Origin of the sequence: Streptoalloteichus hindustanus, assembly GCF_900129375.1 — a bacterium.
Taxonomy (GTDB): domain Bacteria; phylum Actinomycetota; class Actinomycetes; order Mycobacteriales; family Pseudonocardiaceae; genus Streptoalloteichus; species Streptoalloteichus hindustanus.
In genome coordinates, this window is the sequence record NZ_FQVN01000001.1 from 568514 (window position 1) to 683856 (window position 115343).

Below are 115343 nucleotides of genomic sequence, written 5' to 3' on the forward strand. Positions count from 1 at the left end.
CTGCCGGGAGGGCACGACCTCCTGCTGCTGTCGATGATCCTGCACGACTGGGACGAGGAGCGGAACCGGGCGATCCTGCGGCGCTGCCACGACGCGCTGGAGCCGGGCGGGCAGGTGATGGTCTGCGAGCTGCTGGTGGACGAGGACGGCACCGGCCCGGCCAACGCGGCGATGATGAGCCTCAACATGCTCGTCGAGACGCACGGCCGGAACTACACCGCCAGCGAGTACGGGGCGTGGCTGCGGGAGGCGGGCTTCGAGGACGTCCGCACCGTGCGGTTCGAGTCGGTCGGCGCCAACGGGGTCGTGCTCGGCCGCAAGCCGGGTCGACCGTGAGGTCATGATCTTCGGCTGTCGCCGGGAGCAGTGACCGCCACGGGCGGAGGACCCACCGGAGAACGCTCAGGTCGGGTGCGTCAACGCGCGGCTCGCGGGGAAATCGGGCTGGGTGAGGGCGTCGATCCGCCCAAAACGCTGTTACGGCGGAGGGAGCGCCCCTACCAGCGAGTGTCGCGGAGGGGGCCGACACTTCCGTCCATGCCGGACCCGTCGACGGGCGGCACCGGTGCGGGCACCGGGGTGGGGCCGGTTCGCTGGCCCGAAGGGGTCAGGGACCGCACCCCTCGGCTGGTCCGGAGATCTGGCTGGCCGGGTCGGCGGGAGACGCTCGGCCAGCCAGATCGACAAGGAGCCATGTCGGTTTCGTGGTCCGAAACCGGGTGACCGGGCCGGGGTGGGCGCCGCGCCGGCGCCCACCCCGGCCGCGCGCTCAGTTGCCGATGGTGCCGCGGTTCTTCTTCCACACCGCGACGACCGCCGGCCGCGGCTGGCTCGTGCCGCCGTCCGGCCAGTGCGAGATCGGGTTGTCGGCGCTCGCGCCGTCGACCTCGCCGGGGTGCTGGACGGACACCAGCACGAACTGGTCGGTGATCACCGGGCCGCAGGTCTCCGCGCCCCTGGGCACGGTGAGGAACTGCTTGACGTGGCCGCGCTCCCCGCCCTCCAACGGCACGGCGAACAGGCCGTCGTTGCTGCCCAGCGCGTTGCCGTCGGTGGAGATCCAGAGGTTGCCGTAGTCGTCGAAGGCCACGTTGTCCGGGCAGGAGATCGGGCTGACCTGGCTCTTGTCGTAACCGCCGAAGTAGGTGTCCGGCGACTGCGGGTCGCCGCAGACCAGCAGCAGCTTCCAGCAGAACCGGGTGCCGGTGTTGTCGCCCCGGTCCTCCTCGATCTCCAGGACGTGGCCGTGCTTGTTGTTGTTGCGCGGGTTGGGCTCGTCCGGGCCGGCCTGGCCGGCGGCGCCCCGGCGGGTGTTGTTGGTCAGCGCGGCGTAGATCCGGCGGGTCCGCAGGTTCGGCTCGACGTCCTCCGGCCGGTCCATCTTGGTGGCGCCGACCTTGTCCGCCGCGAACCGGGTGAAGACGTAGACCTCCTCGGCGGTCATCCCCGGCACGAAGCTCTTGTCGTTGTGCGCCAACGGGATCCACTCGCCGCGGCCGTCGAACTCGCCGTCCGACGGCAGCTTGCCCGAGCCGTCGATCTCGCCGGCCGGGCTGTCGCCGGTGAACCGGGCGACGTAGAGCGTGCCCGAGTCGAGCAGGCGCTTGTTGTGCTCACGGGCGTGCTTGCTCTGCCCCGGCTTGTACTTCTCGTCGGAGACGAACTTGTACATGTACTCGAAGCGCTCGTCGTCGCCCATGTACGCCACCACGCGGTTGTCCCGCGCGATGATGACGTTGGCGCCCTCGTGCTTGAACCGGCCGAGCGCGGTGTGCTTCACCGGCGTGGACTGCGGGTCGAGCGGGTCGATCTCGACGACCCAGCCGAACCGGTTGGCCTCGTTGGGCTCCTGCGCGAGGTCCCACCGCTTGTCGAAGCGCTCCCACTTGCGGGTCGAGGCGCCCTTGGGGAAGCCGTAGCGGTCGAGCCGGGCGCGGGCGGTGGGGTCGGTGACCTTGTCGACGTTGGCGAAGTACTGGTTGACGTTCTCCTCGCCGGACAGGATCGTCCCCCACGGCGTCACGCCGCCCGCGCAGTTGTTCTGGGTGCCGAGGATCCGCTTCCCGGTGGGGTCGGCCGAGGTCTTCAGGTACTGGGAGCCGGCGGCCGGGCCGCGCACCTCGAACGGAGTGAGCAGGGTGATGCGGCGGTTGTACCGCCCGTCGACCTTGGCCTCCAGCCGCCCGGTGCGCCAGTCGCGCTCGACCAGCACCACCGACTGGCCGTGCGCGGCCCAGGCGATCCGCGTCTGCTCCTCGGTGGGGTTGTTCTTGTCCCAGCCCCGGAACATGAACTCCTCGCTGGTGTACTCGTGGTTGCTCACCATGAGCCAGCGGTTCCAGGAGCCGGGCACCGGGACCAGGCCGCAGAAGTCGTTGTTGAACCCGAACTGCTGGGCCTGCGCCTCGGCGGTCTGGTTGTCGAAGTCGAACCGGGGCGCGCCGGGCACCACCGGGTCGCCCCAGCGGATGACGACGCCCTGCGTGTAGCCGGTCGGCACGACCAGATCGTCCCGGTGGTTGGGCGCGACCGGCTCGAAGTTCACGCCGGGCACCCGGCCCCACCACCGCGCGCGGTCGGCGCCCGGCGCGGCGGCCCCGCCCTGGCCGGGGTCGGCCGCGGCGAGCCCGGTGCCGACGGTGGCCGCGGCCGCGCCCACGGCCGCCACGACCGCGCCCGCCCGCAGCATGCCCCTGCGGGACAGCACGCCGTCGAGGACGTCGCCGAAGTACTGGTTGTCGGAGGTGTTCGGGGCGTCGTGGGCACAGGCGTTGCCGCAGCGGTACTCACAGGTGACCGCGGCACGGCCGAGCGGGTGGTTGGGCAGCAACGGCAGCAGGCGCCGCCCCTCGCGACGTGCGGACACGCAGACCTCCAAGGCGTCAGTCCGGGAACGCAGCGACCGTAGGGCCGGGAAACGAGCCGTGGTAGATCTCCGAGTGAACGGGCGGTGAACACGACACCCAGAGTGATCACGGTCCGGTGAACACTCGCCTGATCGTGCACGAAAGGACAGATATCAACTACTGCCCGTCACCGGCTCCGCTGGTCCTCGGTCCGACGAGCCGGCGCACCTCGGCCGCCCAGTCGACGCTGTCCGCCGCCGTGTGCGGCGTCGACACCCGCGCGACCTCGGGCCGGCCGGTGATCTCCACCCGGACGTCCACGCCCCGCTCGTCGGTCACGAAGGTGACCCGCAGCCCGCGGGCGTCGCGGTAGTGCGCGGAGGGGCCGAACTCGACCTCCTGCCGGAAGGGCAGTCGCTGCCGGGCGTCGGGGACCTGGCCGTCGACGCAGATCGCTGCCCGCAGCGGGAACCCGAGGCGTTCGACCGCGCACAACAGCCGCTGCTGGACGGGCAACGCGCGCAGTGCGACGGGGACCGCGCCCGTGGCGCCCCCGCCGCCGGCGGTCTCGAAGCGGGCGCGGAGCCCGAGCCGGGTGCCGGGCAGGTGCCGGCCGCCGAGCACGGAGATCGGGGCCTCGAACGGCACGCCCGCGGTGAACGGGAGATCCACCACCTGCCCGGGCGCCAGCGACAGGTGGTCCCTGACCAGTGTGCGGTGGAACGGGAGGAACTCCGCTCCGTCCGCGCCCGCGCCCGGCCGGCCGCCGCGGACCCCGGCGACGAACTCGACCAGGACCCCGGTGAGGTCCCGCCGCTCCCGGCCGCCCTGCAGCCGCAGGAAGCCGCCGACCGACCCGCCAGGGTGCGTGCTGTCCTGGTGGGTCACCAACTCCACGCTCACGCCGCCGATCCCCACGGCGGCGGGTAACTTCTCGAAGACCACGACAAGCCCCTCTGGTGCGTCAGGTCGACATCCCGCCCGATTCGTGATCAAGGGCAGGATGCCGACACAACGCCCGCGGGCGGGGTCAGAGTTCCTTCACAGCTCCTCGCCCACCAGCGCCGCCTCCGCGGGCAGCGCCCGGGGGTCGGGCCGGCGGGCGGTGCCCGCGGCCAGGACCGCGGCCGCCGCCACGCACAGCACCGCGCCCACCAGGAACGGGGCGTGCGCCCAGCCGAGCCACTCGGCGACGTGGCCGACCAGGGTGGCCGCCACCGCGCCGCCCAACCAGCGGCAGAAGTTGTAGCCGGCGCTGGCCACCGGGCGCGGCGCCGGGCTGATGCTCATCGCGGTCCCGGTGAACAGGGTGTTGAGCAGGCCGGACGCCAGGCCGGACACGATCACCGCGACCACCAGCACCGGCCGGCTGTCGACCGCCATCACGGCCAGCAGCGCGGCGTAGCCGAGCACCGCCAGCACGGTGGCGTGCCGCTCGCCGAACCGGGCGGCCATCCGCGGGGCGAACAGGACGCCGGCCACGGCGACGCACAGGCCCCAGCCGAAGAAGACCAGGCCGACCTCGACCGCGCCCATCCGCAGCACGAACGGCGACCACGCGAGCACGACGAAGAACGCCGCCGTGTACAGGGCGGAGCCGACCGCCGTCCAGCGCAGGCCGCGGTGTCCCAGCGCCCGCAACGGGTCGAGCACGCTCACACCACGCCGCTGCCCGGCCCCGCCGGACCGCTGCGCGGCCCCGCCTCCCTGGCGGTCCCTGGGCAGGAAGCCCGCGGCGAGGACCAGGGCGATCCCCATCAACACGGCGGTGCCGGCGAACGGGCCCCGCCACGAGATCGAGCCCAGCAGGGCGCCGAGCAGCGGCCCGATGGACATGCCGAGCCCGAGCGCCGCCTCGTAGAGCAGGATCGCGCCCTGCTGTCCGCCGGTGGCGGCGCCGACGATGACCGACAGCGCGGTGGCGATGAAGAACGCGTTGCCCAGACCCCACACCGCGCGCAGGCCGACCAGCGCGCCGATGGAGTTCGCCATCGCGCAGGCCGCGGTGGCCAGCACGATCAGCACGAGGCCGCCGACCAGCGTGCGCTTGGCGCCGAAGCGGGCGGTGCTGGCCCCGGTGAGCAGCATCGCCACCACCTGCACGCCCAGGTACGACGAGAAGAGCAGCGTGACCTGCGAGGGGCCAGCGTGCAGCGCCTCCGCGATCGACAGGAGGATCGGGTCGACCAGGCCGATCCCGGCGAACGCGATCACCGCGGCGAACGCGGTGATCCACACCGTTCTGGGCTGGCCCTTCACGGTGTCCAGGAGCCTGACGTGGTGTCCAGCGCTCATCGGTGGTCCGTTCCCTCCTCGTCGGTTCCGGTGGTGTCACCGGGGTTCAGCAGGCGTTCGAAGGCCGGCAGCGCGGCGGCGATCGCGGTCCGGTCGGCCGCGTCGAGCCGGGCCAGCCGCTCGCGGAGGAACTCCTCGCGGGCACGCACCAGCTCGTCGATCAGCCGCCGCCCCTCGTCGGTGGCGGCGGCGATCACCGCCCGCCCGTCGGAGGGGTCGGGGGCGCGCCGGACCAGGCCGAGGCGCTCCAGGCGCGCGACCACGTCGGTCATCGAGGGCGTCCGCACGCCCTCCCGCTCGGCGAGGGCGCTCATCCGCCGCGGGCCGTCCAGCGCCAACGCGGCCAGCACCGACCCCTGGGTCAGGGTGAGCTGGTACTGCGGGGTCTCCCTGCGCACCACGTAGTAGAGGTGGAAGACCAGCGGACGCAGTCGGTGCGCGAGCTCGGCGATCCCGTCGTCTCCAGTCACTTAGCCAGTCTAACAAAATTTACTTAGACTACCTAAGTAACAGCCGCCACGCCCCCTCCCGACCACCCGCCGGAACGCGAAAGAGGCGTGCCCGGGACCTGGTGGTCCCGGGCACGCCTCGGGGTCGAACGGGTGGGGCGGAGGTCAGCGGTCGAGCTCACCGCTGATGAACCGCTCCACCTTCTCGCGGGCCTCCGCGTCGCTGTACTGCTCCGGCGGCGACTTCATGAAGTAGGAGGACGCCGACAGGATCGGGCCGCCGATCCCGCGGTCCTTGGCGATCTTCGCCGCGCGGATGGCGTCGATGATGATGCCGGCCGAGTTCGGCGAGTCCCAGACCTCCAGCTTGTACTCCAGGTTCAGCGGCACGTCGCCGAACGCCCGGCCCTCCAGCCGCACGTACGCCCACTTCCGGTCGTCCAGCCACTCGACGTAGTCGGACGGGCCGATGTGCACGTTGCGCCGACCGAGGTCGCGGTCCACCTGGGAGGTGACGGCCTGGGTCTTGGAGATCTTCTTGGACTCCAGCCGGTCGCGCTCCAGCATGTTCTTGAAGTCCATGTTGCCGCCGACGTTGAGCTGCATGGTGCGCTCCAGCTCGACGCCCCGGTCCTCGAACAGCTTGGCCATCACCCGGTGCGTGATGGTCGCGCCCACCTGCGACTTGATGTCGTCGCCCACGATCGGCACCCCGGCGGCGCGGAACTTCTCCGCCCACTCCGGGTCCGAGGCGATGAACACCGGCAGCGCGTTGACGAAGGCCACACCCGCGTCGATCGCGCACTGCGCGTAGAAGCGGTCCGCGTCCTCCGAGCCCACCGGCAGGTAGGACACCAGGACGTCGACCTGGGCCTCCCGCAGCGCGGCGACCACGTCGACCGGAGCCTCGTCGGACTCCTCGATGGTCTCCCGGTAGTACCGGCCGAGGCCGTCCAGGGTGTGGCCCCGCTGCACGGGCACCCCGAGCGGCGGCACGTCGCAGATCCTGATCGTGTTGTTCTCGCTGGCCACGATCGCCTCGGACAGGTCGCGCCCGACCTTCTTCGCGTCCACGTCGAACGCGGCGACGAACTCCACGTCCCGCACGTGGTAGTCACCGAACCGCACGTGCATCAGGCCCGGCACGCGCGTCTCGGGGTCGGCGTCGCGGTAGTAATGGACGCCCTGCACCAGCGACGCCGCGCAGTTGCCCACGCCGACGATGGCCACCCGAACACTGCGGCGGTCTCCGCCCATGGCCGGGTCCTCCTCACTCAGTTCCAACGTGTCGGTCCATGCGTTCCCGGTCCGCGCTCACCCGTCGCGGTCCCGTTGCTCGGCCTGCTCGCGCGCGATGAGCTCGTTCAACCAGCGCACCTCGCGCTCAGTGCTCTCCAGGCCCATCCGGTGCAGCTCCCGCGTGTAGCGGTCGATCTGCTCCCCGGCCCTGGCCAACGCCGCCCGCAGCCCCTCGCGGCGTTCCTCGACCCGTCGTCGCCGACCCTCCAGGATGCGCATCCGCACGTCGGCCGGGGTCCTGGAGAAGAACGCCATGTGGACGCCGAACCGGTCGTCCTCCCACGTCTGCGGGCCCGCGTTGGCCAGCAGCTCGGCGAACCGCTCCTTGCCCTCGGCCGTGAGCCGGTACACGCGCCGCGCGCGCCGTCCCCACGTCCGGTCGGCCAGCTCCGCGACGTCGGCCTCCTCGGCGATCAACCCGGCCCGCTGCATCCGACGCAGGGTCGGGTACAGCGAGCCGTAGGAGAACGCCCGGAACGCGCCGAGCAGGATGTGCAACCGCTTGCGCAGCTCGTAGCCGTGCATCGGGGCCTCGTGCAGCAGACCGAGGATCGCGAGCTCGAGCACGGGCACCTCCTCACAGCGAGCGGCAACGGGTCAGATGATTATATCGCCGCGATACATCCGAATGTCGCAGCGAACCGCGAACCGGCCGGTCGGTTCGCGCCGACCCCATCGTGGCGCGGGTTACGCTGCCCCGAACAGCCCAATGGCCAGCGGCGGCACTGCACGTACGCTGGGGGTCGTGCGGACCCAGCGGCAGGTGGTGGACTACGCGTTGCAGCGCCGTGCGCTGCTCGCGGACGTCTACGCCGGCCGCGTCGGGGTGATGGAGGTCTGCGACGCGAGCCCGTACCTGCTGCGGGCGGCCAAGTTCCACGGCGAACCGAGCGCGGTGACCTGTCCGGTGTGCCGCAAGGAGCCGCTGACCCTGGTCTCCTGGGTCTACGGCGACGAGCTCAAGCACGCTTCGGGCTCGGCCCGCGGCACCGAGGAACTGGCGAAGATGGCGACCCTGTTCCAGGAGTTCTCCGTCTACGTGGTCGAGGTCTGCCGCACCTGCAGCTGGAACCATCTGGTCCAGTCATACGTCCTGGGGAAGCGCGGCCTGCGCGGCGGCCGGTCGAGCCGGAGGACCGCGGCCGAGTGATCCAGCCCCGGCTGACGACGTCGGTGCCGGAGCACCGCACGGAGAACCACCACCGAACGGCGACCCCTGTTGGGCGCCGGTCTGGGAGGCCCAACTCGTGAACGACGAGCGAGACCACCGACCGCAGGGGGGTGGCCGCGACAGTGGCGGCCACCCCGATTCGGAGCGCACCGGGTACTGGAGCCCCGACTGGGATGGCGACGCGGCCCACGGCCCGTCGGCGGGCTCCGGCCAGGGCGGCCCCGCGTCGTCGGCCCCGCCGCCGCCTCCGCCCCCCGCGCCGCAGTGGCCCCCGGCCGGCCCGGCCGCGCAGCCCCAGCGCCCCCTGCCCCCCCAGCAGTCGCCGGAGCCGCAGTGGCCGGGCCAGCCCGCGCCGCCGCCGGCCGGTCCGCCCCATGGCATGCCGCCGCAGGGTCCGATGACCCCGCCGCGCGGCGTCCCGGGGCAGGGGCCGGGCACGCCGCCGCGGGGGATGCCGGCCCAGGGCCCCAACACCCCGCCACCCGGCTTCCCTCCCCCGGGTCCGCACACCCCGCCACCCGGCATGCCGCAGATGGGCGGCCCCCGGCCCGGGGGTCCCGGCATGCCCGGCGGCCCTGGCGGTCCCCGGCCGCCCATGAACGGCCCGGGCGGTCCCGGTGGACCCGGCATGCCCGGGGGTCCTGGCGGCACCTTCCCGCCGCCGGGCGGTCCGCGTCCCGGCATGCCCGGCCCCGGTGGCCCGCTGCCGCCGCGCCAGCCGGCCGAGGAGCCGACCAACCTGCTGCCCCCGCTGCACGAGGACCAGCCGCGGGAACCCGAGCTGCTCACGCACTACGAGCCGTTGCCGGGGGAGCCGGGCGGCCCGCCGTTGGCCGAGCACGCGCACGCGCACGCGGACGAGCCCGACGGCGAGGGTGACGAGGCTCCCCCGACCGAAGGGGAGCAACGCCGGATGCGGCGGAAGAAGATCTGGCGCCGCGTGCGGCGCACCTGCTACGTGCTGGTCGCGCTCGGGTTCATCGCCCCCATCGTGGCGTTCTTCGTCGGCTACCAGATGTGGGACATCCCACAGCCGGAGCAGGTCGCGCTGGACCAGCAGCAGACCGTGACCTTCTACTACTCGGACGGCCAGACCGAGCTGGGCAAGATCCAGCCCGAGGGCGGCGCCCGGACCCAGGTCAAGCTCGACGACATCCCGAAGCACGTGCAGAACGCCGTGCTGGCCGCGGAGAACCCGACCTTCTGGTCGGACGACGGCTTCAGCTACCGCGGCATCGCCGGCGCGGTCTGGCGCCAGGTCCGCGGCAAGGAGGGTGGCGGCTCGACCATCACCCAGCAGTACATCAAGGTGGCCACCGGCAAGGACGAGAAGACCTACACCCGGAAGTTCCGGGAGGTCGTCCTGGCCAAGAAGATGTCCGACCAGGTCGACAAGCGGACGATCCTGGAGGGCTACCTCAACACGATCTACTTCGGCCGGGGCGCCTCGGGCATCCAGGCCGCGGCCAAGGCGTACTTCGGCAAGGACGTCAAGAACCTCACCCTGGAAGAGGGCGCGGTGCTGGCCGGCGCCATCCAGATGCCCTCGCAGTGGGACCCCGAGGTCGACCTGGCCGGCGCCAAGGAGCGCTGGGACTACGTCATCAAGCGCATGGACGAGCAGGGCTGGCTCGACGGCCGCAAGCGCGGCGAGATCCAGTACCCCGGCACCTGGCAGACCGCGGACAAGTGGCAGACCCAGGGCATGGCCGACGGGCCCCGGATGCAGATCCAGCGGCGGGCCAAGGCCGAGGCCGAGAAGTTCGGCTGGCCGCAGATCCAGCAGCAGGGCCTGAAGGTGATCACGACGATCGACGCCAAGGCTCAGCAGCAGCTGGAGGAGGCCGTCACCAAGAACATGGCCGGCCAGCCCGAGGAGCTCCGGACCGCCGTCGTCTCCCTGGACCCGAAGACCGGCGCCGTCATCGCCTACTACGGCAGCAAGGACGGCAAGGGCATGGACTACAACTGGGCGGGTCTGCGCTCGCCCGGCTCCACGTTCAAGCCCTTCGTCGCCATCGCCGGCCTCAAGCAGGGCAAGGGCATCGGCAGCACGTACGACGGAACGTCGCCGCAGACGATCAGCAACACGCAGTTCCGCAACTCGGGCAACGACAACCGTTGCGGCAAGGACTGCCCGGTCAAGGAGGCGATGAAGCTCTCCATCAACACCGCCTTCGTGAACATGGCGGTCGACGTCGGCCTCAAGAACGTCGCCAAGGCGGCCTACGAGGCGGGCATCCCCCAGAAGTACGAGAAGACGGAGGTCCTCGCCGCGCAGGACGGCGTCGTGGGGGCCGGTATCGCCCTCGGCCAGTACCCCGTCCACCCGATCGACCTGGCCACCGCGTTCAACACGCTCGCGGCGGAGGGAACGAAGCACAAGACCCACTTCCTGCAGAAGCTGGTCAAGCAGGACGGCACGGTGGTGCACCAGTTCATCGACCAGATCGAGCCGGCGTTCGACCCGTCCGCCGACAAGAACCAGCAGATCGCCAGGAACGCCACCGAGTCGATGCTCCAGGTGGCCCAGAGCTCGGGCCTGCCGCTGAAGGGCAACCGGCCGGTCGCCGCGAAGTCCGGCACGCACGGCATCGAGAACAGCGACCGCAACTCGGACGCCTGGATGGCGGGCTACACCCCGCAGGTCTCCACCACGGTGTGGGTGGGCACCGACAAGACCCTGCCGATCAAGTGGCGGAACCCGCAGACCGGGCGGCTGGAGGACATCTACGGCAAGCACCTGCCCGGCGTGATCTGGCGGGACTACATGAACGCCTACCTCGCCGACAAGCAGGTGGAGAAGTTCTCCAGCTTCAAGGCGATCGGCAGGGCGGACCCGCCCCCGCCGCCCTCGCCGCCGAAGAAGGACGACAAGGACGAGACGACGCCCAGCAACCCCACGTCCTCCACTCCGCCGCCCTCCTCCCAGACGCCCGCCAACCCCACGTCCAGCGCCAACCCGACGAGCAGCCCGGGCCGCAAGCCTCCGCGCAGCAGCGACGGGGAGGAGCCGGTCCCGCCCAACCCGAACCACGGCGGCGGCCGGCTACCCGACCGGGACCGGACGCCGAAACCGCCGGAAGAGGGCTGGTGACGAGCTGGCGAGGGCCGGCCACCGACACGGTGGCCGGCCCTCGGCCTCTCCCCGCTCAGCCCCGCACCATCCGCACCCGGACGATCACCCCGTCCCGCACCAGGTAGCTGGCGATGGCGTGCACCGGCTCGACCTCCAGCCCGGTCACCCGCTCCTGGTCCACCACCCACGGCCCGACCGCGAGCCGCCCGACGAGCTCGGCGTGCAGGTCGGGGCGGGCGAAGCGGTCCGCGTAGGACCGCCGCAGCTCCGCCATGCCGGTCAGCACGACCTGCCCGAAGCCGTCCTCGATCACCACCGCCGGGTGGTACGTGGCGCAGAACGCGTCCAGGTCGTGGGCGTTGTAGGCGTCGAGCTGCCGTTGCACGACCGCGACGGCCTTCGGATCCCCAGCATCGATCTCCATGCCGCCAGTCTGGTCCCTCGCGGCGCGGCGCGCGGGAGAGCGGGACGCCGGTGCGACTTGGGCGCGGGGCCGGCACGGCCGAGGCACACACCGCGCCGACGCCGGACGCCGTAGCATCCGGCCGTGCCCAGCCCGCAGTCGTCGATCACTCCCCCGGGCGTCGATCCGGTCTCGGACACCGGCTCGCTGACCCCGGCCGAGCGGGTCGTGCCCACCTGGACCGAACCCCTGGCGCGGCGGGCCAGCCGGCCGTTCGGTGGCCCGCTCGGCCGGCACGCGGTGGTCGGCCGGCACTGGTTCTGGACCCCGCTGCGCGTGGTGTTGCTGCTGGCCACCCTGACCCTGGCGCTGGGCTGGCTGGCCAAGTCGCCGTGCGTCCAGGAGCACCGCTCCAGCTCCGGCCAGCTCGAACTCGACTGGGGCGGCAGCCGCCAGTACGTGGCGATGTGCTACTCGGACACCGTTCCGCTGTACACGGCCGAGCGGCTGGACCAGGGCGCGTTCCCGTACCGCGACTCGTGGGTGGAGAAGCAGGGCGACCGCGACCAGGTGCGGTACATGGAGTACCCGGTGCTCACCGGGCTGTTCCAGTGGGTCAACGCCCAGCTCGCGCACGGCTGGCTGGCGGTGGCGCGCACCGGCTGGCTCCCGGGGGCGCTGCCCGTGGTCGTCTACTTCGACTTCACCGCGTTGTGGCTGGGCCTGGCCTGGGTCGTCACGGTGTGGGGCGTGGCGCGGCTGGCCCGCCGACGGACCTGGGACGCGGCGCTCGTGGCGGTCTCCCCGCTGGTGGTCGTGCACGCCTTCACCAACTTCGACGCGTTGGCCACCGCGTGCGCCGCCGCCGGGCTCCTGGCGTGGGCCCGTCGCAAGCCGGTGGTGGCCGGTCTGCTGCTGGGCATCGGTGGCGCGGCCAAGCTCTACCCGCTGTTCCTGCTCGGCCCGCTGCTCGTGCTCTGCGTCCGCGCGGGGCGGACTCGGGAGGGACTGCGGACCACAGTGACCGCGGTCGCGACGTGGGCGGCCGTGAACGCGCCGCTGGCGCTGCTCTACCCCGACGGCTGGCGCGAGTTCTTCCGGCTGAACTCCGAGCGGGGCGCCGACCCGGACTCGCTCTACAACGTCATCTCCTACTTCACCGGCTGGCCGGGGTTGGACGGCCCGCTCCAGCCGGGGCAGACGCCGACCGTGCTCAACGCGGTCAGCGCCCTGCTCTTCGTCGCCTGCTGCGCGGGCATCGCCTGGGTGGGCCTGTCCGCCCCGCGCCGGCCCCGGCTGGCGCAGCTCGGCTTCCTCGTGGTCGCGGCGTTCCTGCTGACCAACAAGGTGTGGAGCCCGCAGTACTCGTTGTGGCTCGTCCCGCTCGCCGTGCTCGCGTTGCCCCGCTGGCGGCTGCTGCTGGCCTGGATGGCCGTCGACGCCCTCGTCTGGGCGCCCCGCATGTTCTTCTACCTCGGGCCGGACAACAAGGGCCTGCCGCCGGACTGGTTCCTCGGCGCGGTGGTGCTGCGGGACGCCTTCGTGGTGCTGCTGTGCGTGCTCGTCCTGCGGGAGATCCACCGCCCCGAGACGGACCTGGTGCGCCAGGCCGGCGACGACGACCCGTGCGGCGGCGTGCTGGAGGGCGCCGAGGACCGCGTCGTGCTCCGCCGGCCGACCGCGCCCGGCGAACCGCCGGCGGTCGGGACGTCCGCGTCCGCACCAGCGCCCTAGCCCGGCCGTCCCGTCGGGGGCTCCGCCGAGCCCAGGTTCTGGTTCACGCAGGGCCTGGTTCCACTCAGACCTCGCTCAACGCCGAGCGCTTGGTTCAACGGCGAGCGCCTGGTTCACCGCCGAGCCTGGTTCACCGCAGGGCCTCGTTCAGCGCAGGGCCGCCGCCGATCGGCTCCACGCGCCGCCGCACCGCCGCCACCAGCCGCTCGCCGGGCCACCACACCGCGAACAGCAGGAGGCTGCCCAGCAGTCCGAGCACGACGGGCAGCACCGTGTCGGACAACACGAACACCAGGACGAAGCCCACCAGCGTGGGCGCCTCCGCGAACGCCATCCGCGCCAGCGCCGTGGTGCGCAGCAGGTGGGCGGCGCCCTCGGGCTCCGCGGCGTTCGCCGGGGGCGCCTGCCGCTCCAGCAACGTCACCAGCAGGAGGTCGGCGGCCGCGACGACGAGGGGCAGCAGCGCGGCCGGGTCGAAGCGCAGCCCCACCCCCGGGTAGACCCCGCCGACCGCGATCACGGCGACCAGGACGCACGCCCCGGCGAACGCGAACGCCATGGACTGCAGACCCCGCAGCACCGGTGCAGCGGGCATGTCGCACCTCCGGGCTCCCTGGCCCGACCGGGCGGCTAGCCCGCGGGCAGCGGAACGCGTCGTCCCGACGGTAGCGCTCCGACGCCGATCCGGCCGTCGACGGTGGAGTCCGCGGCCAGGAAGGCCACGAACAGGCCGGCCAGCAGGGCCGCCCTGCCCCAGACGCCGATCATCACGGCCTGCGCGGCGAAGCCGTCGTAGACGCCGGACGGCGCGCCGACCACGATCGCGTAGTACCAGCGGAAGATGCCCACGCCCATGGCCAGGTCGGCCGCGAAGTAGGCCAGGACCCATCCCCAGCGCACCCTGACCAGCACGAGGAACGGCACCAGCCAGAGCGTGTACTGCGGGGAGTGCACCTTGTGCAGCAGCAGGAAGCCGCACAGCATCGCGGCGCTGACCTGCACCCACGGGTAGACGCCCTCGACGCGGAACCGCCGCCAGCCCACGAGGCAGGCGACCAGGAACGACGCGAGCACCAGGGTCGGCGACAGCCAGTCGACCATCGCCTGGAAGTCCGGGTTCGCCGGGTCGGAGAACGGTCGGAAGCCCCAGAACCAGATCGAGTTCGTGGTGACGTCGACCTGCCGCAACTGCTGGAAGGTGAACGACGCGCGCCAGCCCTCGTAACCGAACAGGGCGAACGGCAGGTTGACCACCACCACGGTGACCACCGCCGCCAGCACCACCCGGACGGCCGCCTGCGCCCTGCTCCCCTGCGGGATCTCCCGCTCACCGCTCGCCGTCCGCCCGCCACCCGCGAGCACGTAGAGGGCCAGCGGCGCCACGAACGCGCCGGGGTAGAGCTTGAAGGCGAACCCGAGCGCCAGCAGCACCGACGCGGCCGTCGCCCGGGAGACGAGCGGGAGCCCCGCGCCAGCGCGGCCCCACCCCCGGTGCAGCACGTACACGGCGGCCACCGCGCAGGCCACGACCGGCAGGTCCCAGTTGTGGAAGGCGTACAGCACCAGCGGTGGCGACACCGCCCACAGCAACGCGCGCCACCGCGACAACCGGCCCAGCAACCAGGCCGTCAGCAGCCCGAACGGCGCCATCACCAGGGCCGACCCGAGCAGGAACCCGGCGTCGTCCCGCGCGCCGAGGGCGCCCAGCCAGACCAGCACGCCGGTCAGCACCGGGTACTCGATCGACCCGCCGAACAGTTCACCCTTCTCGGTGATGCCGCCGTGCAGGTACGGGAAGACGTGCCGGTCGATGTCCCGGCCGATCCACAGGTGCTGGATGTCGGAGTAGCAGAAGTCGCCGTAGATCCGCTTCTGGTAGTCCGGCTCGCTGCGGCCCCACTCGTTGAACTCGGGTCCGGTGCAGCGGTCCTTGTTGGCGTAGCCCGCGAGGAGCGTCAGCCCGCACAGCAGGACGAGCGCGGCCAGCGCGGCCCGGCCGAACCGGAGCGCCCGGCCGGTCCGGGCCGGGCGCCCGTTCTCCTCCGGCACCAGCACCTCCGGGTCCGGTCGGGGCGGGGCCTCAGCGGTTCCGGTGGCGCCGTCGGTCGCCGGCCGGGCGGGCACGAGGTCAGCCGCCGAGCTTCTCGCGCAGGAACGTGATGTCCTCGGTCTGCCCCTCGCCCGGTGTCTCCACCACGACCGGCGCGCCCGCCGCGGCGACCACGGCGACCAGCAGGTCCGGCTCGATGGTGCCGGCGCCGATGTTGGCGTGCCGGTCCCTGGACGAGCCGAAGTCGTCCCGCGAGTCGTTGAGGTGGACCAGGTCGATCCGGCCGGTGATCGCCTTGACCCGGTCCACGATGCCGAGCAGCTCCTCGCCGGCGGCGTGCGCGTGGCAGGTGTCCAGGCAGAACCCGGCGTCGAACTCGCCGACCGCGTCCCACAGCCTGGCCAGCATGTCGAACCGCCTGGCCATGGCGTTGTCGCCGCCGGCGGTGTTCTCGATCAGGATCGGCACCGGGAACCCCCCGGCGTCGGCCTGGCGCTCGAACAGCTTCCGCCAGTTGGCGACGCCCTCGGTGGGGTCGTCGCCCTTGGTGACGTGGCCGCCGTGCACGATCAGCCCGGACGCGCCGACCTGCGCCGCCACCCCCGCCTGCTGCACGACCGCCTTGCGGGACGGGATGCGGACGCGGTTGTTGAGCGAAGCCACGTTCACCACGTAGGGCGCGTGGACGAAGATCTCGATGTCGGCGGCCCGCAGTGCCTCGGACTGGGGGTGCGGCTGGGCCGCCGTCCAGCTCTGCGGGTTGGAGAGGAAGAACTGGACCACTTCGGCGCCGCGCTGCTCCGCGGCGCCGAGCGGGTCGTCGACGCCGACGTGGGCCCCGATGCGCATGACGTCGAGGGTAGTAGTAACGAGATTCGGCGGTGCAGCGTCACCACGCGTGTCTGTGACACGCCCGAAAGTATGGCGCGTGTCACCTGGGGCGCGTACGGTCTCGACCACGACCGGGGTTACCGCCCAGTAGGGGGGGAGGACGCGATGGCGCGACGGTGGACGCGGGTCGCCGCGGCGGCCGCCATGGCCGCCGGAGCGGCGGTCGCCGGCGCGGCCTCCGCCCAGGCCGCGGAGCCGATCGTGCTGGGCAGTTGCGCGACGACCGTGACCGGCGCGCCCGGCCAGCCGGTGTCGCTGAGCCCGGGTGCGGTCGCGGCGCCCGTCGTGGACCTCGTCCGGGCGCTTCCCGGCGGCTTCCTGCTCGCCGAGCCGGCCGACTCGGCGATCCGCGCGCTCCCCCCGATCCCGCTCGGGGCGGTCCCGGCCGGTGGCGGCCAGGTCATCAGCGGCGGCCAGGTCGCCCAGGCCGTGGTGGCGCGGTTGCACGGCATCCCCCTGCTCGGACCGGTGATCGCCCAGCTCTCGACGAGGACCTCCGACCTGTTGACCGGGATGTGCGGGATCACGCTCCACGCGGTGAACGCGGCGGTGGCTCCGGTCCAGGACGGCGCCAAGGCGGTCGCCGACGCGGCGAAGCAGGTGGTCGGCCCTGGTCCCGGAGGCGACCAACAGCCCGCGCCGAAGCAACCACCGCCCCAACAGCCCCAGCAACCCAAGCCGGGCACCCCCGGAGGGCGGTCAGTCCCGGACGGGCCCGTCGCGCAACAGCCTCCGCCGCAGGCGGCGCCCGGCGGAGCCGGTGACGAGCGCAAGGCCGCACCGCCCGACCCGACCCATTCCGATCTGGTGCGTTCCGGCCTGGCGCGGTGGGACTTCGGCCGCCCGTCGCTCCGGGACCACTCGGGCCTCCCGTCCGACCTGTGGTCGTCTTCGCGGGACGCACGCGGATCGGGCCCCGGGTTGTCCCCGCGGCGGGACGGCGACGGAGCAGGCCACTCAACGGACGACAGCGCGACGAGGGCGGGACGGGCCGACGCGCTGCCCGCGAGCCCGCTGGGCCGCGTCGGCACACCGGTCGTGCTCGCGGTGCTGTCCCTGGCGGTGGTGACGGCGGGCCTGGTGCGCCGCCTCGCCCAACGCCGCGCCCTCGACTGACCTGCCCGTGAGGACCGGGCCGCGGCAGCGCTTCCGCCCGACCCTCTCCCAGGACAGCCCCCACCCGCCCTGGGGGGCGAGCCCACGTCCAGCCTAGTAGCCGACTACGGAGCGTCCAAGGCGTTCACGCTGCGCTGTGGATAATTTCGGGTGACTGTGGACAACTCCGCCCACCTGTCCACAGGCGCGAGCCGCGCCCCGAACCGCCACTCCTCGTTCGGACGCAGCCCGCACACGAAGCGTCACGACGCGTCGGTGTCCGCTCCTCGGACGTGGGGTGCACCAGGTCACCCGATTCGGCTGGTAGCCGACCTGTTGCTACTCTGGCGCGGTTGCTGACGCGACGACCCTCCTGCCACGGAAAGACCGTGGCCGTGAGCCCACAGGAGGTGGTGGTCTTCATGCGTCACTACGAGGTGATGGTCATTCTCGACCCGTCCCTGGACGAGCGCACTGTCGCTCCGTCGCTGGACACCTTCCTCAACGTCATCCGCGAGTCCGGCGGGAACGTGGAGAAGGTCGACGTCTGGGGTCGACGGCGGCTGTCCTACGAGATCGCCAAGCGCGGCGAGGGCATCTACGCGGTGATCGACGTCAACTGCGCCCCGGACGCGGTCAAGGAGCTCGACCGCCAGCTGGGCCTGCAGGAGACGGTGCTGCGGACCAAGGTCCTGCGCCGCGAGGACACCCGCGCCAAGGCCTGACCGGCCGGTGAGGAGCCACCACGATGGCTGGTGAGACGACGATCACGGTGGTCGGGAACCTGACCGCCGACCCGGAACTCCGCTTCACCCAGTCCGGGGCAGCGGTGGCCAGCTTCACGGTGGCCTCCACACCCCGCACCTTCGACCGCCAGAGCGGCGAGTGGAAGGACGGCGAGGCGCTGTTCCTGCGCTGCAACATCTGGCGCCAGGCAGCCGAGAACGTCGCCGAGTCCCTCACCAGGGGCATGCGGGTGATCGTGACCGGCCGGCTGCGCCAGCGCTCCTTCGAGACCCGCGAAGGGGAGAAGCGCACGGTCATCGAGCTGGAGGTCGACGAGATCGGCCCCTCGCTGCGGTACGCGACGGCCAAGGTCAACAAGGTCAGTCGCGGCGGCGGCGGTGGGGGCGGCGGCTTCGGCGGCCCCTCCAGCTCCGGGCCCGTCGACGATCCGTGGAACTCCGCCCCGCCCGCCGGTCCCGCCGGGTACAGCGACGAGCCGCCGTTCTGATCGGTTCTCCCGATCCGGCGGCCTGGTCCGTGCCCTCGGCCGGCCTACCCAGACCAGGTACAACCGCGTCGTAGTCCAGGAGGACGACCCAACATGGCTAAGCCGCCCGCGCGCAAGCCGAAGAAGAAGGTCTGCGTGTTCTGCAAGGACAGCGCGCAGCTGATCGACTACAAGGACACCACCCTGCTGCGGAAGTTCATCTCCGACCGCGGCAAGATCCGTGCCCGCCGGGTGACCGGCAACTGCAGCCAGCACCAGCGCGACGTGGCCACCGCGGTGAAGAACGCCCGCGAGATGGCGCTGCTGCCCTACACGTCCACCGCCCGCTGACCCACTGACGAGGGGAGACGAGAGTCATGAAGCTCATCCTCACCGCTGACGTGAGCGGCCTCGGCGGTCCGGGCGACGTCGTCGAGGTCAAGGACGGCTACGGCCGTAACTACCTGCTGCCGCGCGGGCTGGCCATCGTGGCCTCCCGGGGCGCGCAGAAGCAGGTGGACACCATCCGGCGGGCCCAGGAGTCGCGGCGCATCCGCGACCTGGACCACGCCAAGGAGGTCAAGGGCCGCCTGGAGGGCCTGGGCGCGGTCGCGCTGAGGGCCAAGGCGGCCGAGGGCTCCGGCAAGCTGTTCGGCTCGGTGACCAACAGCGACATCGTGTCGGCCATCAAGGCCGCCGGTGGCCCGCTGCTGGACAAGCGCACCGTGGAGCTGTCCGGCCACATCAAGACGCTGGGCAAGCACCAGGCCAGCATCCGGTTGCACCCGGAGGTCACGGTGACCGTCCAGCTGGACATCACCTCGGCCTGAGCCGCACGGCTCGGCCCGCCGTCGAGGCACGCGGCGGACGCGCCGTCCATTCGATCGACCCGATCAACCGGATGGGCGGCGCGTCCGTCTGTTCGCGCCCACCGGGACGCGAACGCGACCTTGTGACGGCAGGTTCCCGACACGCCGCGCGGGCTGTCACACCAGACACGCCGGACCCGTTCGGTGTCATTTCTTCCACAGCTTGCCCACAGGCTCTGACCTGCGCTGACGTCCAGCGAGGCGCAAGTTGCCCACAGGTTGTCCACAGGCCTACGCCGGCCTGTGGTCAGCCGCCCCGGTCCATCAACAGGGCTGTCCCCAAGTTGATCCACAGGCGCGGTTGCCCGCTGCGGCGCGGCGACCTAGCGTCCTCGCTCGTTGTGTCCGTCCGCCGCCCGCCCAGCGGGCCGCCGTGGACCGTCGGTGGGGGCGCGCCGGGACTGCCACGACGAGCTGGGAGGTGTTGACGCGGTGGCGCTGCCGGACGACCGCGGAGCGCGCGGCCCCTCCGGAGGGCCGGGCGACGCCGGGTTCGCGGCCGGGGCCGAGCGGATGCCCCCGCAGGACCTGGCCGCGGAGCAGTCGGTGCTCGGCGGCATGATGCTGAGCAAGGACGCCATCGCCGACGTCGTCGAGGTGCTGCGTCCCGGCGACTTCTACCGCCCGGCGCACCAGGCGATCTACGACTGCGTCCTCGACCTCTACGGCCGGGGCGAGCCCGCCGACGCGATCACCGTCTCGGCCGAGCTGGAGCGCCGCGGCGAGCTGCTGCGGGTCGGCGGCGCGCCGTACATGCACACCCTCATCGCCACCGTGCCGACCGCGGCGAACGCCGGCTACTACGCCGAGATCGTGGCCGAGAAGGCCGTGCTGCGCCGGCTGGTCGAGGCGGGCACGCGGATCGTGCAGCTCGGCTACCACGGCCAGGACGGCGCGGACATCGACGAGGTCGTCGACCGCGCGCAGTCCGCGATCTACGAGGTGACCGAGCGGCGGACCAGCGAGGACTACGTCGCGCTCGAGGACCTGCTCCAGCCCACGATGGACGAGATCGACGCGATCGCCTCGCGCGGCGGCGTCTCGCTGGGCATCCCGACCGGCTTCACCGACCTCGACGCGGTCACCAACGGCCTGCACCCGGGACAGATGATCATCGTCGCGGCCCGGCCCGGTGTCGGCAAGTCGACCCTGGGGCTGGACTTCGCGCGGTCGTGCTCCATCCGGCACGGCATGGCCAGCGTGATCTTCTCGCTGGAGATGAGCCGCATCGAGATCGTGATGCGCATGCTCTCCGCCGAGGCCAGGATCCGGCTCGCCGACATGCGCTCCGGCCGGATGAGCGACGACGACTGGACCCGGCTGGCGCGGCGGATGAGCGAGATCAGCGAGGCGCCGCTGTTCGTCGACGACTCGCCGAACCTGACGATGATGGAGATCAGGGCGAAGGCGCGCCGGCTCAAGCAGCGGCACGACCTCAAGCTCGTGGTCGTCGACTACATGCAGCTGCTCACCTCCGGCAAGCGCGTCGAGTCGCGGCAGCAGGAGGTCTCGGAGTTCTCCAGGAACCTGAAGCTGCTCGCGAAGGAGCTGGAGGTCCCGGTCATCGCGATCTCGCAGCTCAACCGTGGCCCCGAGCAGCGGACGGACAAGCGCCCGATGCTGGCCGACCTGCGGGAGTCCGGCTCGCTGGAGCAGGACGCCGACATGGTCATCCTGATCCACCGGCCGGACGCGTGGGAGCGCGACGACCCGCGGATGGGTGAGGCGGACCTGATCCTGGCCAAGCACCGTGCGGGTCCGACGGCCACGATCACCGTGGCCCACCAGCTCCACTACAGCCGCTTCACCGACCTCGCCCAGGGCTGACACCCGTTCCGCCAGCCAGCCATCGGTGCCGCCTGCGAAGCCGCTGGCCGCACCGCCTGAACGAGGCCCCGTAGTAACCCCGTAGTACTCGGGGAAAGAGTCGGGCGGGTTAGTCCGGCGTGCGGTCAGGACTGGTCCAGGGCCCGTTCGATCGCGCGGCGGGCCCGGCCCGCGGCCGCCCGGTCGTGCTGGAGCTGCATGGCCGCGTTCAGCGCCAGCCCGGCGGCGACGATCTCGAACAACGCCTGGTCGACGTCGAACCCGGCGGGCAACTCGCCGTTCTCCACCGCCGCGGCCAGGTCCGCCCGAAGCTGTTCCCGCCAGCGCGACCACACCTCGGCCACCGCGTCGCGGACCCGGCCGGGGCGGCCGTCGTACTCGCTGAGCGCCGCGGTCATCAGGCAGCCGCCGGGCAACAGCGGCGTTTCCAGGTAGTCCACGGAGTTGGCGCACACCGCGCGCAGCCGCCGCAGACCCGGCGGCTCGGCCAGCGCGGGCTCGACCACCCGGTGCCAGAAGTCCACGAACGCCTTGTCCAGCGTGGAGATCTGCAGCGTCTCCTTGGTGCCGAAGTGCTTGTGCACCCCGGACTTGCTCATCGCCAACTCCTCGGCGAGCCGGCCGATGGTGATGCCGTCCAGTCCTTCCTCGGAGGCGATCTCGGCGGCCCGGCCGAGGATCCGGCCCCTGGTGGCCTGCGCCTCGGCCGCTGAGCGTCGCGGTGACATGCGACGAGGATAGCGTACGCACGTTCGCTATTGATTCAGTGAACGTTCGTACGCTAAACCTGTCGCCACCCCCGGAGGCGAAGGAGTGCGAGATGCGGGTGCGACGACTGGGCTGGGCCGGACTGGAGCTCGAAGCCGGCGGCACGCGGCTGGTGATCGACTACGTGCGGGACCTCTCACCGGTGTTCACGGGCTGGAAGCCCGGCGAAGGGCTGGCGACCCCGAGCGGGACGGTCGCCGCCGCGCTGGTCACCCACCTGCACCGGGACCACACCGACGTGGCCGCGCTCGCGGACGTGCTGGCACCGGGAGCACCGGTGCTCCGACCAGCGCCCGGACACGGCGACGACGTGGACAACGTGATGACACTGCTGGTCGAGCGCGAACTGGCCCTGCGCCGACTGGCCACCGAGGTCGTGGACGCCTGGTCCACCCGCGACCTCGGGCCGTTCCGCGTCACCGCGGTCCCCGCCGTCGACGGGCTGGGCGACCCTCAGCTGAACTGGGTGGTGCAGGCCGACGGACAGCGGGTCCTCCACGGCGGCGACACGCTGTTCCACGGCTACTGGTGGCTCATCGCGCGCCGGTTCAGCCCGTTCGACGCGGTGTTCCTGCCCGCCAACGGCGCGGTGGTCGACGTGCCGCACCTGCGGCCGCCGAGCCCACTGCCCGCCGCGATGGACCCGAGGCAGGCCGGCGCGGCCGCGGAGCTCCTCGGCGCCCGGTACGCGGTGCCGATGCACTACGAGGCGGAGCAGCCGGACAAGACCGCGGGCTACGTCGAGGTGTCCGACCCGGAGAAGGAGTTCCGGACGCACGCCGGACGGCGCGCGCACGTGCTGGCCGTCGGGGAATGGCTGGACCTGGCCACGTGACCCGATGCCCCGCTCTGCAAACGGACTCGGGCAGCAATAGGACAGGGCCGATCGATGGCGCCATCACGAAGAATTGCCATCGAACGCGTGGGTGGCGAGGTGTCTGTGCGGGCTGAAGGCACCGCGGTGCGTTCTATCGAATCTTCTGCACGTGGGTGGTGTCGACGCCGAGGAGAGCGCCGTCGGCACTGGTCGGCGCGATCTCCGGCACCGGAACGCCGTTCTGGTCGACCAGGGTGGAGTGGCTCTCTCCGGGGGCGAAGGCGTGGCGTTCTCCCCACTGTCGCAGGGTGAGGATGACGGGGAAGAGATCGCGGCCAGCGTCGGTGAGCACGTATTCCTGGCGGCGGCCCGACGGCGCGGCGCGCTGGCCGAGGAGGCCGTGGGCGACGAGCTTGCGGAGGCGGTCGGTGAGGATGTTGCGCGCGATGCCGGTGCGTCGCTGGAACTCGGTGAACGTCCGCGCCCCGTCCATCGCGTCGCGGATGACGAGGAGGCTCCACCGGTCGCCGACGAGGTCGAGCGTGCGGGCGACCGGGCAGTCGGGGTCGGTCCAGTCGGGGTTCGAGGCGCCCGTGGCGGGGGACATGACAGCTCCAATGAGTTGCTGATTGAAACCATCATGCCGTACGGTCCAATCGGTTGCGATTTGCTACTGATTGGGAGTGAGGCACGATGGACGGGTGGCGGCGGCTGCTGCTCGCGGTGGTGTGCGGCGTCGCTGTGGCGAGCATCTACGCAGCGCAGCCGGTTCTGGAGCCGATGGGCCGTGATCTCGGGCTGCCGCCGGTGCTCACCGGGTGGATCGTCGCGACCGGCCAGGTCGGCTACCTGGCGGGGCTGGTGCTGCTGGTGCCGCTCGGCGATGTGGTCGACAGGCGCCGACTCATCGCCGCGCACCTGGCGCTCACCGCAGTGGGCGCGACCCTCACGGCCTCGGCGTCAGCCGCGTGGGTGGCGTTCGCGGGGCTCGCGGCGGCGGGGGTGTTCGCGGTCGTGGTGCAGACCGCGGTGGCCTACGCCGCGTCGGTCTCGCCGCCTGCCGAACGCGGACGGAACATCGGCGTCGTGACCTCGGGCGTCGTGGTCGGCATCCTGGGCGCGCGGGTCGTCACCGGCGCGCTCGCCGAGGTGTGGGGCTGGCGGAGCGTCTACGTCGCGCTCGCGGTGCTGTCACTCGGGCTCGCGGCCCTCGTCCTCGTCGCGCTGCCGGCAGAGGAACGCCCCACCCCACCCGCGGGGTACCGACGGGCCGTCGTCGCGCTCGGCGGCCTGTTCGGGCAGCGCGTCTTCCTGGCGCGCGGGCTCGTCGCGTTCTTCCTGTTCGCCTCGTTCGGAACCCTGTGGAGCGGGCTGTCCCTGCCGCTGGCGAACCCGCCGTGGCAGCTGGGCGAGAGCCAGGTCGGGCTGTTCGGCGTCGCCGGACTCGCCGGCGCGCTCGGCGCGGCCCGCGCCGGCCGGTGGGCGGACGCGGGCCGGGCGGCCCCGGTCACCGGCCTCGCGCTCACCCTGCTGATCCTCTCGTGGGCAGCGATCGCGCAGCTTCCGCGCTCGCTCTGGCTCCTCGCCGTCGGAATCGTGGTTCTCGACTTCGCGGTCCAGGCCGTGCACGTGAGCAACCAGCACGTGCTCACCGCCGCGCACCCGGAGCGCACCAGCGGCGTCGTCGGCGGCTACATGGTCTTCTACTCGCTCGGCTCCGCCCTCGGCGCGGCCGCGACCACCGCGATCTTCACCGCCCACGGCTGGGCGGGCTCCAGTCTCCTCGGGGCTGGGTTCGCGGCCTGCGCGCTGGCCGTCTGGGCGGCGGACAGCCGACTGCTGAGGAAGTGGCGGTCGGCTGCGACCAGCCGTGTGTGACTACAAGGCATCGCACGAACTCCAACCCGCTGGAGCCGGCCGGGAAGTGACAGCTGGGGCGCGGACGACACCGACGCCACGTCCTCTCCACCGCCCAGTGCAGAATTGCCGGGGTGCGGATCGGGATGCTGGGGCCGTTCGAGGTCCAGACGGACGACGGCGTCACGGCGGGCGTGCCGGGCTCCCGGCTGCGCGCGCTGCTGATCGCCCTCGCGCTCGAACCCGGTCGTGTGGTCCCGAAGGCGACGCTGGTCGACTGGATCTGGGGTGAGAACCCGCCGTCCGACGCGACGAACGCCTTGCAGCGCCTGGTTTCCCGGCTGCGGAAGGTGCTGCCGGAAGGAGCGGTCGACGGCCAGCCGAACGGCTACCGGTTGGCGGTGGACCCGGACGCCGTCGACGCCGTGCGGTTCGAGCGCCTCGTCGCCCAGGCCGGCAACGACGCGGAGCCGGGGCGGGTGCGGCTGCTGCGCGAGGCCCTTGCCCTGTGGCGCGGTGCGGCCATGCAGGACGTCGACCTGCCGGACAGCGCGGCGTTCGACGCGGCGGTCACCCGGCTCGAAGGGCTCCGTCTGACCGCCGTGGAGGACCGGTTCGACGCGGAGATCAGCCTCGGCTACGGCGCCGAGCTGGTCACGGAGCTGACCGACCTGGTGGCCGCGCACCCGGTGCGGGAACGGCTGGTCGCCGCGCTGATGCGCGCCCTCGTCGCGGCCGGTCGCAACACCGACGCGCTGCTCGTCTACCAGCGCGCGCGAGAAGCCCTGGCCGACGCGCTGGGCGTGGACCCCTCACCGGAGCTGTCCGCGCTGCACGTCGCGCTGCTGCGGGGCGAGTTGGGACCGCGGGAGGAGGACCGGAAGACCAACCTGCGCGCCGAGCTGACCAGCTTCGTCGGCAAGGACGCCGACGTCGCCGCGGTCCGCGACCTCGTCGTCGGGCACCGGCTCACCACCCTGATCGGGCCGGGCGGCTCGGGGAAGACCCGGCTGGCCGCGGAGACCGCGCGCACGCTGCTCGGCGAGCTGCCCGACGGGGCCCGGCTGGTCGAGCTCGCGGCCATCGGCGCCGACGGCGACGTGGCGCAGGCGACGCTCGCCTCGCTCGGCCTGCGGGACGCGCTGCTCGGCACGGGTTCGGACGCGAACCCGACGGACCGGGTCATCGCCGCGGTCCGCGAGCGAGAGACGCTGCTGATCCTGGACAACTGCGAGCACGTGATCGAGTCGGCGGCGGCGTTCGCCCACCAGGTGCTCGGGGAGTGCCAGCGGCTGCGGATCCTCGCGACGAGCAGGGAGCCGCTCGGCATCACCGGGGAGGCGCTGTGGCTGGTGGAGCCGTTGGCCCTGCCCGCGGAGGACGCCGACCCCGGCGAGATCGAGGCCTCTCCGGCCGTCCAGCTCCTGCGGGACCGAGCCGGCGCGGTGCGCAGGGACCTCGCGGTCGACGCCCCCGTGTTGTCGACCATGGCGCGCGTCTGCCGGGCGCTGGACGGGATGCCGCTGGCCATCGAACTCGCCGCGGCCAGGCTGCGCACCATGTCCCTGGAGCAGCTCGCCAACCGGCTCGACGACCGATTCCGCCTGCTGACCGGCGGTAGCCGCACCGCGCTGCCGCGGCACCGGACGCTGCGCGCGGTGATCGACTGGAGCTGGGAGCTGCTCACCGACGCCGAACGGGTGGTCCTGCGCAGGCTCTCGGTGTTCTCCGGCGGGGCGAGCCTGGAGGCGGCCGAGCGGGTCTGCGCGGGCGGGGCGGTCGAGGCGGATCAGGTGCTTGAGCTGCTGACCGCGCTGACGGAGAAGTCGTTGGTGGTCACCGAGGGCGACGGCGCGCCGCGCTACCGGATGCTGGGCACGATCAAGGAGTACGCCGGGCACCGGCTCGCGGAGGCGGGGGAGGCGGAGCTGGCGCGCCGCGCGCATCTCGCGCACTTCACCGAGCTCGCCGAAACCGCGGAGCCGCACCTCCGGCGCGCCGAGCAACTGGAATGGCTCGCCACGCTGGACGCCGAGAGCGACAACATCGCCGCCGCGATGCGGGGCGCGCTCGCGGCCGGCGAGGCGCACGGGGCGATGCGGCTCGCCGCGGCCGCCGGCTGGTACTGGTGGCTCGGCGGGCACAAGGCGGAGGGCCACGAGCTGATCATGGCGGCCGCCGCCCTGCCGGGCGAGGTGCCCGACGAGATCCAGGGCGTGGTCTACGCGTTCGTCACGGGGTTCATGACCTCCGGGCGGGGCAACGACCAGTACCAGGCGGAGGAGTGGATCCGCAGGGCGTACGACATCAGCCAGCGCGTTCGGGTCCGCCACCCGGCGCTGAAGCTCGCCGCCGCGATGGAACTCCTGCTGCGCCGGCCGGACGAGGCCCTGTCCGCCTTCGAACCGCTGACCGCCGACGAGGATCCCTGGGTCCGCGCCCTGGCCCGGCTGCAGCTCGGCAAGATGCGGATCAACTTCGGCCACGGCGGCCGGGACGCGGACGCGTACCTCGAGGCGGCGCTCGCCGAGTTCCGCGAGCTCGGCGAGCGGTGGGGGATGTCGTTCGCCCTGACCGAGCTGGCGGAGCGCGTCACCGTGCGCGGCGACTTCGCCCGCGCTTGCGAGTACTACGAGCAGGCGATCACGGTCGTCACCGAGGTCGGCGCCACCGAGGATCTCGTGCGCATGCGGTCGCGGCAGGCACAGCTGTACTGGTTGTCGGGCGACCAGGAGTCGAGCGCGGTCGCCCTGGTCGAGGCGCAGCGGCACGCGGAACGGGTCGCCTGGGCGGAGGCGCTGGTCGAGCTGGCCCTGGCGAAGGCGGAGCTCGCGCGGTGGAACGGCGACGCCGAGCGGGCGCGCCGGCAGCTCGACGTCGCGACAGCGCTGCTGGGCGACGAGGCCGAGCGGGCGCCCCTCCGCGCCCTGACACGGGACCTGCTCGGCTACCTCGCGGCGGATCTCGACGAGGCCCGCGAGCACCGAGCCGCGGCCGTCGCGGCAGCGGCCGAGTCGGGGCACGCGCTCACGATCGCCCAGGTGCTCGTCGGGATCGCGGACCTGGCGCTGCGTCGCGAACAGGACGAGCAGGCCGCGCGGCTGCTCGCGGCGAGCACGAGCGCGCGCGGCCTGACGGACTGTTCCCAACCCGACGTGGCCCGGATCGAGCAGGCCGCGCGGCGTCGTCTCGGCGACGAGCGGTTCAGCGAGGCGACGCGGGAGGGCACGCGGGCGAACTGGCGCGAGTTGGTCGCGGCCACGCTCGCTTCCTGACCGCGGCGGAGGCCCACAGGTACTCGACGAGCGCGATCCCCAGACACCGGGTGAGGACGGCGATCACACCGTCGCTGGCCGGCGCGCCGATGAGCAGCCCGCGCAGGGTTTCGGTGACCGCGAGCAGCCGCTCACGACGCGCCCTCTCGGGCAGCGCGGCCCCTCTTCCCCCAGGTCAGCCCCCACCCGCCCTGGGGGGCGAGCCCTGCTCCAGCCTATCGGCCCAGCACGAAGCGCCCAAGGCCATCACGCTGCCCTGTGGATAACTGGGTGCCCTGTGGACAACTCAGGTCATGTTCCCGGGCCGGGCACGCCTCTCGCGGACGTGCCCGGCCGGAGGTGGTGGCGCTGGACGCGTGCGTGGCGCACCCGGCGAACGCCACCACCCGCACCTGAGGGAACGCCGACGCGGCGTTCGGCCGACGGTTCTACCGGGCCGTGTCCGTCCAGGTGACCGGCAGTTCGTGGACGCCGTAGATGTTCATGTCGGTCCGGAGCCTCACCTCGCTGGCGGGGATGGCGAGTTCGAGGGTCGGGAAGCGACGCAGCAGGCCGGTGAAGCCGGCGCGCATCTCGATGCGGGCCAGTTGCTGCCCGAGGCACTGGTGGACGCCGTGGCCGAAGGACAGGTGGCCGCGGGCCTTGCGGTGGATGTCCAGGTCGTCGGGGTTGTCGAAGCGCTTCGGGTCGCGGTTGGCGGCCAGCAGCGAGACGATCACGGTCGACCCCTCGGGGATGGTCTCCCCGCCGAGCTCGATGTCCTCCGCCGCGTAGCGGAAGAAGATGTCGGCGATGGACAGGTAGCGCATGAGCTCCTCGACCGCGCCGGGCATCAGGTCGGGGTTGGCGCGCAGTTCGGCCAGCTGCTCGGGGTGCTCCAGGAGCGCGAAGGCGCCCAGCGCCAGCATGTTGGCGGTGGTCTCGTGACCCGCGAGCAGGAGCAGGAAGGCGATGCCGGTCAGCTCCTCGGTGGTGAGCTCGTCCTGGCGGGCCAGGTCGGACAGGATGTCGTCGCCGGGGGCGGCGCGCTTGTCCGTGACCAGTTCGGTGAGGTACGTGTTCAGCGCGTTGTAGGCGGCCATCTTCTCGTCGAGCGACGCGTCCTTGACCAGGAACTTGGCGGAGTTGACCTGGAAGGTCTCCCGGTCCGCGTAGGGGACGCCGAGCAGTTCGCAGATCACCAGCGAGGGTACCGGCAGCGCGAACTCCCTGACCAGGTCGACCGGCGGGGCGAGGCGCGCCAGCTCGTCCAGTTGCCGCTCGGTGATCTCGATGATGCGCTCTTCGAGCATCTTCATCCGTTTGACGGTGAAGGCGCCGGTGAGCATCCTCCGCAGCCGGGTGTGGTCCGGCGGGTCCATGGCGATGAACATGCCCGGCACCTGCGGGGACGGCTCGGTGGGGGTGGGCATGTTCGGGGTCTCGTACGGCATGTGCAGGATGCCGAGGTCCTGGCGGGAGCTGAACCGGGTGTCGGCCAGGAGCTGGCGGGCCGCGTCGTAGCCGGTGACGAGCCAGCCCTCGTGACCGTCGGGGAAGACCATCGGGCTGACCGGGCGGGCCTCACGCAGCCGGGTGATCTCGCGGGGAGGGTCGAAGGGGCCCGCGTCGCGCTCCATCGGCAGGCCGTGCGGGACGGAAACGGTCTCGCTCATCGGATTTCCTCTCGTGGCGGTCATCACGACCACCCTCGCTGACGGCCCTGACACCCGACTGACACGGCTCAGTCACCGACCACGCCGGAAGGTCTGCCGTCGACGACGTCGCGATGTCCGCGCGGCACAACGCCGCGCGCCGTCGTGCGGCTTTGACCTTCAACCCACTTGAACGTCAACAATCGCGGCCATGGACGACACCGAGGCGTTGGTGGCCATCGGCGCCTTCGCGCGGCGGGTGGGGTTGGCCCCGAGTGCCCTGCGGTTCTACGACGACTGCGGGGTTCTCCGGCCCGCGTTCGTCGACGAGGCGACGGGGTACCGCTACTACGCGCCGCGGCAGGAGGCCCGCGCCGTCCTCGTCCGGCGACTCCGGGACGCCGGACTGCCCCTGGTCGACGCCTCGGTCGTGCTCGACGGCCGGCCCGAGGAGGCCCGCGCGGTCCTGGAGCGGCACGCCCGCAGGACCAGGGACACCGCGCTCGCGGCGCAGTCGGCGATCGAGGAGGTCCTGCGCGCCCTGCCGGTCGAGCCCAGCCGGACCGCGGCGCGGATCGGGGGAGCGGAACTGGCCAGCGCGGTGCGGCAGGTGGCCCCCGCGGTCGCGCCCGAGGCCGTCCGCGCGGAGTTCCCGGTGCTGGGTCGGGTCCTGCTCGAACTCGACGGGCAGGAGGTCCGGTTGGTGGCCACCGACCGGTTCCGCCTGGCGGTGCGGGTGTTGCGCCCGATCTCCCTCGACGGCGGCCCGGCCGCGGTGCTGGTCGACGTCTCCGCGATGAAGGACTTCGCGGCCTGGGCGCTGCGTCATCCGGAGATCACGGTCGAGATCCACGAGAACGACGCGCACGTGCGAGGCGACAACGAAAGCCGGTCACTGCCGACGGCCGAGGGAACGTTCCCGCAGTACCGGATGATTCTGGAAGACCTCCCCACCGCTCGGAGCCGAGTGGTCGTCGACCGGGCCGCGCTGCGCGCGGTCCTCGCCAACGCGGACGTCACGGGACCGGTCACCCTGCGCATCACCGAGAACGAGGTGCGGATCTCCGCCGGCGGATCGCACGTCGACGCGCTGCGCGCGATCAGCACCGGGCCGGAGGCGCGCGTCGCGTTCGACCCGGCCGTGCTCCTGCCCGCGCTCGACGCCAGCGTGGGGCCGGACGTGCTCCTGGAGATCTCGTCCGCGTCCTGCCCCGTCGTGGTGCGGTCCGCGGACCAGGGCAGCTTCACCACGCTCGTCATGCCGGTCCGGGCCACGGACGTCTGATCCGACGCGACACGCGACGCGCACCCGCGCCGGGGGCGCCGTCCACGGCGGCGCCGACACGAGAGAGGAAAACCCATGGACCCCAACAACCCGGTCATCCGGCTCTGCGTCGAGGGCATGCAGGCCGAGGCCGAGGGCAGGGACGCCGACGCGCTCGCGCTCTTCCAGCAGGCGTGGGACACCGCGACCGACGACTACGAGGCGTGCGTCGCCGCGCACTACGTCGCCCGCCACCAACCAACCCCCGAACTGACGCTCCACTGGAACCGGGAGTGTCTCCGCCTGGCGGACCTGGTGGCTGACGACCGGGTCAGCGGGTTCCACGCCTCACTGCACCTGAACATGGGCAAGGCCCACCAGAACCTCGACGAGCCCGAAAAGGCGCGCGAGCACTTCGTGGCCGCCGCCGAGCACGTTTCCGCGGCGCCGGCGGGGCAGTACGGCGACTGGATCCGTTTCGCGGTCGCGGAGGGACTGCGCGCGACCGGCACCGGAACGCGTCGTCCGGCGGACGGACCGCTCCCGGACCTCCTCGCCAAGCTCTGCGCCCGCGCCGACCTGCGGGCGCTGGGCCTGATCCTGCCCGCCTACCTCGGCGATCTCGGCACGGACGACGACCAGGTCCGGCTGTCCACGGCGCTCCGCATGGTGCACGCGTCCCGCTGGCTGCCGGACGACGAGCAGGCCGTGCTGAGCGAGGCGATCAGCACGCTGCCCGGCACCAAGCCCCCGGCCGGGGTCTGACGCCGGCCCGGAAACCACCTCCGCCGCACGCGAAGATCAAAGAATGGGCGGACCGGAGAACCGACCGTTCGCGGGAGAACGTTCACCCGCACAGCCAATCTTTTCCCCTCCCCCGTGCCGCATTTCCTGCCGCCCGCCACCGAGATCCCTGACATTGTTCCGCCGCCGGTGAACACCGGTTGTCGGCATGTCAGGCCGGGTCCACGGTTCTCCCCGTGGGCCGCACAGCACTGATCATCGGGGGAACCGGGCAGATCGGCCTGGGAACGGCGGAACGGCTGCTCGCGGGCGGCTGGGAGGTGACCCTCGCCGCCCGGGGCCGACGGGCGGTCCCGCCCCCACTCGCCGACCACGTGCGGGTGGTGGGCTGGGACCGCGATGCCCCTCCGGTCGACCTCGCGGTACTCGCCGCCGGAGCCGACCTGGTGCTGGACTGCGTCTGCTACACGGAGGCGCACGCCGAGCAACTGCTCGGGCTGGGGGATCGGGCGGGCCACCTCGCGGTGGTCTCCAGCGCGGCCGTCTACGTGGACGACCGGGGCCGCGGGATGGACCGGGCGGACGACTTCCCCCGGTTCCCGGTGCCGATCACCGAGGACCAGCGCACGGCGCCGCCCGGCCCCGGGGACTACAGCAGCCGGAAGGCGGCGGTCGAGCGCCTCCTGCTGGAGCGGGCGACCGTCCCGGTCACCGTGCTCCGCCCCGGGGCGATCCACGGCAGGGACTCGATCCACTCGCGGGAGTGGTGGTTCGTCAAACGGGTGCTGGACCGCCGCCCGCACGTGCTGTTCGCGTACGGGGGGACCAGCAGGTTCCAGACCACGGCGGTCGCCAACATCGCCGAGCTGGTGCGGTTGGCCGCGGAGCGGCCGGCGACCCGGGTGCTCAACGTCGCGGACCCGGACGCGCCGACCGTGCTGGAGATCGGCCGGGCCGTGGCCGGGCTGCTCGGCCACGAGTGGCGGGAGGTCCCGCTCCCGCCGGCGGCGTCCGGCCCGCTGGGCCTCAGCCCCTGGTCGGTTCCCGAGGACGTCGTGCTGAGCACGGCCAGGGCGGCGGCCGAGCTCGGCTACCGGCCCGTGACGAGCTGGCTGGACGCGCTGCCCGGCGAGGTGGAGTGGGTTCTGGCCGCCGTCGCCGGCCGTGACTGGCGGGCGGTGTTCACCGACCTGGTCGACAAGTACGGGGGAATCGACTTCTTCGACTACGCGGCAGAGGACGCCTACCTGGCCGAACACGATCTTTGACCGGTCAAGCGCGTGACAACCACTCCGGCGGGTGGCCACGTTGCGTAGTCCCCCGGACTGGACCGAAAGCGGGGAGAAGATCACCGGTACGGGTGGCGTCAGGGGCTTGATCTGGGGCGTGCAACAAGAGCACTCTCAGCGAAAGGCTCCGATCGGCGGAAGGTGAGAGCCCAATGAGTGCCGTGCGAACGGCGGCACCCACCATCACCGGCGCGATCTGGGACGACTTCGTCGCCGACCTGCCGGTAGGTGTGCTGCTGCAGGACGAACAGGGCGAGGTCCTCGCCGCCAACGACCGGGCCGCCGCACTGCTGGGGATGAGCCGGCAGGACCTGGTCACCGGCGCCCGCCCCGCGGGCTGGTCGGCCTGCGACGACTCGGGGGCGCCCCTCCCGGAGCCCTCGGCGCTGGCCGCCCAGGTGCTCCGCACGAGCGCCACCCTCTCGTTGCCGCTCGTCGTGTCGAAGGACGGGGTGCAGCACACCCGGGTCTGGGCCGACTACCACCCGGTCCGGTCCCGCGGTCGGCATCGCCTGCTGGTGTTGCTGCACCCCGTCGACACCGACCTGCCGCACAGCCGGGGCCTGATCGACCCGCTGACCGGGCTGCCGAACCGCGCGCTGCTGCTCGACCGGCTGGACCAGGCGCTGACGAGGGCCCGCACCCGGGGCACGCTGGCCACGCTGGTGTTGATGGACGTCCACCGGCTCGCCGCGCTCAACGCCGAGCACGGGTTCCGGCGCGGGGACGAGCTGCTCGTCGCGTTGGCCGGCCGGCTGCGCCAGGGGTTGCGCCCCGACCACACCGTGGCCCGGTACGGCGGCGACGAGTTCGCCGTCGTCGCCGAGCACCCCACCGGCACCGGCGAGGCCATCGCCGACCGGGCCAGGGAGGTCGCGGCCCGCCCGCTGCGCATCGGCCGCAACCGCATCCGGCCCGCGTTGCGCATCGCGTGGTGCACCAGTGACGGCGCCGCCCCCGTGCTCTCCGTCCTCACCTGCGCCGAGGCCCAGCTCCGCCGGCCGCGCAAACCCTGAACGGGAGTGGGCCCGGGAGCCGGTCGGCTCCCGGGCCCACTCTTCCGGGGAAACACCCCTCTTCGGGGCGGTGACGGGCGGGGCGACGCTCTGGGCGCGCGGCTCAACCCCGGCTCGTCACGTTCCGCAACCAGGTCACCGAGTCGACGGTGCTCAGCGCGGGGGTCGCGGACATCCCCTCCGGCAGCACCTGCTGGTCGTTGATCTCGACCTCGCTCAGGTCCAGCGCGCCGACCTGCGTCCGCAGCGGCAACCCGCCGGAGGGCTGGGTGTACGCCTGCTGGGGCAGCTCCGGGGTCTCGGGCACCGACGGAGTGCTCGGCACGCCCGGCGTGGGCGGGATCGGCTGGACTGGGATCTTCTGCGCTGGGATCTTCTGCGCTGGGGTCGTCTGCGCTGGGGCCGCGCCCGGACGCCCCGCCGCCGGCGCCTCGGCCAGGTCGAACTTCGGGAAGACCAGCGGGGGCAGGCTGGGCTGCCAGGTCCCCCACTGGGTGGTGTCGCCCTGCGAGCGGTCGGTCGTGCGCGGCCGAGGCCGCGGGTGGTACGGCACCTCGGTCACCGGGAGCACGCGCTCGCCCCGGATCTCCAGGGGGTTGACCTCGCGCCGCTCCCCGGCCGCGGCCGGCGGGACCGGCCGCTCCCACGCCAGGGCCCGCCGCAGGACGTGCCGGGACACCGAGAACAGGTGCGCGCCGGCCGGGGTCCTCGTCGGCTCCGCCGAGGGCGTCGGCTCGGGCGTGGCCCGCGGCGGAGCGCTGCGGGGCGTGGCGTCCTCGACGGCGGGGCGGGTCGACCAGGCCACCTGGCTGGTGGAGCCCTCGCCGAACCACGCCTCGGCGTCCTGCGCGGCGGAGGTGTCGTCGGGCAGGGCGTGCGCCGCGGTCCGCTCCACGGCGGCTCCGGCGGGGGACGCGGAACGGGCGGCGAGGGTGGCCAGCTCGTCGGCCAGCGCGTCGATCGTCGCCGCGACCACCCGGTCGCGGCGTTGCGCGTCGGCCACCGCGAACCAGTCGGCCAGGTGTTCGAGGACGAGGGTGTCCTCGGTCTCCTCGGCGGCGAGGCGCGCCGGGCCGCGCCGCACGGCGTCGGCGGGCGTCCGGTCGGGCCAGTCGGGCTCGTCCCGGTCCGCCACCGGCAGCTCGGTGATGGTGCCGGACCAGGTGCCGGCGACACCGCTGATCACCACCGGCTCCGACTGCTCGGTGCGGATCTCCCACAGCACGTCCTCGGGGCGGACGGCGGGGTGGTCCGGCCAGCCCCGGGAGACGGCCGCGGCGAGGTCGGCGCCCCGGTCGACGGTGTCGTCGATGACGTCCAGCGGCATGGTCGCGTCGCCCAGGGGTGGGGTGGGCCGGTCGGGCGCTGGTTCCACGGCCTCGGACACGCCGCCGCCGACGGCCAACATCCCACCGGTGACGAGCGCGGCGTGGATGCCTCGCTTCGCCCAGGGGTGCATCGGGATCTCCTTCACGTCGTCGGGTTCGGGGTTGGTTTCACCGGAGGGGGACCGCGGCCGGGACGTTTCCGGGCGCCGTCGGGCTGGCGGGGAGGGGGGCCGCCCGCACGACGCGCTCGCGCTCTCCCACCGCCCCGGCCGCGGTCGGCTCACTTGCCGCCCGCCGCGACGCTCGGGACGCCGGTCTGGACGAGCCGCTCGACCGGGGTGCTCAGGCGGTCCAGCGCGGACAGCTCCTGGGCGCCGGCGGCGGCCTTCTCCACGAGCCCGCTCTCGGTCAGGGAGCGCAGGCTCTGGTTCCCGGTCAGCTCGGCCGGCCTGGTGAAGGTGCCGCCCCTGGTCTCGTCGGTGATCGCGCGCACCGCTTTGCCGATCCGGTCGACGTCGAGCGGCCGGGTGATCGCGTCGGCGTCGACCTTGCGGGTGATGTCGCCGGTGGGCAGCCGGCGCAGTTCGGCGGTGCCGGGCAGCTGCCGGGCGATCCGGTTCAGCTCGCCCTTGGTCAGCCCGCCCTTGGTCAGCTCACCCACCGGGACCTGCTTCGCCAGCTGCTCCACCTGCTGGGTGCCGCCCGCGAGCTGGTCGACCTGCTGCGGGTTGGTCAGCTTGCCCAGGTCCTGCTGGGACAGCTCCTTGCTCAGCGGAACCCCTTTGACGACCTCCGTCGCCACCTGCTCGGTGCTCGGCAGCTTCTGCTGGCCGAGCTGCGGCGCCTGGTCCGGCGAGGCGGGGAGCTTGGACGAGGAGGGGGACTTCGTGGCGGTGACCCTGCTGTCCGGCTGACCCTCCGGTCGGCCCTCGGGCCGGCTCGCCGGCCGCGAGGAGGACAGGTTCTGGTACGCGTCCGCCATCGCCATCGCCTGGTAGCTCTCGAACACGCTCTCGTAACCCGGGCCGCGGAAGTCACCGCCACCGACGTACCCGCTGAAGCCGTCGCCGTAATCCGACGTGTACCCCGCTTCGAGGTCGCGGCCGAACTCGGAGCCGAACCCGTCGTCGAGCGGCGCGGAGCGCTGCTGGAGAAGACCGTCGCCCGAGCGACTGGTGAGCTTCTTCGTCAGCTCGGTGAGGGCGTCCAACCGGACGGCGTCCTCGATCGCCTTGGTCGGGGAGTTGTTGTTGTTCTGCGCCGGCTTGGCCTCCACGGGCTTGGTGGCCGTGGTGTCCGCGGGCCGGGAGCTGGTCGCGGGGTCGGTTCCCGGCTTCGCCGCCGCTGTCCCCTCGACTGGCTTCGCGGCGCCGGCTGGCGCCCCGGTCACGGGGTCGGTCGCCGCGCCGGTGGTGGCGGCGCCGTCGTTCCCGGTGGTCGCCTGGGTGGTCGTGGCGCCCGGGTTGGCGACGACCTTGGTCGTCGCGGGATCGGTCACGGGCTTGGTCACCTGGTCACCGCCGGGCGCACCGGTGGGCTCGGTGGCGGCGGAGGCGAGGCCAGCGCCGACCGCCAGCAGTCCCGTGCTGACGAGGGCGATCTGGGCGACGCGCTGGGTCCAGGTCTTCATCTGGGGGGATCTCCTTCTTCCGTCGTGACCTGTCGGGAGCGGGCGGCCGGACGAGGTGTGGGGGCACCGCGTCGGGGCTGCGACCACCCGGGTCTGCTGCGGACGGGTGTCCGCGGGGGCGGTGCGCGCGGCCGGCGGGAGGCGGACCCGTGGGGGCCCGGCCCGATCACTGGACGGAAGGTGTGGTCGCCTCACCCGGCGGCACACGCGTCAGCGATCGCTGGCCGCGCGGGTGGGTTCAGTCGGGAGTGACGCCGGGCTGCGGGACGCGCTCGGCGGCGCCGCGCTGGGCGGCGGGGGTCATGAAGCCGCGACCGGCGGTGGTGGGGAACTGGTCGCCGGTGGCGGTGGTGGCCACGACCGGTCCGCCGGAGGTGGGGGAACCGTCGTGGCCGCAGTGGCACGGGCCGGGCAGGGTGGCCGGGTTGGCCGGCTGCCCCGGCAGGTGGTCGGGACGGGCCGGCTCGGGGTCGCCGAACGGGCCACCCGGGTGGTCGGCGGACTCGTCGCCCGACAGGGCGGAGGACGCCGCGCCGCGACCGACCGGCCGCGCGATCCCGCCGCGGGCCGCGGTCGGGTCGCCGGCCCCGTCCGGTTGCGGGGCCGCCGACACCGGACCCAGGGGGGTCGCGGCGTCGTGCTCCCACGCCGGAGCCGGCAGGAGAACGGTCGCGCCGGTCGAGGGGGCGGTCGGCCGCGTGGTCCCGGTCCGGATCAACCGGGCGAGCGCGGCGCCCGCGGCGCCACCGTCTCCGGCACCGCGAACCGCGTCCCTGGCGAACTCGTGGGGCGAGCCGCCGACGGCGTCCTGGATGGCGCCGGGGACGGTGCCGACCGCGTGGTCGAAGCCGTCGACGAGAGCGCCGAGGGCGCTGACGTCGGGCACGTCGCGGGTGAGCGGGCGGACCTGGTCGACCGGGGCGCCCCGCAGGGGCTCCGTCAGCGGCTCGGTCAGCCCGGCCACGCCGGCCCGCAGGGCGTTGTCGACCTGCGGCACCGTGGGCACGACCGACCGCGGGAGCCCGGTGGCGGACAGCGGATCGGGGGCGACCGCGCCCAACCCGGTCCGGCCCAACAGGTCCCCCGCGCCCGCCTCGGCGAGCTGGCGGACCGGCTGCGGGTCCAGCGAGCGGAGCGAGTCGACCGGCTCGGCCGACGCCGGGGGCTGGAGCTGGGCTGGTCCGAGGTGCTCCTGGATGCCGCCGAGCGCCCCGGCCACGCCGGCGAGCGGTCCGTCGGCGAGGGGGCCGTCGGCCGAGGCCGAGCCCGTGGCGAGCAACCAGCTCGCCAGCACCCCGACGACCGCGCCGGCCACCGCCAGCAGGACGCGGGCGAGCGACCGCGTCAGGCGGCCTCCCGTCGCTCCCCGCTGGCTCGTCACCGTCCGCGCTCCCGTCGCCCGTGTCGTCCGTGTCGATCTCGCCGTGTCGATCTCGGTGCTGTCGCCGGCGGTCCCGTCTCGCTTGATCGCCGGTGTGACGCGGGCTGAACACTGGCACGGAAACGAGGGCGGGCGCAGCCGCGGCGCGGGAAGTCCCCACCATCGAGTTACGCGCGATCAACTACTTCCCCGCGCGATCACGGAATGTGGTGTGACCCGCTCCACGTAAGGGAAATCTCCGACGCGGCGCGGAAACCACCGTCGGGACGGATGCCGCGGCGGGCCGCGGTTCGGCGGCGGGCCTCAGCTCCGCTTGAGCACGCGGGTCGCTCCGGCCGCCGCCGTCGACGCGAGGATCCAGCCGACCGCCGTGAGCACCCCGGTGATCCACTGCGACGCGCCGGTGATCTGCCACATGCCGTCCTGCCCGAGGTTCACGATCGGCAGCAACGTGTCGGCCGACAACAGCCACGGGTTCCAGACCGGGTGCTGGCCGTCGTCCAGCCGCTCCATCGGGTGGCCGGCGAACCAGAGCGCCCCGCCCAGCCAGAAGAGCGCCAACCAGAGCACGGCCAGCCAGGGGCGGTAGCCGTACCCGACGGTCCACTCCTGGAGGAAGCCCCAGACCCGGCCGGCCGGCCCCAGCTCGGCGTAGCGCCGTTGTTGCTTGGCGATCAGCACCTTCTCGGCGCGTTCCTCGTCGCCGTTGACGCGGTACACGCTCGCCAGCTGCTCGTACGGGCCGGGCGTGTAGTCCGGCAGCACCCGGCGCAGCCAGCTCAGCCGGGTCCGCACGTCGACCTCGGGCCGGGCCACGACGGCCTGGTAGGCGAAGTCCTCCATGGCGACCCCGCCGGTGGCCGCCCACAGCTCGGCGGCGTCGCCCAGCGAGATGACCTGGGCGCGGGTGAGGACCACCCGCCCCTGCGGCGGCTCGGAGAAGCGCAGCACGAGCTGCTGCGCGGTGAGCCCGTAGCCGTTGAGGGCCACGGTGTTCCCGGCGCTGCCGAGGTGCGCCCCGGTGAAGCTGGCCATCTTGCCGACCTCCGCGAACCGGACCCGGACACCGCCGGCGGCGAGGAAGCCGTAACTGCACAACAGGTCCTTGCCGATGCTCGCGACGCGGGCGTCGAGCGAGGGCTTGAAGGTGCCGTCCGGCCGCCGCCTCGGCTCGTCGAGCTGCGCCCCCGTGCAGTCCACAGTGGACCCGACGTGCGCGTTCTGCAGCCGCAGGGAGCCGCTCGCCCGGATGTTGCGCAGGAAGAGCGTCCCGCCGACGTGGAGCCGGTCGGCGAACAGCACGTCGATGCCGGGGCCCGTCAGGTGGGCGCCGGACAGGCTGGCGCTGCCCCGCACGTGCGCGTCGACCAGCCGGACCTGGCCGTACGCCCGCAGCGGGCCCCCCGACGACGCCTCGTCCCGCTCCTCCCCGGTCGTCGCGGCCACGGCGCTCCTGGCCTCCAGGTCGCCGCCGATCCGCACCCCGTCGGCGACCAGCGCCACGGGCACGCGTTGCACGACCGCGCTGGTCACCAGCTCGGCCACGGCCTCCTCCCTGCCCAGGCACGCGCCGGACAGCCGCAGGTAGCCGCCGATGTTGGCGTTCGGCAGCCGCACGGAGCCCGCCGAGCTGAACCCCGTGTCGAGCTCGACGTTGCCGTCGACCCGCATCCGGTCGGCGACCAGGGTGGCGGTGCCGTCGGCGGTTCCCCTGGGCAGCACGAGGACCTGGCGGTCGGCCCGCTCCGGGGCGCTGAGCTCCGCGCCGGAGAAGACGGCGTCCCCGCCGACCCGGGCGCCGGCGAGCACGACCCGCCCCTCCGCCGTGAAGCGCCCGCCGTCCCCGTCGCACAGCAGGCTGCCGTCGACGATGAGCCCCGTCGCCTCGAACGCGTCGCCGCCCGCGTTGCTCAGGCGCGCGCCGCCGAGGTGGACGCTGCCGCCGACGTGCGCGCCGCGCAGCCGGACCTCCCCGGTCGCGCGCAGCCCGACGGCCTGGATCGAGCCCGAGACCCGCAGCCGCGCGGCGAGCAGGGCGTGGTCCTGCGGGCTGCGCAGCGTCGCCGCTGACAACCGGACGGTGCCCTGGACCGTGGCGTCGGTGAGGTCGACCGTGCCGGTGCTCGCCATGCCGTCGAGTTCGAGGTCGCTGTCCACCCGGAGGTTGCGGGCGCGCATCCCGGGCAGCCGGCACCGGGTGAGCCGCAGCCCGGCGATCCGGGCGAGCTGGAGCTGCGGCGCGTGGTCGAAGGCGCAGCGGTCCAACTCGACCAGGTGCGCGACCTCGGCGGACTCCAGGTGCAGCACGCCGCTGATGTCGGCGTCGACCAGGCGGAGCGCGGGAACGGCGGCGGGTCTGATCCGGTAGAGCCCGGTGAGCAGCGCGACGAGCACGCCGGCGCGGACCTGGCGGTCGGTCTTCGGGCTCGTCTCCGCGCGCCGGTCGCGCAGGTCCAACCGGTCCCCGTTGGCGAACGCCTGGCACACGGCGCGTTCCAGCTCGGTGAGCTCGGACTGCCGCACCTGTCCCGCCACGACGCCTCCCCCGGTCGCTCCCCCTCGGGCGCCCCGGGCTCCGCCGGTCACCGCCCGCCCACCGCCGGTCCCCCTGACGGATGACTGCGATCATGCCGTGCGGAACCGACCCACGGGCCCGTTCCAGCGGCTAACGTGGCGACCGTGCGGAACGCGGCTGACAAGGCGGTCGACGCCCAACAGGCGATCCCGTTCTCCCTCCGGGTGGCGGCGGCGATCGGCTGGCGGTTCCTGGTCCTCGCGGGCGTGCTCTGGGTGCTGGGCAAGGTCTTCAACGAACTGCGCGTCGTGGTCGTCCCGGTCGGCGTGGCGCTGTTGCTGTCCGCGCTGCTCGCGCCCGCGGTGGACAAGCTGGTCACCTGGCGGGTGCCGCGCGGGCTGGCGACCGTGCTGGTGCTGGTCGGCGGGCTGGCCGTGGTGGGCGGCGTGCTCACCTTCGTCATCAACGCGTTCATCCGCGGCCTCCCCGACATGCGCGAGCGGGTCGCGGAGAGCATCAACGCCATCCAGGACTGGCTGAAGAACGGGCCGCCGCACCTCACGCAGGACCAGCTCAGCGGCTACGTGGAGAAGTTCCTGGAGTCGCTGAAGTCGAACCAGGAGGCGATCACCTCCGGGGCGCTGACCACCGCCGGCACCGTCGGCGAGCTGCTGACCGGCATGTTGCTGGCGCTGTTCACGCTGATCTTCTTCCTCTACGACGGCCGGGGCATCTGGTCGTTCCTGGTCCGGTTGCTGCCAGGGCACGTCCGGGCCCGCACCGCGGTGGCCGGCAGCCGGGGCTTCGCCTCGCTGGTCGGGTACGTGCGGGCCACCGCGATGGTCGCGGTGGTGGACGCGGTGGGCATCGGCATCGGGTTGTGGGCGATCGGCGTGCCGCTGGCGGTGCCGCTGGCCGCGCTGGTGTTCCTCGGCGGGTTCGTGCCGATCGTCGGCGCCCTGATCTCCGGCTCGGTCGCGGTGCTGGTCGCGCTGGTCACCTCGGGCGTCGTGCCGGCGCTGCTCGTCCTGGCCGTCGTCCTCGCGGTGCAGCAGCTGGAGGGGCACGTGCTCCAGCCGCTGCTGCTGGGCCGCGCGGTCCAGCTCCACCCCCTGTCGGTGGTGCTCGGCATCACCGTGGGCGCGTCGTTGGCCGGGATCGCGGGCGCGTTGCTGTCGGTCCCGCTGATCGCGGTGTCGAACGCGGTGGTGCGCTCGCTGGCCTCCGGCGAGGGGACCCGGCCGTCCGAGGTGGACGCGCTGGAGCCCGAGGAGGCCGAACCCGACGAGCCGAAGGAGGCGCGCGACGGGGTGGCCCCGCCCCGGAACGCCCCGTGACCCCCGCGTGAGCGCGGTCAGGCGAAGGTGACCAGGTTGCGGCCGGAGCCCTTCGCCGCGAGCAACGCGGAGTCGGCCGCGACGAGCAGGTCGGACAGCTCGTAGCCGAACCGCTCGGTGGTCGCCACGCCGATGCTCACGGTCAGGCCGCTCAGCTCGTGCGGCCGGCCGTCGGCGGCGGTCGTCGGCACCCGCAGCGCGGCCACGGACAGGCGCACGCGCTGGGCCACCGCCTCCGCCTCGGCCGGGGCGGTGTCCGGCAGCATCAGGACGAACTCCTCCCCGCCGAACCGGCCGACCAGGTCCCCCCGGCGCACGCTGCTGCGCAGCAGCACGCCGATCGCGGACAGCGCCGCGTCCCCCGCCAGGTGGCCGTAGCGGTCGTTGACCCGTTTGAAGTGGTCCAGGTCGGCGAGCAGGACGGCCGCGCAGAACCCGCGCCCCCGGGCGCGGGTCAGCTCGTCCCTGGCCAACCGGTCCCAGTGGGCGGCGTTGGCCAGCCCGGTCTTGGCGTCCCGCTGGGCCGACCGGCGCCACTGCGGCAACTGCGCGGCGCGCTCCAACAAGGCCATCGGCGCAGCGGCCATCACGGCGCGGACCGGGTCGTCCGCCGTGACCATCGCGGTCATCCCGCCGATGCACACCGCCACGACGCCGACGGCCACGTCGATCGGGTCGCCGAGGACGTCCGCGCCGCTGGCGCCCGGCGACCGCAGGCGCAGGCCGACCGCGACCACCACGGCGCGGACCAGGAGCATGGTGGCCCCGGACAGGATCAGGGTGGCCACGTCCCACCGCGGGTCGCTCCACCCGGCCGTGGCCCGCGCGGCGAACGTGGCGAGCACGGTCGCCGCCGTGGTGAACAGCCACCGGTGCGGCTCCGGCCGCGGTCCGAGGACGCCGTGCAGGGCCGGCCCCAACAACAGCAGCACCAGGAGGTTCGCCGGCAGCGCGAACACCCCGGCGACCAGGTAGCAGACGTGGATCGCCCACGGGTTGCGGGTGATCTCCCTGCGCACCTGGCTGGTCACCGCGGTGCCGACGATCACCAGCCCGGAGGAGACGGCGATGGCGGCGAACCGGGTGAGCTCCTCGGGAGTCGGCTGCGCGCCGGAGAGGGCGACCGCGGTCACGGCGGCGAGCGCGCCGACGTCGACGGTCAGCCAGTAGCCCAGCGCCGGTCGACTCAGCGTCCACAGTGGCCAGTGCCGCAAGGCAGCCCTCCCCCCGACCGGGAGTGACACGTCGAGGCCGCGGCCCGGGGTGTCCACCTCGCCCGCTCGGCGCCGCCCCACGCCGGTGCCGGTCGGCGGCGTCCTCGAACCCGGCCAGGGTGGCACACCGACGGCGGGCAGAAGAAGCCGGCGACCGGGGGTTAGCCGGCGGTGCGGAGCCGGGCAGGATGGACGACCGGGGAGGAGCGAACCGTGCAGGCAGGCTCATCCGGTGCGGGCAGCCGCATCATCAAGGACAACACCGCCCCGCTCTGGCGCGGCGCGGTGACGCTGCGGATCGTCACGTTCCTGTTCGCGGTGGGCGTGTTCTCCGTGCACAGGGACGGGTACGAGCGACCGTGGCTGGGCTGGGCCGTCATCGCGGCCGTCGCGGTGTGGACCGCGCTGACCGTCTACTGGTTCAGCCGGGACCGGGGCCGGCGCCGGCTCCTCGTCGGGATCGATGTGATGCTCACCACAGCACTGGTGGTCGCGTCCCACTTCGTCCTCAGCGCGGAGCAGCTGACCAGGCCGGTGCCCCTGGTGCCGACGATCTGGGCGTCCGGCTGCGTGGTGTTCGCGGCCGTCCACTGGGGACGCGGCGCGGGGGCGGCCACCGGCGCCGTGGTGACGGTGTGCAGCATCTGGGCGCGCGGCTACTTCAACACCGACATGGCCAGGGACGCGGTGCTGCTGGTCGGCATCGGGTTCGTCGTGGGCCTGGCCTCCACCACCGCCCGCCACTCCGGCGCGCAGCTGGAACGGGCGTTGCGGGCGGAGGCGGCGACCAAGGAGCGCGAGCGGTTGGCCCGCGCGGTGCACGACAGCGTGCTCCAGGTGCTGGCCAGGGTGCGCCGGCGCGGGGCGGAGCTGGGCGGCGAGGCCGCCGAGCTGGCGCGGATGGCCGGCGAGCAGGAGATCGCGCTGCGCTCGCTGGTCGCCGCCGCACCCCAGGAGTCCACAGTGGACGGAGAGGTGGACCTGCGGCCGGAGCTGCAACTGCTGACCACGCCCAGGTTCCAGGTCTCGGTCCCGGCGACGCAGGTGATGCTGCCGGCCACGACCGCGGCCGAGCTGTCCTCCGTCGCCAGGGAGGCGCTGTCCAACGTGGACAAGCACGCCGGACCCGAGGCCGGCGCGTGGGTGCTGTTGGAAGATCTCGGGGACGAGGTGGTGCTCAGCGTGCGGGACGACGGACCGGGGATTCCGGACGGACGGCTCGCCGCGGCGGAGAACGAGGGCCGAATGGGGGTGGCCCACTCCATCCGCGGCCGGGTCGAGGAACTCGGCGGAAGCCTGTCGCTGCACACCGCTCCGGGTGAGGGGACCGAATGGGAGGTTCGGGTGCCGCGAAGACGGACCCGGCGCAAGGGGGTCGGGCGATGACGAACGAGCACGTGTCCGTGATGGTGGTCGACGACCACCCGATGTGGCGGGACGGGGTGGCGCGGGACCTCACCGAACGCGGGTTCCGGGTGCTGGCCACGGCGGGGGACAGCGAGTCGGCGCAACGCATCGCGCGCGCCGTCCGGCCGGACGTGGTGTTGATGGACCTGAACCTCAACGGGTCCTCCGGCGTGGACGCGACCCGGTGGATCACCACCGAGCTGCCGGCCACCAGGGTGCTCGTGCTGTCGGCCAGCGGCGAGCACAGCGACGTGCTGGAGGCCGTCAAGGCCGGCGCGTCGGGCTACCTGGTGAAGTCGGCGTCGGTGGCGGAGCTGGTCGACGCCGTGCAGCGGACGGCAGCCGGGGACGCGGTGTTCACCGCGGGGCTGGCCGGGCTGGTTCTCGGCGAGTACCGGAGGATGGCGGCGGCGCCGGACTCCGTGGAGCCGGCGCCCCAGCTCACCGAGCGGGAGACCGAGGTGCTCCGCCTGGTCGCCAAGGGGCTGACCGCGCGGCAGATCGCGACCCGCCTGGTGATCTCGCACCGCACCGTGGAGAACCACGTGCAGTCCACGCTGCGCAAGCTCCAGCTGCACAACCGGGTCGAGCTCGCCCGCTACGCGATCGAGCACGGCCTGGACACCGACCCGGAGGAAGTGTGATGACCACGCCGGCACCGGTTCCGCCCCGCGACCTGCGGGTCAGCGACGCGGAACGGGCACACGTCGTCGACCTGCTCCAGCGGGCGACCGGCCGCGGCCTGCTGGACCTCACCGAGTTCACCCGCCGCACCGACCTGGCCGTGGCCGCGCGCACCCGCGGCGAGCTGAACGCGCTGCTGGTCGACCTGCCCGGCCTGGTCAACCGCGAGCTCGACGCCAGGGAGACGCTGGAGCTGACGCACACCGCGAGCGCCCTCACCCGCACCGGGGCCTGGGTGGTGCCCCGCCGGCTGGTGCTGCACGGCCGGATGGGGTCCAGCACGCTGGACTTCACCTCGGCCGTCATCCCGCACCCGGTGGTGACCGTCGAGCTGAGCTACGTCGCCGCGTCGGCGACCCTGGTCCTGCCGCCGGGCGCGACGGTGGACGCCACCGAGCTGTCGGTCGTGGCGGGCAGCGTGAAGGACGCGGGCGGGTCGGGGCAGCCGACGGGCACGCCCCACTTCGTCCTGCGCGGCCACGTCCGGGCCGGCTCGGTGGTCGTCACCCGGCCCCGCACGCTGCTGCGCCTCGGCCCGGTGACGATCCAGCACCCCTGGAAGGTCGTCTGGTCGCCCGGCTGAGGCCGGGCGCGACCGCGACCGGCCGCCGGCCCGGCCCGGCGAACTCGGGCCGGCGAACGGGGAAGGCCGCCTCTCCGCCAGGTCGGCGGGGAGGCGGCCTTCGGGTTTCCGTCGAGTGTGTGTGGGATCGACGGAGAACCTGGTGACGCCGGGTCGTCGGCGTCGGTTCCGCCGGCCGGGACCGGGGGTGTCCCCCCGGTCTCAGCCGAGCACGGCCCGGACGGCGGTGCGGGCCGTGCCCCGGTCTCCGGCGGCCGTGGCGGCCCTGGCGGCGTCCTGGCACTGGTCGAGGCTGGTCGCCGCGAGCCGGGCGCCCACCCTGGGCAGGGCGGCGGCGTTCATCGACAGGCTGGTCGCGCCCAAACCGACGAGCACGCAGGCCAACGCCGGGTCGGCCGCGGCCTCGCCGCAGACGCCCATCGGCCGGCCCAGCTCGGTCGCCGCCGCGCCGACCAGCGCGACCAGCCGCAACAACGCCGGCTGCCACGGGTCGTTGAGCTCGGCCACCCCGCCCACCTGGCGGTCGGCCGCGAACACGTACTGTGCGAGGTCGTTGGTGCCCAGGCTGACGAAGTCGACCGCGGCCAGCACCTCGCGGGCGCTCAGCGCCGCGGCCGGCACCTCGATCATCACGCCGACCCTGGCCACGCCGGCCGCGCGGGCGCGGTCGGCGAACCAGGCGGCCTCCTCGGCGGTGGACACCATCGGCGCCATCACCGAGACGTCCGCGCCGGAGTCCTCGGCCGCCGCCGCGACGGCCTCCAGCTGGCGGTCCAGCACGCCGACGGCGGCGCGGGACAGCCGCAGGCCGCGCACGCCCAGCGCGGGGTTCGGCTCGACCTCGGTGTTCAGGAACGCCAGCGGCTTGTCGGCGCCGGCGTCCAGGGTGCGCACCACGACCGGTCGGCCGGCGAACGGGGCCAGCACCTCGGCGTAGGCGACGCGCTGCGCCGCGACCGAGGGCTCGGCGGTGGCGGACAGGTAGCAGAACTCGGTGCGGAACAGGCCGACGCCCTCGGCGCCGGCGGCGGCGCCCGCCGCGGCGTCCTCGGCCGACCCCACGTTGGCCAGCAGCTTCACCCGGCGGCCGTCGGAGGTCCGGCCCTCGCCGGACCACGTGGGCTCGTCCCCGGCGGTCGCGGCGAGCACCGCCACCGGCCCGGCAACGACCTCCACGGTCCCGGCCTCCCCGTCGACGACCAGGCCGTCGACGGCGTCGAGGGCGAGCAGGCCGCGGCAGGCCACGACGGCGGGGATGCCCAGCGCCCTGGCGAGGATGGCGGTGTGGCTGGTCGGCCCGCCCTCCTCGGTGACCAGCGCGAGGACCTTGGCCGGGTCCAGGCCGGCGGTGTCGGCGGGGGCCAGGTCGCGGGCCACCAGCACGCTCGGGCCGGTCAGCTCGGGCACGCCGGGCGGGGTCAGGCCGAGCAGCTCGGCCACCAGCCGGTCCCGGACGTCGTGCACGTCGCGCACGCGCTCGGCGAGGTAGCCACCGGCGGCCTCCAACGCCGTGGCGAACCCGGCGGCGGCCTCGTGCACGGCGCGCGCCGCGGGCAGCGCGCGGGCGGCGACCAGCTGCTCGGACTGGGCGATCAGCGCCGGGTCGGCGGCCATGGCGGCGGTGGTCTCCAGCACGGCCCTGGCCTCGCCGTCGGCGGCGGCCGCGCGTTCGCGGAGCCGCTCGGCGACGAGCTCGGCGGCGGGGCGGATCCGGGCGGCCTCGGCGGCCTGGTCGGCGGGGGCCGGGGTGGCCGGCGGCTCTGGAAGCGGCTCGGCGACCCGGACCACCGGGCCCGACGCCCGCCCCGGGCTGACTCCGACACCGCTCAGACGCGTGCCTGACATGGTCTAGACCATACCTCCCCGCGGCCCGCTCCCCACGATCCTACGACTGTGTGACCTGAGTTACTCCCCGCGTCAGGCGATCGGAGCGGAACCCGGCCCCACCCCGCACGCCGGAAGAGACGAAGGAAGCACCTCCCCGGCCCTTCGGCCGCTGACAGGGCACGCGGCACCGTCGGCGATCCGGCTGGCACCAAACCCACCAAGCGGTGCACGCGGCCCCGCGAGCCCACACGGCCGACCCAGGGCGGGCATCGACGAAACCCTGCGGCCGAACATCGCCTGATCGGGTTGGTCACCCCCGAGGTTGACCCTCGCGCGACGTGAGGTCCTGACGTCGCCCCACGAGCGGGAACGAGCGCCGGTGGAGTGCCTGAGAGCTGCCCAGGGCGACCGGGACGAGGTCGGGGCGCCGCACCACGCCGACGAGATCGGCTTCCAGCTTGGTGAAGCCGAGTGAACGGGCCTAGTCGAAACACACCGCCGTTACACCTCCGCGGAAGTGCGGCGCCTCTACCGGGTACGAGCCCTGCGGGTCATGGGGATCCCGCTGGAGAAAATCCGGCGGCGCTGGCCCTGGCCCGCTGCTGGGCCGAGTTGGTCCGGGTGTTCCACGGCGTTGACCAGGTGACCGCGCAGGCGGTCTGAGCGCTGGGGGCGGAACAGGGGGAGCGGATGCGGGCCGGCCCAGGGTGGCCCGTCCCCGGAGCTGTCCGACTGCGTCCGGGCGAGCCAGCGGGCTGACGAGTTCGAGTGCGAGCCGGGCCGCCGGCTGGGGCGCCGGCCGGACCGCGCTGGTTGGGCGGAACGGGACGGGGGCCCGTGCGCACGGCACGAGCCCCCGTTCCGCCGGTCACCGCACCGGCTGGGGTTCCCGCGCCGGCTTCTCGTCGGGCAGGTCGTCGCCCTCGTGCACGCCGACCCGCTGCTGCAACCGGCGCAACGGCCCGGGCGCCCACCAGGTGGCCCTGCCGAGCAGCTTGATCACCGCCGGCACCAGCAGCATCCGTACCACCGTGGCGTCCAGCGCGAGCGCCAGGATCATGCCGACCCCGACGAACCGCATCATCGCGACCTCGGAGAAGGCGAACGCCCCGGTGACGATGATGAGCAGCAACGCCGCCGCGCTGATCATCCGGCCGGTGCGGGCCAGCCCGGTGCTGATCGCCTCCTCGGTGGTCGCGCCCTGACCGCGCGCCTCGACCATCCTGGACAGCAGGAAGGTCTCGTAGTCCGTGGACAGGCCGAACACCACGGCGGCCATCAGCACGACGATCCCCGCCTCCAGCGGCCCCGGGGTGACCCCGAGCAGCGACGCCCCGTGCCCGTCCTGGAAGACCCAGACCAGCACACCGAACGTGGCCGACAGGCTGAGCGCGCTCATCACCACGGCCTTGATCGGCAGCAGCACCGAGCCGAACGCGAGGAACATCAGCACCAGGGTGGCCACGACCAGCAGCCCCGCCATCAGCGGCAGCCGGTCGGCGATCGCGTCCAGGCTGTCGCTGACCCGCGCGGTGAGCCCGCCCACCAGGACCTGGGTGTCCGGCGGCTCCGACAGGTCGCGGACCGCCCGCAGGGCGTCCTTGGCCTGGTCGCCGAGCGGGTCGCCGGGCAGGCTCGCGGTGAGCACCACGACGTCGCCGCCGGCGCCGGTCGGCCGCACCCCGGTCACGCCGGGGACGCGCTCCACCTCCGCGACGAACCGCTGCACGGTCGCCTGGTCCGGAGCCGCGCCGTTCCGGCCGCGCAGCACGATCTGGGCGCCGTCGTTGCCGGCGCCAGGGAAGTCGCGGTTCACGACCTCGACCGCCTGCCGCACCGGGTCGTGGGACGGCAGCACCTTCTCGGTGACCTCGCCGAACTTCACCGACAGGAACGGCGCGCCGAGGAACACCAGCACGGCCACGATCGGCAGGGCCACCAGCACCGGTCGGCGCATCACGCCCCTGGCCAGGCGGGCCCAGCCCCGGCCCTCCCCGGCGTCGGTCGCCGGCGGCCGCCGGCGCCGCCACGGCAGGCCGACGGCATCCACCTTCGGCCCCAGCAGGGCGAGCACGGCGGGCAGGAGGGTGAGCGACACCAGGGCGGCGATCGCGACCGCCGCCATGCCGCCGTAGGCGACTGAGCGCAGGAAGGCCTGCGGGAAGAGCAGGAGGCCGGCCAGGGCGACGACCAGCAGGGTGGCCGAGAAGGCGACCGTGCGGCCGGAGGTGCCCACGGTCCTGCGGACCGCCTCCGCCGTGCTCCGCCCCGCCGCCAGCTCCTCGCGGAACCGGCCGACGGTGAACAGGCCGTAGTCGATGGCCAGGCCGAGGCCCAGCAGGGTCGCGACGTTGACCGCGAACGAGTTGACGTCGACGAACGAGGTGAGCGCCCGGAGCACGCCGAGCGAGCCGAGGATCGCCAGGCCGCCGACCACCACCGGCAGCGACGCGGCCACCAGGCCGCCGAAGATGACCACGAGCAGCAGCAGGGTGACCGGGAGCGAGATCACCTCGGCCCGGGTCAGGTCGGACTCGGACCGGCTGTTGACCGCCGCGGCCATGGGCGCGACGCCACCGACCTGGGTGGTCACCCCGTCGACCGACAGCCTGTCCGCGATCTTCTTGTAGTCGCGCTGCCGGGCGGAGTCGTCACCGGCGGCGAGCGTGATGACCGCGAGGCCCCTGCGGTGCTCGGCGTCGGCCAGGGTGGGCGCGCCGGTGTTCCAGTAGGACACGACCTTGTGGACGACGTCCTTGGGCAGGGCGTCGAGCGAGGCGCGGATCCGGTCGGCGACGGCCGGGTCGTCGATCCCGCCGGCCTGCGGCGTGTAGACCACCACCACGTCGCCGCTCTGCCGGCCGAGCTGCTCGGCGACGGCGTTGGCGGCCCGCGCGGCCTCGCTGCCCGGGTCGTCGTAGCCGCCCTGGCTCAGCCGGCCGAAGACGCCGAACCCCCACAGGCCGCCGAGCGCCGCGAGCACGACGACGACCACGAGCACCGGCCACCGTCTTCGGTGGACAATCGAGCCCCACTTCGCGAACACGTTGGTCCTCCTGGTCGCTGGTCGGGTGGGACGGACCCGGGTTACGTTGGGTGAAGATCAGTAAACGCTGTCAACTGTGTGAACACCGTTCACCCCGACCCGAATCTAGAAAGGGTGAACGATGTTCACAACCCCAAGGGGTGAGGTATGACCGAGGCCACACGCCGGGAGCGACTGCGCGCCGACACGGAGCGGGACATCCGGGCGACCGCCCGTGCCCTGCTCGTGGGACAGGGACGTGACTCCGTCACCCTGCGTGCCATCGCCCGGGAGCTCGGGATCACCGCGCCCGCCCTGTACCGCTACTACGACTCCCGCGAGGCGCTGCTGCGCGCGGTGTGCGAGGACATCTGCGCCGACCTCGACGCGGAGCTGACGCCCGCGATCCGCGACGTGCCCAGCGACGACCCGCTGGGCCGGGTCTTCGCGGTCTGCCGGGCCTTCCGCCGCTGGGCGCTGGCGCACCCCCAGGAGTTCGAGCTGGTCTTCGCCTCGCCCGAGGAGGAGTCGGTGGGGCTGGGCCGAACCGAACCGGGCCGAACCGAACCGGGCCGAGCCGAACCGGGCCGAGCGGAACGGGGTCGGCGCCCGGCCCAGGACCGGTTCGGCAGCGTGTTCATCCACGTGATCGGGCACGTGCTGGTCGCGCCGGAGGCGTTCGTCCCGACCTCCGAGGACGTGCCGGCCGAGCTGCACGACGACCTGGTCACCTACCGGCAGCGGCTGCTGGAGTCACTGGCCGAGGTCGGCGTCACCGTGCCGGCCGAGCTGCTCCAGCTCGACGGCGTGTACTTCATCCTCAAGTGGTGGGTGCGGCTCTACGGACACATCGCGCTGGAGGTCTTCGACCGCTTCCCGTTCCCGCTGCGCGACGCCGAGCCCCTCTTCGAGCGCATGCTCACCGAGCTCGCCGTCGAGTCGGGCTTCCCGAACCCAGCCGCGAACGACGGCTGACGCCCCACCCCCACCGGTCGCTCGGGCGCTGGTCAGGGCGCGGTCCTGCCACCTCCCGGCGGGCGGAGACCATGCGCGAAAAGGCGGGGTCGGCGCTCGAACAGCGCCGGCCCCGCCTCTGCTCGTCCCGGCTCAGGCCACGACGTTGACCAGGCGACCGGGCACCACGATCACCTTGCGCGGCTCCCTGCCCTCCAGCAACGCGACGATCTTCTCGTCGGCCAGGGCCGCCGCCCGGACCTCGTCCTGGGTCGCCGCCGCCGGCACCGCCACCCGCGAGCGCACCTTGCCGTTGACCTGGATCGGGTACTCGACCGTGTCCTCCACCAGGTACCGCTCGTCGGCCTCCGGGAACGGCCCGTGGGTCAGCGACTCGGCGTGCCCCAGCCGCTCCCACAGCTCCTCGGCCACGTGCGGGCACAGCGGCGCCAGCATGAGCACCAGCGGCTCGGCCAGCGCGCGCGGCGTGCCCTCCCGCGAGCTGTACGTCTTGGTGACGTGGTTGTTCAGCTCGATGAGCTTCGCGGCCGCGGTGTTGTAGCGCAGGTTGTCGTAGTCCTCGCGGACCCCGGCGATGGCCTTGTGCAGCACCCGCAGCGCCTCGTCGTCGGGCTGCTCGTCGGTGACCCGCAGCTCGCCGGTCCGCTCGTCGACCAGGTTGCGCCACAGCCGCTGCAGGAAGCGGTGCGGGCCCACCACGTCCCGGGTGGACCACGGCCGCGACGCCTCCAGCGGCCCCATGGACATCTCGTAGAGCCGGAACGTGTCGGCCCCGTAGCGAGCGCACATCTCGTCCGGGGTGACGACGTTCTTCAGGCTCTTGCCCATCTTGCCGTACTCGCGGTCGACCTCCTGGCCCTGCCAGAAGAACCGCCCGTCGCGCTCCTCCACCTCCTCCGCGGGGACGTACGCGCCCCGCGCATCGGTGTAGGCGTACGCCTGGACGTACCCCTGGTTGACCAGCCGGCGGAACGGCTCCTCGGAGCTGACGTGGCCCAGGTCGTACAGCACCTTGTGCCAGAACCGGGCGTAGAGCAGGTGCAGCACGGCGTGCTCCACACCGCCGACGTACAGGTCGACGCCGCCCGGGTCGTCCGGGCCGTGCAGCTCGGGCTTCTTGCCCAGCCAGTACCGCTCCAGCTCCGGCGCGCAGAACTCCTGGTCGTTGTGCGGGTCCAGGTAGCGCAGGTAGTACCAGCACGAGCCGGCCCAGTTGGGCATCGTGTTGGTCTCCCTGCGGTACCGCCGGGGCCCGTCGCCCAGGTCGAGCTCGACCTCCACCCAGTCGGTGGCGCGGGCCAGCGGGGGCGCCGGCTCGCTGTCGGCGTCCTCGGGCTCGAACGTCCGCGGGGAGTAGTCGTCGATGTCGGGCAGCACCACCGGGAGCTGGTCCTCGGGCAGCGCCACCGGCGTGCCGTCCTCGTCGTAGACGACCGGGAACGGCTCGCCCCAGTACCGCTGCCGGGAGAACAGCCAGTCCCGCAGCTTGTACTGGACCGCGCCCTCGCCGTGCCCGTGCTCCTCCAGCCAGCTCGTGACCGCCTTCTTGGCCTCCTCGACGCCCATGCCGTCCAGGAAGCCGGAGTTGGTCAGCGGGCCCTCGCCGGTGTGGGCCTCGCCGTCGAAGCCCTCCGGCGCGGTCACGACGCGCACGACCGGCAGCCCGAAGGCGGAGGCGAAGTCCCAGTCGCGCTGGTCGTGGCCGGGCACGGCCATGATCGCGCCGGTGCCGTAGCCCATCAGCACGTAGTCGGCGACGAACACCGGCATGCGGGCGCCGCTGGCCGGGTTGGTGGCGTAGGCGCCGGTGAACACACCGGTCTTCTCCCGGCTCTCCTGCCGGTCCATCTCCGACTTCGTCGACACGGCCCGGCGGTAGCCGGCGACCGCCTCCCGCGGGGTGGCGGCGCCGTCGGTCCAGCGCACGTCCACGCCGGCCGGCCACTCGGCGGTCACGAGCTGGTCGACCAGCGGGTGCTCCGGCGCCAGCACCAGGTAGGTGGCGCCGAAGAGGGTGTCCGGGCGGGTCGTGAAGACCTCGACGCCCGCCTCCCCGCCGGTGGCGGTGCCCACCGGGAAGCGGACCCGGGCGCCGTACGAGCGGCCGATCCAGTTCCGCTGCATGGCCTTGACCGGTTCCGGCCAGTCCATCCGGTCCAGGTCGTCGACCAGCCGGTCGGCGTAGGCGGTGATCCGCATCATCCACTGCCGCAGGTTGCGGCGGAAGACCGGGAAGTTGCCGCGCTCGCTGCGGCCGTCGGCGGTGACCTCCTCGTTGGCCAGCACGGTGCCCAGCCCCGGGCACCAGTTCACCGGCTCCTCGGACAGGTAGGCCAGCCGGTGCGAGTCGACCAGCCGGCGCCGCTCGTCGGCGGCCAGCTCCGACCACGGCCGGCCGTCCGGGGTGGGCCGCTCGCCGGTCTCGTACCGGCGGACCAGCTCGGCGATCGGCCGGGCGCGGTTCGCCTCGGCGTCGTACCAGGAGTCGTAGATCTTCAGGAAGATCCACTGGGTCCAGCGGTAGTACTCGACGTCGGTGGTGGCGAACGTGCGGCGCGGGTCGTGGGCCAGGCCCAGCTGCCGGAGCTGGGCCCGGTAGCGGGCCATGTTGGTCTCGGTGGTGGTCCTGGGGTGGGTGCCGGTCTGCACCGCGTACTGCTCCGCGGGCAGGCCGAACGCGTCGAAGCCCAGCGCGTGCAGCACGTTGCGGCCGGTCATGCGCTTGTAGCGGCCCAGCACGTCGGTGCCGATGTAGCCCAGGGGGTGGCCGACGTGCAGTCCCGCGCCCGACGGGTACGGGAACATGTCCATCAGGAAGAGCTTCTCGCCGGCCGCCGGGTGCTCCGGGTCGGCGAGCTCGCCGGACGGGTTCGGGGCGTGGAAGGTGCCCCGCTCGTCCCAGAGGTCCTGCCACCGCCGCTCGACGCGGGCGGCCAGCTCCGCCGTGTAGCGGAAGGCCGGCACCTCCTCCTGGGCCTGGCCGTTCTGGGCCACGTCCGTGCTCATCGCTCGTCCTCCCGGTTCCGTCCCGCCCCCTGACAACAACAAACCCCCCAGCCCGTGGAGGGGCATGAGGGGTCGCCGCGCGGACCTTCTCGCGGGTCAGCGCGGCCAGGTAAGAAGGAGGCGGGCCGTGCTCACGCCGTCGAGGATAGCGCGCGCACGACCCGCCCCGCCCGGGTGTCGCCGCTACCGGACCGCGACCGCGATCACCTGGCTGACCTGGGACGCCGCGAAGTTGTCGTCGCTGACCAGCATCAGGACGCGCTCCCCGGTGGGCAGCGTCGGCCCCCACGCCATGCCCTCCACGTTGTCCACAGTGGACAGAGGGAGGTCGGCGAGGTCGAGCACCAGGCGCTTGTGGACCGGGCGGAACCCGCCGTCGGCCAGCGACGCCCGGCCCAGGACGTCGGTCGCGCCCCGCACGTCGACCTCGTACACCCGCACCCGGTTGCCCACGCCGGTGACGAACGACCGCTCCATCACCAGGTAGCGGTGCCGGTCCACCGCGAGCACCTCGACGACGCCGTTGTTGCTGAACGCCCCGGCCGGCTTCGGCTCCGCGAACACCGGCTCGACGGGGTAGGCGAGCTGGCGCACCGCCCGCCCCCGGTACTTGTCGACGAAGGTCAGCCGGGTGGTGGCGCCGGCGCGCGTGGTGGGCTCCGGCCCGTCCTGGAGCAGCGGACCCTCCATCGCGGTCACGAGCTGGCGGCCGTCCGTGCTGATGGCGAGCCCCTCCAGCGCTGCGTTGCGCCTCGGCCCGGTCTGGCCCGCGCTCATCCGCAGGTTGTCCGGCAGCCGCAGCTCCCGGACGTGCGACCCGCTCGGCCGGGCCTGCCGCAGGAACGGGTCGATCAGCGTCGGCGCACCGTCGGCGGGCACGACCCGGTCACCCTCGCTGGTCCAGTAGAGGCTGCCGTCGAACGGGTCGACCCGGATCGCCTCCGGGTCCGGGGTGTCGGCCGCCCTGGGCGGGAAGGTCGTGCCGTCCGGGCGGCGCAGCGGGCGGGTGCCCGTGATCCGGACGTCCCGCAGCCCCCGGGCGTCCACCTGGATCCGCGCGGTGTAGAACCGCGCCGGCTGCCGGTCGGACCGGTCGTCGCTGATCAGGTACCACTCGCCGGTCCACCGGTTGTAGTCCAGCCCGGAGAGGCCGCCGACGGTGGTGCCGCCGACCTCCATCGCGTGGGGCAACGTCTTCTCGCCGAGGAAGCGCACGTGACGCACGGCGGGGGAGCCGGGCGGGCCGAAGGCCTCCGGCTCGGCCGAGGCCACGCCGGCGGTGGTGAGCAGGGCGGTGGCCGCCAGCGCGGTGCACAGGACGCGTCGCAACATGGCGCGCAGCACACCCGATCGGGGTGACGGCGAGGTGGCCGGCGGGTCACGCTTACGCTCGTGGACGTGAACCTCGCAGTTCAGGCCTCCGGCGCCCCGCTCGGTCTGCAGATCGCGTTCTGCGTCGTGCTCCTGGCGCTGGGCGTCGGGCTCGTGCTCATCGGCTCGCGGGGCCTGCGCGGCACCCTGCCGCGCAACCGGTTCGCCGGCGTCCGCACCGAGCCGGCGCTGCGCAGCGAGGACACCTTCCGCCTGGCCAACCGGGTGGCCGGCCTGCCCAACGTGGTGGCCGGCGGCGTCGGCGGGCTGGCCGGCCTGGCCGTCCTCGGCCTGCCGTCCACCGCGAGCGTGCTGGTGGTCGGCCTGGTGGGGCTGGCCGGCGCCTTCGGCCTCGCCGTCGCCGGCAACGTGTTGGGCACCAGGGCCGCGGCCGCGCTGCCCCAGCCGAAGGCGGCCGGGTGCGGCGGTTGCTGCGGCGGCTGCACCGTCAAGCAGTCCCTCTGCGGTAGCTGACCCGCCCGGACCAACACCCAGGTAGCCGACGTCGGCCCGCGCCGCCCGCGTCGGCGCACCAGCGGGGAGGGCCGGCCGCGCCCGTCAGTTCCTGGTGACGTCGATCGGGTGAGTGGCCAACAACGCCAGCGGGAGTCCCTGCCGACGCAGGACCCGTCCCCACAGGTCGATGCCGGGCGGGGTGAGCACGTCGTCCGGCAGCGCGGGCACCACGATCCAGTCGCCGCGCTCGATCTCGTCGGCGAGCTGGTCGGCGCCCCAGCCGGAGTAGCCCGCGAAGACCCGCAACCCCCGCACCTTCGGCGCGAGCTCCTCCGGGTCGCTGTCCAGGTCCACCAGCGCCACCGGCCCGCGCACCCCGATCACGCCGGACACGTCCGCCGCGTCCTGGCCGGTGCGCAGCGCCGCCAGGCACAACGCGGTCTTCTGCTCCACCGGGCCGCCCACGAACACCGCCCGGGGGCGGCTGGCGAACGGCCCCCAGATCGGCAGCACGTCGTGCACCGAGACCTCGCTCGGGCGGTTGAGCACGACCCCGAGCGTGCCCTCACCGCGGTGGTCGATGACGTAGACCACCGTCCGGCGGAAGTTCGGGTCGAGCAGACCGGGCGCGGCCACCAGCAGCGTGCCCGGCTCGACGTCGGCATCGGGTCGCACCGGCCCATGATCCCACCGACCACGCCTGCGACACGGGTCACGCCGCGCTCGGGTCGGAGTGGGGAACACCCGGCCGGCGGGCTACGTTGGTACCCGTGGTCGGTGGCCTCCGTGTCCCCCGGGCCCACAGTAGAAGAGCCTTCGCGGAATACCGTACGGCTGGAGCCGCGTCGCGCCACGCCGCCGAGAGGCGACCGGGTCACCGACCACCGCTGGCCGGGCCGAAAGGCCCGGCCAGTCGTGTCTCCGGGGCCGGAACGCCCTGCCCGGCGCCCCAGCGGCGGTCGTCGTCCCGCGCGCCCCGCTCGCGCCCCGCGCCCGCCTCGCCCGGTGATCCTTTCTCCGGTCGACCAACCGCCGGGAAATCCGGCCCGACCGGGGCCTCCCACCCGTAGGCTGGGGCCTCGTGACGACCGCCGCCGGTTCGGCGACCAGCCCCGCCAGGAAGGTGGGAGCGCGTCGGCTGTTCGCCGGCGGCGGCTTCCGCCGGCTGCTGCTCTCCCGCCTCACCGCCCAGTGGGGCGACGGCGTCTTCCAGGCCGGCCTCGGCGGCGCGGTGCTGTTCAACCCGGAACGACAGGCCGACCCGGCCGCGGTCGCCGCCGGCCTCGCCGTGCTGCTGCTCCCGTACTCGGTGATCGGGCCGTTCGCCGGGGCGTTGCTCGACCGCTGGGACCGGAGACGGGTGCTCGTCGCGGCGAACCTGCTGCGCGGCGCGCTCGTCGTGCTGACCGTCGTCGCGGTCGGCACCGGCATGGAGGGCGTGCCGCTCTACGCCGGGGCCCTGCTCGTCATGGGGGTGAGCCGCTTCGTCGGCGCCGGGTTGTCCGCCTCGCTGCCGCACGTCGTCGACCGGGACCACCTCGTGGAGGCCAACGCGCTGGCCGCCACCCTGGGCGCCGTCGCCGCGGCGGTGGGCGGCGCGTGCGCGATCGGGCTGCGCGGTGTCGTCGGCGCGGACAACGCGGGCTCGGCCGTGGTCACCGCCGTGGCGGTGGTGGGGTCGGCGGTCGCGGCGCTCGTCGCGGCCGGGTTCGCCCGAGGCCAGCTCGGCCCCGACGAGTTCGACGAACCGGCGCAGACCATGGTGGCCGTCGCCCACGGCCTCGGCGACGGCGCCCGCGCGGTGGCCAGGACCCCGTCCGTCGCGGCCGGCTTCGTCGCGTTGATGGCCCACCGGCTGGTGTTCGGCGCCTCGACGCTCGCCGGCGTGCTGCTCATGCGGTACGCGTTCGGCGACGACGGCCTCTTCCGCTCGGGGATGGCCGGTGTGGGGCAGGCGGTCGCCGCGGGCGCGGCCGGGATGCTGGTCGCCGCCGTCGTCACCGCGCCCCTGGTGAACAGGTTCGGCCGCCGGGCCACGATCACCGCCGCGCTGCTCACGGCGGCGACCGCGCAGCTCTGCGTGGGACTGGTCCTGTCGCTGCCGACGGTCGTGGTGGTGACGTTCTTCATCGCCGGCGGCGGCCAGGTGGTGAAGCTCTGCGTCGACGCGGCCGTGCAGCAGGACGTGGGCGACGAGGTCCGAGGCCGGGTGTTCGCGCTTTACGACACGCTCTTCAACAGCATGTACGTGTTGGCCATTTCGCTGACCGCCATCGTGCTGCCGCAGAACGGTTACGCGCCCGGCCTTCTCGTCGCCGTGGCATCGGTCTACCTCATCGGCATGGTCGGTTATCTCGCGATGGACCGCCGCTCCGGCGCCTCCCGCCACCGGCCGTGACAGCGCGTTTCACGAGCTGCTCGCCCCACCCGACCGGAAGAGCCAGCGACCCCGCCTGACCAGCGCCTTCCCCCTCTTCCACACCCCTCAGGACAGCCCCCACCCGCCCTGGGGGGCGAGCCCCGCTCCAGCCTATCGACCACGAAAAGGCCGGCGAAAGTCCCGCCCGCCAGCCTGTGGACAACTCAGGCCGGCATCACCCGACCATCGGGTTCATTCACTCCTTGGCACAACCGGAGCCAAACCCTGTGGACAACTATTCGCCACGAGGCTCCGATAATGCTATAAGCCCGAACCCGACGGCCGCGAAAAGCAAATCGCGAGAAACACCCGCGCCGGTGAGGACCCCGCTCAGGCCTGCTCGGGCACGTCGACACCCTGCTCCCGCGCCCACCGGAACAGCTCGGCCACGGCCTCGTCGTGCTCCAGCGGCCCCCGGTCCAGGCGCAGCTCCTTGAGGTGCTTCCACGCCCGGCCCACCAGCGGCCCCGGCGGCAGCCCGAGCAACCGCATGATCTCGTTGCCGTCGAGGTCCGGCCGCACCCGGCGCAGGTCCTCCTCGTCGGACAACCGCGCGATGCGCGTCTCCAGGTCGTCGTAGGTGCGCTGCAACGCCTGCGCCTTGCGCCGGTTGCGCGTGGTGCAGTCGGCCCGCACGAGCTTGTGCAGCCGCGACACCAGCGGTCCCGCGTCGGTGACGTAGCGGCGCACGGCGGAGTCGGTCCACTGGCCCGTGCCGTAGCCGTGGAACCGCAGGTGCAGGTACACCAGCTTCGCGACGTCCTCGGTGATCTCCTTCGAGAACCGCAGCGCCTTCAGCCGCTTGCGCACCATCTTCGCGCCCACCACCTCATGGTGGTGGAAGCTCACCCCGCCGCCCGACTCGAAGCGGCGGGTCGCCGGCTTGCCGATGTCGTGCAACAACGCCGCCAGCCGCAGCACCAGGTCCGGCTCGGCGTCCGGGTCGTCCCGCTTCTCCAGCGCGATCGCCTGGTCGAGCACCACGAGCGAGTGGTGGTAGACGTCCTTGTGCTGGTGGTGCTCGTCGATCTCCAGCCGCATCGCCGGCACCTCGGGCAGCACGTGGTCGGCCAGCCCGGTGTCCACGAGCAGCTCGATGCCCTTCCTGGGGTGCGCGCCGCACACCAGCTTGGTCAGCTCCGCCTGGACGCGCTCCGCCGTGATGCGGTTGATCTCCTCGGCCATCGCGGTCATCGCCGCCACGACCCTGGGCGCCGGCTCGAACCCGAGCTGCGACACGAACCGCGCGGCCCGCAGCATCCGGAGCGGGTCGTCGGCGAAGGACTCCTCGGGGGTGGCCGGGGTGTCCAGCACCCGGTCGACCAGCGCCTCCATGCCGTCGTGCGGGTCGACGAACCGGCGCTCCGGCAGCTCGACGGCCATGGCGTTGACGGTGAAGTCCCGCCGCACCAGGTCGCCCTCGATGCTGTCCCCGAAGGTGACCTCCGGGTTGCGGCTCGCCCGGTCGTAGACGTCCGCGCGGAACGTGGTGATCTCCAGCGTGGCGCCGCGCTTGGTCGCCCCGACCGTGCCGAACGCGATGCCGGTGTCCCAGACCGCCTCGGCCCAGCCGGCCAGCACGCGCTGCACCTGCTCGGGCCGGGCGTCGGTGGTGAAGTCGAGGTCGGTTCCGAGCCGACCGAGCAACGCGTCCCGCACGCTGCCGCCCACCAGGAACAGCCGGTGCCCCGCCGCGACGAACCGCTCCGCGAGCTCGTCCGCGACTGGTGCGATCCGGAGCAGCTCCAGCACGGCGTTGCGCTGGGCCTTGCCGCGGTGCACCGGCACCGGGCGCGCGGCGGAGTTGCTCGGCTGGGCGGAGTTGGTCGGCGGCACGGAGGACCAGGGTACTTGCCGCAGCTCACCTCGCCCGCGTGCGGAGGCGGACGCCGGCACCCTCCGCATCACTACCATCACAACCATGCCCCCGTCGTCCGGCCGTTCCGGCGGTAGCAAGCCGGGGCGCCGGAGCAGGCGCCGGGGTCGCCGGCTGCGGACCGTCGACGAGACCTCCGCCGGCGGGCTGGTGTTGGACAACGGGCGGCGCAACGCCGCGGTCATCGGCCGGCTGGACCGGCGCGGTCGACTGCTGTGGTCGCTGCCCAAGGGCCACATCGAGCCCGGCGAGACCGCGGAGCAGGCCGCCGTGCGCGAGGTGGCCGAGGAGACGGGCATCGAGGGCCGTGTGCTGACCCCGCTGGGCACGATCGACTACTGGTTCGTCGCCGACGACCGACGGGTGCACAAGACGGTGCACCACTTCCTGCTGGAAGCGGTGGGCGGCGAGCTTTCCGACGAGGACGTGGAGGTCACCGAGGTGGCGTGGGTGCCGCTTGGTGAGTTGGACGAGCTGCTCGCCTACGCCGACGAGCGCAGGCTGGTGCGCCGGGCGGCCGAGCTGCTGGCGGAGCAGGCGTGAGCGGGCGGGTTCCCTGGCGGCTGTGGGCCGCGCTGCTCACCGGTGTCGTCGCCGTCCTGACCACGCCGTTCGCCTGGCCGGCGGACGCGCAGCCCGGCAGGGGGGACGATCCGGCGCACGCGGTGCGGGTGGACGTGACCTCGCTGAGCCCGCAAGTGGTCACGGGGAACGGCCCGAACAAGGTGACCGTCACCGGACGGGTCACCAACACGAGCGCGCGGCGGATCGAGAACATCGAGGTCAAGGTGCAGCGCGGCGAGGGGCTGCGGACGACCGACCAGCTCCGCGACGCGTTGCACGGGTCGGGCAACTTCGGCTACATCGTGCCCGCCCCGCACCAGGTCGCCGAGGGGGTGGACCCGGGGCAGAGCGTGACCTTCACGCTGGAGACGAAGCTCCGGCCGATCGCCTCGGACTCGTTGCGGGTGAACGAGCCGGGCGTGTACCCGGTGGCGGTCGTGGTCAGCGGACGCCCGCAGCGCGGCAACTCGGCCAACCTGGACGAGGCCCGCACGCTGCTGCCGGTGACCGGCCTGCCCGACGGCGGCCCGAACGCGTCCGCCGACCGGCCGGCGCCCCTGACGATGATGTGGCCGCTGGTCGACCGGCCCAGGGTCGTGGACACCGCCGACGACGGCCGGGCCGTGCTGGGCGACGACGAGCTCGCGACCTCGCTCGCCGCCGGCGGTCGGCTGTCCGACCTGGTGCAGGCGGTCGAGCTGGAGGCGCAGGCGGGCTCCCCCCTCGCCGCCGCGCTGTGCCTCGCGGTCGACCCCGACCTGCTGGCGACCGTCGAGGCGATGACCAGGGGCTACCTGGTGCGCCGGGACGGGACCGCCGAGGTCGAGGGCGGCGGCGGGAACGCGGCGAAGAGCTGGCTGGGGCGGGTCAGGGAGATCGCCAAGGGGCGCTGCGTGCTGGCGCTGCCCACCGCCGACGCCGACGTCGTCGCCCTGTCCCGCGCCGGGTTGTCCGAGGCGACCGGCAGGGCCGTCACCGAGGGCGCCCGGACCGTGAAGGACGTCCTGGGCGTGGAACCGGTGCCCAGGACCGTGTGGCCGCACAGCGGCGTGCTCGACGAGCGCGCCATGGCCGACCTCGCCGCGGCGGGCACGCAGAGCGTGTTGCTGGAGCCGCGCGGCCTGCAGGGCGGCCCCGCCAACGCGGCCCCCGTCCGGGTGGCCACGGGCCAGAACCCGGGTGGACAGGCCCAGACCCCGGTCGCCCTCCGGGTCGAACCGCTGTTCGGCGCCGCGCTGGACCCGGTGGCCCGGGGCGCCGGCGAGGGCGGGCAGGCGGCGACCGCCGCCCAGAACGCCCTGGGTGTCCTGGTGCACCGGACGACGGTGAGCCGACCGGACGGCCCGCTCCTGCTCGCGCCGCCCCGCAGGTGGGCCCTGCCGGTGGACGCCCTGCGCTCCCTGCTGCAGACCGCGCGGTCCCTCGTCACGGGCAGGCTCGCCGAGGCGGCCGGGCTGGCCCAGCTCGCCGCCGCGCCCCCGGGCGCGGGCGCGGTCCCGCTGGCCTATCCCGTCGACGCCGGCGCCCAGGAGATCCCGCCCACCGTGACCGCGCGCCTGTCCGAGGTCAACAACCAGGTCCGGGACCTGCTCTCGGCGATGAAGCCGGACCCGGCCAACAACAACTACCAGCCGAGCAACCTGGTCAACCCCGTCCAGCTCGGCGTCCTCCGCGCGGCGTCCACGGCGTGGCGCGGCACTCCGGCGCTGGCCGAGCGGTGGACGGCGGCCACGGTCGCCCAGCTCGCCGACCTCCGGGACGGCGTGAAGGTCCTGGGCCAGGCCACCCCGTACACGCTGGCCTCCTCCGACAGCCCGCTGCCGCTGACGATCGCCAACACGCTGCCCGTCACCGTGCACGTCCAGATCAACATCCTCAGCGCCACCGGCCTGCGCACGCAGAAGCTGGAGGTCCAGCAGGTGTCGGCCCGGACCAGCCGGTCCCTGCGCATCCCCACCGAGGTGCAGCGCTCCGGGCAGTTCTACATCGACGTCTCGGTGTCAACTCCGGGTGGCACACCTCTCGGTCAGACCACCAGACTCCGCGTCACCTCCAGCGCGTACGGCACCATCACCACGGCCATCACCGCCGGAGCGGCGGTCCTGCTGGTCGCGTTGGTCGCCCGCCGGCTCGTCCGCCGCGTGCGGGCGGCGCGCGCCGGCGCCACCACGGACCAGGGTGTTCCGGTGGCACACGGAACGACCGGGCGGTCCGGGGACGAAGGGGCGAGCGAGAGCTGATGCACGGGCGACAGGTGGGTCCGACAGGTCCGTACCGCCCGTCGGGGCCGACCGGTCCCGACGGCGCGTCGGCGCCTCGTCGGCCGGGGCCGGGGCCGGTGCCCCCACCGCCCGTCCGCCCTGCCGGGACCGGCGCCGGTCCCAGCGACCGGGGCGACGAGGTCGACCAGACCCAGCGCATCCCCCGCATCCCCCACGGCGCCGACGCGCCGACCGAGCCGATCCGGCGGGTTCCCGCGCCCCCGGCCGACTCCCTGGCGGCGGCCGAGACCCAGATCATCCCGACCGTCCCCGAGGGGCCGGAGGCGCTGGCGGCCGGCCAGTCCCAGCTCGAGTCCGGGGTGCGGGACGAGAAGTCGCTGGCCAGGGACAGCGCGTCGATGGCGGTCCCGACCCTGATCAGCCGCGCCACGGGGTTCCTGTCCAAGCTGCTGCTCGCCGCCGCGGTGGGCACCGGCGCGGTCAACGACTCGTACCAGATCGCCCAGACGCTGCCCATGATCATCAACGAGCTCCTGCTCGGTGGTGTGCTGACCAGCGTCGTGGTCCCGCTCCTGGTGCGGTCGCAGAAGGAGGACGCCGACGGGGGCGAGGGCTACACCCAGCTCCTGATCACCGTCTCGACGGTCCTGCTCGGCGTCGCCACCGTCGTCGCGACCGTGGCCGCCCCGCTGCTGGTCGGCATCTACGTCAGCTCGGACAGCCGCGCCGACCCGGCGATGACCGCGGCCCTGTCCTACCTGCTGCTCCCGGAGATCGTGTTCCTCGGGCTCAGCGCGTTGTTCGGCGCGATCCTCAACGCCAGGCACGTGTTCGGCCCACCCGCGTGGGCGCCGGTGCTGAACAACCTGGTCGTGATCGTCGTCCTGGCCGTCTACTGGGTGCTGCCGGGCAGCCTGCGCGCCGGGGACGTGAGCCTGAGCCACCCCAAGCTCCTGCTCCTGGGACTGGGCACCACCCTGGGCATCGTCCTGCAGGCCGGGTACATGGTGCCGGCGCTCCGGCGGTCGGGGTTCCGGTTCCGCTGGCGGTGGGGCTGGGACCGCAGGCTGAACGAGTTCGGCGGGCTCGCCGCCTGGGTGATCGGCTACGTCGCCGTCAGCCAGGTCGGGGTCACCGTGCACACCCGGGTGGCCGCCGACCACGCCGAGGGCGGCATCACGGCGTTCAACTACGCGTGGCTGCTGCTCCAGCTCCCCTACGGCATCCTGGGCTTCTCGCTGCTCGCGGCGATCATGCCCAGGATGAGCGCGGCGGCGGCGGACGACGACGTCCCCGGCGTGGTGGCGCACCTGTCCCAGGGCGCGCGGCTGATGGCGGTCATGCTGATCCCGCTCAGCGGCGTGCTGACCGTGGTCGGCGGACCGCTGGGCGTGGCGTTCTTCTCGTTCGGCCAGTCCAGCGTGACGAGCGCCAGCCGGGTGGGCCTCGCCCTGGCCTTCTCCGCGTTCGGGCTCTTCCCGTTCGCGCTGACCATGCTCCAGTTCCGGGTGTTCTACGCCATGAAGGACGCGCGCACCCCGACGCTGCTGATGGTCGTCATGATGGCCGTGAAGGTCCCGCTGTCCTACCTGGTGCCGCTCGTGTGCGACTCCGACCAGGTCGTGATCGGGCTGTCGCTGGTCAACTCCCTGAGCTTCGCCGCGGGCGCAGTGGCCGGCCAGATCTGGCTGCGGGTCCGGCTGGGTCGGTTGGAGACCCGGCGGCTGCTGGTCTCGACCGGCAAGGCCACCGGGGCCACGGTGGTGGGCTGCGCCGCGGCGTTCGGGGTCGTCGCCCTGCTCTTCGTCGCGCTGCCCGACATGGGCGCGGTTCCCCAGGCGTGGATCACCCTCGTCCTGGAGTCGCTGCTCGCGTTGCTCGCCTCGTTCGGGCTGCTGATGGTGTTCGACGCCGAGGAGCTGCGGCCGGCGATCCGACGCATCGGCGGTCTCGTCCGCCGTCGTTGAGCCGCCACTTCCCGTACCCTCGTCTCGGAGTCTCCGTCGCGCCGATGGGGGGCCGGCCGGGCGATCCCGGGAGCGCGCGGAGCGGGAGAGCGCACGGGTGAGTGGAAAGCCGACGGAGTCCGTCACGCCACGCCAGGACGGCGGGGTTCCCAGCCGCGTCGGCCTTCCGGCCGGCGCGATCCTCGGCGAGGGGCGGTACCGGCTGCTGGCGCGGCTGGGCGCCGACCACCGCGCGCACGCCGAGTTCTGGCGGGCCCGCGACGGGGCGCTGAGCCGGGACGTGGCGATGACCGTGCTCGTCAGCGGTTCCGAAGAGAGTGCGGCGGGCGGGGCCGCCAGTGCCTCCGGGAACGCCGAGGTCGTCGCCCGGACCCGCAAGACACTGGAGCGGACCTCGCACATCGGCGGTTTCATCCACCCCGGGATGGCCCGCGTGCTGGACGTGCTCCCGGCGGGGAAGGGCGATCCGCCGGGCGTGCTCGGGATCATCGTCGCCGAGTGGACCCAGGGTCACGACCTGGTCGACCTGGTCGCCGACGGGCCGCTGCCCGCGGGCACCGCGGCCCGGCTGCTGGAGCCCCTCGCCGCCGCCGTCGAGGCCGCGCACCACGTCGGGCTGGTGCTGGGCGCTGACCACCCCCAGCGCATCCGCGTCACCCCCGAGGGCGAGCTGCGGTTGGCCTTCCCTGCCCCCAGACCCGAGGCCACGCCCCGCGACGACGTGCGCGGTGTCGGCGCGGCGCTCTACCTGATGCTGACCGGGCGGTGGGCACTGCCGGGCGGGCCGAACAGCCTGCCCGCGGCGCCGACCGGACCGGACGGCACGATCGTCGCGCCGAGGACCCTGCAGCCCGCCGTGCCGCACCAGCTGTCGGCCATCGCGGTCCGCAGCCTGGTCGACACCAGCGTCGGCGGCGTGCGCACCGGCGCGGCGATCCTGCAGGTGCTGGAGCAGGCCGCCGCCGCCGAGGCCGAGACCGCGATGATGCGCGCGATCGAGGAGCGCGGCGAGCCGGCCGAGCTGACGCCCGCCGAGGCCAAGGAGAAGGCCAGGGAGCGGGTGCGGCGGCGCAAGCTCGTGGCGGGCGTGATGGTGCTCGCGCTGGCCACGGCGGCCGTGCTGATCTTCGTGGTGATGTCTGCGGTCGACATGTTCGCCGGGGACAAGAAGCACACGACGCCGCCCCTGGTCGTGGGGCAGAGCCACGGCGGGAACGCCGCGCCGCCGGTGGGCCCGGTGGTCGAGGTGGCCAGCGCGGAGATCTACAACGTCAAGGGCACCCCGGACAACCGGGACCAGGTCGCCCGGGTCGTCGACGGCGACCCGGAGTCGAGGTGGCGGACGGACAGCTACCGCCAGCAGTTCCCCGCCCTCAAGCCGGGCATCGGCGTGCAGTTCCGGCTGAAGGAGCCGACGGCGTTGTCGAAGCTCGTCGTGGAGTCGCCGAGCCAGGGCACGGTGGTGGAGGTCCGCGCCGCGACCGGCCGTAACCCGCGGCTCGACGACACCCGGGTGATCGGCCAGGCGCGGCTGGACCAGCGGCAGACCGACGTGCAGATCACCAGCGCCGAGCCGGTCCAGCACGTGATCCTGTGGATCACCGAGCTCGCCGGCGCCCCCAGCGGCGGGAACCTCTCGGAGATCGCCGAGGTCAAGATCTACTCCCGGGGCTGACCTGACCGGCACCACGTCTCCCGGCCGATGCCGGGGTGCCTGCCACCGGCAGGGGCTCCGGGCGCGCCTTCACGGCGTCTGTGTCCCCGATCGTGATCGCGCACGGTCCTCCCTTCGTGGTGTTCGGGCCGGCTGATCTGGTACTACCGGGAGTTGTCCACAGTCACCCGAATTTATCCACAGCACAGGGTGAGCAGCTTTGACGCTGGGTGATTGATCGATAGGCTGGTAGCGGGGCTCGCCCCCCAGGGCGGGTGGGGGCTGTCGCCAGGAGCGGGGAGAGGGGCGACGCGGTCGGGCCGGGCCCGTGGTCCCGCCCGGGGGCCGACGCCGGCGCTCACGGACAGGTGTGGCGCATGTGGCTGCGGTGACTGTGGATATCCTCTCGCGCGTGACAGCCGCCGCCAGTTCGGACGCCGACCTCATCGCGGCACATGCCGCCGGCGATCCGCACGCGTTCTCCGAGCTGGTGCGCCGCCACCGAGACCGCATGTGGGCGGTGGCCCTGCGCACGCTCCGCGACCCCGAGGAGGCCGCGGACGCCCTGCAGGAGGCGTTCATCTCGGCGTTCCGCGCCGCCTCGTCGTTCCGGGCCGAGTCCCAGGTGACGACGTGGCTGCACCGGATCGTCGTGAACGCCTGCCTGGACCGGGTCCGACGCCGGCAGAGCCGGCCCACCGTGCCCCTGCCGGAAGCCGGGCCCGGCGAACCCGCCGTGCCCCGCGACGCGATGGCCGAGCGGGAGACCCGACTGGCTGTGCGGGACGCGTTGGCGGAGCTCCCCGAGGAGCAGCGCGCCGCCATCGTCCTGGTGGACGTGGAGGGGTACTCGGTGGCCGAAACAGCCCAACTCCTGGGTGTCGCCGAGGGCACCGTGAAGAGCCGCTGCGCGCGCGGACGGGCCAAGCTCGCCAAACTCCTGGGACACCTTCGGAACCCCGATGCAGTTGCGAACGTCCCAGATGGCGCAGTGAGCACGCGTCGACGGGAGGGACGATGACCGGCAACGAGCGGCCGGGGACGCCGGGGGGCCCGCCGTGGTCACTCGACCTCCTCGCCGACCTGCACGCCGGCGCGCTCGACGCCGAGCTGGCGGACCGGCTGCGCCCCCAGGTGGAGGCCGATCCGGAGGCCCGAGCCGTGCTCGCCGCCCTGGACGCCACGGTCGACGACCTGGCGGGCCTCGCGGACCTGCCGCCGGTGCCGATGCCCGCCGACGTGGCGGCCCGGATCGAGGCGGCGTTGGCCGAGGAGGCCCGGGCGATGGCGGGTCGTCCCGTCGTCGCCCCACCGACACCGCTGCCCATCCCACCCGCCGTGACCGAACGCCCCGTCGAAGGGCCCATCGCGCCCGTCGTGGACATCGCGGAAGCCCGGCGCAGACGGAACCGACGCATGGGCTGGGGCGCGGGGGTTCTGGCCGCCGCGGCGGCCGTGCTGGGCATCGTCTTCGTGAGCCTGCCCGGCGCCGAGCGGACCGGCGGCACTCCACAGGCCCAGAACACGACCTCGGCCCACGACGCGGGGCTCCCGCCGTTGGCGCTGAAGCAGGGCGACCTCCAGGGAGGCAGGGCCCCGCTAACCGACGTGATGGGCGCGAAGGACTACGGGCCGCTGGAGAACCCCGACCGCATCAAGGCGTGCCTGGCCGCCGGGGGAGTCAGGACCACCGGTGAGCCGCTGGGCGTCCGGGAGGTGCAACTCGACGGCAGGACCGGCGTGGTCGTGGTCCTGCCGACCGGCGAGTTCACCAAGTTCCGCCTGGTCGTGCTCGGTCCGGACTGCGGCGAGTCCAAGGCTCAGGTCCTCTCGGACAACGTCATCGGCCGTTGAGGCCCCGGGCGGTCACCCGGCACCTTCCCGTGCCGGGTGACCGCCCTCTTCGCGCCCCGGCCTTGCCGATTCCGCACACTGTCGGGTTCGTTCGACCACAGATCACCCGGCCCGGCCGGCGAACCCCCTGCTCACCGCTCCTGTGTCCTGGGTCACTGAACCGGGCGCGGAACAGGCGTGCCTACGATCGTGTTGAAGGCAGGTGCGCCCGGTCTTCCACCTCGGACGATCCCTCGCCCGGGTCGACCGGCGGCGCCTGGACAGCCGTTCTGCGGCGACGAGACGGAAGGGCCGATGGTGACTGGCGAGATCCGGGACCTGATCGTGGTGGGCTCGGGGCCGGCCGGCTACACCGCAGCGGTGTACGCCGCCCGTGCTCAGCTGCGTCCGCTGGTGTTCGAGGGCACCCAGTACGGCGGCGCGTTGATGACCACCACCGAGGTGGAGAACTACCCGGGCTTCCGCGAGGGGATCATGGGCCCGGAGCTCATGGAGCACATGCGGGCCCAGGCGGAGCGGTTCGGCGCCGAGCTGCGCGCCGAGGACGTCGAGGCGCTCGACCTCGCCGGCCCGGTCAAGAAGGTCACCGTGAACGGCGTCGAGCACCAGGCGCGCGCGGTCGTCCTCGCGATGGGGGCCGCGCCCCGCTACCTGCACGTCCCCGGTGAGCAGGAGCTGCTCGGCCGGGGCGTGTCGGCCTGCGCGACCTGCGACGGCTTCTTCTTCCGCGACCAGGACATCGCGGTGGTCGGCGGTGGCGACTCGGCGATGGAGGAGGCCACCTTCCTCACCCGGTTCGCCCGCTCGGTCACCATCGTCCACCGGCGGGACGACTTCCGCGCCTCCCGGATCATGCTGGAGCGCGCCCAGGCCAACGAGAAGATCCGTTGGGCGACGAACACCGTGGTCACCGAGGTGCTCGGCGACGGGACGGTGTCGGGCGTGAAGGTGCGCGACACCAGGACCGGCGAGGAGTCCACCCTCGACGTGACCGGCCTGTTCGTGGCCATCGGCCACGACCCCCGCAGCGAGCTGGTGCGGGGCCAGGTGGACACCGACGCCGAGGGCTACGTCCAGGTCGAGCACCCGAGCACCCGGACGAACCTGTCGGGTGTGTTCGCCGCCGGCGACCTCGTGGACCGCAACTACCGGCAGGCCATCACCGCGGCCGGCTCCGGCTGCTCGGCGGCGATCGACGCGGAGCGCTGGCTGGCCGAGCACCCGGTCTCCACGGAGCAGGTGGGCGGCGGGTACGGGCACGCCGCCGACGCGGTCGAGGCCACGGCCGCGAAGTGACCCGCAGGGGGTGGCCGTCACGGGTGGACCGTGGCGGCCACCCCCGTTCTCGCTGGTGGGAACGGCCGCTCGGACCGCGCTGCCGGCGAACCGGGCCGACGCGCGGTACGGGGTCCCCTGACGGCGGGCAACACCGCGGCGGTCTCTGCGTCCTGTAGTGAGAAGGGCCCGCCACCGGGTCTTGCGGTAACTCCAACGGGTACATCTGCGTGGCCGAGCGACCGCAACCCGTAGCCCCGCAGGGGCCGTCCGCGGCGGCAGGGCACAATAGGACGGCACGTTCCGCGCCGGATCCCGCCGGCGCCCGATACGAGCGAGGGGTGCATGCAGCTGCTCCGCCGCGGTGACACCGGCCCGGCCGTTGCCGAGATCAGGGCCACCCTCGTGTCGCTGGGGCTCCTCCCGCCGACCAACGGGCAGCACCACGGCCCCGCGGTGTTCGACGTCGCCACCGAGCAGGCGGTCCGGGCGTTCCAGCAGCAACGCGGCATGATCACCGACGGGATCGTCGGTCCGGCCACGTACAACGCGCTGGCCGGCGCCCGCTGGCGGCTGGGCGACCGCAACCTCGCCTACCTGGTGTCGCAGCCGATCACCGGGGACGACGTCTTCGCGCTCCAGGAGCGGTTGCTGGAGCTGGGCTACGACGCCGGACGGCCCGACGGGGTGTTCGGCAAGCAGACCGAGCTCGCGCTCCGCAGCTTCCAGCGCGACTACGGCCTCGGCGTCGACGGCATGTGCGGCCCGGCGACCCTGCGCGCGTTGCGCCAGCTCGCGCCGAAGGTCCGGGGCGGTCGGCCCGTGTTCCTGCGCGAGCAGGAGCGGGTGCGGATGGCCGGGCCCCGCCTGCGGGGCAAGCGCATCGTGATCGACGCCGGGCACGGTGGTCGCGACCGGGGCGTGCTGGTCGCCGGCGCCTCCGAGGCCGACCTGATGTGGGACCTGGCCCGCCGGCTGGAGGGCCGGATGGTGGCCACCGGCATGGAGGCCCTGCTCTCGCGCGGGCCGGACGTCTGCCCGGCCGAGGCCGAGCGCGCACAGTTCGCGAACAACGCCGGCGCCGACCTGTTCCTGTCCCTGCACGTGGACGCGAACCCGTCCGGTCTGGCCCAGGGCGTGGCCAGCTTCCACTTCGGCACGGGCAACGGCCCGACGTCGACGGTGGGGGAGGCGCTGGCCGGGTTCATCCAGCGGGAGCTGGTCGCGCGCACCGGGATGCTCGACTGCCGCATCCACCCGAAGACGTGGGACACCCTGCGGCTGACGCGGTGCCCGGCGGTGCGGGTCGAGGTCGGCTACCTGACCAACCCGGACGACCGGCGGCGGCTGCTCGACCCGACGTTCCGGGACATCGTGGCCGAGGGCATCCTGGTCGCGGTGAAGCGGCTCTACCTGCTCGGCAAGGACGACCAGCCGACCGGCACCTTCACCTTCGACGACCTGCTCCGGTACGAGCTGGCCAAGGCGGAGTGAGAGGCGGAACCAGGACGTTCGCGGGGCCGTCAGCCTTCGGGCGACGGCCCCGCGCCGCTGTCTCCCCGGCATGTTCGCGGCGCCTTCCGCGCTGGCTGTTCAGGTGAGGGCCGACGAGCTCACGGTTCGTGGCGAGATCACTGAACAGCGGCCCTGAGAGGCCCGGAGCCGCACGTCTGTCGGCCCGCGCGGATCTTTCCCAGATCACTTCACCCCGGGCTGCCGACGGGGCACTCAGCGCCTCACAAGTGCTTGTTGCGTGGATCGAGGGGCACGCGGTCACCACAGGACGCTTTGTCGACAAATCGACCGAGGGTCAGCTCGACTGAGGATCAGCGGGGGATGGCCGGGGTCACCTGACCGATGGTGACCGTGCCGAGCAGGCGCTCCAGCGCGGCCTCCACGTCTTCCTTCCACGACAGCGCCGTGCGCAGCTCCAGTCGCAGCCGGGGCCACCGGGGGTGCGGGCGCACCGTCTTGAACCCGACCCGGAGCAGGAAGTCCGCGGGGATGACGCAGGTGCTGTCGGCGTCGGCCCTGGCGTCGCCGAACGCCTCGATCGCCTTCACGCCGCGGCGGGTGAGGTCCTTGGCCACCGCCTGGACCAGCATCCGGCCGAGACCGCCGCCGGCGAACTCCGGCAGCACGTGCAACGCGGTCAACAGGACCGCGTCCGGGCTGACCGGGGCGGTCGGGAAGGCGGCGGACCTGGGCACCGCGGCCGGAGGGGCGTAGAGGGCGTAGCCGGCGGGTACGCCGTCGGCGTAGACGACGCGCCCGCAGGAACCCCACTCGAGCAGGACGCTGGAGACCCAGGCCTCCTTCTCCAGCTCGGTCTGCCCGAACTCCTCGGCCTGCTCCCGCAGGTGCGGCGCGAGCTCCCAGAACACACAGCCCCGACACCGTCGGGGAAGGTGGTCGAGGTTGTCCAGCGTGACGCCAATGACGCGTCGCGACACCTGACCTCCCGCGGACCGCGGCGTCCACCGACGTGGACGCAGATCAAGAATGGGCGGGTGTGCGCTTCCCCGGGAAGTCTCCCGCCCGGTTCGGCCACGCCCCGTACACTCGGCCGATCAGCCGGAACCCGTCCTGACGGAGGACCGACGCTCGGAGCGGCACCATGAACCTACCCGGAGCGCAGCCCACCCGCCAACACCACGCCGGCGACGCCCCGACGGGCCGCAGCCTCGACCCGCACCGGCAACGGTACGCCCAGCGGGCGGCGGGGATGCGGGCCTCGGAGGTCCGGGCGCTGTTCGCGGTGGCCAGCCGTCCCGAGGTGGTCTCCCTGGCCGGGGGGATGCCGAACCTGGCCGCCCTGCCCCTCGACGCGCTGGCCGAGGACGTGGCGCGGTTGGTGGCCGCCGAGGGGCAGACGGTGCTGCAGTACGGCTCCGCGCAGGGCCTGCCGGCGTTGCGGGAGCAGATCTGCGAGGTCATGTCCCTGGAGGGCATCTCGGCACACCCGGACGACGTCGTGGTGACCGTCGGCTCGCAGATGGCGCTGGACATGGTCACCCGGGTGTTCTGCGACCCCGGGGACGTCGTGCTCGCCGAGGCACCGTCCTACGTGGGCGCGTTGAGCACCTTCTCCGCGTACCAGGCGGAGGTCGTCCACGTCGGGATGGACGACGAGGGCCTGGTGCCGGAGGCGCTGCGGCAGGTGCTCGGCGCGTTGTCCGCCCAGGGCCGCCGGGTGAAGTTCCTCTACACGATCCCGAACTTCCACAACCCCGCCGGCGTCACGCTCGCCGAGCGGCGGCGGGCCGAGGTGCTGGAGATCTGCGCCCGGCACGACGTGCTGGTGGTGGAGGACAACCCGTACGGCCTGCTGGGCTTCGGCGACCAGACCCACCCCGCGCTGCGGTCGACCGAGCCGGACAACGTGGTCTACCTGGGCTCGTTCTCCAAGACGTTCGCGTCGGGACTGCGGGTCGGCTGGGCGTTGGCGCCGCACGCGGTGCGGGAGAAGCTGGTCCTGGCCGCCGAGTCGGCCACCCTGTGCCCGCCGGCGTTCACCCAGGCCGTCGTGTCCCGCTTCCTGGCCCGCCACGACTGGCGGGGTCAGGTGAAGCAGTTCCGCGCGGCGTACCGGGAACGGCGCGACGCGATGGTGTCCGCTCTGGAGCAGCACCTGCCGGCCGGCTGCCGGTGGACCAGACCGGACGGGGGCTTCTACGTCTGGCTGACGGTGCCGGAGGGTGTGGACACCAGGGCCATGCTGCCCCGGGCCGTGACCGAGCGCGTCGCCTACGTTCCCGGCGCCGCCTTCTACGCGGACGGCCTGGGTTCGAGGCAGATGCGCCTGTCCTACTGCTACCCGACTCCGGAGCGGATTCAGGAGGGTGTGCGGCGGCTGGCGGCGGTCCTGGAGGGGGAGCTGGACGTGCTCCGCACCTTCGGCGGACGCGGCTCGCCCGGGCGACATCCAGGTCTGGCCGGACCGCACTCGCCGTCCCCGGACACCGCGTAGTCGCGTCCGACAAGGTTCTCTTCGGACCCGCGGTGCCCGCGCTCGACGCGTCCACCCGGGGTTCGGCTCGTGGTGGGAGGAGTCGTCAGGTGCCCGATCGTTTCGTCGCCGTGCTCGCTGGTGGGCTGTCGCACGAGCGTGAGGTGTCGCTGCGCTCGGGGCGGCGACTGTCCGCCGCGCTGCGGTCCAGCGGCCTGTCGGTCGCGGAATGGGACGCCGACGGCCACCTGCTGGAGCGGCTCCGCGCGGAACGCCCCGACGCGGTGGTGATCGCCCTGCACGGGGGCGAGGGGGAGAACGGGTCGGTCCAGTCGGTGCTGGACGTGGTGGGGGTCCCCTACGTGGGCGCTGATCCCCGCGCGTGCCGACGGGCCTGGGACAAGCCCACCGCCAAGGCGGAGCTCGACCGGGTCGGGCTGAGCACCCCGGACTGGGTGGTGCTGCCGCACACCACGTTCCGCGAACTGGGCGCGCAGCCGGTCCTCGACGCCCTCGTCGAGCGGATGGGGCTGCCGCTGATGCTCAAGCCGGACCAGGGCGGCTCCGCTCTGGGCGCGCGGGTCGTGCGGGACGCCGCGGAGCTGCCGACGGCCGTGGTGGGCTGCCTGTCCTACGGCGACACCGTGCTGGTCGAACGCTTCGTCGAGGGTGTCGAGGTGGCCGTCGCGGTGGTGGAGGGCGAGGACGGCCCGCGGGCACTGCCGGCCGTGGAGATCTCCCCGGAAGGCGGGGTCTACGACTACGAGGCGCGCTATGTCGCCGGCCTGACCACCTACCACGCGCCGGCGCGGCTGGACGCGGCCGGGGCGCGGGCGGTGGGGGAACTCGCCGTCGCCGCTCATCGTCTGCTGGGGCTGCGGGACATCTCGCGGACCGACGCCATCGTCAGCCCGGACGGGTCGGTGCACTTCCTGGAGGTCAACGTCTCGCCGGGGCTCACCGAGACCTCGTTGCTGCCGATGGCGTTCGAGGCGGCCGGCTCGTCGGTCGGCGAGGTGTACGCACAGCTCGTCGACCGTGCGATCGCTCGGGGATCTCGCCGCTGAGTCCTCCGTCCCCGCCGTCTTTCCGCTCCCCGCGTCCATGCCGGGACACGTCGACGCACGCCGGCGAGTGGAGTTGTCCACAGCCAGTTGTCCACAGTCACCCGATTTTGTCCACAGGGCAGAGCGGGGTGCTTGGCCGGCCTGAACTGGGCCGATAGGCTGGAGCAGGGCTCGCCCCCCAGGGCGGGTGGGGGCTGTCCGAAGTGAAGAGGCGCGGCCGGGAATGGCATGTTTCCCGTGAAACATCGCGCGAGCGGTGCCAGGATCGGCCGTCAGGGGCTTAGCCGGGGCCTGCCGTCAGCAGTGCGATCGTTCGAAATGCCGCCGACCCGCCTGACGCACGAAACGGCGAAGGTCTGACCTGCCGCCAGGACAGCCTCCAGGTCAGAAGTGTCTTCTGACCGGAGTGTGTCTTCGGCTCTTTGTCGATTCGTCGTCACCATCGGCAGCCCAGACGTCGGCAACGAAACCACACCCCGGCCCGCAGCTGACCACAACTGCGGCATTCGGGGTACGTGGTCCTCTGTGCGAAGGACCGCGGTGAATCGGCTCCTTCTGGAAGGTGCCGACGCGGGACACCGAGGGGAGTGCCGGAAAAAGAGGGGGCGGCTGGCTCCCTCGGAGAACCAGCCGCCCAACTCAGATCGTCACCGTGACGAAACTCGGTGGGGTGGGAAGTACCCGCCCCGTCAGCCCCGTTCGGCGGTGCTGGGCGCCATCATCTGCACGATGCGCTCCAGATCGTCGACCGAACCGAACTCCACGACGATCCGTCCCTTCCGCCGGCCGAGCTCGACCTTGACCCGGGTGTCGAACGCGTCCGAGAGCTTCTCGGCCAGGTCCTGGATGCCCGGCGCCTGCATCGGACGGCGAACCGCCGGCTTCGGCTTCGCCGGCTGCTCGCTCTTGGCGAGCACGACCGCCTCCTCGGTGGCCCGGACCGACAGCCCCTCGGCCACGATGCGGGTGGCGAGCTCCTCCTGCGCGCCCGGCTCCTCCAGGCTCAGCAGGGCCCGCGCGTGCCCGGCGGAGAGCACCCCGGCCGCCACCCGCCGTTGCACGGGAAGCGGCAGCTTCAGCAGGCGGATGGTGTTGGTGATGACCGGGCGGCTGCGACCGATGCGGCTGGCCAGTTCCTCGTGGGTGACCTCGAACTCCTCCAGCAGTTGCTGGTAGGCGGCCGCCTCCTCCAGCGGGTTGAGCTGCACCCGGTGGATGTTCTCCAGCAACGCGTCCCGCAGCATGGCGTCGTCCGCGGTCTGCCGCACGATCGCCGGAATGCGCTCCAGCCCGGCCCGCTGGCTGGCCCGCCACCGGCGCTCGCCCATCACCAGCTCGTAGGAGTCCCGACCCAACTCCCGCACGACGATCGGCTGCATCAGCCCGAACTCGCGCACCGAGTGCTCCAGCTCGGCGAGGGCCTCCTCGTCGAAGACCTGACGCGGCTGCTTCGGGTTCGGCTGGATCGACCCGATGGGCACCTCGCGGTACACGGCACCGGCCACCCGCCCGGCCTCCACCGGAGCGTGCCCGTTCGGCACCGGCACCGCGCTCGCGCCGACCCCCGGGTCCCGCACCGCTCGGGTCCCGCCCAGCACCGCGGAGCCACCGGCCGATGGCCCGCTCGGGATCAGGGCGGCCAGCCCACGACCGAGTCCTCCCTTGCGCTCGCTCATGACATCTCCTCCTGCGCACCGCGCTCAGCCAGTTCACGAGCCGCGTCGAGGTAACTCATCGCCCCACGCGACCCCGGGTCGTAGGTCAACACCGTCTGCCCGTAGCCGGGCGCCTCGGAGACCTTCACGCTGCGCGGGATCACGGTGCGCAGCACCAGGTCGCCGAAGTGGCCACGCACCTCGCTGGTCACCTGGTCGGCCAGCTTCGTGCGGCCGTCGTACATCGTGAGCAGGATCGTCGAGACGTTGAGCACCGGGTTGAGGTGGCTCTGCACCAACTCGATGTTGCGCAGCAGCTGGCTCAACCCCTCCAGCGCGTAGTACTCGCACTGGATCGGGATCAGCACCTCCTGCGCCGCCACCATCGCGTTCACCGTGAGCAGGCCGAGCGACGGCGGGCAGTCGATGAAGACGTAGTCGGGGTTGAGCTGGTCGAGCGCCTCGCTCGTCAGCGCCTCCTTCAACCGCGACTCCCGGGCCACCATCGAGACCAGCTCGATCTCGGCGCCGGCGAGGTCGATGGTCGCCGGAACGCACAGCAGGTTCGGCGTCTGGGTGCTCACGGCCGCGGCCTCGCCCAGCGAGAGCTCACCGATGAGCACCTCGTAGACCGACGGCGTCCCGGAGCGGTGGTCCACACCGAGCGCGGTGCTCGCGTTGCCCTGCGGATCCAGGTCGATCACGAGCACCTTGAGCCCGTGCAGGGCGAGGCCGGCGGCCAGGTTCACCGTGGTCGTGGTCTTGCCGACGCCGCCCTTCTGGTTGGCCACCGTGAGCACACGGCGCCGGGTCGGGCGGGGGAGTCGCAGCGAATGGGGGTGCAGGACACGGGTTGCCCGCTCGGCTTCCTCGGCGATCGGCGTCCACACGGCGCTCTCCTCGGGGGTCTGCTGCTGGGTGGTCGGGCGGAGCACCTCACCGGCACGCGAGGCGCCCCGCAGGTGCTCGGTGGGGGTCGATGTCGACGCTGTTCCACGTGAAACACGCGCCGGTGCGGTCTCTGGCTGCGACTCCCGGTACACGCTCACCGATCCTTCCGTCTCCGCCGTCCGCCGTCACGACCTCGCGGCGCCTCGCCGCGCTCGACCACGACCACCGTGGTCGGCACGTCGAGCACCTCGGCGCCGCACGTCACGAGTTCCCATCGCACGCCGCCCGCCTTCCGCACGGCGACCGCGTCCCGCGTGATCTCCTCGCGCGCGCTGGCCCCCTTGAGCGCGACCATCAGGCCGCCCGGCCGCACCAGGGGCAGCGACCACTCGGCCAGTCGCGCCAGCGGCGCCACCGCGCGGGCGGTGGCGGCGTCGCACCCAACCAGTCGGTCGCGCACCGCGGCCTCCTCGGCGCGACCCCGCACGATGGTCACCGAGAGGTCGAGTTCCCGCGCCACGTCCTCCAGCCACGCCACCCGGCGCGCCATGGGCTCCAGCAGGACGACGTCCAGATCCGGCCGCGCGATCGCCAGCGGGATGCCCGGGAAACCCGCTCCGGACCCCACGTCGACCACTCGCCAGCCCTCGGGGAACACCTCCGCCACGACGGCGGAGTTCAGCACGTGCCGGTCCCAGATCCGGTCGACCTCCCGGGGACCGATCAACCCCCGCACGACACCGTGCTCCGCGAGCAGCTCGGCGAACCGCGCCGCCATCGGCAGCCGGTCCCCGAACACCTGCTCGGCGCCCTCGGGCGGATTGGCCAGATCGGTCACGCTGTCATCCCCGTCCGCTCGTTCCCGGTGAAACGCGCCCCGTTCCCCGCGCCCGGCCCGCCCGTGGAACCGGTCGTTTCACGTGAAACACGGGGCAGGTCTCCGCCTCGCCGCCTCTCGGCGGCTCGATCAGACGATGCGGGCGGCGCGCAAAAAGAATGCCAGGCGCATCACATCCGTGCTTCGCCAACCCCGTCAATCGATCGGTTCCATCACCCGGCACCCGACAGCGCCCGGGCGGCGACCACACTCCCTCGTCGCATCCCGCGGCGACCGGGGAGACAAGGCGACAAAGAGATGGCGGAAATGCCGAGGACCCCGGGGCACAGCCCCGGGGTCCTCGGTGAACCAGCGGCGGATCAGTCCGTCTTGAACACGACCACCCGTCGGTTGGGCTCCTCGCCCTCGCTCTCGCTGTGCACGCCGTCCACCTCGGCGACCGCGTCGTGCACGACCTTCCGCTCGAACGGGGTCATCGGCTGGAGCCGGGACGCCGAGCCGGTGGCCAGCACCTTCTCCGCCGTCGCCCGGCCGAGGTCCGCGAGCTCGTTGCGCCGGTTCGCCCGCCAGCCCGCGACGTCCAGCATCAGCCGGCTCCGCGCTCCGGTCTCCTGCTGCACCGCCAGCCGCGTCAGCTCCTGCAGCGCCTCCAGCACCTCACCGCGACGCCCCACGAGCTTCTCGAGGTCCTCACCGCCGTCGATGCTCACCACGGCGCGCCCGGCCTCGACGTCGAGGTCGATGTCCCCGTCGTAGTCGAGCAGGTCGAGCAGCCGCTCCAGGTAGTCGCCGGCGATGTCGCCCTCGCGGACGAGGAGCTCCTCCAGCTCGGCTGGGGAGGTACCGCCCTCGGCCCGGTCGGTGTCGACGTCCCGGTCGGCCCCGGACGCCTGCAACGTCTCCGACACCGTGTCTCCTCTCGGATCTGTTCGCGCCCGCCCGTCACCGCGGCCGACGCGAACCGCTGGGCTCAGCGGCGCTTGCGCGCCTGCTTGGGCTTGTGCTGCTGCTTCCGGCCACGGGAGCTGTCCGACACCATGCCGGGCACCTCGCCCGGCTTCAACGCCGCCGAGTCGGTGGTCTCCACGACCTCCGACGGCGTCGCCGCGTCACCGGCGGAGCGGGTCGCCTTCGGCCGGACCGGCTTCTGCCCGGGCTTCGGCGCCAGCGCCTGCCGCTGGACGGTGACGGCCTCCTTCTTGGCCTCCTCCTCGCGGTCCAGGCGGTGGTACACGACGTACTGCTGCCCCAGCGTCCACATGTTGTTGGAGAGCCAGTAGAGCAGGATCGCGATGGGGAAGAAGGGGCCACCGGCCAGCACGCCCAGCGGGAACAGGTACATCGTGACCTTGTTCATGATGGCCGTCTGCGGGTTGGCCGACGCCGTGGCGGTCTGCCGGGCCACCGAGTGCCGCGCGGTGAAGTGGGTCGCCACGCTGGCCACCACCATGAGCGGGATCGCCACCAGGGCCACGTGCGACCGCTCGACCCCGAAGCTGGCCAGCTCCTGGGTCGACATGCTGATCCAGGTGTTCAGCTTGGCCCCGAAGATGCTGGCCTGGTTGAACGAGTCGACCTCGGCCGCGCCGAAGATGTAGTTCTCGGTCTTGCCCGGCCGGAACTCCTTCAGCACGTGGAACAGGCCGATGAAGACCGGGATCTGCACGAGCGCGGGCAGGCAGCCGCCCAGCGGGTTCACCCCGTGCTCGGCCTGGAGCTTCTGCATCTCCTGGGCGAGCTTCTGCCGGTCGCTGCCGTACTTCTCCTGCAGCTTCTTGATCTGCGGGGCGAACTCCTGCATCTTCCGCATCGACCGCATCTGGTGCAGCATCGGCTTGAAGAGCAGGGCGCGCAGCGTGAAGACCAGGAAGACCACGGCCAGCGCCCATGCCGCGCCGGTGGACGGCCCGAACACTGCGCCGAAGACCTTGTGCCAGAACCAGAGGATGGCTGACACCGGGTAGTAGATGAAGTTCAGCACAGACCTACTCCTCGGCAGGGGTGTGTGGTGACTCGGGTCCGGGTGTCCCGAGGAACCGGCGTCCGGAACCACGTGGCGGAACGGGGTCCAGGCCTCCAGGGTGCCAGGGACCGCAGCGCAGCAGGCGGCGCGCGGTCAACCAGGCGCCCCGCACCGCGCCGTGGACCGTCAGCGCCTCCACCGCGTAGGTGCTGCAGGTGGGGTGGAACCGGCACGTGGGCGGGAGGTACGGGGAGATCCACCGGCGGTAGACCCGGACCGGTGCCAGCAGGACCCGCGCGAGCGGGCTCGGCCGCGCGCCAGCCTCGCCGGACGACGGGCTCATGCCGCACCCGCCGCCGGGTCGTGGGGGGAGTGGTCGGGCAGCAGTCGCAGTCGGCGCAGCGCCGCGTCGAGGTCGGCGGCCAGCTCGGCGCTGGTCGCCTCGGCCGCCGGCGGCAGCGCGCGGACCACCAGGTCGAGGTCCGCGGGCAGCGCGGCGAGCCGGTCGCGCACCACGTGGCGCAACCGGCGCTGCACCGCGTGGCGCACGACGGAGCCGCCCACGGACTTGCTCACGACGAAGCCCACCCGGGCCGGACCCTGCCGTTCCCGGGTGGGCGATGTCTCGTCCGCTCCGTGCGGTCCCGGACGCCGTCCCCGCTCGGGGGAGCCGGCGCCGCCCAGCACCGCGTGCACCACGAGCCGGGCCCGCCCGGCCCTACGGCCGCGGCGAACCACCAGCGCGAAGTCCTGGCCGCGGGTCAGCCGGGCGGCCGCGGGAAGCACGGCGCGGAGGGGTGCTCAGGCGGACAGTTCGACGCGACCCTTGCGACGGCGAGCGGCCAGGATGGCGCGGCCGGCGCGGGTGCGCATGCGCAGCCGGAACCCGTGGGTCTTGGCGCGGCGGCGGTTGTTGGGCTGGAAGGTGCGCTTGCCCTTGCTCACGGCGGTTCTCCCGGTGCTCACTGCAGGCAGGTCTGGGGTCGTCTCCAGCCACTGATCACGAGCGGTGCTCGTGAGCGCAGTGACCCGAAGTCACTGAGGTGGGTGTGTCCTGGGCGCCGTTCCGGCACAGCACGACACGCCCGCCAGTCAGCGGGAGACCGTACGAGACTACGCACCCACCTCGGTGGAGCTCAAATCCGGGGTCGTCCGCGGCGGCCTCCGACCCCGGTCGACACGCCCCGAACGGCGGCCCCGCTTGCCTGGCTGGCGCTTGTTGTGGCATCGCGCACACCTTGTTAGCGTGCCCCTCCACGATCGCCTGCCGGAGGGCGGAGAAGGAGGAGACGGCGGCCCGTGTGACGCGGCACGCCGGGGGGCTGTGGGGGCTCCCGCCCGATCCGTCGTACCTTCGTACACAGTTGTGGACAACTTTGTGGACGCCCGTATCGTCCGGTGTCGGCGTCCACGGTCAGGGCTTGCTTCGCCTGAGTGGGCCCGAGCGAACCGGGTCGCCGGCAGGGCGGCCCGGCGACCGGTGAGGGGAGGGGAGCCCGCAGGTGTCCGACCACCAGACCGACCTCGGTCTCGTGTGGGAACAGGTGGTGCACGAGTTGTCCTCGGGCACCCTGTCCCCGCAGCAGCGTGCCTGGATGCGGGTGACCCGCCCGATCGGGCTGCTGGACGGCACCGCCCTGCTGGCCGCCCCGAGCGAGTTCGCCAAGGACGCCATCGAGCGGGTGCTCCGCGAGCCGATCACCACCGCGCTGTCCCGACGCCTGGGTCGCCCGGTGTCCCTCGCCGTGAAGGTGGACACGGCCGCGCCGGTGCCGGCGCCCGTTCCCCCCGTCCGGCAGGTCCCGCCCGGCCCGCCCGCGCCGCAGGCCCCTCCGGTGCCGTCGCGCCCGGTGGAGACGCTGTCGCCGATCGAGCCGCCGCTGGGGCCCGGCGCCGCCACGACCGTGCTGGCCGGACCGCTGGCTCCGGGGTCGATGAGCCCGGCCCCCATCGGCGCTGGTCCGACCGGCTACCCCTCGCCCGCGCCCACCCACTCCCCGCCCGGCCACGGCGGTCAGCCCACCGAGGAGGGCGACGGCGAGGAGGAGGTGGACGAGGAGCGCGAGGCGCTCGCCACGGTCCACGAGATCTGGCCCACGTTCTCCGGCGCGGCGGCGGCGCAGCCCAGCCGCCCGCCGTCGCAGACCCGGCTCAACGAGAAGTACACGTTCGACACGTTCGTGATCGGCGCGTCCAACCGGTTCGCGCACGCCGCGGCGGTCGCCGTGTCCGAGGCCCCGGCCCGCGCCTACAACCCGCTGTTCATCTGGGGTGAGTCCGGGCTCGGCAAGACCCACCTCCTGCACGCCGTCGGGCACTACGCCCAGCGGTTGTTCCCCGGCATGCGGGTGCGGTACGTGTCGACCGAGGAGTTCACCAACGAGTTCATCAACTCGCTGCGGGACGACCGCAAGGTCGCCTTCCAACGCCGCTACCGGGACGTCGACGTGCTGTTGGTCGACGACATCCAGTTCCTGGAGGGCAAGGAGGGCACCCAGGAGGAGTTCTTCCACACCTTCAACACGCTCCACAACGCGAACAAGCAGATCGTGGTCTCCTCGGACCGGCCGCCCAAGCGGCTGGAGACGCTGGAGGACCGGCTGCGCACGCGGTTCGAGTGGGGACTGATCACCGACATCCAGCCGCCCGAGCTGGAGACGCGGATCGCGATCCTGCGCAAGAAGGCCGCCCAGGACCGGCTGGCCGCGCCGGCGGAGGTGCTGGAGTTCATCGCGGCGCGGATCGAGCGCAACATCCGCGAGCTGGAGGGCGCGCTGATCCGGGTCACCGCGTTCGCCTCGCTGAACCGGCAGCCGGTGGACGTCCACCTGGCCGAGATCGTGCTCCGGGACCTGATCCCGGACTCGCACCAGCCGGAGATCACCGCACCCATGATCATGGCCGCCACCGCCGAGTTCTTCGGCGTCGGCATCGACGACCTGTGCGGGCCGGGCAAGACCAAGGCGCTGGCCCAGGCCAGGCAGATCGCCATGTACCTGTGCCGGGAGCTCACCGACCTGTCGTTGCCCAAGATCGGGCAGACCTTCGGCGGCCGCGACCACACCACGGTCATGCACGCGGACAAGAAGATCCGCAAGGAGATGGCCGAGCGGCGCCGCATCTACGACCAGGTGCAGGAGCTCACCGCGCGGATCAAGCAGCGCGCCCGCGGCTGAGGCCGCCGCACCCCCACCTCCTCCTCCGCTCGTTCCCCTGACGGCGGTCGTCGCGCGTCGGCCTCCCGTCGTCGGGCGCGCCCCGGCGCGGCGCGCGGATCTTTTCTGGTGGTGTGGGGGCCGCGCCTGTTCCGGGGCGACTCGGAAAAGTCGGCGTCGGGCCCGGGTGTCCTCACCTTCGCCGCCGAACCCCTCCGAACCGCCGTTCGCCAGCTCCGGCGCGCGAGTTCGCGCGCCACGCGCCACCGAGCCGTGACCGTCCACATCTCCTTCGTCGACGCGCTGGGGGCGAGGGGCGTCGGCGGCTCCGCCGGTGGGACGGACCGGCCGAGCGCAGGAGTCCACCAGCGCGAACACACGTTCTCCCGGCTGGGAGGGCCCTCGTGTTCCCGGCTCGGCCCGCGGAACAGGCAGGTTCCGGCGGGGGTGCTGACCCCGGCGGGGACGACGGGGCTAACGAGTTCGGGTGGTGGGGGCGCGGCCTCCACCGGTTTCGTTTTCTCGCAGGTCCGCGCGACGGTCCGACCGGGCGGCAAGCGGGTGAGAACCGTCGCGTGGGTCACTGCCGGCGGCTCGCCACCACCCCGGCCGCGCCCTCCGGAGGACGCCGAACCCGCCCCGACGCGCCATCTTTTTCAGGGCTGTGGGCACTCGATCGGGTGTGGACAACCAGAAAAGTTCGAGATCCGCGCCACCGGAAGCCTGTGCACGCCCTGGGGACTAGTCGACCCACATCTGTGGAGAACTCTGTGGACAACTCGGGCTTCCTGTGGACCGTTCGGAGCAGCCGCCGAGTTGTCCACGGGGGCCCCGAGTTGTCCACGGGCTCCATCCACGGGTGCTCCACATCGGAGCGAGGCCTCTGACCTGCGGTTTAGGGCAGTTGTCCACACTGCCCACAACCCCTATTACTACGGCTGTTCATCTCTCTCGAAGAGAAAACCCCAAAACCAGTAGGGCGGCGCCGCGCTTGGGGACAGACCCGCCGGGACGGGGCGAACCCCCGGGATGACGGGAGCCGCCGCGACGCTCTACGGTGAGAACCCACCGCGCCGGTACCCGGCAGCGCTCAGCGCTCCACTGGTCCGCCGCCGCCCGGATCGGGCTCGACCCGGCGGCCCGCGGCCCCCTGAGTCACGCTCGTCCTCGTACCGCCGGCTCGTGTTCAACCGACCCGTCGTCCGGACCGGATCACCTCCGTGCTGGTCAGGACGGTGGGCCGCACCACTGGGCACTGTCGAACCCGAAAGGACGCCCGATGAAGATCCGCGTCGAGCGCGACGGCCTGGCCGACGCCGTCGCCTGGGTCGCGCGCAGCCTGCCGTCCCGGCCGCCGGTGCCGGTCCTGGGTGGAGTGCTGCTGGATGCCGGTTCCGGCGAGGGCGGGGAGACCGGTGACGCCCTCACCGTGTCCGGGTTCGACTACGAGGTCTCCGCGCAGGTCGGCGTGCCCGCCACCGTCGCGGCCGGCGGTCGCACGCTCGTCTCCGGCCGGCTGCTCGCCGACATCACCAAGGCGCTGCCGAACCACCCCGTCGAGATCGCGGTGGACGGCGCCCGGGTGACGATCACCTGCGGCAGCTCCCGGTTCAGCCTGCCCACCATGCCGGTCGAGGACTACCCCCAGCTCCCGGCGATGCCCCAGCGCACCGGCTCGGTGCTGGGCGAGGTGCTCAGCGAGGCCGTCTCCCAGGTGGCCGTCGCCGCCGGCAAGGACGACACGCTGCCGATGCTGACCGGCGTCCGGCTGGAGATCGACGGCGACCGGCTGACCATGGTCGCCACCGACCGGTTCCGGCTCGCGATGCGCGAGTTCACCTGGGAGCCGGCCACCGAGGTCGCCGCGACCTCGGTGCTCGTCCCGGCGCGCACGCTGGCCGAGGCGGCCAAGACGCTGGGTGCGGCGGGCAGCCGGGTCGAGCTGTCCCTGGGCTCCGGCGACGGCCTGCTCGGCCTGGCCGGCAGCGCCAAGCGCACCACCACCCGGCTGCTCGACGCCGAGTTCCCCGGTTACCGCAAGCTGCTGCCGGCCGAGCACAGCGCCGCCGCGATCGTCGACGTCGCGCCGCTGGTCGAGGCGATCAAGCGGGTGTCGCTGGTGGCCGAGCGCGGCACCCAGGTCCGGCTGGAGTTCACCGGTTCCGCGGTGAAGCTCACCGCCGGCGGCGACGACGAGGGGAGCGCCGAGGAGGAGCTGCCCGCCGAGCTGACCGGCGAGCCGCTGACCATCGCCTTCAACCCGGGCTACCTGCTCGACGGCCTCGCGGCGGTGCGCACCGAGCGCGCCCACCTGTCCTTCACCACGCCGACCCGCCCTGCGTTGGTCAAGCCGGTGAACGAGGATGGCGAGGTGGCGCCGGGCTACCTGTACCTGCTCATGCCGGTGCGGCTGCCCGGCTGACCCCGGACCCGGCGCGACCACGCCGACCAGCGACAACGTCGGCAGACGTCGACAGACCCCCGTCGACGTGCCCCAACGGCAGGAGGACAGCAACCGTGCAGCTCGGACTCGTCGGCCTCGGCAAGATGGGCTTCAACATGCGGGAGCGGCTGCGCCGAGCCGGCCACGAGGTCGTCGGCTTCGACCGCAACCAGGAGGTCAGCGACGCCGAGTCGCTGGCCGACATGGTGGGCCGGCTCGCGGCGCCGCGGATCGTCTGGATCATGGTGCCGCACGGCGCGCCGACCCGGCAGACCGTGGAGGAGCTCGGCGACCTGCTGGAGCCCGGCGACATCGTGATCGAGGGCGGCAACTCGCGGTGGACCGAGGACCAGGCCAACGCGGCGCTGCTGGCCGAGAAGGGCGTCGGTTACCTCGACTGCGGCGTCTCCGGCGGGGTGTGGGGCCTGGAGAACGGCTACGGCCTGATGGTCGGCGGTGACGCGGAGCTGGTGGAGCGGGCGATGCCCGTCTTCGACGCGCTGCGCCCGGAGGGCCCGCGGGACGAGGGCTTCGCGCACGCGGGCGAGGTCGGCGCCGGCCACTTCGCGAAGATGGTGCACAACGGCATCGAGTACGGCCTGATGCAGGCGTACGCCGAGGGGTACGAGCTGCTCGCCGCGGCCGACGTGGTCAAGGACGTCCCCGCGGTGCTCAAGGCGTGGACCCGGGGCACCGTCGTCCGCTCCTGGCTGCTGGACCTGCTGGTCAACGCGCTGGGGGAGGACCCGGAGCTGACCCAGCTCCGGGGCTACGTCGAGGACTCCGGCGAGGGCCGGTGGACCATCGAGGCCGCGATCGCGCACGCGGTCCCGGCTCCGGTGATGTCGGCCGCGCTGTTCTCCCGGTTCGCCTCGCGGCAGGAGGACTCCCCGGCGATGAAGGCGGTGGCCGCGCTGCGCAACCAGTTCGGCGGCCACGCGGTGCACAAGGCCGGCCCCACCTCGGGTGCGGGCGAGGTCAAGTGAGGAACGGCTCGACCCGGTCCGTCCGTCGGTGTTCCGGTCGGGTTGACGTCGTCCGCTGACCGGAACACCGGCGCGACGCGCGGGCGTCGCCGGGCCACCCCTCCCACCCGCTCCGACGGGCGCTGCCCCGACCTGCCGAAACGGGAAGGCTTCCCTCCTTGTACGTCAGACACCTCCAGGTCACCGACTTCCGGTCCTGGGCGCACGCCGACGTGGCCTTCGAGCCGGGGCCGAGCGTGCTGGTCGGGGCGAACGGGCAGGGCAAGACCAACCTGGTGGAGGCCGTCGGGTACGTCGCCACCCTCGGCTCGCATCGGGTGGCCGCCGACGCCCCGCTGGTGCGGCACGGCACGCAGCGCGCGATCGTGCGCACCGCCGTCGTCAACGCCGGCCGGGAGCTGCTGGTCGAGCTGGAGATCACCCCCGGTCGGTCGAACCGGGCGCGGGTCAACCGCGCGCCTGTCCCACGGCCCCGGGACGTGCTGGGCATCCTCCGTACCGTGCTGTTCGCGCCGGAGGACCTGTCACTGGTCCGCGGCGATCCCGGTGAGCGGCGGGGTTTCCTGGACGAGCTGCTCGTGTTGCGCGCTCCGCGGTTCGCGGGGGTGCGGGCCGACTACGAGCGGGTGTTGAAGCAGCGCAGCGCGTTGCTGAAGAGCGCGGGCGCCGCGCGTCGGGCCGGGCGCAGGAGCGCCGAGGGCCCGGGCGAGGCGGGGGACATCCGCACGTTGGACGTGTGGGACGGGCACCTCGCCCGGCACGGCGCTGAGCTGCTGGCGGCGCGGTTGGACCTGGTCGCCGACCTCGCTCCGCACGTCGCCGCGGCGTACGCGGGGGTCGCGCCGGAGTCGCGTCCGGTGTCGATCGGCTACCGCAGCTCCCTGGGCGGGGCGTTGCCCGAGGGCTACGGGCGGCCGGGCGGAGCGCGGGCGGACGTCGCGGTGCTGGAGGTGGCGCTGCTCGCCGAGCTCGGCAGGGTGCGCGCGCAGGAGTTGGAACGCGGTGTGTGCCTCGTGGGGCCGCACCGCGACGAGCTGGACCTGGTGCTCGGCGAGGCGCCGGCCAAGGGGTACGCCAGCCACGGCGAGTCCTGGTCGTTCGCCCTCGCGTTGCGGTTGGGCTCCTTCGAGCTGCTCCGGGCCGACGGCGCGGAGCCGGTGCTCGTGCTGGACGACGTGTTCGCCGAGCTGGACCGGCGGCGCCGGCAGCGGCTGGCCGAGGTGGCGGTGGCCGCGGAGCAGGTCCTCGTGACCGCGGCCGTGGCCGAGGACGTGCCCGAGGAGCTGGTGGGCGCCCGGTACGAGGTGCGGGACGGAGTGGTGCGCCGTGTCTGACCCGGAGGCGCGCGGCGGTGGGCGGGGGCAGAGCCCCCCGCCCACCCGGCGGGGGACCCAGCCTGTGCACAACCGGGCTGTGAGTCCTCGCACATCTGGGGATAACCCTGTGGATTGTGTGGATAACTCCGTGACGCCGGGGCTCCGAAGCGATTCAGGTCCCCGCACCGCGCGGGACCCTGTCACCCGAACGGGGGTAGCGGGCGGCGGCTCCGGCCCGGCGGGGGCCGCGGGAACCGGTGACCGGCCGGCATCCGCGCCCCTCGGCGGGGCCGCGGACCCGGAGTTGTCCACAGGCGCGTTGCGCGGACCGGACCTGGCGCGCGCGGCGTTGGAGGCCGCGCGGGCGGCGGCGAAGGCCAGGGGGCGCGGCCCCGGCCGGCCGCGTCGCGGCGGTGGGGCCGGCCAGTCCCGCCGGCGGCGGAGCTGGTCCGGGGCGCGGCCGGACGACCGCGACCCCCAGCCGCTGGGGCGACTCGCCTCCCGGCTGGCCGCCGACCGGGGCTGGACCGACCGGCTCGCCGGCGGCCAGGTGTTCGGCCGGTGGGCCACCCTGGTCGGCGCGGACGTGGCTGAACACGCCCGGCCGGTGACCCTGCGGGACGGCGAGCTCACGGTGCAGGCCAGCTCGACGGCGTGGGCCACCCAGCTCCGGCTGTTGCAGCGCCAGCTGCTCGCCAAGATCGCCGCCGGGGTGGGGCCGGACGTGGTCAAGCGGCTGCGGGTCCAGGGGCCGGCCGCGCCGAGCTGGCGCAAGGGGCCGTTGCACGTTCCCGGGCGCGGCCCCCGCGACACCTACGGCTGACGGCTGACCGCCGGCCGCCGGCGCGTCCGGTTCACCGCGGGCGGACACCCCGAACGAGGCGGTCGTCGCGTTGGTCGTCACGGAGCGCGGGCAGGGGGCAGGATGGGCGAACGGGTTGTCACCCGTTGACGGGAAAGAGGTCAACAAGGCGGACCGGGCGGGTTACCGTCACGTCACCACCTGTCGCGCGAGCGCGTTGGTGGGATGGGTCCGACCGTTCCCCGCCGGGGTGGGCCGGCGCCGAGGCGGCCGGACCGTGCGACGGCCGCGCTGGTCGCGGCGCTCGCCCCGGGTGGCGCGGTGGCAGCCCGGACGCGGCGCGCCCGGTCGGGGCGGCCGGGGGTCGATGCCCACCTGGCGGACCGAGGAGGCCCAAGATCCGCAGACGATGGTCAGAGCGCTGGACGCGGTGGTCGCGTCGGTCACCGCGGCCGACGGAGGCTCGGAGCACCCCGGCGCGGGTCGAACCGGAGCGGGCTCCGGTCCCGGCGCCCCTGCTGTCCGCGACGGAGAAGCGCCGTCTCCTGGAGCTGACCATGGTCGTCGACCAGCTCGTCGACTTCATGGCGCGCACCGACTTCGGGCTCTCCCGCGAGGCCCGGCAGGTGCTGGTCGACGTGTACGCGGACGTGGCCGTCACCGCGGCGCGGGGCAGGGCGGCGATCGCCGAGCTGTCCAGCGTCGAGGAGCGCATCGGGGACCTGGACTTCGAGTCGGAGCCCGCCGACGACCACCAGTCCGAGTCCGACGGCGACCGGGACGCCGGCGGCGGGGAGCCCCGCGCGCACGGCTGATCACCGACCGGCGCGCGGCGCGCTGGCCGCACCCGCGCCGACCGCCGATCGAGAGCCGCTCAGCGGCCCGGTTTCCCGCTCTCCGCTCCCCGCACCCGACCGACTTCGCGACGGGCGCTCTGTGACGTTCTCAGGGGTGTCCTTGACCCCGTCTTGTGGGACCTGCCCGGTAGACTTGTCCACGGTCGTGGCTGGCGCCGGCCGTCCCGCCGGCGCGCCCGACGCCGAACACGCCCCTGCACGAGGAGACACCGAGGCCCGTGGCAGCCAAGAAGAACGAGTACAGCGCGTCATCCATCACCGTGCTCGAAGGGCTTGAGGCGGTCCGCAAGCGGCCCGGTATGTACATCGGCTCCACCGGGGAGCGAGGTCTGCACCACCTGATCTGGGAGGTCGTGGACAACGCCGTCGACGAGGCCATGGCGGGCCACGCCTCCAAGGTCGAGGTCACGCTGCTCGCCGACGGCGGGGTGCGGGTGACCGACGACGGTCGTGGCATCCCGGTCGATATGCACCCGGTGGAGAAGCGGCCCGCCGTCGAGGTCGTGCTCACCACCCTGCACGCCGGCGGCAAGTTCGGCGGTGACGCCTACGCCGTCTCCGGCGGTCTGCACGGCGTCGGCGTGTCCGTGGTCAACGCGCTGTCCGTCGCGCTCGAGGTCGAGATCTGCAGCCACGGGCACGTGTGGCGGCAGCGGTACGAGAATTCCCAGCCGGCGCACCCGCTGCGCAAGGGCGAGACGACCACCAGGACCGGGACCACCGTCACCTACTGGGCGGACCCGACGATCTTCGAGACCACCACCTACAACATCGAGACCATCTCCCGCCGGCTCCAGGAGATGGCGTTCCTCAACAAGGGCCTGACCATCGTCCTGCGGGACGAGCGGCTGCCCGAGGACGAGGAGGACGCCGAGGCCGGCAAGCTGCGCGAGCGCACCTTCCACTACCCGGGTGGGCTGGAGGACTTCGTCCGGCACATCAACGCCACCCGCGAGGCCGTGCACAAGAAGGTCATCGCCTTCTCGGCCAAGGGCGAGGGCATCGAGGTCGAGGTCGCGATGCAGTGGAACACCGGCTACAGCGAGTCGGTGTACACGTTCGCCAACACGATCAACACCCACGAGGGCGGCACCCACGAGGAGGGCTTCCGCTCCGCGCTCACCCGCGTGATCAACGAGTACGCGCGGGACAAGAAGCTGCTCAAGGAGAAGGACGCCAACCTCACCGGCGACGACGTCCGCGAGGGCCTGGCCGCGATCGTCTCGGTCAAGCTCAGGGAGCCCCAGTTCGAGGGCCAGACCAAGACCAAGCTGGGCAACACCGAGGCCAAGTCGTTCGTGCAGAAGACCTGCAACGAGTGGCTGCCCGACTGGTTCGACCGCAACCCGGCCGACGCCAAGACGATCGTGAACAAGGCGGTCTCCTCGGCGCAGGCGCGGATCGCCGCCCGCAAGGCCAAGGAGCTGGTGCGGCGCAAGAGCGCGCTGGAGATCGGCGGCCTGCCCGGCAAGCTGAAGGACTGCCGCTCCACCAAGCCGGAGGAGTGCGAGCTCTTCATCGTCGAGGGCGACTCGGCTGGCGGCTCGGCCAAGGAGGGCCGGGACTCGTACTTCCAGGCGATCCTGCCGATCCGAGGCAAGATCATCAACGTGGAGAAGGCGCGGCTGGACCGGGTGCTGAAGAACACCGAGGTCCAGAGCCTGATCACCGCGCTGGGCACCGGCATCCACGACGAGTTCGACCTGAGCAAGCTGCGGTACCACAAGATCGTGCTGATGGCCGACGCCGACGTCGACGGCCAGCACATCCGCACCCTGCTGCTGACGCTGCTGTTCCGGTTCATGCGCCCGCTGATCGAGAACGGCCACGTCTACCTGGCGCAGCCGCCGCTGTACAAGATCAAGTGGCCGCGGAGCGAGCCGGAGTACGCCTACACCGACCGGGAGCGCGACGGCCTGATCCAGCGCGGCGTCGAGGCCGGCCGCCGGCTGCCCAAGGACGACGCGATCCAGCGGTACAAGGGTCTGGGCGAGATGAACGCCGAGGAGCTGTGGGACACCACCATGGACCCGGCGCACCGCACCCTGCTCCAGGTCACGCTCGACGACGCGGCCACCGCGGACGAGCTGTTCAGCGTGCTCATGGGCGAGGACGTCGAGGCACGCCGCTCGTTCATCATCCGCAACGCCAAGGACGTCCGCTTCCTCGACGTGTGACGCGGCCGGGGGCGGTCCCGCCGGGGCCGCCCCCGCCGACCGCAGCGTTCCACCGTCCACTGAGGACATACGAGAAGGACAGGAATGACCGAGACGACCGTGCCGTCGGGGGGCGACCGCATCCAGCCGGTCGACGTCCAGCAGGAGATGCAGCGCTCCTACATCGACTACGCCATGAGCGTGATCGTGTCCCGGGCGCTGCCCGACGTGCGGGACGGGCTCAAGCCGGTGCACCGCCGGGTCCTGTACTCCATGTACGACACCGGCCTGCGCCCCGAGCGGAGCTACGTCAAGTCCTCGCGCGTCGTCGGCGACGTGATGGGCAACTACCACCCGCACGGCGACACGTCCATCTACGACGCGCTCGTGCGGCTGGCCCAGCCGTGGTCGATGCGGTACCCGCTCGTGGACGGCCAGGGCAACTTCGGCTCGCCGGGCAACGACCCCGCCGCCGCCATGCGGTACACCGAGTGCCGCCTCACGCCGCTGGCCATGGAGATGCTCGCCGACATCGGCGAGGACACCGTCGACTTCTCCGACAACTACGACGGCAAGACGCAGGAGCCCGACGTCCTGCCGTCGCGCATCCCCAACCTGCTCGTCAACGGCGGCGGCGGCATCGCGGTCGGCATGGCGACGAACATCCCGCCGCACAACCTGCGCGAGGTCGCGGCCGGCGTGGTCTGGGCGCTGGAGAACCCGGACGCCGACGACGAGACCACCCTGACCGCCCTGATGGAGCGCATCAAGGGGCCGGACTTCCCGACCCGCGGCCTGATCCTGGGCACCTCGGGCATCGAGGACGCCTTCCGGACCGGGCGCGGCTCCATCCGGATGCGGGCCGTGGTGGACGTGGAGGAGGACGCCAAGGGGCGCACCATCCTCGTCGTCTCCGAGCTGCCCTACCAGGTCAACCCGGACAACCTGATCGAGAACATCGCCGCGCTGGTCAGGGACGGCCGGCTGACCGGCATCTCCGACGTCGCCGACGAGTCGAACAAGCGCAGCGGCATGCGCATCGTGATCACGCTGAAGCGGGACGCGGTCGCCAAGGTCGTGCTGAACAACCTGTACAAGCACACGCAGCTCCAGCACTCGTTCGGCGTGAACATGCTGGCGCTGGTCGACGGCGTTCCGCGCACGCTGCGCCTCGACCAGGTGGTGCGGTACTACGTCAAGCACCAGATCGAGGTCATCGTCCGGCGCACCCGGTTCCGGCTGCGCAAGGCCGAGGAGCGGGCCCACATCCTGCGCGGCTACGTGCGCGCGCTGGACATGCTGGACGAGGTCATCGCGCTGATCCGCCGCTCGCCGACGGCCGACGAGGCCAGGGCCGGCCTGATCGCGCTGCTGGGCGTGGACGAGGTCCAGGCCAGCGCGATCCTGGAGCTGCAGCTGCGCCGACTGGCCGCCCTGGAGCGCCAGAAGATCGTCGACGAGCTGGCCGAGATCGAGCGCACCATCGCGGACCTGCAGGACATCCTCGCCCGGCCGGAGCGGCAGCGCGTCATCATCCGCGACGAGCTGATGGCGGCCGTCGAGAAGCACGGCGACGACCGGGCCACCCGGATCATCCCGTTCGAGGGCGACGTGTCGATGGAGGACCTCATCGCCGTCGAGGACGTCGTCGTCACCATCACCCGGACCGGGTATGCCAAGCGCACCAAGACCGACCTGTACCGGGCGCAGAAGCGGGGCGGCAAGGGCGTCCAGGGCGCCCAGCTCAAGCAGGACGACATCGTGGCGCACTTCTTCGTGTGCTCCACGCACGACTGGATCCTGTTCTTCACCAACAAGGGCCGGGTGTACCGCGCCAAGGCCTACGAGCTGCCCGAGGCGAACCGCAACGCGCGCGGTCAGCACGTGGCGAACCTGCTGGCGTTCCAGCCGGACGAGCACATCGCCCAGGTCATCCACATCAAGGACTACGAGGCGGCCCCGTACCTGGTGCTGGCCACCAAGCGCGGCAACGTGAAGAAGTCCCGGCTGGTCGACTTCGACTCCAACCGCTCCGGCGGCATCGTGGGCATCAACCTGCGCGAGGACGACGAGCTGGTCGGCGCGGTGCTCTGCTCGTCCGACGACGACCTGCTGCTGGTCTCGGCCGACGGTCAGTCGATCCGGTTCCACGCCACCGACGAGGCCCTGCGGCCGATGGGCCGGGCCACCTCCGGCGTGCTCGGCATGCGGTTCAACGCCGGCGACGAGCTGCTGTCCATGGGCGTGGTCCGGGAGGGCCGGTTCGTGCTGGTGGCCACCGACGGCGGGTACGCGAAGCGCACCCCGATCGAGGACTATCCGGTGCAGGGACGCGGGGGCAAGGGTGTGCTGACCATTCAGCACGACCGCCGGCGTGGCAGGCTTGTGGGGGCACTCATCGTCGACGTCGACGACGAGCTGTACGCCATCACCTCCGCCGGTGGGGTCATCCGGACCTCCGCCAGGGAGGTCCGCAAGGCCGGCCGCCAGACCAAGGGGGTGCGCCTGATGAATCTGGGTGAGGGTGCCACTCTGTTGGCGGTCGCACGCAATGCGGACGAGGCGTCGGATCCCGACACTGAAGGCAACAAGTAGCCGGAGACAAGCGTCTAACTCGACGGAACACCGTCGGCAAAGGACCGCCCATGACTGCTCCCCAGGACCCGAACCGCCCGTCGCGTGACGCCGAGAAGACGTCGGTGATCACCCACCCGGCGCAGGCCGGGAAGAACGGCACGCCCGAGGCGGACGGGGAGGGAGCCCGGTCCGTGGAGGCGGCCGACCAGCCGACGGTGAAGCAGCCGAAGCCGGAACCCCCGGCCGGTGGGGTGGGTCAGCCCACCCCACCGGCCGGGGACGGCGAGTTCCCCGTCGAGTCCGGCGGGACGCCCCCGTGGCAGCGCGTGGCCGTGACGGGGCCGGCGGGCGCGGAGCCCGCCTCCCCGCACGGTCTGGGGCAGCCGCCGGCGGCCCTGCCGGTGGACGCGCTGACCGCCACCCCGCCCGACGGAACACCGGAGGGCCAGCCGTGGGGCGCCGCCGACGCGGCCGCGCAGGCGGCGCCGACAGCGCAGTCGTCCTCGGGCGGCCGCACGGCCGTGCGGCTCGGTGGTCTCAAGGCCAGCCTCGGCTCGTCGTCGGGCGGCGGCGGGGGCGGAACCGCCCGCCGGCCCGGTCGCGGCCCGCGACGGGCGAGCCTCCAGGTCAAGCGGATCGACCCGTGGTCGGTGCTGAAGCTGGCCCTGGTGCTGTCGGTCGCGTTGTTCTTCGTCTGGCTGGTCGCCGTGGGCGTGCTCTACGGCGTGCTGGACGGCATGGGCGTGTGGGACCAGATCAACGGCACCTACACCGACCTCGTGCAGAGCGGGGAGAGCGGCTCCGAGGCGCTGATCAGCGCGGGCCGGGTGTTCGGGGTGGCGGCCGTGATCGGCGCGATCAACATCGTGCTGTTCACCGCGTTGGCCACGGTCTCCGCGTTCGTCTACAACGTCTCCGCCGACCTGGTCGGTGGGGTGGAGCTCACACTCTCCGAGCGCGAGTGACGAAGCCGTGACGAAAGGCCCCGCCGGATCCACCCGGAACCGGCGGGGCCTCGTCGTTCGGGCGAACCCGCTGCTCTTCCGGCGTTGTCCCGATCGCGGGGGAGTCCGTCTGACCTGCGCGATTACTGGCGCCCGTCGGGGGCCGGTTAGGCTGGCGGAAGCGCCGTTCCCGGGATGAGCAGGGCTTTCCCGTCAGGAGAACGGTGTCGGGGGACCCGATTTGGGGACAGCGGGACCCGTCGGGTAATCTCTGTGACGCACCAAGGGCCTATAGCTCAGACGGTTAGAGCGCTTCGCTGATAACGAAGAGGTCGCTGGTTCAAGTCCAGCTAGGCCCACTACCCATGCTCCGTGTGGGTGAACTCTCCCGGCTCTCGCGCCGCTAAGGAGGCGACCGGACGTGAAGAAGCTGCTCGCTCTTGCCGCTGTGGCTGGTGTTGTCCTGCTGCTGGTTCGGCGCAACCGCTCGGCCAAGGCCGAGGCTGACCTGTGGCGTGAGGCCACCGCTCCGACCGAGGGCTGAGCCGGCGCGAGCGGAGCGCTCCCGCTCGCCGGGGGACGTAGCTCAATTGGCAGAGCACCGCCTTTGCAAGGCGGGGGTTAGGGGTTCGATTCCCCTCGTCTCCACCACCCTCGCCGAGCTCGCGAGGACTGCGGGTGCTCACCCCAGAATCTGACGAAGGGCACTCCCGGCACCGGCCGGGAGTGCCCTTCCGTTTCTCACCCGACGCGCACCCCCGAGGCGACCGGGGCTGACCCACGAGGGGACCCACGCGGCATGGCCCGTCCTGCGACCCGTGTCCTGCTCCCCGCGGCCGTCGTGGCCGCGACCGCCCTGCTCGCCGCCTGCGACAGCGGAACACCCGCGGCGGGGGGAGCGGCGACCACGAGCCAGACGTCCTCCTCCGCGGCCCCGACCACGGCGGTCGCCGCCCCGCCGGCCAGCGTGGAGCCCGCGAAGGACGGGGACTGCCCCTACCTGGAGCGGGCGTGGGTCGCCGAGGCCAACGGGCAGAAGGTGAGCAAGGTTCGGTTGTCCGCCGACCAGCCGAATCCCGCCTGCTTCTTCTACGGGCTCGACGGCAAGGAGCAGCTGCGGGCGCGCGTCTACGTCGGCGACGCGAAGGCGGCCAAGGCGCTGGTCGACCAGGCCGCCCCGGTCGAGACCTCGTCCAGGGCCGAGCTCGCCGGCGGGTGGAAGGGCGGCAGCATGCCCACCCAGGACGGCTCGGTGTTCGCCGTGGCCAGGGAGGGCAAGGCCGTGGTCGTGCGCTCCAACCAGACGACGACGTTCAAGGCGAAGCGCGTCGCCGAGCGGGCCATCCAGACCCTGGGCCTCTGACCCGGACCTCCGGACCTCTGACGGGCCTCTGACGCGGGTCCGGCGCGGAGGGAACCCCTGCCCCGAGGGGCGCCGCGGCTCCCTCCGCGTCCGCGCGTCAGGGAGCCGGCGAGGGCCGGACGTGCTCGTTGCGGGCCTGCCCGTCCCGGCTGTGCGGCATCGGCATCTCCGCCCGGTCGTCCCCCTGCGGCTCCTCCTGGAGGTGGACCTCCTGGGGCCGGCGGGTGAGGACGACGGCGACGCCCAACGCCGCCGCCAGCACCGCGATGGCCCACGGCCAGCGGCGACGGTGCCGACGCCGGTCGGGGCGCACGGCCGCGGCGATCTCCCTGCGCGCCGCCCTCGTCCGCTTCGCGAGGTCGCGGCGCTGCCTGTCCATGCGCTTGCGGGCCCTGCGGCTCCGGTGGGTCAGCTCGTCCTGGGCCTTGCCCAGCCGGCGCCGAACCAGGTCGGCCTGGTCGACCACGGCGGACTGCACCTGCTCCGGCGCCGCGCCGTGCGCGGACAGCCGGCGGTGCGCTTCGGCCGCAGCCTTGGCCGCCATCTCCCGGGACGCCCGGTACCCCTGCTGGCCGGCGTGCACCGCGCCGATCCTGGCCCGGTGCAGTCCGGCCCCGACGGCGTGACCCATCCGTTCCCCGGCGCGGGTCATGGCCTCCACCTCGTCCATCGTCTTGCCTCCTCGGTGCGCCTCCGGGCAGCCGCCCGGCGACGCCTGTCCTCCCCGGGGCGCGTGGTCCACGCCCCTCGGCACGTGACGATCAGAACTCCATCGTGCCCCGATCCCGCGGATCCCGCTGTGGATGGCACGATGGCGGACGTGGCAGACAGCAACGGATCGTTGGTGGGCAAGAAGGTCACCGCCACCCTGCACACCACGCTGGGTGACATTCGGCTGACCCTGTTCCCCAACCAGGCGCCCAAGACCGTGGCCAACTTCGTGGGCCTCGCGGAGGGCACCAGGGAGTACACGGAGCCGAACGCCAGGGAGGGCGACTCCGGGCCGTTCTACGACGGGTCGATCTTCCACCGGGTCATCGACGGCTTCATGATCCAGGGCGGCGACCCGACGGGCACCGGCCGGGGCGGCCCCGGCTACAAGTTCGCCGACGAGTTCCACCCGGACCTGCAGTTCAACCGGCCGTACCTGTTGGCGATGGCCAACGCCGGCGCGAACACGAACGGCTCGCAGTTCTTCATCACGGTCACGGCGACCGACTGGCTGAACTTCAAGCACACGATCTTCGGCGAGGTGGCCGACGAGGCCTCCCGCAAGGTCGTGAACGCCATCGCCACCACTCCCACCAGCGCGGGCGACCGGCCGGTCACCGACGTGGTGATCGAGAAGGTCACGATCGAGCGCTCCGAGGGCTGACCGGACGCTTGACGACGCCACCAGGGCCACCCGTCCCGCCGGCCGGCGAGCACCCGCCGGCGGTGGAGGGGTGCGTCCGTCACCCGGACCGGGCGACCGGGCTGCGCTGCACGCGGTGCGGCCGCCCCGCCTGCCCGGAATGTCTGCGTGAGGCGTCCGTCGGCTACCAGTGCGTGGACTGCGTCGCCGACGGTCACCGGGGCATGCGACAGGCGGTCACCGTCGCGGGCGCCGTGGTGCGCCGGACGCCGCTCGTCGTGCCGGTGCTCATCCTGCTCAACGTCGCCGTGTTCGCCTGGACCGCCGTACAGGCCGGCAGCATCGCCGACAACTCCGCGTCCCCGCTGTTCTCCCGCTGGGCCCTGTGGCCGCCCGCCGTGGCCGGCGGGCAGTGGTGGCGGGTGATGACCTCGGGCTTCCTCCACATCGGTCCCGTGCACCTGGCCCTCAACATGATCGCCCTGTGGGTGCTCGGGCGGGACCTGGAGATGATCCTCGGTCGGCTCCGGTTCCTCGCGGTCTACCTGGTCTCCCTGCTCGGCGGCTCGGCCGCGGTGTTCCTGCTGGGCGACACCCGGGTCCCGGTCGCCGGCGCGTCCGGCGCCGTGTTCGGGCTGATGGGTGCGACCGCGGTGGCCGTGGTCCGGCTCCGCCTCGACCCGCGCTCGACGCTCGCCGTGATCGGCGTGAACGTCGTGCTGAGCGTCGTGGTGCCCAACGTGTCGCTGCTCGGCCACCTGGGCGGCCTGGTCGTGGGCGCGGTGGCCGCGGTGGGCATGGTCTACGCGCCGGCCAGCCGGCGCGCCCTCGTGCAGTCGGGGGTGCTCGTCGGTCTTCTCGTGGTGGTCCTGGTCGTCTTCGTGCTCCGGGACGCCTCGTTCGGCGGGATGGAGTGCTTCGAGGTGGACAACGAGCCGTACTGCGTCCGGACCGACTGAGCGGCTTCCGGTGGTTTCCCGCCCCGGGGGCGGGGTCAGCCCTCGTCCTCGGGGCGGAGCACGGCGAGCGCGTCGGCGACGTCGTCCGGCTCGGCGCCCAGGTCCAGCCGGGTGAGGACGAACAGGTGCTCGTGCTCCCCGTCCTCGACGTCGACCTCCAACACCGGGACGTCGCGGCCGAAGCGGCGGATGCGGACGACGCGCACCCGGCGCACCGTGGACCACGGGTAGCGGCGGCGACCGAGGAGCGAGCGGGTCGTCAGCCCCTCGTCGTCAGCCGAGAGGCGCGGGCGGCCGAGCGTGCCCTGCGCGGCGAGCAGGGCGAGGGCGAGCGCGGCGACGCCGGCCAGGAGGCGGGCGGCCGGGTCCTCGGTCGACAGCAGCCAGAGCAGCGCGCCCGCCAGCAGCAGCCACACGAGGGCGACCAGCCCGGGCGACGGGGACCAGCTTCGCGTCGTCACGGCGGTCAGCATCCCGCGTTCTTCTTCTCCTGTTTCGCACGGGTGGCCGCGAGTAGCATCGCGAGGAGAACGAGCTACTGAGGAGTAACATATGCGGGACGCGGTGATCTGCGCGGCGGTGCGCACTCCGGTCGGACGCCGCAAGGGCGGGCTGCGCGACGTGCACGCGGTGGACCTCGGCGCGGTGGCGCTGCGCGCGCTCGCCGAGCGGTCCGGCATCGACCCCGCCGTCGTGGACGACGTGCACTGGGGCTGCGTGACGCAGGTGGGCGAGCAGGCGTTCTGCGTGGGCCGTCAGGTGGTGTTGGCCGCCGGGTGGCCCGAGACCGTGCCCGCGGTGACCGTCGACCGCCAGTGCGGCTCGTCGCAGCAGGCGCTGCACCAGGCGGCCGCCGCCGTGATCTCCGGCCAGGCCGACGTCGTCGTCGCCGGGGGCGTCGAGTCGATGACCCGGGTGCCGATGGGCGCCAACTTCCTCAACGGCCCGGGCGTGCCGTTCGGCCCCGCTGTGGAACAGCGGTACGCCGACCGGCTCGCGAGCACCGGGGGCACGTTCAACCAGGGGCTCGGTGCCGAGTTGATCGCCGAGAAGTGGGGGCTGGGCCGGACCCGCCTCGACGAGTACGCCCTCGCCTCGCACGCGAAGGCCGCCGCCGCCCAGGACGCCGGCGCGTTCGACGAGGAGATCGTCCCGGTGCCGCTGCCGGACGGCTCGGCGGTGACGCGGGACGAGGGCGTGCGCCGCGACTCCACGCTCGACGCCCTCGCCGGGCTCAAGCCCGCGTTCCGCCCGGACGGCGTGGTGACCGCGGCGAGCTCCTCGCAGATCTCTGACGGCGCGGCCGCGCTCCTGGTCACCACCTCCGAGCGCGCCCGTGAGCTCGGGCTGACCCCGATCGCGCGGGTGGCGGCCACCGCGGTGCTCGGCGACGACCCGGTGCTCATGCTCACCGCGCCGATCCCGGCGACGGCGGTGGCGCTCCGCCGGGCCGGCCTGACCGTCGCCGACATCGGCGCGTTCGAGGTCAACGAGGCGTTCGCGGCCGTGCCGCTGGCCTGGCTCGTCGAGACCGGCGCGGACCCGGAACGGCTCAACCCGCTGGGCGGCGCCATCGCGTTGGGCCACCCGCTGGGCGCGTCGGGCGCGCGGTTGACCACGACGTTGCTGCACCACATGCGGCGCAACGGCATCCGCTACGGCCTGCAGACCATGTGCGAGGGCGGCGGGATGGCGAACGCGACCGTCTTCGAGCTGCTCTGAGTCAGTTTCGCGAGGCCAGTTCGCTGGGCCGGTTTCGCCGCGCCGTCCCGCTGGTCGGCCTCCGCCGTCGTTCCGCGCGACTGGCGGGGGCCGGGCTGCGGAGTGATCAGGCGGGGAGCTCACCAGAGGGCTGGGCGGCATGAGGCGCGGGATTGTTCCACGAGGAGGCTTCTTCCGCCTCTCGGAGGCTCGGGTTGTCCACAGGGGCCGCGAGTTGTCCACAGCGGAGCGTCATGGTTTTTGACGCTCCGTGCTGGGCAGATAGGCTGGAGCGGGGCTCGCCCCCCAGGGCGGGTGGGGGCTGTCCGCGGTGCGGGGAGATCCCCGCGGGTGGCTCGGGGTGCCTCCGTCGGGCGTCGCGCCGTCGGGGGTGTTGGCGAGCAGAACTCGCGATCTTCGTTACTCCACAGGAAGTCCGTGTCTGTCCCCCGGATGGGGATGGGGACGGCCGCGCGGAGCGGGTGCGCCGGCGGCTCCGGTGGGGGTTGACCACAGGGCCTGTGGACAACTCGGTGGATAACTCCGGTTCCCCTGTGGATTGCGCACCTCCTGGGAGCGAGTTGTCCACAGGAGTTATCCCCAGTGGGGATGAGTTACAACGATGTGGTTCGCGCACTCTCCGCCGAACGGGCCACCCGGAAGAAGACGGCCCGGACGCGTGACACGTCCGGGCCGTGACGACGGCGGGCGACGAACGGAGCAGTGCCCCGGCGCCCGCGCGATCAACGCCAACGCATGGTCATGAGCAGACCGGTGATCATGAGCGCGAAGCCGACCGCGAAGTTCCACCCGCCCAGGTCCGCCATGAAGCCGATCTTGTCGCTGGCCAGGTAGTAGACCACCAACCAGGCCAGCCCCAGCAGCATCAGACCGAGCATCACGGTCACGTAGACCGGGTGCGACGGGCCGACGGCCTTGGCCCTGACCGGCGTGCGGCGGTCGGGCGGCGGGGTGTAGACGGTCTTCTTCCGGACCTTGGACTTCGGCATGCTGTCCTCGCCTCACGTCGGGCGGACGCTCTGGTTCTGACGGGCGAACGCGCCGAGCCGACCGGCGTTCTCCGGTTGGCGCGACACTCCCGCCCGCGTGACACGTTAACGTAACCGAGGAGGGGAGCGAACAGCTCGCGTCCCCCGACCGACGGAGCAACCCCACCCGACGGGAAGATCCGCTCGCGGGATCGGCCCGCCCGGATCGCGGGACCCGCTCGCGGGGCGACCCCGAGCAGCCCGAGTGAGGAGAGGAGTCCGCGTGCGCCGGCCCAGCCCGCCCCGGGGTGTTCGGACCGGCTGGCGGATCGCCGCCCCGGCTGTCTGCCTCCTCGCCGGCCTGCTGTTCGCGGTGAGCCACAATGCCGCCGACGGCTACGACCTGCGGGGCGGTCGGACCACCGAGTTGTCCGGACTGGTCAGGGACGCCGACGCGCGGGTCGGCGCCGCCGAGCAGCGGCTCGGCGAGCTGCGGGCCCAGCTCCGCCAGGAGGAGGCGGCCAGCGGGGCCGACCAGCGGGTCGCCGAGGCCCGCCGACGGGCCGACGGCCTGAGCCCGGTCGTCGGGCTGACCCCGCTGCGCGGCGCGGGTCTGCGCGTCACGCTGACCGACGCCCCCCGCGGTCCCGACGGCCGCTACCCTTCGGGCGCCAAGCCCAACGACCTCGTCGTGCACCAGCAGGACCTGCAGAGCGCGCTGAACGCCCTCTGGGGCGGGGGCGCGGAGGCGATCTCCGTGGCCGACCAGCGCCTGACCAGCACGTCCGCCCCGCGCTGCGTGGGCAACACGCTCCTGCTGCACGGCCGCACCTACTCCCCGCCCTACGTGATCAACGCGATCGGCGACCCCGACCGGATGACCGCCGCGCTGGAGGCCGAGCCCGGCGTCCGCGTCTTCCGGCAGTACGTGCAGACCTTCGGCCTCGGCTACCGCGTGGAGCGGGTGGATGACCTCCGCGTCCCCGGCTACACCGGTTCGCTGCGGCTCGACGACGCCCAGGAGGTGCCCCGGTGACGCAGGACCACGGGGAGCAGCGTCCGCTTCCTCGGGACCTGCCCCCCAGGCCGGCGCAGGAGCGGAGACCGGGAGGTCGACGCCGTGCGCCGGAGCCCGACGAGCAGGGCGCGCCCCCCGCGCCCCGGGCCACCCGCACCGGCCGGTACGCCGTGCCGCCGAGCCCGTCGTCCCCCGACGGCGGGACGGGCAGGCACGCGGTGCCGGGAGCCGGACCCACGACCGGTCCCACCGCGACCGGCCGGCACTCCCGGCCGCCGGCGGACCCCGCCGCCCGCGGCGACTGGTTCGAGGCGGACGCGGCCCGCCAGCCCGACGGCCCCCCGACGGGCGCCTCGGGCCGGGGGACCCGTCCGACCCCCACGGCCAAGCCCGTGCCCAGGCGGACCCCGTCGCAGCGGTTCGCCCTGCCCGGAGCGGAGGAGCCGGCTCCCGAGCCGCCCCCGCCCGCCCGCCGGGTGCAGCCGGCCGTGCCCCCGCCGGTCCCAGCCCTCGACGGCCCGGCCCACGACGGCCCGGCCCGGCCGAACCCGGACGCCGAGGCGACCGACCTCGCTCCGGCGCTGGACGCCACCTCCCCGCCGCGCCCGCGTCGGGCCGTCCCCGCGGCGGGGCCGGTCCAGCGGCCACCGGCGCCCTCCCCGGACCCGTCGGCCGCCAACGTCCGGCCGCGCCGGTCCCGTGCCGCCGCCGTGCCCCAGCCTCCGCCGCCCGGAGTGCGGGACGAGGCGGCGCCTCGGGCCCGCCGCGCCGCCCCGGAGGCCCCGGACGGGCCACCGGCCGCTTCGCCCCGCGCCGCCGTGCCACCGACGGAGGTGGTCGCGCCTCCGGTCCCCGCGGGCCCGCCGGCCTCGCCGGCGACCGGGCCGGCGAAGGCCGTGCCCCGGCCGGCTCCCCGTCGTCGGCCGGAGCCGGCCGACGCCGAGACCGACGTCCTGCCGAGGGTGGTCGGCCCGGACAGCGAGCCCACCGACGTGCTGCCCCGGGTCGTCGACGACCCGCCCGCGCCGGAGCCGGCGGAGACCGCCGAGGCCAGCGCCGACGGGGCGGACGGCCACGACGGCGAGGGCGCGGAAGCCGCCGCGCCGACCAGGGGCGACCGGATCCGCGCCGCGGTCAGGACGGCCGGTGAGCTGATGATCACGGCGGGGCTCGTCGTGCTCCTGTTCGTCGTCTACGAGGTCTACGTGACCGACTGGCTGTCGGCGGGCAAGCAGCACGACGCGACCAACGCCCTCGACGAGCGCTGGAAGTCCGGCCAGGACCCGTTGCTGACGGGCGGGGAGCGCGGCGAGCACTACAACCTGGCCGAGGGCCAGGGCTTCGCCAAGATCTACATCCCCAAGTTCGGCCCCGACTTCGCCTACACGGTCCTGGAGGGCACCACCGACCAGATCCTGGAGAGCGGACCCGGCCACTACAAGGGCACGGCGTTGCCGGGCCAGCCGGGCAACTTCGCCGTCGCCGGGCACCGGGTCGGCAAGGGCGCGCCCTTCAACGACCTGGACCAGCTGGAGTCCTGCGACTCCCTGGTCGTCGAGACCTCCTCGTCCTGGTACGTGTACCGGGTGCTGCCGCTGGGCGGCGAGGTGGAGAACTGGACGAGGAACGCCGACAGCAAGGGCAACCAGCCGCGGTGCGACCAGGTGTCCCCGCTCCGCACCAAGGACCAGGACGGCGGCCCCTACGCCAGGGTGCCCGGCCAGGAGATCGTCACCCCGGACCGGGGGGAGGTGATCGCCCCGGTGCCGAACAACTCCGCCGCCGCGGTGCCGAAGACCCAGCAGATCCCGCTGATCACCCTGACCACCTGCCACCCCCGGTTCTCGGCGAAGCAGCGGTTGATCGTCCACGGCCGGCTGGTCAGGGAGTGGAAGAAGGACCAGGGCAAGCCCGGCCAGCTCCCACCCGAACTGAAGGAGGGCTGACCCGTGTACGGCTGGATCTGGCGTCGGCTGCCGGGCTCGCGGGCGCTCAAGGTCGTCCAGGCGCTCGTGCTCGTCCTCGCCGTCGTCGCGTTGCTGCTGTTCGTGGTGTTCCCCTGGGTCGAGCCGATGCTGCCGTTCAACCAGGTGACCACGGGCTGAGAAGCGGGGCGTGACCAGCGGCGTCGGCGTCCGTAAGCTGGCCGGGTGCGCGTGCTCGTCGTCGACAACTACGACAGCTTCGTCTACAACCTCGTCCAGTACCTGGCCCAGCTCGGCGCCGACCCCGTGGTCCGGCGCAACGACGCGGTCGGGACGGGCGAGCTGGACGGGGTCGACGGGGTGTTGGTCAGCCCCGGTCCCGGCACGCCGGAGCGCGCGGGGGCCAGCATGGACGTCATCCGCCGGTGCGCGGACCGCCGTCTCCCGCTGCTGGGCGTGTGCCTGGGACACCAGGCGATCGGCGCGGTCTGGGGCGCCACGGTCGAGCGCGCGCCCGAGCTGCTGCACGGGAAGACGAGCCAGGTGCACCACTTCGGCGTCGGCGTGCTCGCCGGCCTGCCGGACCCGTTCACCGCGACCCGCTACCACTCGTTGGCGGTTCGGCCCGAGACCATCCCGGACGAGCTGGAGGTCACCGGGCGCACCGAGTCCGGTGTGGTGATGGCGATGCGGCACCGGGAGCTGCCGATCGAGGGCGTGCAGTTCCACCCCGAGTCGGTGCTGACCGAGGGCGGGCACCGCATGTTGGCGAACTGGATGGCCGGTTGCGGCCATCCCGTGCCCTCGGGGCGGGTCGCCGAGCTGGAGGCGGGGATGCGCCAGCTCGCCGCCGCCGCTCGTCCCTGATCTCCCTGCCGCCGAGCTCCGCGGGATTGCGTTCGCTGAGCTGGGCTTTTCCTGGGTACTGACCTGAGTTGTCCACAGGGCATCCAGTTATCCACAGGGCAGCGTGATGGCCTTGGGCGGTCCGGGTTGGGCCGATAGGCTGGAGCAGGGCTCGCCCCCCAGGGCGGGTGGGGGCTGTCCTCGGGGAGAGGGGACGCGCCGTCCGAGAGGGCGCCTCGTGAGCGGTGCTCCCCGAGGCCCTGGGGTCGGCGTGGGGGCCGGGGTCGCGGACGAACTCACCAGGACGCGTTCGTGCCTGTTCCGGTTGACCGGAATCGCAAGCGGCGGGGAAAGACGAGCGGCGGGTCCCAGGAGGAACCCGCCGCTCTGTCGGACGTGTGGGCCTAGCGACCGAGGAAACCGCCGCCCGGGGGCGTCGTGGTGGTCGTGGTGCCGTTGTGGCCACCCGACTTGTACTTGCCGACGGCGACCCTGATCCGCTGGTTCGGGTCGATCTTCTCGCCCGGGTTCGGGCTCTGGTTGAGGATCTTCCCGTCCTCGCTCTGCTTGTCCGTCGGCGTCTCGGTGGCGTCCAGGGACCCGTTCCAGCCCAGCTGGTTCAGCTTCTGCTTGGCCTGGTCCGGGGTCATCCCGTCCAGCTTCGGCATCTGGATCTTGTTCTTCTGGCTGCCGTCGGAGACCTGCAGCGTGACGCTGGTGCCCTTCTTGACCCGGGTGCCCTTCGCGGGCGACTGCCCGACCACCGTGCCGGCGTCCTTGTCGCTGGCCACGTTCGACGTGCTCGCCGTGAGGCCGAGCGAGTCGAGGACGGACCGGGCGTTGTCCAGTGTCATGTCGGTGAGCGGCGGCACCTGCACCTGGTCCAGCGCCTTGCCGACGGTGATCGAGACCCGGCTGTTCTTGTCCACCTCGGCGCCGACGGCCGGGCTCTGCTTGACGACCTTGCCGACCAGCGCCGAGTTGTCGGTCTCCTCCTGGTCGACGTCCAGCGCGAGCTGGAGGCCCTGGTCCGCCAGCAGCTGCCGGGCCTGCTCCTGCGTCTTGCCGCTCAGGTCGGGGACCTTCGTCCGCTCCGGCCCGCTGCCGACCGTCAGCACGATCGGGTCGTTCTTCCCGACCTGGGTCTCCGCCGGCGGGTTCATGCTCGTCACCATGCCGCGCTGCTCGGCGGACGACGGCGCCGTCTTCTCCTGGACGTTGGTGAAGCCCTTGGCGGTCAGCTGGTTGCGCGCCTGCACGAGCTCGACGTTGACCACGTTCGGCAACGCGATCTTCTCCTGCTTCGGCGCCTCGTTGTTGCCCAGGAGGCTGGTCGTCACCCACGCGGCGATCGCCAGCACGGCGACGCACAGCGCGGTGACGAGCGCGACCATCGTGGTCTTGCGGCGTCGGGCTGCCTGCTCGTCGGCCTGGTCCGCGGCCGAGTCGGCGAGCGCGTTGGGCCGGTGCCGGCCGCCCATCACCTCGGTCGCGCCGCCCCCGCCGCCGAGCATGGTGGTCCGCTCCTCCTCGGACATCACCGCCGGCGCCGAGGGGCGCTGCCCGGACAGCACCCGCACCAGGTCGGCCCGCATCTCGGCGGCCGACTGGTAGCGGTTGGCCGGGTTCTTGCTCATGGCCTTGAGCACCACCGCGTCCAGCACGGTGGGCACCTGCGGGTTGACGTCGGACGGGGTCCGCGGGTCCTCCCGCACGTGCTGGTAGGCCACGGCCACCGGCGAGTCGCCGGTGAACGGCGGCTCCCCGGTGAGCAGCTCGAACAGTACGCAGCCGGTGGCGTAGACGTCGGACCGGGCGTCGACGGTCTCGCCCCGCGCCTGCTCCGGGGAGAGGTACTGGGCGGTGCCGATCACCGCCGCCGTCTGGGTCACCGCGGCCTGGCCGTCGGCCAGGGCGCGGGCGATGCCGAAGTCCATCACCTTCACCGCGCCGGAGCGGGTGATCATGATGTTGGCCGGCTTGACGTCCCGGTGCACGATGCCGTGCCGGTGGCTGAAGTCCAGCGCGGCGCAGACGTCGGCCATGATCTCCATGGCTCGCCGCGGCGGCAGCGGGCCCTCGGACTTGATCATGTCCCGGAGGGTCCGGCCGTCCACGAACTCCATGACGATGTACGGGAGCGGACCGTACTCGGTCTCGGTCTCGCCGGTGTCGTAGACGGCGACGATCGCGGGGTGGTTCAACGCCGCGGCGTTCTGGGCCTCGCGGCGGAACCGGAGCTGGAACTGGGGGTCACGGGCGAGGTCGGCGCGCAGCACCTTCACGGCCACGTCACGGCCAAGGCGAACGTCGCGGCCGCGGTGGACCTCCGACATGCCGCCGTAGCCGAGCGTGTCGCCCAGCTCGTAGCGGTTGGAGAGCAGTCGCGGAGTGGTCATCGCTGCGTCGTCCGTCTCCTCGTCAACGGTGATGTCTCATCATGCCTTGGTTCCCGGCCGTCGCCCGTCAGCGTCCTTCGTCCGGTTTGCACTGCACGGCGACCGTGCTCCCGGCCGGCACCTCGCCGGTGGGGCGCACGGCGGTCACCGCGCACCGGCGCGGGTCGGCCGGCGTGCGCCCGGCCTCGGTGCGTACCTCGGGCCGCAGGCCCGCCGCGGTCAGCCGGCTCGCCGCCTCCCCGGCCGGCTTGCCCAGGTAATCCTCGCGGTTGATCATGACGGGGGAGGGCTCGCCGTGCGACTCACCACCCTGGCCGGGGATCTCCGGCGCCTGTCCGGGTGGGAGCGTGCCGCCCGGACCGGCGGTGGTCGTCCGGGTGGTGGTCGAACTCTCGGGGGTGATCAACGCCTCCCGCACGCCCCAGGCGCCCAGCGCCAGCAGCGCGGCGACCAGCAGCGCCGCCAGCACCCACAGCCAGGGCCGCCGGCCGGACGCCGGGGTCGCCGCCGGCGCCGGGTAACCACCGGAGACCACGGCGTGGCCGCCGGCCGGGACCACCGGGACCGCGCCGGTGGGCATCGCGGGCGGCAGGGCCATCCCCGGTGCCACCGGTGCGGCGGCCAGCCCGGACGGCGGCGGCAGCGGTCGGCCGGCGCGCACCGCGGCCACCGCCGCCGCGAACTCGCCGCCCGTGCGGTAGCGCTGCCGCGGGTCCTTCACGAGCGTCGTCTCGACCAGCGCCCTGGCGCCGATCGGCACGTCCGGCGGCAGCGGCGGCGGGGCGTCCCTGATGTGCATCATCGCCACGGTGACCGCGTTCTCGGAGAGGAACGGCCGCCGCCCGGTCAGGCACTCGTAGCCCACGACGGCCAGCGAGTACACGTCGCTGGCCGGTTTGGCCTCGTGGCCCAGCGCCTGCTCCGGTGCGATGTAGTGGGCGGTGCCCATCACCATGCCGGACCGGGTCACCGGGGCCGCGTGCGCGGCCTTGGCGATGCCGAAGTCGGTCAGCTTCACCCGACCCCCCGGCGTCACCAGGATGTTGCCCGGCTTGACGTCCCGGTGCACCAGCCCGCGCTCGTGCGCGGCCTGGAGCGCCACTCCCGCCTGTTCGAGGATGTCCAACGTCCGGTCGACGTTGATCCGCCCCTCCCTGGCCAGGATGCCGGCCAGCGGCTCGCCCTCGACCAGCTCCATCACCAGGTAGGCGGTGTCCTCGGGGCCGCCGGCCACCGCCGCGGTCTCGCCGTAGTCGTGCACGGCGGCGATCCCGGGGTGGTTGAGCGAGGCGGTGGTCTTGGCCTCGGTGCGGAACCGGTGGAGGAACTCGGCGTTGCCGCACAGCTCCGGTTTGAGCACCTTGACCGCGACCCGGCGGTCCAGCCGGGTGTCGGCGGCCTCCCAGACCTCGCCCATCCCGCCGACGGCGATGCGCCGCCCGAGCCGGTACCGGTCGGCGAGCAACTGCCCCGAGGTGAGCATCAGCCACCCCCCCGAACCGGGTGGGTGGCCGAGCGGGTGCGCGGGGTGTGCCGCCCCCGTCGTCGGCGGGGCGGCAGCGCGCGGGAGCGCGGCGCGCGGACGGGCACGCTCACCCACCCCCCTGCAGCGCCGCGCGGATCACGGCCCTGCCGATGGGGGCGGCGACCTTGCCGCCGGTCGCGCCGAGGCCGCGGTCGCCGCCGTCCTCCACGATCACCGCGACCGCGATCTTCGGGTTCTCCGCCGGGGCGAACGCCACGTACCAGGCGTGCGGGTTGGTGTTCCTCGGGTCGGAGCCGTGCTCGGCGGTGCCGGTCTTGGACGCGATGGTGACCCCGCTGATCTGCCCCTCGCCGCCGGTCTTCTGCTCCGATTTGATCATCATGTCGCGTACCGTGCTGGCCACCGAACCCGGCATGGCCTGCTCGACCTTCTTCGGCTTGGTCGTGTCCAGCTCGTGCAGGTCGGCCGAGGTGATCGACTTGACCAGGTAGGGCTGCATGCGCGACCCGCCGTTGGCGATGGTGGCCGCCAGCACCGCGTTCTGCAGCGGGGTCATCTTCACGTCCCGCTGCCCCAGACCGGTCTGGTACAGCGCGGCCTTGTCCGGGATGTCGCCGAGCGAGGACGCCTCCACGCCCAGCGGGATCTGCTGCTCGCCGGTGCCGATGCCGAGCCGCTCGGCCTGCTGCCGCAGCTTCTGCTCGCCCACCTGACCGGCCAGCTCGGCGAACCCGGTGTTGCACGACAGGGCCAGTGCGGTCTCCAGGGAGGCGGTGGCGCCGCCGCCGCAGTTCGTGTGGTTGTAGTTCTCCAGCGTGGTCTGCGTCCCGGGCAGCGTGATGTCCGGGGCGGCGGTGACCTGGCTGTCCTTGTTGAAGCCGTTCTGCAGCGCGGCGGCGGTGACCACGAGCTTGAACGTCGAGCCCGGCGGGTAGGTCTCCTTGAGCGCCCGGTTCCGCATCGGGCGGGTGCCGTCGCCGGTCAGCTGCTTCCACGCCTTCATCTGCTCGTCGCTGTCGTGCACGGCGAGCCGGCTCGGGTCGTAGGACGGCGTGCTCGCCATGCCGAGCACGGCCCCCGTCTTCGGGTCCATCGCCACGACCGCGCCGGTGAACCCCTTCTTGTGCAGCCCGTCGTACGCCGCCTGCTGCACCTTCGGGTCGACCGTCAGCTCGACGTTGCCGCCGCGCGGGTCCCTGCCGGTGATCAGGTCCGACAGCCGGCGGACGAACAGCCGGTCGTCGGAGCCGTTGAGCACCGAGTCCTGCGCGAACTCCATCCCCACCGCGCCGTAGGACGGTGAGAAGTACCCGGTGATCGGGGCGTACATCTCCCCGGCCGGGTAGGTGCGCAGGAACTTGAGCCGGTCGTTGGTCTCCTTGATGTCGGCGACCGCCTGGCCGCCGGCCAGGATCTTGCCGCGCTGCCGGGAGTACTCCTCCAGCAGCACCCGCTGGTTCCGCTGGTCCTTGCGGTACTCGTCGGCCTTGAACACCTGGACGTAGGTGGCGTTGGCCAGCAGCAACAGCACCATGACCATGACGGACATGGCCACGCGACGCAGGGGCGTGTTCACTTGGGCCGCTCCACGAGAACCGTGTGCGCCTCGGCGATGGGCGCCTGCTGCGGACGGGGCTTGGGCAGCGCGGACGGCCGGCGTGCCGCGTCGGAGATCCGCAGCAGCAGGGCGACCAGCGCGTAGTTGGCGACCAGCGAGGAGCCGCCCTGGGAGAGGAACGGCGCCGTCAGACCGGTCAGCGGGATCAGCGCGGTGACGCCGCCGGCGACGACGAACACCTGGAAGCCGACCGCGAACGCGAGGCCGCCGCCGAGCAGCTTGCCGAAGCTGTCCCGCACCGCCAGGGCGCTGCGGAACCCGCGCATCGACAGCAGCACGTAGAGCATCAGCACCGCGGCGAGACCGACGAACCCGACCTCCTCGGCGATCGAGGAGATGATGAAGTCGCTGTTGGCGAACGGGACGAGCTCCGGCCGGCCGGCGCCCAGCCCGGTGCCGAACACGCCGCCCGTGCCCATGCCGAACAGGGCGAGGGCGAGCTGCCTGCCCTTGTTGTAGAAGTCCTCGAACGGGTCCAGCCAGATCGTGACGCGGGTCTGCACGTGGCTGAAGAGGTGGTAGGCCACCACGCAGCCGACGGCGAAGCAGGTCAGGCCGATGCCCAGCCAGATCGCCCGCTCCGTGGCGATGTAGAGCATCACGAGCACGATGCCGAAGAACAGCAGCGACGTGCCGAGGTCCTTCTCCAGCACCAGCACGCCGACGGACAGGCCCCACGCCGCGAACAGCGGCGCCATGTCCCGCGCCCTCGGCAGGTCCACGCCCAGCATCCGGCGCCCCGCGTGCGTGAACAGGTCCCGCTTGGCGACCAGGAACGACGCGAAGAAGACCAGGAGCAGGATCTTCGCGAACTCGCCCGGCTGGATGGAGAAGACCCCCAGCTTCAGCCAGATCTTCGCGCCGTTCTCCTCCGACAGCGAGGCCGGCAGCAGGCCGGGCAGGGCGAGGGCCACCAGGCCGATCAGGCCGGCGGTGTAGCCGTACTTGGCCAGCATCCGGTGGTCCCTGACGAGCACCAGCACCGCGATGAACAAGCCGAGCGCGATGGCGGTCCACAGGATCTGCCGGGGCGCCGCGTCCGACGGCACGTCCAGGCCCTGCTGGATCGCGTTGTCAACCCGCCCGAGGTCGATCCGGTGGATCATCACCAGACCGATGCCGTTGAGCAGCGCCACGCACGGCAGGATCAGCGGGTCGGCGTACGGCGCGAGCAACCGCACCGCGACGTGCGCCGCGCCGAACAGCGCCAGGTACGCGCCGCCGTAGTAGACCAGCTCCCTGGTCAGCTCACCGGACTGGTTGGCCTCGACCAGGACGTTGGCCAGCGTCACCAGGAACGCCGCGAACGCCAGCAGGAGCAGCTCGGTGCCCCGCCGGGTCGGCACCGCGAGCCCGGGGTTGGTGGAGGTGGCGCTGGAGGGGACGGCCCCGTCGGTCGTCGGTTGCCCCATCAGCGACAGTCCTTCTTCGGCACCAGCGTGGCGGCCGTCGGCAGCGGGGTGGGGGAGCCGGTGTCGCCCGTCGTCGGCGCGCCGGTCTGGTTGACCTGCTCACCCGAGGTCGGGGTGGTGGCGGACGTCGTCGGCGCCGCCGAGCCGGCGGGCGGCTCCGTGGACTGGGTGTTCGGCGGGCACAGCGGCAGCAGCTTCATCCGCACCCGGCGCACCATCTCCCTGGCGCCCTCGAGGCCGCCGTCGGTGACGATGCCGGCGCTGACGTCGCCGCGCCAGCCCTGCTCCAGGTCGTCGACCCGGATCTCCTCGCAGGACTGGGCGTCGGGCGGGCACGAGCCCTCCACCTGCCGGTGCAGCGGGACGCCGAGCACGGTGCCCCGCACCCCCTTGAAGATCGCGACCTTGCCGTCCTGGGTGGCGCCCACGTAGTGCTGCTGCATCACCAGGACGCTGCCGCCGACGCCGAGGCCCACCAGCAGCACGAGCAGCACCAGCAGCAGGATCAGGGCCCGGGTCCGCCGACGGCGCCGGGCCATCGGGTCCGGCGGGGGAGGCGCGAGCGGGTCGGGCCGCGGCGGCAGCGGCCGGGGCGGGGCGGTGGTCATCGCGGCCCGCGAGGCGGGCGAGTCCGGCGGTGGCGGGTCCTCGCCACCGTCCCCGGCCGCGCCGCCCACGATGGGCGCGTCCTCGCCGAAGTCGACGTCGACCACGTCGGCGACGATCACCGTGACGTTGTCCGGGCCGCCGCCCTTGAGCGCCAGCTCGATCAGCCGGTCGGCGCACGCCTGCGGGTCCTGGATGCGCAGCGCCTCGGCCAGCGTCTCCGAGCTGACCACGCCCGACAGGCCGTCGGAGCACAGCAGGTAGCGGTCCCCGGCGCGGGCCTCGCGCACGTTGAGGCTGGGCTCCACCTCGTGCCCGGTCAGGGCGCGCAGCAGCAACGAGCGCTGGGGGTGGGTGGCCGCCTCCTCGGCGGTGATCCGTCCCTCGTCGATGAGCGACTGGACGAACGTGTCGTCGTGGGTGATCTGGCTGAAGACGCCGTCGCGCAGCAGGTACGCGCGGGAGTCGCCGACGTGCACCAGGCCGATCCGGGAGCCGGCGAACAACACCGCGGTGAGCGTCGTGCCCATGCCCTCCAGGTCGGGGTCGCTGGCGACGAGCTCGGCGATGGCGCCGTTGCCGGCGTGTACCGCCTCCCGCAGCTCCCCGAGCAGGTCGTCGCCCGGTTCGTCGTCGTCGAGCGGGGCGAGGGCGGCGATCACGACCTTGCTCGCCACCTCACCGGCGGCATGGCCGCCCATGCCGTCGGCGAGCGCGAGCAGGCGGGGGCCGGCGTACACGGAGTCCTGGTTGTTCGAACGGACCAGGCCCCGGTCGCTGCGGGCTGCGTAGCGGAGGACGAGGGTCATGAGCGTAGCTCGATCACCGTCTTGCCGATGCGGATCGGGACACCGAGCGGGACGCGCGTGGGTGCGGTCACCTTCGCCCGGTCGAGATACGTGCCGTTCGTGGAGCCCAGGTCCTCCACGTACCAGTCGGTGCCCCGGGGCGACAGCCGCGCGTGCCTGGTGGACGCGTAGTCGTCATCGAGCACCAACGTGGAGTCGTCGGCGCGTCCAATCATGATCGGTCGGCCCTCCAGCGAGATCCGGGTCCCGGCCAGCGCGCCGTGGGTGACCACGAGTTGCCGGGGCGCCCTGCTGCCCCGCGCCAGCTTGGCCCCGCGCCGAAAGCTCGGCACGGCCGCCCGCAGCCCGGATGCCGCGTACAGGTCGGAGCGGACCACGCGCAGCGCGGCCAGCACGAACAGCCAGAGCAGGGCGAGGAACCCTGCTCTGGTCAGTTGCATCACCAGCTCTGGCACCTGTCGTGACCGCTCCCGTCTTCCGGCGATCGCCCGGCTCAGCCCTGGGTCCGGTAGACCAGGGTCGAGTGCCCGATGCGGATCACGTCACCGTCGTTGAGCTGCCAAGTCTGCATGGGCTGCCCGTTCACCGTGGTGCCGTTGGTGGAACCGAGGTCGGCGAGCATGGCGCTCTGCCCGTCCCAGGTGATCTCCAGGTGCCGGCGGGAGACGCCGGTGTCGGGCAGCCGGAAGTGCGCGTCCTGGCCGCGGCCCACCACGTTGCTGCCCTGCTGGAGCTGGTAGGTCCGGTTCGAGCCGTCGTCGAGCTGCAGGATGCCGGTGACCTGGCGGGGACCGCCCTGGACCG

The 115343-nt window shown here is 73.1% G+C and carries 95 protein-coding genes, 2 tRNA genes and 2 pseudogenes (2 of these 99 running past the window's edge); 55 read left to right on the forward strand and 44 right to left on the reverse strand.

Going from position 1 to position 115343, the window contains the following annotated elements:
• Nucleotides 1-336 carry the 3' end of a methyltransferase gene (locus BUE43_RS02785; protein WP_200797343.1) on the forward strand. 684 nt of this gene lie to the left of the window's left edge, so the window shows 336 of its 1020 coding nt (coding positions 685-1020); the start codon falls outside the window, past its left edge; its stop codon occupies nt 334-336.
• Nucleotides 337-769: 433 nt separating this feature from the next.
• Here BUE43_RS02785 and BUE43_RS02790 read toward each other — a convergent pair whose 3' ends face one another.
• From BUE43_RS02790 to BUE43_RS02815, 6 genes are all read right to left on the reverse strand, one after another.
• A complete protein-coding gene (locus BUE43_RS02790; protein WP_073479708.1) occupies nt 770-2866 on the reverse strand; it encodes a PhoX family protein in 2097 nt (698 codons plus the stop codon).
• Nucleotides 2867-3023: 157 nt separating this feature from the next.
• Nucleotides 3024-3791 carry a sporulation protein gene (locus BUE43_RS02795; RefSeq protein ID WP_073479709.1) on the reverse strand — a complete coding sequence of 256 codons (768 nt, stop codon included), beginning with the start codon at nt 3789-3791 and terminating at the stop codon, nt 3024-3026.
• A gap of 96 nt (nt 3792-3887) precedes the next feature.
• The gene (locus BUE43_RS02800; protein WP_073479710.1) at nt 3888-5141 is read right to left on the reverse strand and encodes an MFS transporter; all 1254 of its coding nucleotides are present in this window, start codon (nt 5139-5141) and stop codon (nt 3888-3890) included.
• The gene (locus BUE43_RS02805) at nt 5138-5611 is read right to left on the reverse strand and encodes a MarR family winged helix-turn-helix transcriptional regulator (RefSeq protein WP_234995497.1); all 474 of its coding nucleotides are present in this window, start codon (nt 5609-5611) and stop codon (nt 5138-5140) included. Before BUE43_RS02805 ends, BUE43_RS02800 begins: the two co-directional genes overlap by 4 nt.
• Before the next feature lie 144 nt (nt 5612-5755).
• Nucleotides 5756-6847, reverse strand: a complete 1092-nt coding sequence (locus BUE43_RS02810) for an inositol-3-phosphate synthase (RefSeq protein WP_073479711.1) — start codon at nt 6845-6847, stop codon at nt 5756-5758.
• A 57-nt stretch (nt 6848-6904) separates the two neighbouring features.
• On the reverse strand, nt 6905-7456 hold the full coding sequence (locus tag BUE43_RS02815) for a PadR family transcriptional regulator (protein ID WP_073479712.1): 552 nt from the start codon (nt 7454-7456) through the stop codon (nt 6905-6907).
• A 178-nt stretch (nt 7457-7634) separates the two neighbouring features.
• On the opposite strand from BUE43_RS02815, the gene BUE43_RS02820 reads away from it, so the two are divergent.
• Nucleotides 7635-8039 carry a DUF5318 domain-containing protein gene (locus BUE43_RS02820; RefSeq protein ID WP_200797344.1) on the forward strand — a complete coding sequence of 135 codons (405 nt, stop codon included), beginning with the start codon at nt 7635-7637 and terminating at the stop codon, nt 8037-8039.
• Nucleotides 8040-8688: 649 nt separating this feature from the next.
• Nucleotides 8689-11157, forward strand: coding sequence for a transglycosylase domain-containing protein (locus tag BUE43_RS02825; protein ID WP_159447680.1), 2469 nt, complete (start codon nt 8689-8691; stop codon nt 11155-11157).
• Between the two features lie 55 nt (nt 11158-11212).
• Here BUE43_RS02825 and BUE43_RS02830 read toward each other — a convergent pair whose 3' ends face one another.
• Complete coding sequence (locus BUE43_RS02830; protein ID WP_073479714.1) at nt 11213-11563, reverse strand: nuclear transport factor 2 family protein; 351 nt, start codon at nt 11561-11563, stop codon at nt 11213-11215.
• Nucleotides 11564-11686: 123 nt separating this feature from the next.
• Here BUE43_RS02830 and BUE43_RS02835 point away from each other — a divergent pair, with 123 nt between their 5' ends.
• Nucleotides 11687-13276 carry a glycosyltransferase family 87 protein gene (locus BUE43_RS02835; RefSeq protein ID WP_073479715.1) on the forward strand — a complete coding sequence of 530 codons (1590 nt, stop codon included), beginning with the start codon at nt 11687-11689 and terminating at the stop codon, nt 13274-13276.
• Between the two features lie 130 nt (nt 13277-13406).
• Here the strand turns inward: BUE43_RS02835 and BUE43_RS02840 are convergent, their stop codons facing one another.
• The 3 genes from BUE43_RS02840 to BUE43_RS02850 all read right to left on the reverse strand — a co-directional run bounded on the left by BUE43_RS02840 (nt 13407) and on the right by BUE43_RS02850 (nt 16175).
• Complete coding sequence (locus BUE43_RS02840) at nt 13407-13871, reverse strand: hypothetical protein (protein WP_143173911.1); 465 nt, start codon at nt 13869-13871, stop codon at nt 13407-13409.
• Between the two features lie 35 nt (nt 13872-13906).
• Nucleotides 13907-15325, reverse strand: coding sequence for a hypothetical protein (locus BUE43_RS02845; RefSeq protein ID WP_073480221.1), 1419 nt, complete (start codon nt 15323-15325; stop codon nt 13907-13909).
• 79 nt (nt 15326-15404) lie between these two features.
• Nucleotides 15405-16175 carry a deoxyribonuclease IV gene (locus tag BUE43_RS02850; RefSeq protein WP_073479717.1) on the reverse strand — a complete coding sequence of 257 codons (771 nt, stop codon included), beginning with the start codon at nt 16173-16175 and terminating at the stop codon, nt 15405-15407.
• Between the two features lie 147 nt (nt 16176-16322).
• Here BUE43_RS02850 and BUE43_RS02855 point away from each other — a divergent pair, with 147 nt between their 5' ends.
• From BUE43_RS02855 to dnaB, 6 genes are all read left to right on the forward strand, one after another.
• Complete coding sequence (locus tag BUE43_RS02855) at nt 16323-17333, forward strand: hypothetical protein (protein ID WP_073479718.1); 1011 nt, start codon at nt 16323-16325, stop codon at nt 17331-17333.
• A 401-nt stretch (nt 17334-17734) separates the two neighbouring features.
• Nucleotides 17735-18037: a 30S ribosomal protein S6 gene (rpsF, locus tag BUE43_RS02860; RefSeq protein WP_073480222.1), complete on the forward strand. Its 303-nt coding sequence runs from the start codon at nt 17735-17737 to the stop codon at nt 18035-18037.
• A gap of 23 nt (nt 18038-18060) precedes the next feature.
• The gene (locus BUE43_RS02865) at nt 18061-18546 is read left to right on the forward strand and encodes a single-stranded DNA-binding protein (RefSeq protein WP_073479719.1); all 486 of its coding nucleotides are present in this window, start codon (nt 18061-18063) and stop codon (nt 18544-18546) included.
• Between the two features lie 93 nt (nt 18547-18639).
• Nucleotides 18640-18876 carry a 30S ribosomal protein S18 gene (gene rpsR / locus BUE43_RS02870; protein ID WP_073479720.1) on the forward strand — a complete coding sequence of 79 codons (237 nt, stop codon included), beginning with the start codon at nt 18640-18642 and terminating at the stop codon, nt 18874-18876.
• Nucleotides 18877-18902: 26 nt separating this feature from the next.
• Nucleotides 18903-19355: a 50S ribosomal protein L9 gene (gene rplI / locus BUE43_RS02875; RefSeq protein ID WP_073479721.1), complete on the forward strand. Its 453-nt coding sequence runs from the start codon at nt 18903-18905 to the stop codon at nt 19353-19355.
• Nucleotides 19356-19826: 471 nt separating this feature from the next.
• Complete coding sequence (dnaB, locus tag BUE43_RS02880; RefSeq protein ID WP_073480223.1) at nt 19827-21221, forward strand: replicative DNA helicase; 1395 nt, start codon at nt 19827-19829, stop codon at nt 21219-21221.
• 125 nt (nt 21222-21346) lie between these two features.
• Here dnaB and BUE43_RS02885 read toward each other — a convergent pair whose 3' ends face one another.
• The gene (locus BUE43_RS02885; RefSeq protein ID WP_073479722.1) at nt 21347-21949 is read right to left on the reverse strand and encodes a TetR/AcrR family transcriptional regulator; all 603 of its coding nucleotides are present in this window, start codon (nt 21947-21949) and stop codon (nt 21347-21349) included.
• A 92-nt stretch (nt 21950-22041) separates the two neighbouring features.
• On the opposite strand from BUE43_RS02885, the gene BUE43_RS02890 reads away from it, so the two are divergent.
• Complete coding sequence (locus BUE43_RS02890; RefSeq protein WP_073479723.1) at nt 22042-22824, forward strand: MBL fold metallo-hydrolase; 783 nt, start codon at nt 22042-22044, stop codon at nt 22822-22824.
• Nucleotides 22825-22957: 133 nt separating this feature from the next.
• Here BUE43_RS02890 and BUE43_RS02895 read toward each other — a convergent pair whose 3' ends face one another.
• The gene (locus tag BUE43_RS02895) at nt 22958-23413 is read right to left on the reverse strand and encodes a winged helix-turn-helix transcriptional regulator (protein ID WP_073479724.1); all 456 of its coding nucleotides are present in this window, start codon (nt 23411-23413) and stop codon (nt 22958-22960) included.
• Nucleotides 23414-23499: 86 nt separating this feature from the next.
• On the opposite strand from BUE43_RS02895, the gene BUE43_RS02900 reads away from it, so the two are divergent.
• Together BUE43_RS02900 and BUE43_RS02905 are read left to right on the forward strand one after the other, a co-directional pair.
• Entirely contained in the window at nt 23500-24684 is a 1185-nt protein-coding gene (locus tag BUE43_RS02900) for an MFS transporter (protein WP_073479725.1), read from the forward strand.
• Between the two features lie 113 nt (nt 24685-24797).
• Entirely contained in the window at nt 24798-27938 is a 3141-nt protein-coding gene (locus BUE43_RS02905) for an ATP-binding protein (protein ID WP_073479726.1), read from the forward strand.
• A gap of 428 nt (nt 27939-28366) precedes the next feature.
• Here the strand turns inward: BUE43_RS02905 and BUE43_RS02910 are convergent, their stop codons facing one another.
• Nucleotides 28367-29593 carry a cytochrome P450 gene (locus tag BUE43_RS02910; protein ID WP_073479727.1) on the reverse strand — a complete coding sequence of 409 codons (1227 nt, stop codon included), beginning with the start codon at nt 29591-29593 and terminating at the stop codon, nt 28367-28369.
• Between the two features lie 190 nt (nt 29594-29783).
• Between BUE43_RS02910 and BUE43_RS02915 the strand changes: the two genes are divergently transcribed.
• The 4 genes from BUE43_RS02915 (at nt 29784) to BUE43_RS02930 (ending at nt 33885) form a co-directional block, all read left to right on the forward strand.
• Nucleotides 29784-30857, forward strand: coding sequence for a DNA polymerase III subunit beta family protein (locus tag BUE43_RS02915; protein ID WP_073479728.1), 1074 nt, complete (start codon nt 29784-29786; stop codon nt 30855-30857).
• 75 nt (nt 30858-30932) lie between these two features.
• The gene (locus tag BUE43_RS02920) at nt 30933-31601 is read left to right on the forward strand and encodes a hypothetical protein (protein WP_073479729.1); all 669 of its coding nucleotides are present in this window, start codon (nt 30933-30935) and stop codon (nt 31599-31601) included.
• Nucleotides 31602-31816: 215 nt separating this feature from the next.
• On the forward strand, nt 31817-32848 hold the full coding sequence (locus BUE43_RS02925) for an NAD-dependent epimerase/dehydratase family protein (protein ID WP_083959255.1): 1032 nt from the start codon (nt 31817-31819) through the stop codon (nt 32846-32848).
• Between the two features lie 173 nt (nt 32849-33021).
• Nucleotides 33022-33885, forward strand: coding sequence for a diguanylate cyclase domain-containing protein (locus tag BUE43_RS02930; RefSeq protein WP_073479730.1), 864 nt, complete (start codon nt 33022-33024; stop codon nt 33883-33885).
• 103 nt (nt 33886-33988) lie between these two features.
• Here BUE43_RS02930 and BUE43_RS02935 read toward each other — a convergent pair whose 3' ends face one another.
• The 4 genes from BUE43_RS02935 to BUE43_RS02950 all read right to left on the reverse strand — a co-directional run bounded on the left by BUE43_RS02935 (nt 33989) and on the right by BUE43_RS02950 (nt 40759).
• Nucleotides 33989-35344, reverse strand: a complete 1356-nt coding sequence (locus BUE43_RS02935) for a hypothetical protein (protein WP_143173912.1) — start codon at nt 35342-35344, stop codon at nt 33989-33991.
• Nucleotides 35345-35493: 149 nt separating this feature from the next.
• Nucleotides 35494-36843 (reverse strand): hypothetical protein, encoded by a 1350-nt coding sequence (locus BUE43_RS02940; protein ID WP_073479732.1) that lies wholly within the window; start codon nt 36841-36843, stop codon nt 35494-35496.
• A gap of 238 nt (nt 36844-37081) precedes the next feature.
• On the reverse strand, nt 37082-38224 hold the full coding sequence (locus BUE43_RS02945) for a hypothetical protein (protein ID WP_073479733.1): 1143 nt from the start codon (nt 38222-38224) through the stop codon (nt 37082-37084).
• 303 nt (nt 38225-38527) lie between these two features.
• A complete protein-coding gene (locus tag BUE43_RS02950; RefSeq protein ID WP_234995498.1) occupies nt 38528-40759 on the reverse strand; it encodes a translocation/assembly module TamB domain-containing protein in 2232 nt (743 codons plus the stop codon).
• A gap of 144 nt (nt 40760-40903) precedes the next feature.
• Here BUE43_RS02950 and BUE43_RS02955 point away from each other — a divergent pair, with 144 nt between their 5' ends.
• Nucleotides 40904-42076 carry an AI-2E family transporter gene (locus BUE43_RS02955; RefSeq protein WP_083959348.1) on the forward strand — a complete coding sequence of 391 codons (1173 nt, stop codon included), beginning with the start codon at nt 40904-40906 and terminating at the stop codon, nt 42074-42076.
• A gap of 17 nt (nt 42077-42093) precedes the next feature.
• Here the strand turns inward: BUE43_RS02955 and BUE43_RS02960 are convergent, their stop codons facing one another.
• Nucleotides 42094-43290 carry a GGDEF domain-containing protein gene (locus tag BUE43_RS02960; protein WP_073480226.1) on the reverse strand — a complete coding sequence of 399 codons (1197 nt, stop codon included), beginning with the start codon at nt 43288-43290 and terminating at the stop codon, nt 42094-42096.
• Nucleotides 43291-43503: 213 nt separating this feature from the next.
• Here BUE43_RS02960 and macS point away from each other — a divergent pair, with 213 nt between their 5' ends.
• Genes macS through BUE43_RS02975 form a run of 3 tightly spaced genes read left to right on the forward strand, consistent with a single transcriptional unit; the run spans nt 43504 to nt 45964 of the window.
• On the forward strand, nt 43504-44676 hold the full coding sequence (gene macS / locus BUE43_RS02965; RefSeq protein ID WP_143173913.1) for a MacS family sensor histidine kinase: 1173 nt from the start codon (nt 43504-43506) through the stop codon (nt 44674-44676).
• Nucleotides 44673-45341, forward strand: a complete 669-nt coding sequence (locus BUE43_RS02970) for a response regulator (RefSeq protein WP_073479735.1) — start codon at nt 44673-44675, stop codon at nt 45339-45341. The genes macS and BUE43_RS02970 overlap by 4 nt, the downstream gene beginning before the upstream one ends.
• A complete protein-coding gene (locus BUE43_RS02975; protein WP_073479736.1) occupies nt 45341-45964 on the forward strand; it encodes a DUF1707 SHOCT-like domain-containing protein in 624 nt (207 codons plus the stop codon). Before BUE43_RS02970 ends, BUE43_RS02975 begins: the two co-directional genes overlap by 1 nt.
• A 201-nt stretch (nt 45965-46165) precedes the next feature.
• On the opposite strand, the gene BUE43_RS02980 is transcribed toward BUE43_RS02975, so the two are convergent.
• Nucleotides 46166-47809, reverse strand: coding sequence for a putative PEP-binding protein (locus tag BUE43_RS02980; RefSeq protein WP_073479737.1), 1644 nt, complete (start codon nt 47807-47809; stop codon nt 46166-46168).
• Nucleotides 47810-48293: 484 nt separating this feature from the next.
• Between BUE43_RS02980 and BUE43_RS35885 the strand changes: the two are divergent.
• Nucleotides 48294-48437 (forward strand): annotated as a pseudogene (locus BUE43_RS35885) (hypothetical protein); the annotation flags it as partial.
• Nucleotides 48438-48659: 222 nt separating this feature from the next.
• On the opposite strand, the gene BUE43_RS02985 reads toward BUE43_RS35885, so the two are convergent.
• A complete protein-coding gene (locus tag BUE43_RS02985) occupies nt 48660-50837 on the reverse strand; it encodes an MMPL family transporter (protein ID WP_073479738.1) in 2178 nt (725 codons plus the stop codon).
• Between the two features lie 147 nt (nt 50838-50984).
• Between BUE43_RS02985 and BUE43_RS02990 the strand changes: the two genes are divergently transcribed.
• Nucleotides 50985-51791, forward strand: a complete 807-nt coding sequence (locus BUE43_RS02990) for a TetR/AcrR family transcriptional regulator (RefSeq protein WP_073479739.1) — start codon at nt 50985-50987, stop codon at nt 51789-51791.
• 132 nt (nt 51792-51923) lie between these two features.
• Here BUE43_RS02990 and leuS read toward each other — a convergent pair whose 3' ends face one another.
• Nucleotides 51924-54797, reverse strand: coding sequence for a leucine--tRNA ligase (gene leuS, locus BUE43_RS02995; protein ID WP_073479740.1), 2874 nt, complete (start codon nt 54795-54797; stop codon nt 51924-51926).
• A 183-nt stretch (nt 54798-54980) separates the two neighbouring features.
• Complete coding sequence (locus BUE43_RS03000; protein ID WP_073480228.1) at nt 54981-56129, reverse strand: esterase-like activity of phytase family protein; 1149 nt, start codon at nt 56127-56129, stop codon at nt 54981-54983.
• A gap of 66 nt (nt 56130-56195) precedes the next feature.
• Here BUE43_RS03000 and BUE43_RS03005 point away from each other — a divergent pair, with 66 nt between their 5' ends.
• Nucleotides 56196-56642, forward strand: coding sequence for an SdpI family protein (locus BUE43_RS03005; RefSeq protein ID WP_083959350.1), 447 nt, complete (start codon nt 56196-56198; stop codon nt 56640-56642).
• Nucleotides 56643-56726: 84 nt separating this feature from the next.
• Here BUE43_RS03005 and BUE43_RS03010 read toward each other — a convergent pair whose 3' ends face one another.
• Nucleotides 56727-57299 (reverse strand): YqgE/AlgH family protein, encoded by a 573-nt coding sequence (locus tag BUE43_RS03010; protein ID WP_073479741.1) that lies wholly within the window; start codon nt 57297-57299, stop codon nt 56727-56729.
• A 406-nt stretch (nt 57300-57705) separates the two neighbouring features.
• Between BUE43_RS03010 and BUE43_RS03015 the strand changes: the two genes are divergently transcribed.
• Entirely contained in the window at nt 57706-59022 is a 1317-nt protein-coding gene (locus BUE43_RS03015; RefSeq protein ID WP_083959256.1) for an MFS transporter, read from the forward strand.
• Between the two features lie 351 nt (nt 59023-59373).
• Here BUE43_RS03015 and BUE43_RS03020 read toward each other — a convergent pair whose 3' ends face one another.
• Nucleotides 59374-60948 (reverse strand): CCA tRNA nucleotidyltransferase, encoded by a 1575-nt coding sequence (locus tag BUE43_RS03020; protein ID WP_083959257.1) that lies wholly within the window; start codon nt 60946-60948, stop codon nt 59374-59376.
• Nucleotides 60949-60964: 16 nt separating this feature from the next.
• Here BUE43_RS03020 and BUE43_RS03025 point away from each other — a divergent pair, with 16 nt between their 5' ends.
• The 8 genes from BUE43_RS03025 (at nt 60965) to BUE43_RS03060 (ending at nt 71949) form a co-directional block, all read left to right on the forward strand.
• Nucleotides 60965-61462 carry an NUDIX hydrolase gene (locus BUE43_RS03025; RefSeq protein ID WP_073480231.1) on the forward strand — a complete coding sequence of 166 codons (498 nt, stop codon included), beginning with the start codon at nt 60965-60967 and terminating at the stop codon, nt 61460-61462.
• On the forward strand, nt 61459-63723 hold the full coding sequence (locus BUE43_RS03030; protein ID WP_073479743.1) for a DUF6049 family protein: 2265 nt from the start codon (nt 61459-61461) through the stop codon (nt 63721-63723). Before BUE43_RS03025 ends, BUE43_RS03030 begins: the two co-directional genes overlap by 4 nt.
• Before the next feature lie 98 nt (nt 63724-63821).
• Complete coding sequence (gene murJ / locus BUE43_RS03035; protein WP_234995499.1) at nt 63822-65672, forward strand: murein biosynthesis integral membrane protein MurJ; 1851 nt, start codon at nt 63822-63824, stop codon at nt 65670-65672.
• 97 nt (nt 65673-65769) lie between these two features.
• Nucleotides 65770-67347 carry a protein kinase family protein gene (locus BUE43_RS03040; RefSeq protein ID WP_073479744.1) on the forward strand — a complete coding sequence of 526 codons (1578 nt, stop codon included), beginning with the start codon at nt 65770-65772 and terminating at the stop codon, nt 67345-67347.
• Between the two features lie 391 nt (nt 67348-67738).
• Complete coding sequence (gene sigM / locus BUE43_RS03045) at nt 67739-68347, forward strand: RNA polymerase sigma factor SigM (RefSeq protein ID WP_073479745.1); 609 nt, start codon at nt 67739-67741, stop codon at nt 68345-68347.
• The gene (locus tag BUE43_RS03050; protein ID WP_073479746.1) at nt 68344-69180 is read left to right on the forward strand and encodes a hypothetical protein; all 837 of its coding nucleotides are present in this window, start codon (nt 68344-68346) and stop codon (nt 69178-69180) included. Before sigM ends, BUE43_RS03050 begins: the two co-directional genes overlap by 4 nt.
• Nucleotides 69181-69474: 294 nt before the next feature.
• A complete protein-coding gene (gene trxB, locus BUE43_RS03055) occupies nt 69475-70476 on the forward strand; it encodes a thioredoxin-disulfide reductase (RefSeq protein ID WP_073479747.1) in 1002 nt (333 codons plus the stop codon).
• 324 nt (nt 70477-70800) lie between these two features.
• Nucleotides 70801-71949: an N-acetylmuramoyl-L-alanine amidase gene (locus BUE43_RS03060; protein ID WP_073479748.1), complete on the forward strand. Its 1149-nt coding sequence runs from the start codon at nt 70801-70803 to the stop codon at nt 71947-71949.
• A gap of 332 nt (nt 71950-72281) precedes the next feature.
• On the opposite strand, the gene BUE43_RS03065 is transcribed toward BUE43_RS03060, so the two are convergent.
• Nucleotides 72282-72908 carry a GNAT family N-acetyltransferase gene (locus BUE43_RS03065; protein ID WP_143173914.1) on the reverse strand — a complete coding sequence of 209 codons (627 nt, stop codon included), beginning with the start codon at nt 72906-72908 and terminating at the stop codon, nt 72282-72284.
• A 164-nt stretch (nt 72909-73072) separates the two neighbouring features.
• Between BUE43_RS03065 and BUE43_RS03070 the strand changes: the two genes are divergently transcribed.
• Entirely contained in the window at nt 73073-74425 is a 1353-nt protein-coding gene (locus BUE43_RS03070) for an aminotransferase-like domain-containing protein (RefSeq protein ID WP_073479749.1), read from the forward strand.
• 89 nt (nt 74426-74514) lie between these two features.
• Complete coding sequence (locus BUE43_RS03075) at nt 74515-75471, forward strand: D-alanine--D-alanine ligase family protein (protein WP_073479750.1); 957 nt, start codon at nt 74515-74517, stop codon at nt 75469-75471.
• A gap of 689 nt (nt 75472-76160) precedes the next feature.
• Here BUE43_RS03075 and BUE43_RS03080 read toward each other — a convergent pair.
• The 8 genes from BUE43_RS03080 to rpmH form a co-directional block, all read right to left on the reverse strand.
• The gene (locus BUE43_RS03080; protein ID WP_073479751.1) at nt 76161-77147 is read right to left on the reverse strand and encodes a ParB/RepB/Spo0J family partition protein; all 987 of its coding nucleotides are present in this window, start codon (nt 77145-77147) and stop codon (nt 76161-76163) included.
• Nucleotides 77144-78061 (reverse strand): ParA family protein, encoded by a 918-nt coding sequence (locus BUE43_RS03085; RefSeq protein WP_073479752.1) that lies wholly within the window; start codon nt 78059-78061, stop codon nt 77144-77146. The genes BUE43_RS03080 and BUE43_RS03085 overlap by 4 nt, the downstream gene beginning before the upstream one ends.
• A 110-nt stretch (nt 78062-78171) precedes the next feature.
• On the reverse strand, nt 78172-78795 hold the full coding sequence (gene rsmG / locus BUE43_RS03090) for a 16S rRNA (guanine(527)-N(7))-methyltransferase RsmG (RefSeq protein WP_083959352.1): 624 nt from the start codon (nt 78793-78795) through the stop codon (nt 78172-78174).
• Between the two features lie 419 nt (nt 78796-79214).
• Nucleotides 79215-79763, reverse strand: coding sequence for a Jag family protein (locus BUE43_RS03095; protein WP_073479754.1), 549 nt, complete (start codon nt 79761-79763; stop codon nt 79215-79217).
• A 62-nt stretch (nt 79764-79825) separates the two neighbouring features.
• Entirely contained in the window at nt 79826-80836 is a 1011-nt protein-coding gene (yidC, locus tag BUE43_RS03100) for a membrane protein insertase YidC (RefSeq protein ID WP_073479755.1), read from the reverse strand.
• Nucleotides 80837-80840: 4 nt separating this feature from the next.
• Complete coding sequence (gene yidD / locus BUE43_RS03105; RefSeq protein ID WP_073479756.1) at nt 80841-81161, reverse strand: membrane protein insertion efficiency factor YidD; 321 nt, start codon at nt 81159-81161, stop codon at nt 80841-80843.
• A complete protein-coding gene (gene rnpA / locus BUE43_RS03110) occupies nt 81158-81604 on the reverse strand; it encodes a ribonuclease P protein component (protein WP_073479757.1) in 447 nt (148 codons plus the stop codon). Before rnpA ends, yidD begins: the two co-directional genes overlap by 4 nt.
• 15 nt (nt 81605-81619) lie before the next feature.
• Entirely contained in the window at nt 81620-81763 is a 144-nt protein-coding gene (rpmH, locus tag BUE43_RS03115; RefSeq protein ID WP_073480234.1) for a 50S ribosomal protein L34, read from the reverse strand.
• Nucleotides 81764-82320: 557 nt separating this feature from the next.
• Between rpmH and dnaA the strand changes: the two genes are divergently transcribed.
• From dnaA to BUE43_RS03140, 5 genes are all read left to right on the forward strand, one after another.
• On the forward strand, nt 82321-83994 hold the full coding sequence (gene dnaA / locus BUE43_RS03120; RefSeq protein ID WP_073479758.1) for a chromosomal replication initiator protein DnaA: 1674 nt from the start codon (nt 82321-82323) through the stop codon (nt 83992-83994).
• A gap of 1258 nt (nt 83995-85252) precedes the next feature.
• Nucleotides 85253-86395 carry a DNA polymerase III subunit beta gene (gene dnaN, locus BUE43_RS03125; RefSeq protein ID WP_073479759.1) on the forward strand — a complete coding sequence of 381 codons (1143 nt, stop codon included), beginning with the start codon at nt 85253-85255 and terminating at the stop codon, nt 86393-86395.
• Between the two features lie 95 nt (nt 86396-86490).
• Nucleotides 86491-87402: a phosphogluconate dehydrogenase (NAD(+)-dependent, decarboxylating) gene (gnd, locus tag BUE43_RS03130; protein ID WP_073479760.1), complete on the forward strand. Its 912-nt coding sequence runs from the start codon at nt 86491-86493 to the stop codon at nt 87400-87402.
• A 158-nt stretch (nt 87403-87560) separates the two neighbouring features.
• Nucleotides 87561-88736 carry a DNA replication/repair protein RecF gene (gene recF, locus BUE43_RS03135; RefSeq protein ID WP_073479761.1) on the forward strand — a complete coding sequence of 392 codons (1176 nt, stop codon included), beginning with the start codon at nt 87561-87563 and terminating at the stop codon, nt 88734-88736.
• A gap of 301 nt (nt 88737-89037) precedes the next feature.
• Nucleotides 89038-89541 carry a DciA family protein gene (locus BUE43_RS03140; RefSeq protein WP_073479762.1) on the forward strand — a complete coding sequence of 168 codons (504 nt, stop codon included), beginning with the start codon at nt 89038-89040 and terminating at the stop codon, nt 89539-89541.
• 168 nt (nt 89542-89709) lie between these two features.
• Here BUE43_RS03140 and BUE43_RS33240 read toward each other — a convergent pair whose 3' ends face one another.
• Nucleotides 89710-89967 carry a hypothetical protein gene (locus BUE43_RS33240; RefSeq protein WP_143173915.1) on the reverse strand — a complete coding sequence of 86 codons (258 nt, stop codon included), beginning with the start codon at nt 89965-89967 and terminating at the stop codon, nt 89710-89712.
• 110 nt (nt 89968-90077) lie between these two features.
• On the opposite strand from BUE43_RS33240, the gene BUE43_RS03145 reads away from it, so the two are divergent.
• From BUE43_RS03145 to BUE43_RS03175, 8 genes and pseudogenes are all read left to right on the forward strand, one after another.
• The gene (locus BUE43_RS03145; RefSeq protein ID WP_073479763.1) at nt 90078-90335 is read left to right on the forward strand and encodes a hypothetical protein; all 258 of its coding nucleotides are present in this window, start codon (nt 90078-90080) and stop codon (nt 90333-90335) included.
• Between the two features lie 260 nt (nt 90336-90595).
• Nucleotides 90596-92554, forward strand: a complete 1959-nt coding sequence (gene gyrB, locus BUE43_RS03150; RefSeq protein WP_073479764.1) for a DNA topoisomerase (ATP-hydrolyzing) subunit B — start codon at nt 90596-90598, stop codon at nt 92552-92554.
• 84 nt (nt 92555-92638) lie between these two features.
• Complete coding sequence (gene gyrA / locus BUE43_RS03155; protein ID WP_073479765.1) at nt 92639-95128, forward strand: DNA gyrase subunit A; 2490 nt, start codon at nt 92639-92641, stop codon at nt 95126-95128.
• Between the two features lie 50 nt (nt 95129-95178).
• The gene (locus BUE43_RS03160; RefSeq protein ID WP_073479766.1) at nt 95179-96075 is read left to right on the forward strand and encodes a DUF3566 domain-containing protein; all 897 of its coding nucleotides are present in this window, start codon (nt 95179-95181) and stop codon (nt 96073-96075) included.
• A 264-nt stretch (nt 96076-96339) separates the two neighbouring features.
• Nucleotides 96340-96413 (forward strand) — tRNA-Ile (locus BUE43_RS03165).
• Between the two features lie 62 nt (nt 96414-96475).
• Nucleotides 96476-96592: pseudogene (locus BUE43_RS34930) on the forward strand (DLW-39 family protein); the annotation flags it as partial.
• Between the two features lie 37 nt (nt 96593-96629).
• Nucleotides 96630-96705: transfer RNA gene (locus BUE43_RS03170), tRNA-Ala, on the forward strand.
• 148 nt (nt 96706-96853) lie between these two features.
• Nucleotides 96854-97417, forward strand: a complete 564-nt coding sequence (locus BUE43_RS03175) for a DUF2020 domain-containing protein (RefSeq protein ID WP_073479767.1) — start codon at nt 96854-96856, stop codon at nt 97415-97417.
• A gap of 97 nt (nt 97418-97514) precedes the next feature.
• On the opposite strand, the gene BUE43_RS03180 is transcribed toward BUE43_RS03175, so the two are convergent.
• Complete coding sequence (locus BUE43_RS03180; protein ID WP_073479768.1) at nt 97515-98087, reverse strand: hypothetical protein; 573 nt, start codon at nt 98085-98087, stop codon at nt 97515-97517.
• A gap of 141 nt (nt 98088-98228) precedes the next feature.
• Between BUE43_RS03180 and BUE43_RS03185 the strand changes: the two genes are divergently transcribed.
• Both BUE43_RS03185 and BUE43_RS03190 read left to right on the forward strand, forming a co-directional pair.
• Nucleotides 98229-98792, forward strand: a complete 564-nt coding sequence (locus BUE43_RS03185; RefSeq protein ID WP_073479769.1) for a peptidylprolyl isomerase — start codon at nt 98229-98231, stop codon at nt 98790-98792.
• An 8-nt stretch (nt 98793-98800) separates the two neighbouring features.
• Nucleotides 98801-99730, forward strand: a complete 930-nt coding sequence (locus BUE43_RS03190; RefSeq protein WP_073479770.1) for a rhomboid family intramembrane serine protease — start codon at nt 98801-98803, stop codon at nt 99728-99730.
• 35 nt (nt 99731-99765) lie between these two features.
• Here the strand turns inward: BUE43_RS03190 and BUE43_RS03195 are convergent, their stop codons facing one another.
• The gene (locus BUE43_RS03195) at nt 99766-100191 is read right to left on the reverse strand and encodes a PH domain-containing protein (protein WP_143173916.1); all 426 of its coding nucleotides are present in this window, start codon (nt 100189-100191) and stop codon (nt 99766-99768) included.
• 91 nt (nt 100192-100282) lie between these two features.
• Here BUE43_RS03195 and BUE43_RS03200 point away from each other — a divergent pair, with 91 nt between their 5' ends.
• Nucleotides 100283-101452, forward strand: coding sequence for a thiolase family protein (locus BUE43_RS03200; protein ID WP_073479772.1), 1170 nt, complete (start codon nt 100283-100285; stop codon nt 101450-101452).
• Between the two features lie 722 nt (nt 101453-102174).
• Here the strand turns inward: BUE43_RS03200 and crgA are convergent.
• The gene (crgA, locus tag BUE43_RS03205; RefSeq protein ID WP_073479773.1) at nt 102175-102441 is read right to left on the reverse strand and encodes a cell division protein CrgA; all 267 of its coding nucleotides are present in this window, start codon (nt 102439-102441) and stop codon (nt 102175-102177) included.
• Between the two features lie 262 nt (nt 102442-102703).
• Here crgA and BUE43_RS03210 point away from each other — a divergent pair, with 262 nt between their 5' ends.
• Genes BUE43_RS03210 through BUE43_RS03220 form a run of 4 tightly spaced genes read left to right on the forward strand, consistent with a single transcriptional unit; the run spans nt 102704 to nt 106230 of the window.
• The gene (locus BUE43_RS03210; protein WP_073479774.1) at nt 102704-103456 is read left to right on the forward strand and encodes a DUF881 domain-containing protein; all 753 of its coding nucleotides are present in this window, start codon (nt 102704-102706) and stop codon (nt 103454-103456) included.
• A complete protein-coding gene (locus BUE43_RS34935; protein ID WP_234995501.1) occupies nt 103453-105384 on the forward strand; it encodes a class E sortase in 1932 nt (643 codons plus the stop codon). Before BUE43_RS03210 ends, BUE43_RS34935 begins: the two co-directional genes overlap by 4 nt.
• A 3-nt stretch (nt 105385-105387) precedes the next feature.
• Complete coding sequence (locus tag BUE43_RS34595; RefSeq protein ID WP_200797345.1) at nt 105388-105543, forward strand: hypothetical protein; 156 nt, start codon at nt 105388-105390, stop codon at nt 105541-105543.
• A 45-nt stretch (nt 105544-105588) separates the two neighbouring features.
• A complete protein-coding gene (locus tag BUE43_RS03220; protein ID WP_073479775.1) occupies nt 105589-106230 on the forward strand; it encodes an aminodeoxychorismate/anthranilate synthase component II in 642 nt (213 codons plus the stop codon).
• 383 nt (nt 106231-106613) lie between these two features.
• On the opposite strand, the gene pknB is transcribed toward BUE43_RS03220, so the two are convergent.
• The 7 genes from pknB to BUE43_RS03255 all read right to left on the reverse strand — a co-directional run.
• The gene (gene pknB / locus BUE43_RS03225; RefSeq protein ID WP_073479776.1) at nt 106614-108608 is read right to left on the reverse strand and encodes a Stk1 family PASTA domain-containing Ser/Thr kinase; all 1995 of its coding nucleotides are present in this window, start codon (nt 108606-108608) and stop codon (nt 106614-106616) included.
• Nucleotides 108609-108675: 67 nt separating this feature from the next.
• Nucleotides 108676-110091, reverse strand: a complete 1416-nt coding sequence (locus tag BUE43_RS03230) for a serine/threonine-protein kinase (protein ID WP_073479777.1) — start codon at nt 110089-110091, stop codon at nt 108676-108678.
• Nucleotides 110092-110200: 109 nt separating this feature from the next.
• Entirely contained in the window at nt 110201-111670 is a 1470-nt protein-coding gene (locus BUE43_RS03235) for a peptidoglycan D,D-transpeptidase FtsI family protein (protein ID WP_073479778.1), read from the reverse strand.
• Nucleotides 111667-113124 (reverse strand): FtsW/RodA/SpoVE family cell cycle protein, encoded by a 1458-nt coding sequence (locus BUE43_RS03240; protein ID WP_073479779.1) that lies wholly within the window; start codon nt 113122-113124, stop codon nt 111667-111669. Before BUE43_RS03240 ends, BUE43_RS03235 begins: the two co-directional genes overlap by 4 nt.
• A complete protein-coding gene (locus BUE43_RS03245; protein WP_073479780.1) occupies nt 113124-114539 on the reverse strand; it encodes a PP2C family protein-serine/threonine phosphatase in 1416 nt (471 codons plus the stop codon). Before BUE43_RS03245 ends, BUE43_RS03240 begins: the two co-directional genes overlap by 1 nt.
• The gene (locus tag BUE43_RS03250; RefSeq protein ID WP_073479781.1) at nt 114536-114994 is read right to left on the reverse strand and encodes an FHA domain-containing protein FhaB/FipA; all 459 of its coding nucleotides are present in this window, start codon (nt 114992-114994) and stop codon (nt 114536-114538) included. Before BUE43_RS03250 ends, BUE43_RS03245 begins: the two co-directional genes overlap by 4 nt.
• 38 nt (nt 114995-115032) lie before the next feature.
• Nucleotides 115033-115343, reverse strand: the 3' end of a protein-coding gene (locus BUE43_RS03255; protein WP_073479782.1) for a DUF3662 and FHA domain-containing protein. It continues 883 nt past the right edge of the window; the window shows 311 of its 1194 coding nt (coding positions 884-1194); the start codon falls outside the window, past its right edge; its stop codon occupies nt 115033-115035.

Coding starts and splice junctions, on each gene's coding strand:
- BUE43_RS03000 (WP_073480228.1), bottom strand. CDS start 56,129: ATGTTGCGACGCGTCCTGTGCACCGCGCTGGCGGCCACCGCCCTGCTC.
- BUE43_RS02840 (WP_143173911.1), bottom strand. CDS start 13,871: ATGCCCGCTGCACCGGTGCTGCGGGGTCTGCAGTCCATGGCGTTCGCG.
- BUE43_RS02810 (WP_073479711.1), bottom strand. CDS start 6,847: ATGGGCGGAGACCGCCGCAGTGTTCGGGTGGCCATCGTCGGCGTGGGC.
- BUE43_RS02895 (WP_073479724.1), bottom strand. CDS start 23,413: ATGTCCCCCGCCACGGGCGCCTCGAACCCCGACTGGACCGACCCCGAC.
- BUE43_RS02800 (WP_073479710.1), bottom strand. CDS start 5,141: ATGAGCGCTGGACACCACGTCAGGCTCCTGGACACCGTGAAGGGCCAG.
- yidD (WP_073479756.1), bottom strand. CDS start 81,161: ATGAGCCCGTCGTCCGGCGAGGCTGGCGCGCGGCCGAGCCCGCTCGCG.
- leuS (WP_073479740.1), bottom strand. CDS start 54,797: ATGAGCACGGACGTGGCCCAGAACGGCCAGGCCCAGGAGGAGGTGCCG.
- BUE43_RS02855 (WP_073479718.1), top strand. CDS start 16,323: ATGGCGCGACGGTGGACGCGGGTCGCCGCGGCGGCCGCCATGGCCGCC.
- BUE43_RS02935 (WP_143173912.1), bottom strand. CDS start 35,344: ATGCACCCCTGGGCGAAGCGAGGCATCCACGCCGCGCTCGTCACCGGT.
- rpsF (WP_073480222.1), top strand. CDS start 17,735: ATGCGTCACTACGAGGTGATGGTCATTCTCGACCCGTCCCTGGACGAG.
- BUE43_RS02890 (WP_073479723.1), top strand. CDS start 22,042: ATGCGGGTGCGACGACTGGGCTGGGCCGGACTGGAGCTCGAAGCCGGC.
- crgA (WP_073479773.1), bottom strand. CDS start 102,441: ATGCCGAAGTCCAAGGTCCGGAAGAAGACCGTCTACACCCCGCCGCCC.
- BUE43_RS03240 (WP_073479779.1), bottom strand. CDS start 113,124: ATGGGGCAACCGACGACCGACGGGGCCGTCCCCTCCAGCGCCACCTCC.
- BUE43_RS03070 (WP_073479749.1), top strand. CDS start 73,073: ATGAACCTACCCGGAGCGCAGCCCACCCGCCAACACCACGCCGGCGAC.
- BUE43_RS02830 (WP_073479714.1), bottom strand. CDS start 11,563: ATGGAGATCGATGCTGGGGATCCGAAGGCCGTCGCGGTCGTGCAACGG.
- BUE43_RS02980 (WP_073479737.1), bottom strand. CDS start 47,809: ATGTCAGGCACGCGTCTGAGCGGTGTCGGAGTCAGCCCGGGGCGGGCG.
- BUE43_RS03145 (WP_073479763.1), top strand. CDS start 90,078: ATGGTCGTCGACCAGCTCGTCGACTTCATGGCGCGCACCGACTTCGGG.
- rplI (WP_073479721.1), top strand. CDS start 18,903: ATGAAGCTCATCCTCACCGCTGACGTGAGCGGCCTCGGCGGTCCGGGC.
- BUE43_RS02990 (WP_073479739.1), top strand. CDS start 50,985: ATGACCGAGGCCACACGCCGGGAGCGACTGCGCGCCGACACGGAGCGG.
- BUE43_RS02920 (WP_073479729.1), top strand. CDS start 30,933: ATGGACCCCAACAACCCGGTCATCCGGCTCTGCGTCGAGGGCATGCAG.
- gyrA (WP_073479765.1), top strand. CDS start 92,639: ATGACCGAGACGACCGTGCCGTCGGGGGGCGACCGCATCCAGCCGGTC.
- rsmG (WP_083959352.1), bottom strand. CDS start 78,795: ATGGCGGCGCGGTTCGCCGAGCTGCTCGCGGAGCACGGTGTCGTGCGG.
- BUE43_RS02850 (WP_073479717.1), bottom strand. CDS start 16,175: ATGCGCATCGGGGCCCACGTCGGCGTCGACGACCCGCTCGGCGCCGCG.
- BUE43_RS03245 (WP_073479780.1), bottom strand. CDS start 114,539: ATGACCCTCGTCCTCCGCTACGCAGCCCGCAGCGACCGGGGCCTGGTC.
- BUE43_RS03185 (WP_073479769.1), top strand. CDS start 98,229: ATGGCGGACGTGGCAGACAGCAACGGATCGTTGGTGGGCAAGAAGGTC.
- BUE43_RS03175 (WP_073479767.1), top strand. CDS start 96,854: ATGGCCCGTCCTGCGACCCGTGTCCTGCTCCCCGCGGCCGTCGTGGCC.
- BUE43_RS02865 (WP_073479719.1), top strand. CDS start 18,061: ATGGCTGGTGAGACGACGATCACGGTGGTCGGGAACCTGACCGCCGAC.
- BUE43_RS02825 (WP_159447680.1), top strand. CDS start 8,689: ATGCCCGGGGGTCCTGGCGGCACCTTCCCGCCGCCGGGCGGTCCGCGT.
- BUE43_RS03160 (WP_073479766.1), top strand. CDS start 95,179: ATGACTGCTCCCCAGGACCCGAACCGCCCGTCGCGTGACGCCGAGAAG.
- BUE43_RS03020 (WP_083959257.1), bottom strand. CDS start 60,948: ATGCGGAGGGTGCCGGCGTCCGCCTCCGCACGCGGGCGAGGTGAGCTG.
- pknB (WP_073479776.1), bottom strand. CDS start 108,608: ATGACCACTCCGCGACTGCTCTCCAACCGCTACGAGCTGGGCGACACG.
- BUE43_RS03050 (WP_073479746.1), top strand. CDS start 68,344: ATGACCGGCAACGAGCGGCCGGGGACGCCGGGGGGCCCGCCGTGGTCA.
- BUE43_RS02975 (WP_073479736.1), top strand. CDS start 45,341: ATGACCACGCCGGCACCGGTTCCGCCCCGCGACCTGCGGGTCAGCGAC.
- BUE43_RS02900 (WP_073479725.1), top strand. CDS start 23,500: ATGGACGGGTGGCGGCGGCTGCTGCTCGCGGTGGTGTGCGGCGTCGCT.
- BUE43_RS03180 (WP_073479768.1), bottom strand. CDS start 98,087: ATGGACGAGGTGGAGGCCATGACCCGCGCCGGGGAACGGATGGGTCAC.
- BUE43_RS02930 (WP_073479730.1), top strand. CDS start 33,022: ATGAGTGCCGTGCGAACGGCGGCACCCACCATCACCGGCGCGATCTGG.
- BUE43_RS02910 (WP_073479727.1), bottom strand. CDS start 29,593: ATGAGCGAGACCGTTTCCGTCCCGCACGGCCTGCCGATGGAGCGCGAC.
- rpsR (WP_073479720.1), top strand. CDS start 18,640: ATGGCTAAGCCGCCCGCGCGCAAGCCGAAGAAGAAGGTCTGCGTGTTC.
- BUE43_RS02970 (WP_073479735.1), top strand. CDS start 44,673: ATGACGAACGAGCACGTGTCCGTGATGGTGGTCGACGACCACCCGATG.
- BUE43_RS02885 (WP_073479722.1), bottom strand. CDS start 21,949: ATGTCACCGCGACGCTCAGCGGCCGAGGCGCAGGCCACCAGGGGCCGG.
- BUE43_RS03230 (WP_073479777.1), bottom strand. CDS start 110,091: ATGCTCACCTCGGGGCAGTTGCTCGCCGACCGGTACCGGCTCGGGCGG.
- BUE43_RS03060 (WP_073479748.1), top strand. CDS start 70,801: ATGCAGCTGCTCCGCCGCGGTGACACCGGCCCGGCCGTTGCCGAGATC.
- BUE43_RS03080 (WP_073479751.1), bottom strand. CDS start 77,147: ATGAGCGAGCGCAAGGGAGGACTCGGTCGTGGGCTGGCCGCCCTGATC.
- dnaN (WP_073479759.1), top strand. CDS start 85,253: ATGAAGATCCGCGTCGAGCGCGACGGCCTGGCCGACGCCGTCGCCTGG.
- BUE43_RS03200 (WP_073479772.1), top strand. CDS start 100,283: ATGCGGGACGCGGTGATCTGCGCGGCGGTGCGCACTCCGGTCGGACGC.
- trxB (WP_073479747.1), top strand. CDS start 69,475: ATGGTGACTGGCGAGATCCGGGACCTGATCGTGGTGGGCTCGGGGCCG.
- BUE43_RS02915 (WP_073479728.1), top strand. CDS start 29,784: ATGGACGACACCGAGGCGTTGGTGGCCATCGGCGCCTTCGCGCGGCGG.
- BUE43_RS02940 (WP_073479732.1), bottom strand. CDS start 36,843: ATGAAGACCTGGACCCAGCGCGTCGCCCAGATCGCCCTCGTCAGCACG.
- BUE43_RS03025 (WP_073480231.1), top strand. CDS start 60,965: ATGCCCCCGTCGTCCGGCCGTTCCGGCGGTAGCAAGCCGGGGCGCCGG.